The 115,343-nt window shown below is 60.1% G+C and carries 105 protein-coding genes and 1 tRNA gene (1 of these 106 running past the window's edge); 62 read left to right on the top strand and 44 right to left on the bottom strand.

Features of this window, described 5'->3' with window-relative positions:
* The 3 genes from secA to TX24_RS13085 all read left to right on the top strand — a co-directional run.
* Positions 1-2,133: the 3' portion of a preprotein translocase subunit SecA gene (gene secA / locus TX24_RS13095; protein ID WP_057710478.1), read on the top strand. The gene continues 603 nt to the left of window position 1, outside the view; only the last 2,133 of its 2,736 coding nucleotides appear in the window; its start codon lies beyond the left edge, outside the window; its stop codon occupies positions 2,131-2,133.
* Positions 2,134-2,257: 124 nt separating this feature from the next.
* Complete coding sequence (argJ, locus tag TX24_RS13090) at positions 2,258-3,475, top strand: bifunctional glutamate N-acetyltransferase/amino-acid acetyltransferase ArgJ (protein WP_003193885.1); 1,218 nt, start codon at positions 2,258-2,260, stop codon at positions 3,473-3,475.
* A 143-nt stretch (positions 3,476-3,618) separates the two neighbouring features.
* Entirely contained in the window at positions 3,619-4,563 is a 945-nt protein-coding gene (locus tag TX24_RS13085) for a Nudix family hydrolase (protein WP_034134379.1), read from the top strand.
* A 140-nt stretch (positions 4,564-4,703) separates the two neighbouring features.
* Here the strand turns inward: TX24_RS13085 and TX24_RS13080 are convergent, their stop codons facing one another.
* Genes TX24_RS13080 through TX24_RS13070 form a run of 3 tightly spaced genes read right to left on the bottom strand, consistent with a single transcriptional unit; the run spans position 4,704 to position 8,285 of the window.
* Positions 4,704-5,282 carry a cob(I)yrinic acid a,c-diamide adenosyltransferase gene (locus tag TX24_RS13080; protein WP_032895497.1) on the bottom strand — a complete coding sequence of 193 codons (579 nt, stop codon included), beginning with the start codon at positions 5,280-5,282 and terminating at the stop codon, positions 4,704-4,706.
* Positions 5,283-5,284: 2 nt separating this feature from the next.
* Positions 5,285-7,321 carry a sensor histidine kinase gene (locus TX24_RS13075; protein ID WP_003193882.1) on the bottom strand — a complete coding sequence of 679 codons (2,037 nt, stop codon included), beginning with the start codon at positions 7,319-7,321 and terminating at the stop codon, positions 5,285-5,287.
* A gap of 46 nt (positions 7,322-7,367) precedes the next feature.
* Complete coding sequence (locus TX24_RS13070) at positions 7,368-8,285, bottom strand: putative 2-dehydropantoate 2-reductase (protein WP_003193881.1); 918 nt, start codon at positions 8,283-8,285, stop codon at positions 7,368-7,370.
* Between the two features lie 123 nt (positions 8,286-8,408).
* Here TX24_RS13070 and TX24_RS13065 point away from each other — a divergent pair, with 123 nt between their 5' ends.
* Together TX24_RS13065 and TX24_RS13060 are read left to right on the top strand one after the other, a co-directional pair.
* On the top strand, positions 8,409-8,894 hold the full coding sequence (locus tag TX24_RS13065) for a YajQ family cyclic di-GMP-binding protein (protein ID WP_003193880.1): 486 nt from the start codon (positions 8,409-8,411) through the stop codon (positions 8,892-8,894).
* A gap of 137 nt (positions 8,895-9,031) precedes the next feature.
* On the top strand, positions 9,032-9,874 hold the full coding sequence (locus TX24_RS13060) for a mechanosensitive ion channel family protein (RefSeq protein ID WP_057710477.1): 843 nt from the start codon (positions 9,032-9,034) through the stop codon (positions 9,872-9,874).
* A 181-nt stretch (positions 9,875-10,055) separates the two neighbouring features.
* On the opposite strand, the gene TX24_RS13055 is transcribed toward TX24_RS13060, so the two are convergent.
* Positions 10,056-11,354, bottom strand: coding sequence for an OprD family porin (locus TX24_RS13055; protein ID WP_003193878.1), 1,299 nt, complete (start codon positions 11,352-11,354; stop codon positions 10,056-10,058).
* Between the two features lie 741 nt (positions 11,355-12,095).
* On the opposite strand from TX24_RS13055, the gene TX24_RS13050 reads away from it, so the two are divergent.
* The gene (locus TX24_RS13050) at positions 12,096-12,521 is read left to right on the top strand and encodes an HIT domain-containing protein (RefSeq protein ID WP_003193877.1); all 426 of its coding nucleotides are present in this window, start codon (positions 12,096-12,098) and stop codon (positions 12,519-12,521) included.
* A gap of 3 nt (positions 12,522-12,524) precedes the next feature.
* Positions 12,525-12,731 (top strand): SlyX family protein, encoded by a 207-nt coding sequence (locus TX24_RS13045; protein ID WP_003193876.1) that lies wholly within the window; start codon positions 12,525-12,527, stop codon positions 12,729-12,731.
* A gap of 75 nt (positions 12,732-12,806) precedes the next feature.
* On the opposite strand, the gene TX24_RS32740 is transcribed toward TX24_RS13045, so the two are convergent.
* The gene (locus TX24_RS32740) at positions 12,807-13,409 is read right to left on the bottom strand and encodes a cold-shock protein (RefSeq protein ID WP_003193875.1); all 603 of its coding nucleotides are present in this window, start codon (positions 13,407-13,409) and stop codon (positions 12,807-12,809) included.
* Between the two features lie 427 nt (positions 13,410-13,836).
* Between TX24_RS32740 and TX24_RS13035 the strand changes: the two genes are divergently transcribed.
* The 24 genes from TX24_RS13035 to TX24_RS12920 all read left to right on the top strand — a co-directional run bounded on the left by TX24_RS13035 (position 13,837) and on the right by TX24_RS12920 (position 36,131).
* A complete protein-coding gene (locus tag TX24_RS13035) occupies positions 13,837-14,310 on the top strand; it encodes a Dps family protein (protein ID WP_003193874.1) in 474 nt (157 codons plus the stop codon).
* A 181-nt stretch (positions 14,311-14,491) separates the two neighbouring features.
* Complete coding sequence (locus TX24_RS13030; RefSeq protein ID WP_032900853.1) at positions 14,492-14,845, top strand: ribbon-helix-helix domain-containing protein; 354 nt, start codon at positions 14,492-14,494, stop codon at positions 14,843-14,845.
* 162 nt (positions 14,846-15,007) lie between these two features.
* Positions 15,008-15,229, top strand: a complete 222-nt coding sequence (locus TX24_RS13025) for an FmdB family zinc ribbon protein (RefSeq protein ID WP_003193872.1) — start codon at positions 15,008-15,010, stop codon at positions 15,227-15,229.
* 108 nt (positions 15,230-15,337) lie between these two features.
* On the top strand, positions 15,338-17,113 hold the full coding sequence (gene aspS, locus TX24_RS13020; RefSeq protein ID WP_003193871.1) for an aspartate--tRNA ligase: 1,776 nt from the start codon (positions 15,338-15,340) through the stop codon (positions 17,111-17,113).
* A gap of 135 nt (positions 17,114-17,248) precedes the next feature.
* A complete protein-coding gene (locus tag TX24_RS13015; protein WP_003193870.1) occupies positions 17,249-17,995 on the top strand; it encodes a YebC/PmpR family DNA-binding transcriptional regulator in 747 nt (248 codons plus the stop codon).
* A gap of 171 nt (positions 17,996-18,166) precedes the next feature.
* Positions 18,167-18,691, top strand: a complete 525-nt coding sequence (gene ruvC, locus TX24_RS13010) for a crossover junction endodeoxyribonuclease RuvC (RefSeq protein WP_003193869.1) — start codon at positions 18,167-18,169, stop codon at positions 18,689-18,691.
* Between the two features lie 70 nt (positions 18,692-18,761).
* Positions 18,762-19,373: a Holliday junction branch migration protein RuvA gene (gene ruvA / locus TX24_RS13005; protein ID WP_003193868.1), complete on the top strand. Its 612-nt coding sequence runs from the start codon at positions 18,762-18,764 to the stop codon at positions 19,371-19,373.
* On the top strand, positions 19,374-20,432 hold the full coding sequence (gene ruvB, locus TX24_RS13000; protein ID WP_003193867.1) for a Holliday junction branch migration DNA helicase RuvB: 1,059 nt from the start codon (positions 19,374-19,376) through the stop codon (positions 20,430-20,432). It begins immediately after the preceding gene.
* 139 nt (positions 20,433-20,571) lie between these two features.
* Entirely contained in the window at positions 20,572-21,027 is a 456-nt protein-coding gene (ybgC, locus tag TX24_RS12995; RefSeq protein WP_003193866.1) for a tol-pal system-associated acyl-CoA thioesterase, read from the top strand.
* A gap of 1 nt (position 21,028) precedes the next feature.
* Complete coding sequence (tolQ, locus tag TX24_RS12990) at positions 21,029-21,724, top strand: protein TolQ (RefSeq protein WP_003193865.1); 696 nt, start codon at positions 21,029-21,031, stop codon at positions 21,722-21,724.
* Positions 21,725-21,747: 23 nt separating this feature from the next.
* The gene (gene tolR, locus TX24_RS12985) at positions 21,748-22,200 is read left to right on the top strand and encodes a protein TolR (RefSeq protein WP_161793227.1); all 453 of its coding nucleotides are present in this window, start codon (positions 21,748-21,750) and stop codon (positions 22,198-22,200) included.
* Positions 22,200-23,273, top strand: coding sequence for a cell envelope integrity protein TolA (tolA, locus tag TX24_RS12980; protein ID WP_003193863.1), 1,074 nt, complete (start codon positions 22,200-22,202; stop codon positions 23,271-23,273). Before tolR ends, tolA begins: the two co-directional genes overlap by 1 nt.
* Positions 23,274-23,290: 17 nt before the next feature.
* A complete protein-coding gene (tolB, locus tag TX24_RS12975) occupies positions 23,291-24,571 on the top strand; it encodes a Tol-Pal system beta propeller repeat protein TolB (protein WP_032874245.1) in 1,281 nt (426 codons plus the stop codon).
* Positions 24,572-24,626: 55 nt separating this feature from the next.
* Positions 24,627-25,127 carry a peptidoglycan-associated lipoprotein Pal gene (pal, locus tag TX24_RS12970; RefSeq protein ID WP_003193861.1) on the top strand — a complete coding sequence of 167 codons (501 nt, stop codon included), beginning with the start codon at positions 24,627-24,629 and terminating at the stop codon, positions 25,125-25,127.
* Between the two features lie 6 nt (positions 25,128-25,133).
* Positions 25,134-25,964, top strand: coding sequence for a tol-pal system protein YbgF (gene ybgF / locus TX24_RS12965; protein ID WP_003193860.1), 831 nt, complete (start codon positions 25,134-25,136; stop codon positions 25,962-25,964).
* 164 nt (positions 25,965-26,128) lie between these two features.
* Positions 26,129-26,776, top strand: coding sequence for a 7-carboxy-7-deazaguanine synthase QueE (gene queE / locus TX24_RS12960; protein WP_003193859.1), 648 nt, complete (start codon positions 26,129-26,131; stop codon positions 26,774-26,776).
* 123 nt (positions 26,777-26,899) lie between these two features.
* Positions 26,900-26,975 (top strand) — tRNA-Lys (locus TX24_RS12955).
* A gap of 212 nt (positions 26,976-27,187) precedes the next feature.
* Positions 27,188-27,430, top strand: coding sequence for a hypothetical protein (locus tag TX24_RS12950; RefSeq protein ID WP_167348423.1), 243 nt, complete (start codon positions 27,188-27,190; stop codon positions 27,428-27,430).
* A 69-nt stretch (positions 27,431-27,499) separates the two neighbouring features.
* Positions 27,500-30,103 carry an autotransporter family protein gene (locus tag TX24_RS12945; protein WP_057710475.1) on the top strand — a complete coding sequence of 868 codons (2,604 nt, stop codon included), beginning with the start codon at positions 27,500-27,502 and terminating at the stop codon, positions 30,101-30,103.
* A gap of 287 nt (positions 30,104-30,390) precedes the next feature.
* Positions 30,391-31,131, top strand: a complete 741-nt coding sequence (locus TX24_RS12940; RefSeq protein WP_057710560.1) for an AraC family transcriptional regulator — start codon at positions 30,391-30,393, stop codon at positions 31,129-31,131.
* A gap of 282 nt (positions 31,132-31,413) precedes the next feature.
* Positions 31,414-32,895 (top strand): efflux transporter outer membrane subunit, encoded by a 1,482-nt coding sequence (locus TX24_RS12935; RefSeq protein ID WP_057710474.1) that lies wholly within the window; start codon positions 31,414-31,416, stop codon positions 32,893-32,895.
* Positions 32,892-34,043: an HlyD family secretion protein gene (locus TX24_RS12930; protein WP_057710473.1), complete on the top strand. Its 1,152-nt coding sequence runs from the start codon at positions 32,892-32,894 to the stop codon at positions 34,041-34,043. The genes TX24_RS12935 and TX24_RS12930 overlap by 4 nt, the downstream gene beginning before the upstream one ends.
* On the top strand, positions 34,036-35,583 hold the full coding sequence (locus TX24_RS12925) for an MDR family MFS transporter (RefSeq protein WP_057710472.1): 1,548 nt from the start codon (positions 34,036-34,038) through the stop codon (positions 35,581-35,583). The genes TX24_RS12930 and TX24_RS12925 overlap by 8 nt, the downstream gene beginning before the upstream one ends.
* A gap of 86 nt (positions 35,584-35,669) precedes the next feature.
* Positions 35,670-36,131, top strand: a complete 462-nt coding sequence (locus tag TX24_RS12920; protein WP_003193845.1) for an SRPBCC family protein — start codon at positions 35,670-35,672, stop codon at positions 36,129-36,131.
* Positions 36,132-36,251: 120 nt separating this feature from the next.
* On the opposite strand, the gene TX24_RS12915 is transcribed toward TX24_RS12920, so the two are convergent.
* Entirely contained in the window at positions 36,252-41,207 is a 4,956-nt protein-coding gene (locus TX24_RS12915; protein WP_057710471.1) for a hemagglutinin repeat-containing protein, read from the bottom strand.
* A 106-nt stretch (positions 41,208-41,313) separates the two neighbouring features.
* Positions 41,314-43,029 carry a ShlB/FhaC/HecB family hemolysin secretion/activation protein gene (locus TX24_RS12910; protein ID WP_057710470.1) on the bottom strand — a complete coding sequence of 572 codons (1,716 nt, stop codon included), beginning with the start codon at positions 43,027-43,029 and terminating at the stop codon, positions 41,314-41,316.
* A gap of 470 nt (positions 43,030-43,499) precedes the next feature.
* On the opposite strand from TX24_RS12910, the gene nadA reads away from it, so the two are divergent.
* Positions 43,500-44,558, top strand: coding sequence for a quinolinate synthase NadA (gene nadA, locus TX24_RS12905; protein ID WP_003193840.1), 1,059 nt, complete (start codon positions 43,500-43,502; stop codon positions 44,556-44,558).
* Positions 44,559-44,678: 120 nt separating this feature from the next.
* Here the strand turns inward: nadA and TX24_RS12900 are convergent, their stop codons facing one another.
* The 12 genes from TX24_RS12900 to arcD (TX24_RS12845) all read right to left on the bottom strand — a co-directional run bounded on the left by TX24_RS12900 (position 44,679) and on the right by arcD (TX24_RS12845) (position 59,073).
* Positions 44,679-45,167, bottom strand: a complete 489-nt coding sequence (locus TX24_RS12900; protein ID WP_003193838.1) for an RDD family protein — start codon at positions 45,165-45,167, stop codon at positions 44,679-44,681.
* Positions 45,168-45,260: 93 nt separating this feature from the next.
* On the bottom strand, positions 45,261-45,482 hold the full coding sequence (locus tag TX24_RS12895) for a cold-shock protein (protein ID WP_014719702.1): 222 nt from the start codon (positions 45,480-45,482) through the stop codon (positions 45,261-45,263).
* A 393-nt stretch (positions 45,483-45,875) separates the two neighbouring features.
* Positions 45,876-47,000: a glycine cleavage system aminomethyltransferase GcvT gene (gene gcvT / locus TX24_RS12890; protein ID WP_003193832.1), complete on the bottom strand. Its 1,125-nt coding sequence runs from the start codon at positions 46,998-47,000 to the stop codon at positions 45,876-45,878.
* Positions 47,001-47,039: 39 nt separating this feature from the next.
* Positions 47,040-48,416 carry an L-serine ammonia-lyase gene (locus TX24_RS12885; RefSeq protein ID WP_003193829.1) on the bottom strand — a complete coding sequence of 459 codons (1,377 nt, stop codon included), beginning with the start codon at positions 48,414-48,416 and terminating at the stop codon, positions 47,040-47,042.
* 160 nt (positions 48,417-48,576) lie between these two features.
* Positions 48,577-51,414, bottom strand: a complete 2,838-nt coding sequence (gene gcvP, locus TX24_RS12880; RefSeq protein WP_057710469.1) for an aminomethyl-transferring glycine dehydrogenase — start codon at positions 51,412-51,414, stop codon at positions 48,577-48,579.
* A 10-nt stretch (positions 51,415-51,424) separates the two neighbouring features.
* Entirely contained in the window at positions 51,425-51,808 is a 384-nt protein-coding gene (gcvH, locus tag TX24_RS12875; RefSeq protein ID WP_003193826.1) for a glycine cleavage system protein GcvH, read from the bottom strand.
* Between the two features lie 405 nt (positions 51,809-52,213).
* Positions 52,214-53,722 carry a sigma-54-dependent transcriptional regulator gene (locus tag TX24_RS12870; RefSeq protein WP_003193823.1) on the bottom strand — a complete coding sequence of 503 codons (1,509 nt, stop codon included), beginning with the start codon at positions 53,720-53,722 and terminating at the stop codon, positions 52,214-52,216.
* A gap of 172 nt (positions 53,723-53,894) precedes the next feature.
* Complete coding sequence (locus TX24_RS12865; RefSeq protein WP_057710468.1) at positions 53,895-54,257, bottom strand: DUF5064 family protein; 363 nt, start codon at positions 54,255-54,257, stop codon at positions 53,895-53,897.
* An 18-nt stretch (positions 54,258-54,275) separates the two neighbouring features.
* Complete coding sequence (arcC, locus tag TX24_RS12860; protein ID WP_057710467.1) at positions 54,276-55,205, bottom strand: carbamate kinase; 930 nt, start codon at positions 55,203-55,205, stop codon at positions 54,276-54,278.
* A 136-nt stretch (positions 55,206-55,341) separates the two neighbouring features.
* Positions 55,342-56,352 carry an ornithine carbamoyltransferase gene (locus tag TX24_RS12855; RefSeq protein ID WP_057710466.1) on the bottom strand — a complete coding sequence of 337 codons (1,011 nt, stop codon included), beginning with the start codon at positions 56,350-56,352 and terminating at the stop codon, positions 55,342-55,344.
* Between the two features lie 12 nt (positions 56,353-56,364).
* A complete protein-coding gene (gene arcA / locus TX24_RS12850; RefSeq protein ID WP_054918486.1) occupies positions 56,365-57,621 on the bottom strand; it encodes an arginine deiminase in 1,257 nt (418 codons plus the stop codon).
* A gap of 24 nt (positions 57,622-57,645) precedes the next feature.
* Positions 57,646-59,073, bottom strand: a complete 1,428-nt coding sequence (gene arcD / locus TX24_RS12845) for an arginine-ornithine antiporter (RefSeq protein ID WP_032895542.1) — start codon at positions 59,071-59,073, stop codon at positions 57,646-57,648.
* Between the two features lie 396 nt (positions 59,074-59,469).
* Here arcD (TX24_RS12845) and arcD (TX24_RS12840) point away from each other — a divergent pair, with 396 nt between their 5' ends.
* A complete protein-coding gene (gene arcD / locus TX24_RS12840; protein WP_057710465.1) occupies positions 59,470-60,897 on the top strand; it encodes an arginine-ornithine antiporter in 1,428 nt (475 codons plus the stop codon).
* The gene (locus TX24_RS12835; RefSeq protein ID WP_057710464.1) at positions 60,894-61,757 is read left to right on the top strand and encodes a DNA-3-methyladenine glycosylase family protein; all 864 of its coding nucleotides are present in this window, start codon (positions 60,894-60,896) and stop codon (positions 61,755-61,757) included. Before arcD (TX24_RS12840) ends, TX24_RS12835 begins: the two co-directional genes overlap by 4 nt.
* A gap of 88 nt (positions 61,758-61,845) precedes the next feature.
* Here the strand turns inward: TX24_RS12835 and TX24_RS12830 are convergent, their stop codons facing one another.
* The 6 genes from TX24_RS12830 to TX24_RS12805 all read right to left on the bottom strand — a co-directional run bounded on the left by TX24_RS12830 (position 61,846) and on the right by TX24_RS12805 (position 67,030).
* Complete coding sequence (locus TX24_RS12830; RefSeq protein ID WP_057710463.1) at positions 61,846-63,195, bottom strand: CoA transferase; 1,350 nt, start codon at positions 63,193-63,195, stop codon at positions 61,846-61,848.
* A 37-nt stretch (positions 63,196-63,232) separates the two neighbouring features.
* Positions 63,233-64,579 carry a sensor histidine kinase gene (locus TX24_RS12825; RefSeq protein WP_034134363.1) on the bottom strand — a complete coding sequence of 449 codons (1,347 nt, stop codon included), beginning with the start codon at positions 64,577-64,579 and terminating at the stop codon, positions 63,233-63,235.
* A gap of 65 nt (positions 64,580-64,644) precedes the next feature.
* Positions 64,645-65,103: an LTXXQ domain protein gene (locus tag TX24_RS12820; RefSeq protein ID WP_003193804.1), complete on the bottom strand. Its 459-nt coding sequence runs from the start codon at positions 65,101-65,103 to the stop codon at positions 64,645-64,647.
* 251 nt (positions 65,104-65,354) lie between these two features.
* Positions 65,355-66,032 (bottom strand): response regulator transcription factor, encoded by a 678-nt coding sequence (locus tag TX24_RS12815; RefSeq protein ID WP_003193803.1) that lies wholly within the window; start codon positions 66,030-66,032, stop codon positions 65,355-65,357.
* Positions 66,033-66,132: 100 nt separating this feature from the next.
* Positions 66,133-66,432: a YciI family protein gene (locus tag TX24_RS12810; RefSeq protein ID WP_003193801.1), complete on the bottom strand. Its 300-nt coding sequence runs from the start codon at positions 66,430-66,432 to the stop codon at positions 66,133-66,135.
* A 1-nt stretch (position 66,433) separates the two neighbouring features.
* The gene (locus tag TX24_RS12805; protein ID WP_003193799.1) at positions 66,434-67,030 is read right to left on the bottom strand and encodes a septation protein A; all 597 of its coding nucleotides are present in this window, start codon (positions 67,028-67,030) and stop codon (positions 66,434-66,436) included.
* Positions 67,031-67,117: 87 nt separating this feature from the next.
* Between TX24_RS12805 and TX24_RS12800 the strand changes: the two genes are divergently transcribed.
* From TX24_RS12800 to rluB, 6 genes are all read left to right on the top strand, one after another.
* Complete coding sequence (locus TX24_RS12800) at positions 67,118-67,981, top strand: PHP domain-containing protein (protein ID WP_003193798.1); 864 nt, start codon at positions 67,118-67,120, stop codon at positions 67,979-67,981.
* A 13-nt stretch (positions 67,982-67,994) separates the two neighbouring features.
* The gene (locus TX24_RS12795; RefSeq protein WP_003193796.1) at positions 67,995-68,624 is read left to right on the top strand and encodes an L-threonylcarbamoyladenylate synthase; all 630 of its coding nucleotides are present in this window, start codon (positions 67,995-67,997) and stop codon (positions 68,622-68,624) included.
* A gap of 120 nt (positions 68,625-68,744) precedes the next feature.
* Positions 68,745-69,443 (top strand): segregation and condensation protein A, encoded by a 699-nt coding sequence (locus TX24_RS12790; protein WP_164365898.1) that lies wholly within the window; start codon positions 68,745-68,747, stop codon positions 69,441-69,443.
* 12 nt (positions 69,444-69,455) lie between these two features.
* A complete protein-coding gene (scpB, locus tag TX24_RS12785; protein ID WP_003193794.1) occupies positions 69,456-70,376 on the top strand; it encodes an SMC-Scp complex subunit ScpB in 921 nt (306 codons plus the stop codon).
* A 126-nt stretch (positions 70,377-70,502) separates the two neighbouring features.
* Positions 70,503-70,694 carry a DUF1289 domain-containing protein gene (locus TX24_RS12780; RefSeq protein ID WP_003193793.1) on the top strand — a complete coding sequence of 64 codons (192 nt, stop codon included), beginning with the start codon at positions 70,503-70,505 and terminating at the stop codon, positions 70,692-70,694.
* 144 nt (positions 70,695-70,838) lie between these two features.
* Entirely contained in the window at positions 70,839-72,047 is a 1,209-nt protein-coding gene (gene rluB, locus TX24_RS12775; protein WP_003193792.1) for a 23S rRNA pseudouridine(2605) synthase RluB, read from the top strand.
* A gap of 193 nt (positions 72,048-72,240) precedes the next feature.
* On the opposite strand, the gene TX24_RS12770 is transcribed toward rluB, so the two are convergent.
* Together TX24_RS12770 and TX24_RS32150 are read right to left on the bottom strand one after the other, a co-directional pair.
* On the bottom strand, positions 72,241-73,200 hold the full coding sequence (locus tag TX24_RS12770) for a CgnE/CgnB domain-containing protein (RefSeq protein ID WP_057710462.1): 960 nt from the start codon (positions 73,198-73,200) through the stop codon (positions 72,241-72,243).
* A 73-nt stretch (positions 73,201-73,273) separates the two neighbouring features.
* On the bottom strand, positions 73,274-73,411 hold the full coding sequence (locus TX24_RS32150) for a hypothetical protein (RefSeq protein WP_003175756.1): 138 nt from the start codon (positions 73,409-73,411) through the stop codon (positions 73,274-73,276).
* Between the two features lie 648 nt (positions 73,412-74,059).
* Here TX24_RS32150 and TX24_RS12760 point away from each other — a divergent pair.
* On the top strand, positions 74,060-75,478 hold the full coding sequence (locus tag TX24_RS12760; RefSeq protein WP_057710461.1) for an amino acid permease: 1,419 nt from the start codon (positions 74,060-74,062) through the stop codon (positions 75,476-75,478).
* Positions 75,479-75,585: 107 nt separating this feature from the next.
* Positions 75,586-75,999: an alternative ribosome rescue aminoacyl-tRNA hydrolase ArfB gene (gene arfB, locus TX24_RS12755; protein WP_003193787.1), complete on the top strand. Its 414-nt coding sequence runs from the start codon at positions 75,586-75,588 to the stop codon at positions 75,997-75,999.
* On the opposite strand, the gene TX24_RS12750 is transcribed toward arfB, so the two are convergent.
* The 3 genes from TX24_RS12750 to TX24_RS12735 form a co-directional block, all read right to left on the bottom strand.
* Positions 75,996-77,192: an MFS transporter gene (locus TX24_RS12750; protein WP_034134359.1), complete on the bottom strand. Its 1,197-nt coding sequence runs from the start codon at positions 77,190-77,192 to the stop codon at positions 75,996-75,998. The two genes, arfB and TX24_RS12750, sit on opposite strands and share 4 nt — an antisense overlap.
* Before the next feature lie 103 nt (positions 77,193-77,295).
* Positions 77,296-77,478, bottom strand: a complete 183-nt coding sequence (locus tag TX24_RS12745) for a hypothetical protein (RefSeq protein WP_003193784.1) — start codon at positions 77,476-77,478, stop codon at positions 77,296-77,298.
* A gap of 452 nt (positions 77,479-77,930) precedes the next feature.
* The gene (locus tag TX24_RS12735; RefSeq protein WP_003193783.1) at positions 77,931-78,242 is read right to left on the bottom strand and encodes an Mpo1-like protein; all 312 of its coding nucleotides are present in this window, start codon (positions 78,240-78,242) and stop codon (positions 77,931-77,933) included.
* 160 nt (positions 78,243-78,402) lie between these two features.
* Here TX24_RS12735 and TX24_RS12730 point away from each other — a divergent pair, with 160 nt between their 5' ends.
* Positions 78,403-79,461: an AraC family transcriptional regulator gene (locus tag TX24_RS12730; RefSeq protein ID WP_003193782.1), complete on the top strand. Its 1,059-nt coding sequence runs from the start codon at positions 78,403-78,405 to the stop codon at positions 79,459-79,461.
* Here TX24_RS12730 and TX24_RS12725 read toward each other — a convergent pair.
* From TX24_RS12725 to TX24_RS12700, 6 genes are all read right to left on the bottom strand, one after another.
* Positions 79,418-80,872 carry a TrkH family potassium uptake protein gene (locus TX24_RS12725; RefSeq protein WP_003193780.1) on the bottom strand — a complete coding sequence of 485 codons (1,455 nt, stop codon included), beginning with the start codon at positions 80,870-80,872 and terminating at the stop codon, positions 79,418-79,420. The genes TX24_RS12730 and TX24_RS12725 overlap by 44 nt on opposite strands.
* Before the next feature lie 342 nt (positions 80,873-81,214).
* Complete coding sequence (locus TX24_RS12720; protein ID WP_032895564.1) at positions 81,215-82,552, bottom strand: imelysin family protein; 1,338 nt, start codon at positions 82,550-82,552, stop codon at positions 81,215-81,217.
* A gap of 126 nt (positions 82,553-82,678) precedes the next feature.
* Positions 82,679-84,739, bottom strand: a complete 2,061-nt coding sequence (locus TX24_RS12715; RefSeq protein ID WP_373874290.1) for a putative bifunctional diguanylate cyclase/phosphodiesterase — start codon at positions 84,737-84,739, stop codon at positions 82,679-82,681.
* Between the two features lie 213 nt (positions 84,740-84,952).
* Positions 84,953-85,141 (bottom strand): hypothetical protein, encoded by a 189-nt coding sequence (locus TX24_RS12710; protein WP_137203916.1) that lies wholly within the window; start codon positions 85,139-85,141, stop codon positions 84,953-84,955.
* Positions 85,142-85,291: 150 nt separating this feature from the next.
* Positions 85,292-85,888, bottom strand: a complete 597-nt coding sequence (locus TX24_RS12705; RefSeq protein ID WP_003175739.1) for a superoxide dismutase — start codon at positions 85,886-85,888, stop codon at positions 85,292-85,294.
* Positions 85,889-86,066: 178 nt separating this feature from the next.
* Positions 86,067-86,666, bottom strand: a complete 600-nt coding sequence (locus tag TX24_RS12700) for a LysE/ArgO family amino acid transporter (RefSeq protein ID WP_032895568.1) — start codon at positions 86,664-86,666, stop codon at positions 86,067-86,069.
* 100 nt (positions 86,667-86,766) lie between these two features.
* Between TX24_RS12700 and TX24_RS12695 the strand changes: the two genes are divergently transcribed.
* The 10 genes from TX24_RS12695 (at position 86,767) to TX24_RS12650 (ending at position 97,990) form a co-directional block, all read left to right on the top strand.
* Positions 86,767-87,660 carry a LysR family transcriptional regulator ArgP gene (locus tag TX24_RS12695; RefSeq protein ID WP_003193773.1) on the top strand — a complete coding sequence of 298 codons (894 nt, stop codon included), beginning with the start codon at positions 86,767-86,769 and terminating at the stop codon, positions 87,658-87,660.
* A gap of 52 nt (positions 87,661-87,712) precedes the next feature.
* Positions 87,713-88,711 carry an NAD-dependent epimerase/dehydratase family protein gene (locus tag TX24_RS12690; RefSeq protein WP_003193771.1) on the top strand — a complete coding sequence of 333 codons (999 nt, stop codon included), beginning with the start codon at positions 87,713-87,715 and terminating at the stop codon, positions 88,709-88,711.
* Between the two features lie 127 nt (positions 88,712-88,838).
* Complete coding sequence (locus TX24_RS12685; RefSeq protein WP_034134356.1) at positions 88,839-89,663, top strand: ATPase; 825 nt, start codon at positions 88,839-88,841, stop codon at positions 89,661-89,663.
* Positions 89,664-89,896: 233 nt separating this feature from the next.
* Positions 89,897-91,156 (top strand): D-mannose isomerase, encoded by a 1,260-nt coding sequence (locus tag TX24_RS12680; protein WP_003193769.1) that lies wholly within the window; start codon positions 89,897-89,899, stop codon positions 91,154-91,156.
* Between the two features lie 104 nt (positions 91,157-91,260).
* Positions 91,261-92,547 (top strand): ABC transporter substrate-binding protein, encoded by a 1,287-nt coding sequence (locus TX24_RS12675; protein WP_003193767.1) that lies wholly within the window; start codon positions 91,261-91,263, stop codon positions 92,545-92,547.
* A 156-nt stretch (positions 92,548-92,703) separates the two neighbouring features.
* Positions 92,704-93,612, top strand: a complete 909-nt coding sequence (locus TX24_RS12670; RefSeq protein WP_003193765.1) for a carbohydrate ABC transporter permease — start codon at positions 92,704-92,706, stop codon at positions 93,610-93,612.
* Positions 93,605-94,450, top strand: a complete 846-nt coding sequence (locus TX24_RS12665; protein ID WP_003193763.1) for a carbohydrate ABC transporter permease — start codon at positions 93,605-93,607, stop codon at positions 94,448-94,450. The genes TX24_RS12670 and TX24_RS12665 overlap by 8 nt, the downstream gene beginning before the upstream one ends.
* Positions 94,451-94,452: 2 nt before the next feature.
* Positions 94,453-95,613, top strand: a complete 1,161-nt coding sequence (locus tag TX24_RS12660) for an ABC transporter ATP-binding protein (RefSeq protein WP_034134354.1) — start codon at positions 94,453-94,455, stop codon at positions 95,611-95,613.
* Positions 95,614-95,699: 86 nt separating this feature from the next.
* Positions 95,700-97,046 (top strand): carbohydrate porin, encoded by a 1,347-nt coding sequence (locus tag TX24_RS12655; protein ID WP_003193760.1) that lies wholly within the window; start codon positions 95,700-95,702, stop codon positions 97,044-97,046.
* A 98-nt stretch (positions 97,047-97,144) separates the two neighbouring features.
* A complete protein-coding gene (locus TX24_RS12650; protein WP_057710460.1) occupies positions 97,145-97,990 on the top strand; it encodes a D-hexose-6-phosphate mutarotase in 846 nt (281 codons plus the stop codon).
* 171 nt (positions 97,991-98,161) lie between these two features.
* Here TX24_RS12650 and TX24_RS12645 read toward each other — a convergent pair whose 3' ends face one another.
* The gene (locus TX24_RS12645) at positions 98,162-99,022 is read right to left on the bottom strand and encodes a MurR/RpiR family transcriptional regulator (RefSeq protein WP_169856377.1); all 861 of its coding nucleotides are present in this window, start codon (positions 99,020-99,022) and stop codon (positions 98,162-98,164) included.
* A gap of 220 nt (positions 99,023-99,242) precedes the next feature.
* On the opposite strand from TX24_RS12645, the gene zwf reads away from it, so the two are divergent.
* Genes zwf through TX24_RS12630 form a run of 3 tightly spaced genes read left to right on the top strand, consistent with a single transcriptional unit; the run spans position 99,243 to position 102,092 of the window.
* Entirely contained in the window at positions 99,243-100,709 is a 1,467-nt protein-coding gene (gene zwf, locus TX24_RS12640; RefSeq protein ID WP_003193756.1) for a glucose-6-phosphate dehydrogenase, read from the top strand.
* Positions 100,696-101,409, top strand: a complete 714-nt coding sequence (gene pgl / locus TX24_RS12635) for a 6-phosphogluconolactonase (protein WP_003193755.1) — start codon at positions 100,696-100,698, stop codon at positions 101,407-101,409. The genes zwf and pgl overlap by 14 nt, the downstream gene beginning before the upstream one ends.
* Before the next feature lie 17 nt (positions 101,410-101,426).
* Positions 101,427-102,092: a bifunctional 4-hydroxy-2-oxoglutarate aldolase/2-dehydro-3-deoxy-phosphogluconate aldolase gene (locus TX24_RS12630; RefSeq protein ID WP_026067364.1), complete on the top strand. Its 666-nt coding sequence runs from the start codon at positions 101,427-101,429 to the stop codon at positions 102,090-102,092.
* Positions 102,093-102,296: 204 nt separating this feature from the next.
* Here the strand turns inward: TX24_RS12630 and TX24_RS12625 are convergent, their stop codons facing one another.
* Positions 102,297-103,472, bottom strand: a complete 1,176-nt coding sequence (locus TX24_RS12625) for an aminotransferase class V-fold PLP-dependent enzyme (RefSeq protein ID WP_003193752.1) — start codon at positions 103,470-103,472, stop codon at positions 102,297-102,299.
* 10 nt (positions 103,473-103,482) lie between these two features.
* Positions 103,483-103,719, bottom strand: a complete 237-nt coding sequence (locus TX24_RS12620) for a DUF3820 family protein (protein WP_003193750.1) — start codon at positions 103,717-103,719, stop codon at positions 103,483-103,485.
* A 204-nt stretch (positions 103,720-103,923) separates the two neighbouring features.
* On the opposite strand from TX24_RS12620, the gene TX24_RS12615 reads away from it, so the two are divergent.
* Positions 103,924-104,391: a ferritin-like domain-containing protein gene (locus TX24_RS12615; RefSeq protein WP_003193748.1), complete on the top strand. Its 468-nt coding sequence runs from the start codon at positions 103,924-103,926 to the stop codon at positions 104,389-104,391.
* A gap of 136 nt (positions 104,392-104,527) precedes the next feature.
* On the opposite strand, the gene TX24_RS12610 is transcribed toward TX24_RS12615, so the two are convergent.
* Positions 104,528-104,998 (bottom strand): MaoC family dehydratase, encoded by a 471-nt coding sequence (locus TX24_RS12610; RefSeq protein ID WP_003193747.1) that lies wholly within the window; start codon positions 104,996-104,998, stop codon positions 104,528-104,530.
* A 56-nt stretch (positions 104,999-105,054) separates the two neighbouring features.
* Positions 105,055-105,999, bottom strand: a complete 945-nt coding sequence (locus tag TX24_RS12605) for an alpha/beta hydrolase (RefSeq protein WP_057710459.1) — start codon at positions 105,997-105,999, stop codon at positions 105,055-105,057.
* A 219-nt stretch (positions 106,000-106,218) separates the two neighbouring features.
* Between TX24_RS12605 and fadD2 the strand changes: the two genes are divergently transcribed.
* The 5 genes from fadD2 (at position 106,219) to radC (ending at position 113,282) form a co-directional block, all read left to right on the top strand.
* A complete protein-coding gene (fadD2, locus tag TX24_RS12600; protein ID WP_003193743.1) occupies positions 106,219-107,907 on the top strand; it encodes a long-chain-fatty-acid--CoA ligase FadD2 in 1,689 nt (562 codons plus the stop codon).
* Positions 107,908-108,289: 382 nt separating this feature from the next.
* The gene (fadD1, locus tag TX24_RS12595; RefSeq protein ID WP_003193742.1) at positions 108,290-109,981 is read left to right on the top strand and encodes a long-chain-fatty-acid--CoA ligase FadD1; all 1,692 of its coding nucleotides are present in this window, start codon (positions 108,290-108,292) and stop codon (positions 109,979-109,981) included.
* 209 nt (positions 109,982-110,190) lie between these two features.
* A complete protein-coding gene (locus TX24_RS12590; RefSeq protein WP_034071798.1) occupies positions 110,191-111,390 on the top strand; it encodes a tyrosine-type recombinase/integrase in 1,200 nt (399 codons plus the stop codon).
* A gap of 32 nt (positions 111,391-111,422) precedes the next feature.
* The gene (locus tag TX24_RS12585) at positions 111,423-112,445 is read left to right on the top strand and encodes a PDDEXK nuclease domain-containing protein (RefSeq protein ID WP_477749708.1); all 1,023 of its coding nucleotides are present in this window, start codon (positions 111,423-111,425) and stop codon (positions 112,443-112,445) included.
* A gap of 327 nt (positions 112,446-112,772) precedes the next feature.
* Entirely contained in the window at positions 112,773-113,282 is a 510-nt protein-coding gene (radC, locus tag TX24_RS12580; RefSeq protein WP_034071794.1) for a RadC family protein, read from the top strand.
* Positions 113,283-113,320: 38 nt separating this feature from the next.
* Here the strand turns inward: radC and TX24_RS30795 are convergent, their stop codons facing one another.
* The 3 genes from TX24_RS30795 to TX24_RS30790 all read right to left on the bottom strand — a co-directional run.
* Entirely contained in the window at positions 113,321-114,391 is a 1,071-nt protein-coding gene (locus tag TX24_RS30795; protein ID WP_079382945.1) for a serine/threonine-protein kinase, read from the bottom strand.
* Entirely contained in the window at positions 114,388-114,705 is a 318-nt protein-coding gene (locus TX24_RS31860; RefSeq protein WP_157255552.1) for a hypothetical protein, read from the bottom strand. The genes TX24_RS30795 and TX24_RS31860 overlap by 4 nt, the downstream gene beginning before the upstream one ends.
* A 164-nt stretch (positions 114,706-114,869) precedes the next feature.
* A partial coding sequence (locus TX24_RS30790; protein ID WP_208604732.1) for a protein kinase domain-containing protein occupies positions 114,870-115,343 on the bottom strand: 474 nt, incomplete at its 5' end.

Raw genomic sequence — 115,343 nt, 5'->3', positions numbered from 1 at the left:
GAACTCAACTTTGCCGTGATCGACGAAGTCGACTCCATCCTCATCGACGAAGCCCGTACCCCGCTGATCATCTCCGGCCAGGCCGAAGACAGCTCGCGCCTGTACACCGAGATCAACAAGTTGATCCCGCGCCTGGAGCAGCACATCGAGGAAGTGGAAGGCGTGGTGACCAAAGAAGGTCACTTCACCATCGACGAGAAGACCCGCCAGGTCGAACTCAACGAAGCCGGTCACCAGTTTGTCGAAGAGATGCTCACCCAGATCGGCGAGCTGGCCGAAGGTGAAAGCCTGTACTCGGCGCACAACCTGGGCCTGTTGACCCACGTGTATGCCGGCCTGCGCGCCCACAAGCTGTTCCATCGCAACGTCGAATACATCGTGCAGGAAGGCCAGGTGGTTCTGGTCGACGAGCACACCGGTCGTACCATGCCCGGTCGTCGCCTGTCCGAAGGCCTGCACCAGGCCATCGAAGCGAAGGAACACCTCAACATCCAGGCCGAAAGCCAGACGTTGGCGTCCACCACCTTCCAGAACTACTTCCGTCTGTACAACAAGCTGTCCGGCATGACCGGTACGGCCGACACCGAAGCGTTCGAATTCCACCAGATCTACAACCTGGCCGTGATGGTCATTCCGCCGAACAAGCCGTTGGCGCGTAAAGACTACAACGACCTGGTGTTCCTGACCGCCGAAGAGAAGTACGCGGCGATCATCAATGACATCAAGGACGGCATGGCCAAGGGCCGTCCGATCCTGGTGGGTACCGCCACCATCGAGACTTCCGAGCACGTGTCCAACCTGCTCAACAAGGAAGGCATCGAGCACAAGGTACTGAACGCCAAGTTCCACGAAAAAGAAGCCGAGATCATCGCCCAGGCCGGTCGCCCAGGCGCACTGACCATCGCCACCAACATGGCCGGTCGTGGTACCGACATCCTGTTGGGCGGCAACTGGGAAGTGGAAGTGGCCTCGCTCGACAACCCGACGCCTGAGCAGATCGCCCAGATCAAGGCCGACTGGCAGAAGCGCCACCAGGCCGTACTGGAATCCGGTGGCTTGCAGGTGATCGCGTCCGAGCGTCACGAATCGCGTCGTATCGACAACCAGCTGCGTGGCCGTGCCGGTCGCCAGGGTGACGCCGGTTCCAGCCGCTTCTACCTGTCGCTGGAAGACAGCCTGATGCGTATCTTCGCGTCGGACCGGGTGAAGAACTTCATGAAAGCCCTGGGCATGCAGTCCGGTGAAGCGATCGAGCACCGCATGGTGACCAACGCCATCGAGAAGGCCCAGCGCAAAGTAGAAGGCCGTAACTTCGACATTCGTAAGCAACTGCTCGAGTTCGACGACGTCAACAACGAACAGCGTAAAGTGATCTATCACATGCGTAACACGTTGCTGGCCGCCGACAACATTGGCGAGACCATCGCTGATTTCCGTCAGGACGTGCTCAACGCCACTGTCAGCGCGCATATCCCGCCACAATCGCTGCCTGAGCAGTGGGATGTTGCCGGCCTGGAAGCGGCATTGAAGAGCGACTTCGGTGTGGACTTGCCGGTTCAGCAATGGCTGGACGAAGACGACCACCTGTACGAAGAAACCCTGCGCGAAAAACTGATGGCCGAGCTGCTGGCTGCGTACAACGAGAAAGAAGAGCAGGCGAGTGCCGAAGCACTGCGCACCTTCGAGAAACAGATCGTATTGCGCGTGCTGGATGACCTGTGGAAAGACCACCTGTCGACCATGGACCACCTGCGCCACGGTATCCACCTGCGTGGCTACGCCCAGAAGAACCCGAAGCAGGAGTACAAGCGCGAGTCGTTCACGCTGTTCTCCGAATTGCTGGATTCGATCAAGCGCGACTCGATCCGCGTGCTGTCCCACGTTCAGGTGCGTCGCGAAGACCCGATCGAGGAAGAAGCACGCCTGCGTCAGGAAGCCGAGGCCCTGGCGGCGCGCATGCAGTTCCAGCACGACGAAGCGCCGGGCCTGGATGAGCCTGAAGCCTTGGGTGAAGAGGTCGATGTGGCCCTGGCCCAGACCCCGGTTCGCAATGACCAGAAGCTGGGTCGCAACGAACTGTGCTACTGCGGTTCGGGCAAGAAATTCAAACACTGCCACGGCCAGATCGAATAAGATTTTCGCCTGACGCTGCAACACCCCGCGCCGCGACCGGCCTTTGCCGTCGCGGCGTTTTGCCATTAATTCCCACCGTCGATAGCGACGGCACAGACATCACCTATTTTTAAGGAGCGCATTCATGGCTGTTGGTCTTGGTCCTTTGCCCACGTTGCACCCGGTTGCCGGTTTTGAACTCGGTATCGCTTCGGCCGGCATCAAGCGCCCGGGGCGCAAGGATGTAGTGGTGATGCGTTGTGCTGAAGGCTCGACCGTGGCGGGTGTGTTCACCCTCAACGCCTTCTGCGCCGCACCGGTGATTCTGGCCAAGCAGCGCGTGGCCGGTTCGATCCGTTACCTGCTGACCAACACCGGCAATGCCAACGCCGGCACCGGCGAGCCAGGCCTCGTCGCGGCGGCGCGCACCTGCGCCAAGCTGGCCCAGTTGACCGGCGTCGATGCCAGCCAGGTGCTGCCGTACTCCACCGGTGTGATCGGTGAGCCGCTGCCGGTGGAAAAAATCGAAGGCGCCCTGCAAGCCGCGCTTGATGACTTGTCTGTGGATAACTGGGCGGCTGCGGCCACCGGCATCATGACCACCGACACCTTGCCCAAGGGCGCGAGCCGACAGTTTGTGCATGACGGCGTGACCATCACCGTCACTGGTATCAGCAAAGGCGCAGGCATGATCCGCCCGAACATGGCCACCATGCTCGGCTATATCGCCACCGACGCCAAAGTCTCCCGCGATGTGCTGCAACGCCTGATGCTGGACGGCGCCAACAAATCGTTCAACCGCATCACCATCGACGGTGATACGTCCACCAACGACTGCTGCATGCTGATCGCCACCGGCCAGGCCAACCTGCCGGAAATCACTTCTACCGAAGGCCCATTGTTTGCGGCGTTGAAGCAGGCGGTGTTCGAAGTGTGCATGGACGTGGCCCAGGCCATCGTGCGTGACGGCGAGGGCGCGACCAAGTTTGTCACGGTTGAAGTCAACGGCGGCGGCAGCCATCAGGAATGCCTGGATGTGGGCTACACCGTGGCGCACTCGCCGCTGATCAAGACTGCGTTGTTTGCATCGGACCCGAACTGGGGCCGCATCCTGGCTGCCGTTGGCCGTGCCGGCGTGCCGGACCTGGACGTGAGCAAGATTGACGTATTCCTGGGCGATGTGTGCATCGCCAGCCGTGGCGCCCGTGCCGAAACCTACACCGAAGCCCAGGGTTCGGCGGTAATGCAGCAGGAAGAAATCACCATCCGCATCGAACTGGGCCGCGGCGAGTGCAGCGAAACCATCTGGACCACCGACCTGTCCCACGAGTACGTGAAGATCAACGCGGAATACCGTACCTGAAAATGACCCTCCCCCTGTAGGAGCGAGCTTGCTCGCGAAAAACTCAAGGCCACCGCGTTTATCCAGGATGCACGCGTTATCGTTGACGTTCTTCGCGAGCAAGCTCGCTCCTACAAAGGGCTATAACGAGAGGAAGCAGTGGCGTGAAACGAGTGCATGTAGCAGCAGCGGTGATCCGCGGTGTCGATGGCAGGATCCTGCTGGCGCGCCGTGCCGATACTCAGCATCAAGGCGGCCTCTGGGAGTTTCCCGGCGGCAAGGTGGAGGCCGATGAGTCGGTTGCCACGGCCTTGTCCCGTGAATTGCAGGAAGAGCTGGGCATCCAGGTCACCACGACGCGGCCGCTGATCAAGGTGCAACATGACTATCCGGACAAACAGGTATTGCTGGATGTCTGGGAAGTCTCGGCTTTTACCGGCGAGCCCCATGGCGCTGAAGGGCAGCCGTTGGCGTGGGTGGCACCGCGGGACCTGGTCAACTATGAATTCCCGGCGGCGAATGCGCCGATTGTCGCTGCGGCACGCTTGCCTGCCGAGTACCTGATCACCCCTGGCGAGCTGGAAACCCCGACGCTGTTGCGCGGTATCCAGAAGGCTATTGCCGGTGGCATCAAGCTGGTTCAATTGCGTGCCCCTAACGGTTACGACCCCAAATACCGTGACCTAGCGGTGGATGCGGTGGGCCTGTGTGCTGGCAAGGCGCAACTGATGCTCAAGGGGCCGTTTGAGTGGCTGGGTGATTTTCCCGCTGCCGGCTGGCATATGACCTCGGCGCAGTTGCGCAAATACGCCAGTAAGGGTCGACCGCTGCCCAAAGACCGTTGGCTGGCGGCTTCGTGCCACAACGCTGAAGAGCTGGCGCTGGCAGAAATGATGGACGTGGATTTTGTCACCCTGTCGCCGGTGCAACCGACCCAGACTCATCCGGATGCCCAGCCGTTGGGTTGGGAGCAGGCGCAGCAGTTGATCGCCGGGTTCAGCAAGCCGGTGTTTCTGTTGGGCGGGGTTGGGCCGGCGCAGCGGGAGCAGGCGTGGGAGGCTGGTGCGCAAGGTGTGGCAGGTATTCGGGCGTTCTGGCCGCAGGTGTGATGAGCGTTCCCACGCTCTGCTGATCGTGCTGATCGTTCCCACGCTCTGCGTGGGAATGCCTCCTGCGACGCTCTGCGTCACGCTTTGGGACGCGGAGCGTCCGTTGATGCATTCCCACGCAAAGCGTGGGAACGATCTGCTCAGTGGGGCTTGGCCGCCGCCTGCCACAACACTTCCGCAACACCTTGGCGCTTGGCAATCACCCTGGCCGCCACAAACAGCAAATCCGACAACCGATTGATATACGCCAGCCCCACACCCTCCAACGGCTCCACGGCATTGAGGTGCTGACAGCGGCGCTCGGCGCTGCGCGCCAGGCTGCGGCACACATGGGCCTGGGCGATCAAGGCTGAGCCGCCGGGCAGAATGAAGTTCTCCAGCGGTCCAACCTCTTCATTCCAACGATCAATCGCTGCTTCCAGTCGATCCACTTCCGCCGCATTCAGCGCCTTGTACACCGGCATGGCCAGCTCACCGCCCAAGTCAAACAGACGGTGCTGGCAAGGGGTGAGCACTTCAATCACATCCTTCAACGCCGGATGCTTGCCGCTTTGTTCTTCAAGGTTGGCCAGCAGCAGGCCCAACTGGCTGTTCAGCGTATCCACCTCGCCAATCGCTTCCACGCGTGGATGGTCCTTGGGCACGCGGCGGCCGTCGCCGAGGCCGGTTTCGCCTTTGTCGCCGGTACGGGTGTAGATCTTCGACAGGCGAAAGCCCATGGTCAGTGCTCCAGTTGGGTAAATTCAGTGGGGGGCAATTGGCTGCCGGCCAGAGGCAGGCGCAAGGTAAAGCAGGTGCCCTGGCCCAGGGTGGAATGCACTTCCATCTGGCCCTTGTGGTTGTTGGTGATGATGAAATACGACACCGACAGGCCTAGCCCGGTGCCCTGGCCGATTTCCTTGGTAGTAAAGAAGGGTTCGAACGTACGTTTGCGCACGTTTTCGCTCATGCCGATGCCGTTGTCTTCCACCTGGATTTCGGCCCACGGCGGGTTGAGGCGGGTGCGCAGAATAATGCGCCCAGGTTCGCTGTCGTCTTCCCGCAGGTGAATGGCCTGGGCAGCGTTCTTCAACAGGTTGAGCAGCACTTGCTCCAGCTCGTTGGCGGTGCCGGGTACCGGGCCCAGTTGCGGATCGAACTGGCGGATGATCGCCTGGCCCTTGAAATCGAAACCGATGGTCAGGTCGAAGTCGTTGCCGGCGATTTCCACGGCCTGGTCAATCAGCGCCGGCAAATCGCAGGGTGCCATCTGGCGATTGCTGCGGCGGCTGAAGCTGAGCATGTGGGTGACGATTTTCGCGGCACGTGCGCCGGCCTGCTGAATGCCGTCGAGCAGTTGCGGGACTTCGCGGCCTTGCAGGTAACGGTTGACCGTCTCCAGCTCGATGCCCACCTGCTCGGCAAGCTCCAGGTTCTTGGGCAGCTCGGGCGACAGGCGCCGGCGAATGTTCTGCACGTTATGCAGGATCGCGCCCAGCGGGTTGTTGATCTCATGGGCCATACCCGCCGCCAGGCCGCCCACGGAGAGCATTTTTTCCGATTGCACCATCATTTCTTCCAGGGACAGGCGCTGGGTGATGTCGTCGATTCGGATCACCACACCGCGCCCGGCGCCGCCCATCAACGGGTAGAACGTCAGCGCATAATGCTTGGGTTCGTCGTCCTTGATCCAGGTGACCCGCTCGATCCGCTCCACCGTGTGTTGCTCCACGGTGGCCTTGATCTGCGGCAGGTACGGCTTGAGCGGCTGGAAGGCCAGGAATACCGGTTGGTTCAGGGCTTCGTCCAGGCGCGTACCGGATAGGGCGGTGGCTTCCTGGTTCCACTGGGTGACGTAAAGTTGTTCATCCAGGGCGATCAGCGCCGAGGGCATCGAGTCGATGATGCTGTTCAGGTAGTTCTGGAAGCCCGTGAGCTTTTTCTCGATCTTGCTGCGCACCTGGACTTCCAGTTCCAGCTTGCGGTTGGTATGCCGGGTTTCTTCGGCCAAACCCTGGGCCTGGTCATACGCAGCCTGGGAATCGTCGCGCGCACGTTTAAGTTGCTGCTCACGGGCTTCGATGCGCGACAACATGGTGTTGAAGGCTTCAGCTAGGCTGCCGATTTCGTCACGGTTGCCACGCCCGGCGCGTAACGCGTAGTTTTCCTCGCGGGTCACCTGGCGGGACAGTTCTTCAAGCTCATGAATCGGTCGGGTGATCAGGCGTTTGATCTGCCGGGCGATGACCAGCCACAACAACACGCTGAAAATCAGGATACCCAGGCTCGCGGTCAGTGTGCCGGTATAGAACGCCACCGGCAACTCACTGCTGGCCACCAGCAACAAATGCCCCGAAGGCTGGTTGCCGCGGGGTAGGGTGATGACCTGGTTGCTGCGAAACTCGGTGAGGCGCCAGGCTTCGATATGCCGGTAGTGGTCCGGCAGGTGCAGGCGGTCGCCGTGCTGCATCTGCGCCAGGCGGTTGCCTTCGCCGTCGTACAGGGCGGCGGCGCGCAACGGTGAATAGCTGGTCAGCTCATTGAGCAGCGCCTCGGCCTTGGTCGGAGACTCAAGGGCCTCGGCGGCGAGCGCGGGGTTGGACACCAGTCGACCAATGGACTGCAAGGCCTGGGGGGCCATGCTTTCCTGGGAGATCCAGTAGGCGGCGCTGATAAACGTCAGGTTGGCCACCAGCAATACGGTGGTCAACAACACCAGCAGGGCTGCCAGCAGTTTCTGCCCTACCGGTAGATTTTCAAGACGCTGGCGCAGTGGCATCAGGGTTTTCCCAGGTGATAGACAGGTAGGCAGGGTAGCGCGTGCCTCAGTCGCTGGCCAATCCGCGTGCGCGCAAATGCTCGACCAGGCGCGCTTGCAGTTGTTGTAGATGCGGCAACACCAATTGATGGCGGGCGGCCGCCTGGCAGGCATAGCCCAGCAGGTAGCTGATCTCGGTACGCCGTGCGTTGGCCACGTCCTGGTACATGGACGAATAATTGGCCGCAGTGGCCTGGATCACCCGCTGCACTTCGCTGTGCAGGTCTTGTGCGGCGGCGGGCTGGCCGCAGCATTCGAGCAGCTCGGCCAGTTCAGCGCACAAGGTCGCCACTTCACACGCGTGGGCTTGCAAGCCGCCGTTGCGGCACTGGTAAAGCACCGTCAGGGGATTGATAGCGCAATTGAGCGCCAGCTTGCGCCACAGGCGCGTGAGAATATCGCTGGCCCAATCGTGGGGAATGCCGGCTGCTTGCAGGTCGTCCAGCCACAGCGGCGGCGTGGGGTGGCTCGCATCCCCCAGCCAGGTGTAGCCATGGCCGGCAAATACCACCCGCCAGTCGCCTTCGCGAAACGCGCCTTCGGTGCTCGAGGCAAAGATACAACGGGCCGACGGCACTTGTGCGGCCACTGCGTCCTGGCTGCCGAGGCCGTTTTGCAGCAGGATCAGTTCGGCGTCGGGCGCCAGTCGAGGTTGCAACTGGGCAATGGCGCTTTGGGCATCGTAGGCTTTGCACGCGACGAGCAGGCGATGAATCAGCTCTGGGCTGTCAGACGTTTCACCGACTACCGGGTAAGTCTGTTCTACACCCTGCTCGACCAGGGTCAGCCCCTGGCCGGCTCGATAGTCGGCCAGGCGCGCCTCATTGCGCAGGATCAGCCTGACGGGCACGCCCGCGCGCGCCAGCCGTGCGGCCCAGAGGGTGCCCAGGCTGCCGGCGCCAAGAATATGCCAGGGGGTCGACATCAGTGTGTACTCCATAAGCTCGCCAGCGGTGAACGGCGCGAAAGAACCGCTATAATGCCCCGGCATTTTAGCTCGGGCGCGCTCCATCTCTACTGAGCCCGCCCCTTATATTGGAGAAATCACATGCCTTCGTTCGACGTGGTATCTGAACTGGACAAACACGAAGTCACCAACGCCGTCGAGAACGCCGTCAAGGAACTGGACCGTCGCTACGACTTGAAAGGCAAGGGCAGCTTCGAATTCAAGGAAAAGGAACTGACCGTCAACCTGACCGCTGAAGCCGATTTCCAGCTGGAAGCGATGATCGAGATCCTCAAGCTGGCCCTGGTCAAGCGCAAGATCGACGTGCAATGCCTGGAAGTCAAGGATGCCTACGCTTCCGGCAAGCTGATGAAGCAGGAAGCCGTGCTTAAGGAAGGCATCGACAAGGAACTGGCGAAGAAGATCGTCGCGCACATCAAGGACGCCAAGCTCAAGGTCCAGGCCGCCATCCAGGGCGAGCAGGTTCGCGTCACCGGCAAGAAGCGTGACGACCTGCAAGAGGCCATCGCGGCCCTGCGCGCCAAGACGTTTGACATGCCGCTGCAGTTCAATAACTTCCGCGACTGATGGCACTTTGGGGAACCTGTGGGCACTTTTGACGTCCCACGCCCCAAGCATCATTGCCTACAATTGAGCCCTTCGGGGCTCAATTGCGTTGTCAGGCAGTCAATACAGCCTTATCGCCGCACAATAGGAGAAAGTAGATGGATTTGAACGCTGAAATGGATCACCTGATCAAGACCTCCCAGTCTTGGCTCCCCATGATCATGGAATACGGCAGCCGGGTATTGCTGGCGTTGGTCACCCTGGCCATTGGCTGGTGGCTGATCAATGTTTTGACTCACCGCGTGGGCCGTCTGCTGGCCATGCGCAACGCTGACTTGGCACTGCAACACTTCATCACCAGCCTTGCGAACATCGCGCTCAAAGTCATGCTGGTGGTCAACGTGGCCTCGATGATTGGTGTGGCCACCACCTCGTTCGTTGCGGCAATCGGTGCCGCTACCCTGGCAATCGGCCTGGCCTTGCAAGGCAGCCTGGCGAACTTTGCCGGCGGCGTGCTGATCCTGTTGTTCCGCCCGTTCCGTATCGGTGACTGGATCGAAGCCCAGGGTACCTCGGGTACCGTCGACAGCATCCAGATCTTCCACACGGTGTTGCGCACCGGCGACAACAAGACGGTGATCATTCCCAACGGCAGCCTGTCCAACGGCCTGATCACCAACACCAACCGCCAGCCGACCCGCAAGGTCGTGTTTGATGTAGGTGTGGACTATGAGGCAGACCTGCAGAAAGCTCGTGAAGTGCTGCTGGCGCTGGCCGAAGACCCACGTGTACTGAAGGACCCTGCCGCCGTGGCGGTGGTGTCGACCTTGGGCGACAGTTCCATCACCGTCTCCCTGCGTTGCTGGACCAACACCCCGGATTATTGGGACGTGGTGTTTATGCTCAATGAACTGGCGCGTGACCGTTTGAAAGCGGCCGGGATTGATATTCCGTTTCCACAACGGGTTATTCGGGTGATGCAGGAAAGTGCAACGAAATAACTTGGCGTGACGCTATCAAACTTGGCCGAAAAGTCAGCTTTGACAAACTAGTTACTTAGCTTGCTAGTTGTTTTGTTGATTGAAATAAAACTGCAATAAAAAAGCCGCTCCCTGTTGAACAGAGGAGCGGCTTTTTGTTTGAGGCCGAAGCCTCAGGTCATCATTGTAATTAAACGGGTAATTACAAGATGTTCAGCGGGTAGTTGGCGATCAGACGCAGCTCATCGATCGACGGCGAACCGTAGTACACGCCATCACCGGAACGGTAAGTCGCTTGACGCAGACGCAAGCTCAGGTCTTTCGCCGGGCCGCTCTGGATCACGTACTTGGCTTCGATGTCACGTTCCCACTCTTTGCCGTTGCTGGTGGTGCCCGTGTTGGCGCCGCTACCGGTGACATAACGGGTCATGAAGCTCAGGCCCGGAATGCCGAAGGTCGCCATGTTGATGTCATAACGCGCCTGGTAGGACTTTTCGCCTTCGGCGTTAAAGTCAGAACGGGCGATGGAGTTGGCCAGGAACACTGTGCCGCCGCCGTCTACGCCGTAACCGTAGTCGCCGTCACCGGTGACTTTCTGGGCTGCCAGGGTGAAGGTGTGAGCGCCGATGGTGTACGCACCTTGCAAGCTGAATGCGCGGTTGTCGAGCTTGGTCACGCCATCTTTCTCTGCGCGTTGCAGGCCGGCGCCATCGCTCTTGGTGTCGTAGATGTTGAAGTCCAGCGCGAACGACTGATCATCGCTCAGGGCGTGGGTCCAATTCAGGTTGCTGTAGTACTTGCGGAAGTAATCTTCGGTTTTCGCGTAGTACAGGCTGCCGGTGACTTCTGGAGTGAAGGCATACACGCCACCGACGAAGTCGGTTTTGGTCAGGCCCAGGCTGTCGTGGTAGGTCTGGTTCTGCGCGACGCTGGAAGTGAAGTGACCGCCTTCAAGCTTCAGGCCCTTGATCTCGTTGCTGGTGATCGAGATGCCTTGTGGCAGCTCTGGCAGCAGGCGGCTGTCGTCGGAGGCAAACACTGGAGCTGTGGTGTATTGGTCGCCAACCTTCAGCACAGTGTTGGAGATGCGGAACTTGACCGCGCCGCCTCCTTTGGAATAGTCGTCTTGCGAACGACCGTCGGAACCAGTAGGGAACAGGCCGGTGCCGGCGCGGCCCTTGCCGCTGTCAAGCTTGAGGCCCATCAGGCCGATCACGTCTACACCGACACCAATGGTGCCTTGGGTGAAGCCCGATTCGTACAGGGCATTGAAGCCCAGGCCGGTTTCTTCAGCACGGCTCTTACGCTTGCCGTTGACGGTGCTGTAACCGCCGCCTGGCTCATTACGGAAGTCACGGCTGAAGTACAGCGCGCGAGTATTGATGCTGAAAGTGCTGTCTTCAACAAAACCCTTGGAATCGTCCTGGGCGGACGCCATTGCGAACTGCGAGGTGCCTGCTGAAACAGCCAGGGCGATCATGCTCCACTTCATCACGCGCATCGTGATTTGCTCCTTTGGTTTTAGGAAGAGTACTGCCGTCCCACCTGTATTTTTATCTGGGCGGCTCTTTCTTTTTGTGTCGGCGCAAAGTTAGCTCACGCAGACCCTATTGACGATACTTACTCAACTATCCTTTCAGCTTCTTTACGAGGCTGTCGTAAATCGCTAGATCCATGTCGCAAATTCACAGCCCAAAATGTATCCAGGCTGGCAACTTCAATGCTGCTTTCAGACTTCTTTCAAAGTTTGAACACTTCCCTGATACACATTGAAACGCCACTATTTTTATCGCGAAACACCTGTGTCCAAACGGGTGCCGTTGCCGACGATATGGGGGTGAATGCAACAAGCGTGCTCAAACCACTAACCGAATGTCATTTTTTCGTGAAAAGTGTGATGAACCTGTAAAAACCGCATAAGCACGGGGGTTTTACGCCATTTGGGTTGGGCTTGACGCCAGGGTGTTACCCCGGTTCGGTGGTACCTGAATCCTGTACCTGGGTAAAACGTTACCGGTTGACCCTTATCAGTGGGTAATCGGCGGATCCCTTTGAGGCACAGGTGGGTCATTTTGGTGCATTCCGTTGAGGCCCGGCCTAGCGTTGCTCTGCTGGGTTACTGCCTCTAAAGGGTGCATTCTTTTGCCCGGCTGCCTCAAGGCCGCCAGCATTGCCCGTGAAGCCTTGGGCATTCGAAGGTATGCTGGGCGCCTGTTACCGACCTGCCGAACGGAGTGCCCACGTGTTCGCCTTAGATCAACGCCTGCAACAAGATACCTTGGCCATTGGGGACTTCCCGCTCTGCCGCCTGCTGCTGTCCAATGACGCCAATTACCCCTGGTTCATTCTGGTGCCACGCATCGACGGTATCAGCGAAGTGTTTCAACTGGATGTCGCAGATCAACAAACCTTGTGGCAAGAAACGACAGCCCTGGCGCAGCTGCTTAACGAGGGGCTGGCGGCTGACAAGATGAACATCGGCGCGCTGGGTAACGTGGTCAGCCAGTTGCACGTGCACGTGATTGTGCGCAAGCGCGATGACGCCGCCTGGCCAGCCCCGGTGTGGGGCAAGCACCCGGCCCGGCCCTATACGCAAGAGCAATTGGCCGCGATTCGTACCCGACTGCGCGAGCTATTGCCTGCCGACTTCATCTTTACCCAGGACTGAGCCATGGACCTGCAAGAACGCGTCACCGACCTGGAAAGCCGCCTGGCCTTCCAGGACGACACCATTGAAACCCTCAATGACATCCTGGTTGCCCAGCAGCGGGCCGTCGAACGCTTGCAATTGCAGATGACTGCACTGCTCAAGCGCCAGGAAGAAATGGGCGGGCAGTTTGAGTCATCCGAAGAAGAAGCGCCTCCGCCCCACTATTGAATGCGCACGCAATAAAAAAACCGCGACCCAGCCAAGGCTGAATCGCGGTTTTTTTTTGCTGCGAAGGCTGGGGAATCAGCGACGCGGCAGGGCAGCGATGACGTCTTCGGCTTGCAGGCCCTTGTCACGGTTCATCACCGAGAACTCCACGCGCTGGCCTTCGACCAGGACGCGATGGCCTTCGCCACGAATGGCTCGGAAGTGGACGAAGATATCGTCGCCCGAGTCGCGGGAAATGAAGCCGAAGCCCTTGGAGGTGTTGAACCACTTGACGGTCCCGGTATCCCGGTTGGTCATGTCATAGTTTTGCGACGCGGCCGCTGGAGACGAGCGGTAGAAGCTGATGGCCAGGTGAAGAACGATGGCGACCACAGCAATCACCAGGCTGAGCAGGATGGCCGGATGGCCCCCAACTTCAGGCATGGGCGCCAGGAGGGTGAGGGTTTGTACGACAACAGTCAGCACTAGCAGCGCACTGACCAGGTTTTGCAGTTGATGACGCGTGCCTTTGTTCCAGTAAGGGATTACCGGTGCGAGCGTCAGGTTAAGAAGGCCGAACAAGGCCAGGTACAGGGCGTCGTGTTGTTCCAGATAGGGCAGGCTTTCAGGCTGCAGGCTCGGAATAAAGGACAGCAGCAACGCTGCAACGCCCGTTAGCAGGTGGACGATTTTCAACATTTTGGTTAACTCACGTTAAGACGGATCACAAGGAAGAGCTGACTGGCACGGTTCGCTTCTGAACAATGGGAGGCGTTGAGCACGTGCGCGGGTATCAGCCTATGTGACGTGCCGCAGGAATAAACGGCAGCCACACCGCGTCTATTTAACAGCAAAGGCTGTGCCTACTCAAATCAAGCATTTCGGGGTGTTGCCACGGCCACGGCATTTCTGCGTCAAACGCTTGTCCTAGACAGGTGCGGGATTTTTCATTGGCATGCCCAGACTCTTCCCACAGGTAAACAGGCTTGCCAAGTCAGATCCCGCAGGCGGTGCGGGGCGATTTGCCGCATGTCGCCCGGGTGTGCCGGGCTGCACATGACGCACTCTCTTGTTAGAGTGGAGCTGCACCTGATCAATGAATGCTCGTCAATTGAAGGGGAAACACATGGCAATCGATATTGGTATCAGTGAAGAAGACCGTAAATCCATCGTCGACGGACTTTCCCGCCTGCTTTCCGATACCTATGTTCTGTATCTGAAGACCCACAATTTCCATTGGAACGTCACAGGCCCCATGTTTCGTACGCTGCACCTGATGTTCGAGGAGCAGTACAACGAGCTGGCGCTGGCAGTGGACTCCATTGCCGAGCGTATCCGTGCCCTGGGCTTCCCGGCGCCGGGTGCCTATTCGATTTACGCCCGCCTGTCTTCCATCAAGGAAGAAGAGGGTGTGCCGAGCGCCGAAGAGATGATCAAGCAGTTGGTGGCCGGCCAGGAAGCGGTCACGCGTACCGCGCGAGGCATCTTCCCATTGCTCGACAAAGTCAGTGATGAGCCGACGGCAGACCTCTTGACCCAGCGTATGCAGGTTCACGAGAAAACCGCGTGGATGCTGCGCTCCCTGCTCGAAAACCAGTAACGGTTAAACCCAGGCGGCGCCTTTTGGGCGCTGCCTGCTGGTTTCCCTGCGCTTCCTGGCGTTGTCCTACGACTAACTACTCCCCGTCTTCTGGCTGCTCTGCGCTGGCTGCTGTTTTATAGGCCCATCGTCCAATGGGAGAAACCTGTTGGCTGCTGTTTGGCAATGGAGTGTCAGGTGTATGTCACGTGGAGTGGGTAAGGGAGTGATGGAAGCCTGTGGTTTTCACAAGATAAAAGTTGACCCTTTTTCGAAGGGGTTTGATATGGGACTGGCCAAGCCACTGTCCCGGTCGGTCAGGCTCAATGGGTTTTCTACCTGCCTGCGGCTTGAACAGATCTATTGGAACATCCTGACGGAAATCGCCAGGCTCAATACCTGTTCGGTCAGTGCGTTGTTGTCCTATGTCGATCGGGAAGTGCATTTGCGTTACGGAGGCGTAAAGAACTTCAGCGGGCTGGTGAGGGTGGTGTGCGTGGTCCATGTGCTCAAAGGCCGGGGCGCGCTCACGACGGGAGACACGCTCAAGCAGTAGTCCGGTGGTCGGCCCGTCATCCCGGCGGGCCGGGCCCTGGGCACAAAGCCGGCTGCGCTGTGTTGATTTACCAGATATAATCCCGCGCTTTGCTGCGCATGCCGGGCTTTATGCACAGGGCAGGGCGTGGCGCTGTAACGATCTGATCGCCGAGACATCTCCATGCCCATGTACGACTATCAATGCGCTTCCTGTGGTCATCAGTTGGAAGCCATTCAGAAGATCAGCGCCGCGCCGCTGGTCGATTGCCCTGCCTGCCAGGCACCTGAGTTGAAGAAGATGTTGTCCATGCCGGGCTTCCGCCTGAGCGGCAGCGGCTGGTACGAGACCGATTTCAAGACCGGCGCCAAGAAGAACCTGGCGGGCGGCGACAAAGCAGACTGAGTTGAACTCTACGCGCAGGCTCCTGCATTATCCGTCCCCTGCTTAACTGTACGGTGACGAGGCAGGCCTGCCACCGAATTTCGAATTACGAGAAGTGAAACCACGACCATGATGCGCAGCCACTATTGCGGCCAACTGAACGAGACCCTGGAAGGTCAGGAAATCACCCTTTGCGGATGGGTTCACCGTCGCCGCGACCACGGCGGGGTGATCTTCCTCGACATCCGTGACCGTGATGGTCTGGCCCAGGTGGTGTTCGACCCGGACCGCGCCGAGAGTTTCGCCGCCGCCGACCGCGTGCGCAGCGAGTACGTGGTGAAAATCACCGGCAAGGTACGCCTGCGTCCGGCCGGTGCTGTGAACAAGAACATGGCGTCCGGCGGCATCGAAGTGCTGGGCTACGAGCTGGAAGTGCTGAATGAGTCGGAAACCCCGCCGTTCCCACTTAACGAATACTCCGACGTAGGCGAAGAAACCCGCCTGCGCTACCGCTTCCTGGACCTGCGTCGTCCGGAAATGGCCGAGAAGCTGCGCCTGCGTTCGCGCATGACCACCAGCATCCGCCGCTTCCTCGACGAAAACGGCTTCCTGGACGTCGAAACGCCGATCCTCACCCGGGCCACCCCGGAAGGCGCGCGTGACTACCTGGTACCGAGCCGCACCCACGCCGGCAGCTTCTTCGCCCTGCCGCAATCGCCGCAGTTGTTCAAGCAACTGCTGATGGTGGCCGGCTTCGACCGTTACTACCAGATCGCCAAGTGCTTCCGTGACGAAGACCTGCGCGCTGACCGCCAGCCGGAATTCACCCAGATCGACATCGAGACCAGCTTCCTCGATGAAACAGAGATCATGGGCCTGACCGAGCAGATGATCCGCAACCTGTTCAAGGAAGTGCTGGGCCTGGAGTTCGGCGAATTCCCGCACATGACCTTCGAAGAAGCCATGCGCCGCTACGGTTCCGACAAGCCAGACCTGCGTAACCCGCTGGAACTGGTGGACGTGGCCGACCAGCTCAAGGACGTCGACTTCAAGGTGTTCAGCGGTCCGGCCAACGACCCGAAATGCCGTATCGCCGCCCTGCGCGTGCCTGGCGGCGCGAGCATGCCGCGCAAGCAGATCGACGACTACACCAAGTTCGTCGGCATCTACGGTGCCAAGGGCCTGGCGTACATCAAGGTCAACGAGCGCGCCAACGGTGTCGACGGCCTGCAATCGCCGATCGTGAAAAACATCCCTGAGGCCAACCTGAACGTGATCCTTGATCGCGTCGGTGCGGTTGACGGCGACATCGTGTTCTTCGGCGCCGACAAGGCCAAGATCGTCAGCGAAGCCCTGGGCGCGCTGCGTATCAAGCTGGGTCACGACCTGAACCTGCTGACCTGCGAATGGGCGCCGATGTGGGTTGTGGACTTCCCGATGTTCGAAGAGAACGACGACGGCAGCTTTAGCGCCTTGCACCACCCGTTCACCGCGCCGAAGTGCTCCCCGCAGGAGCTGGAAGCCAACCCGGCCGGCGCGCTGTCCCGTGCCTACGACATGGTGCTCAACGGTACTGAACTGGGTGGCGGCTCGATCCGTATCCACCGCAAAGAGATGCAACAAGCGGTCTTCCGCCTGCTGGGCATCAACGAAGCGGAACAGGAAGAGAAATTCGGCTTCCTGCTCGACGCCCTGAAATACGGCGCGCCGCCGCACGGTGGCCTGGCGTTCGGCCTGGACCGTCTGGTGATGCTGATGACCGGCGCCCAGTCGATCCGTGAAGTGATCGCCTTCCCGAAAACCCAGAGCGCTGCGGACGTCATGACCCAGGCGCCGGGTGTGGTGGATGCCAAGGCCTTGCGCGAGTTGCACATCCGCCTGCGCGAGACGCCGAAGGCTGAGTAAGGCTGCTGCGTGAAAGCGCGATAAAGTGGTAGGCAGTCAAAAAGGCGCATCTTCGGATGCGCCTTTGCGTTTAAAAGAGGGAAATCTCGCTTGGGGCGGGATTGATAAGGTTTCTAGAGAATTCGGAGTTGTGTTATGGCTGGCCATTCCAAGTGGGCGAACATCAAGCACCGCAAAGAGCGTCAGGATGCCAAGAAAGGCAAGATCTTCACCAAGTGGATTCGCGAACTGACTGTCGCGGCCCGCCAGGGTGGCGGTGATCCGGGCTCCAACCCGCGTCTGCGCCTCGCGCTGGACAAGGCGTTGGGCGCGAACATGAGCCGCGACATCATTGACCGCGCCGTGGCCCGTGGTGCCGGTGCGGCCGATACCGACGACATGGTCGAGCTGACCTACGAAGGCTATGGCCCGGGCGGCGTGGCGGTGATGGTCGAATGCATGACCGACAACCGCAACCGTACAGCGGCAGCCGTACGTCATGCGTTCAGCAAGTGCGGTGGTAATCTCGGCACGGATGGTTCGGTGGCCTACCTGTTCGAGCGCAAGGGGCAGATCACCTTCGCACCGGGCACAGATGAAGACGCGCTGATGGAAGCTGCGATGGAAGCGGATGCCGATGACGTCGTGACCAACGAAGACGGCTCCATCGACGTGTTTACCTCGTTCGCCAGCTTCTACGCCGTGCGTAACGCCCTGGAAGCTGCTGGTTTCAACGGCACCGACGCGGAAATCGTGATGCTGCCGACCACCAGTGCCGAACTGGACCTGGACGGTGCGCAAAAGGTGCTGAAGCTGCTGGACATGCTTGAAGACCTGGATGATGTGCAGAATGTGTATTCGAATGCCGACATTCCTGAGTCTGTGGCCGAACAGCTCACTTAAGAACGATGAATATCCACTGTGGGAGCTGGCTTGCCTGCGATAGCATCACCTCGATTTGACAGACGCACCGAGGTGCCCGCATCGCAGGCAAGCCAGCTCCCTCAGGGGTTCTATGCTGTTACACAAATGTGTGCCTGGCACATACCGTTGTAAATCCAACCCGCAGGCGTTATGACTTTAATCCTAGGTATCGACCCCGGTTCGCGCATCACCGGTTTTGGCGTGGTGCAGCAGACCCCGCGCGGCTGCGTGTACGTCGCCTCGGGTTGCATCCGCACCGGTGCCGGCGAGCTGGCCGAACGGCTGCAGATCGTTTATCGCGGCGTGCGTGAAGTCATCCAGACCTACGGCCCGGTCACCATGGGCATTGAAAAAGTGTTCATGGCCAAGAATGCCGACTCGGCGTTGAAGCTCGGCCAAGCCCGTGGCGCCGCCATCGTGGCGGGTGCCGAGGAGGGCATGGAAATCGCTGAATACACCGCGACCCAGGTCAAGCAGGCCGTGGTCGGCACCGGTGGCGCCAACAAGGAGCAGGTGCAGATGATGGTCATGCACATGCTCAAGCTCACTTCCAAGCCGCAGATCGACGCCTCGGACGCCCTGGCCATCGCCATTTGCCATGCCCATACCCGCTCCAGCCTGTTGCCTCACGGCTTGGGCACAGCACGTAGTCGTGGCGGGCGCCTGCGTCTCTGATAGCATCAGCGCAATCGTTATTTTTGCGGTCAGGCCTTGAACTGACCCCCAAGCTTTAAGGATCTGAACCGTGATTGGACGCTTGCGCGGCACCCTGGCTGAGAAACAGCCGCCGCACCTGATTCTGGATGTGAATGGGTTGGGTTATGAGCTGGAAGTGCCCATGACCACCTTGTATCGCCTGCCGTCCGTCGGCGAGCCGATAACCTTGCACACTCATTTAGTGGTGCGTGAAGACGCGCAACTGCTCTATGGTTTCATCGGCAAGCGCGACCGCGATTTCTTCCGCGAGCTGATTCGTCTCAATGGCGTGGGGCCCAAACTGGCCCTGGCCTTGATGTCGAGCCTGGAAGTGGATGAGTTGGTGCGTGCCGTGTCCGCCCAAGACACCTCGGCTCTGACCAAGGTGCCGGGGGTCGGCAAGAAAACCGCCGAGCGCTTGTTGGTGGAACTCAAAGACCGCTTCAAAGCCTGGGAAGTGGTGCCGAGCATGTTCGCCCTGGTACCGAACCAGCCGGATATGCCAGCGGCCCAAGTCGCCAGCGCGGAAAGCGATGCGGTCAATGCGCTGATCTCCCTGGGCTACAAGCCCCAGGAGGCCAGCAAGGCGGTATCGGCCATCAAGGACAAGAACCTGAGCGCTGAAGACATGATTCGCCGTGCCCTGAAGGGAATGATTTAAGTGATTGAAGCCGATCGTCTGATCGCGGCCACCGGCCCGCGTGACCGTGAAGAAGTCCAGGACCGGGCCATCCGCCCCCTGAGCCTGGCCGAATACATCGGCCAGCCTACCGTGCGCGAGCAGATGGAGCTGTTTATCCAGGCCGCGCGCGGGCGCAGTGAGTCCCTGGACCACACCCTGATCTTCGGCCCGCCGGGGTTGGGCAAGACCACCCTGGCCAATATCATCGCCCAGGAAATGGGCGTGTCGATCAAGTCCACCTCCGGCCCGGTGCTGGAGCGGCCGGGCGACCTGGCAGCGCTGCTGACCAATCTTGAACCCCATGACGTGCTGTTTATCGACGAAATCCATCGCTTGTCGCCGATTGTGGAGGAAGTGCTGTACCCGGCCATGGAAGACTTCCAGCTCGACATCATGATCGGCGAAGGCCCGGCGGCCCGTTCGATCAAGCTCGACCTGCCGCCGTTTACCCTGGTGGGCGCGACCACCCGCGCGGGCATGTTGACCAACCCGCTGCGAGACCGTTTCGGCATTGTTCAACGTCTAGAGTTCTATAGCACGGCCGATCTGGCGACCATTGTCAGCCGTTCGGCGAGTATCCTTGGCTTGCCTCTGGACCCGGAAGGCGCCTTTGAAATCGCCCGGCGCGCTCGTGGCACGCCGCGAATCGCCAACCGTCTGCTGCGCCGCGTGCGCGATTTTGCCGAGGTGCGTGCCAAGGGCCACATCACCAAGGCGGTGGCGGACCTGGCGTTGAACCTGTTGGATGTGGACGAGCATGGCTTCGATCACCAGGATCGACGCCTACTTTTGACCATGATCGAGAAATTCGACGGTGGCCCGGTCGGCGTGGACAGCCTGGCCGCGGCCATCAGTGAGGAGCGCCATACCATTGAGGATGTGCTGGAGCCGTACCTGATCCAGCAGGGCTACATCATGCGAACCCCGCGGGGCAGGGTGGTGACACGCCATGCTTACCTGCACTTTGGGCTAAACATTCCGTCACGATTGGGAGAGATGCCCGTGGTAGACGAATTCCTCGATGCGGTAGACGATTAAAAAGCTTACGCCGGACGATTTATCTGAGCTTTGTGCTGTCCCAGTGTCTGGCGTCGTCATTTGAGTCACTGCAAAAGCGTTCAGGAATGAAAAAACAGTTGCCCAGCCAATTGGCAACATGAGGAGTAAGCACTAGAGTATGCGCGCGCAAAACGGGGATCAGTCGTTCGCACATCGCTGTCGCGTTTATTACGAGGACACCGATGCCGGCGGCATCGTTTATTACGTCAATTACCTGAAATTCATGGAACGGGCTCGAACCGAGCGGCTGCGGGAGTTGGGTTTTGCCCAGTCCGAGCTTGTAGGCGAGGACCTGTTATTCGTCGTGCATTCCAGCGAGGCGCGTTACCACGCACCGGCGCGACTGGACGACGAATTGCTGGTCAGTGCCGAAGTCATCGAATTGAACCGTGCCAGCCTGCGTTTCAAACAGCAGGTCAGGCGGGCCACGGATGCAACGCTGCTCTGTGAAGGGCAGTTCCTGGTGGCGTGTGTGCGCACCAACAGCTTGAAACCTCGGGCCATTCCCGAAACTCTACGCGCGGCCTTTGCCGCCGTGAGCGGCGCGGGTCAACAATCAAAGCAGGAGATTTAGCGTGGAACCTACCGTCGTCGACCATTCCTCCATGTGGAGCCTGGTCAGCAATGCCAGTGTCGTGGTTCAACTGGTCATGCTGACCCTGGTAGCCGCATCGGTTACCTCTTGGGTCATGATTTTTCAGCGCAGCAACATGCTGCGTGCCGGTCGACGTGCCTTGGAGAGCTTTGAAGAGCGCTTCTGGTCGGGTATCGACCTGTCCAAGCTGTACCGCCAGGCCGGCAGCAACCCGGACCCGGACTCGGGCGTCGAGCAGATCTTCCGTGCCGGCTTCAAGGAATTCTCCCGTCTGCGCCAGCAGCCTGGTGTAGACCCGGAAGCGGTGATGGAAGGCGTGGCCCGTGCCATGCGCGTTGCCATCTCCCGCGAAGAAGAGAAACTTGAGCAGGGCCTGCCGTTCCTCGCCACCGTGGGTTCCGTGAGCCCATACATCGGCCTGTTCGGTACCGTATGGGGCATCATGAACTCCTTCCGCGGCCTGGCCCAGGCGCAGCAAGCCACACTGGCCACCGTGGCCCCGGGTATTGCCGAAGCCCTGATCGCCACCGCGATCGGCCTGTTCGCCGCTATCCCCGCAGTAATCGCCTACAACCGTTTTGCCGCCACCAGCGAAACCTTGATCGGCCGTTACTACACCTTCGCCGACGAGTTCCAGGCGATCCTGCACCGTAAAGTGCACACCAGCGAAGAATAAGCAGGTAATTCCCAATGGCTTTAATCGCTCGAGCTCGCAAAAAGCGCAAGCCGGTCGCCGAGATGAACGTAGTGCCCTACATCGACGTGATGCTGGTACTGCTGGTGATCTTCATGGTGACCGCGCCGATGCTCAACCAGGGCGTGAAGGTTGATCTGCCCAAGGTTTCCAGTGAAGCCTTGCCGCAGGACAACAACACTCAGGTCCTGACCATTTCGATCAAGGCTGACAAGACCTATTACTGGAACCTTGGCAGCGAAGTCGACACGCAAAAGCAGCAGGACAAGGCCCTGACCTTGCCTGCCATGACCGATGCGGTGACCAAGATCATTCGCTCCGGCAACGAAGGCGGCAAGCACACCCAGGTGTTTATCCGGGGTGACAAATCGGTCGACTACGGCTCCGTCATGGGCGCCATGGGCGGGCTGCAGAAGGCCGGCGTCGGTAACGTTGGCTTGATTACCGAGGCGCCCTGATGCAGCAACAGCGAGAGCCGTCCGCCTCGGAAAGCTACTTCTGGCCTGGCGTGTGGGCAATTGCCCTGCACGTCCTGGTGTTCGGCATGCTGTTCGTCAGCTTTGCCATGACCCCGGACCTGCCGCCAGCCAAGCCGATCGTGCAGGCGACCCTGTATCAGCTGAAATCGAAAAGTCAGGCCACCACCCAGACCAATCAGAAGATTGCGGGTGAGGCCCAGAAGTCGGCCGCGCGCCAGACTGAAGTCGAGCAGATGGAACAGAAGAAGGTCGAGCAGGAAGCGGTGAAGGCTGCTGCGGAACAAAAGAAAGAAGAGGCGGCTCAAAAGGCCGAGGAATCGAAAAAGGCTGACGAAGCCAAGAAGGCCGACGAGGCGAAAAAGGCTGATGAAGCCAAGAAAGCCGAGAAAGCTGCCGAAGCGAAAAAGGCCGAAGAGAAACAATTGGCTGATATAGCCAAGAAGAAATCGGAAGAAGAAGCCAAGAAGGCTGCCGAAGAAGAGGCCAAGAAAAAGGCCGCTGAAGAAGCCAAGAAAAAGATAGTCGAAGACGCGAAGAAGAAAGCCGCCGAAGACGCCAAGAAAAAAGCTGAAGCAGACGAGGCGAAGAAGAAAGTCGCCGACGAAGCGAAGAAGAAAGCTGCCGCCGACGCCTCCAAGAAAAAGGCCCAGGAAGCAGCACGCAAATCCGCCGAAGAGAAAAAGGCCCAGGCCCTGGCAGATTTGCTTTCCGACACGCCGCAGCGTCAGCAAGCCTTGGCCGATGAGCGTGGCGATGAAGTCGCGGGCAGTTTCGACGACCTGATTCGGGCGCGGGCAGCGGAAGGCTGGACACGTCCACCTTCGGCACGTAAAGGCATGACAGTAGTGCTGCAGATCGGCATGTTGCCGGACGGTACGGTGACTTCGGTCAGCGTGGCCAAGTCCAGTGGTGACGGTTCGTTCGACAGTTCGGCGGTTGCCGCGGTCAAGAATATTGGCCGGTTGACCGAGATGCAGGGAATGAAACCAAGTGACTTCGCTCCCTATCGTTCATTCAAGATGACATTCACACCTGAGGATCTAGCCTTGTGAGAAACCTTCTTCGAGGAATGCTTGTCGTTATTTGCTGTATGGCAGGGATAGCGGCGGCGGATGAAAAGAACATCCTGGTAACCAGCGGCAGTGATCGGGCCACCCCGATTGCAGTCGTGCCGTTCGGTTGGCAGGGCGGCAGCGTGCTGCCGGACGACATGGCCCAGATCGTCAGCGACGACCTGCGTAACTCCGGTTACTACGCGCCGATTCCAAAAGGCAACATGATCAGCCAGCCAACCCAGGCCAGCGAAGTCATCTTCCGTGACTGGAAGGCGGTCGGTGCCCAGTACCTGATGGTCGGCAGCATCACGCCGGCCGGCGGTCGCCTGCAGATCCAGTACACGTTGTTCAACGTGGCCACCGAGCAGCAGGTTCTGACCGGCAGCGTATCGGGTACCGCCGAGCAACTGCGCGACATGGCTCACTACATCTCGGACCAGTCGTTTGAAAAACTCACCGGTATCAAAGGGGCGTTCTCGACGCGCCTGCTGTATGTGACGGCTGAGCGTTTCTCTGTAGACAATACCCGCTACACCCTGCAGCGTTCGGACTACGACGGCGCACGTGCAGTGACCTTGCTGCAGTCCCGCGAGCCAATCCTGTCGCCTCGCTTTGCGCCAGACGGCAAGCGTATTGCCTACGTATCGTTCGAACAGCGTCGCCCGCGCATCTTTGTGCAGCACATCGATACTGGCCGTCGTGAGCAGATCACCAACTTCGAAGGCCTCAACGGTGCGCCAGCCTGGTCGCCGGATGGTTCGCGCCTGGCTTTCGTGCTGTCCAAGGACGGCAACCCGGATATCTACGTGATGAACATGGCCTCGCGTCAGCTCTCGCGTGTGACCAGCGGCCCGGGCATCAACACCGAACCGTTCTGGGGTAAGGATGGTTCGACCATCTACTTCACCTCCGACCGTGGCGGCAAGCCTCAGGTCTACAAGGCAAATGTGAACGGCGGCGGTGCGGAACGTGTGACCTTTATTGGTAACTACAACGCCAACCCCAAGCTTTCGGCCGATGAAAAGACGTTGGTGATGATTCACCGTCAGGATGGTTTCACTAATTTCCGGGTTGCGGCCCAGGATTTGCAGCGCGGAACCGTAAAAATCCTTACAGATACCAACCTTGATGAGTCAGCCACTGTTGCGCCCAACGGCACCATGGTAATCTACGCCACCCGCCAGCAGGGCCGGGGAGTCTTGATGCTCGTGTCCATCAATGGACGCGTAAGGCTCCCACTTCCTACCGCACAAGGCGAAGTCAGAGAACCATCCTGGTCCCCTTACCTGAACTGACGCGGCGCTACAAAAAGAAGTACTTAACACACTGGGGTTCATTAGGAGTTTCACGATGGAAATGCTGAAGTTTGGTAAGTTTGCTGCTCTGGCTCTGGCTCTGTCCGTAGCCGTTGGTTGCTCCTCTAAAGGCGGCGACAATGCCGGTGAAGGCGCAGCTGTTGATCCAAACGCTGGTTACGGCGCCAACACTGGTGCGGTCGACGGCTCCCTGAGCGAAGAAGCTGCTCTGCGCGCTATCACCACTTTCTACTTCGAATACGACAGTTCGGACCTGAAGCCAGAAGCCATGCGCGCTCTGGACGTTCACGCCAAGGACCTGAAAGCTAACGGCGCTCGCGTTGTTCTGGAAGGTAACACTGACGCCCGTGGTACTCGTGAGTACAACATGGCACTGGGCGAGCGTCGTGCGAAAGCCGTTCAGCGCTACCTGGTACTGCAAGGTGTTGCTCCAGGCCAACTGGAACTGGTTTCCTACGGTAAAGAGCGTCCAGTTGCAACTGGCAACGACGAACAGTCGTGGGCTCAGAACCGTCGCGTCGAACTGCGTAAGTAATTCGTCATGCGAACGTGCCGTCGTGCTCTAACTGTATTGGCTCTCAGCTTCGCACCGCTTGCGGTGTGGGCTGCGGTTCCTGTAACGGATAGCAACTCAGGCTATAACAATAGCGGGAGCAGTTATCCGCCAGCAGGTTATGGCACGAACGGCGCCTATGCGGGGGGAGCGGCTACGTCCGCTCCCTCGGCACAGGGCGAACTGTTCAACCAGCTGCAACGCATGCAGGATCAATTGGCCCAGCAACAAGGCGCCATTGAAGTTCTGCAAAATCAAGTGAACCAGCTGAAGCAAGAAGGCTTGGAGCGATACCAGGATCTTGATCGTCGTATTGGAGCCGGTGTTGCACCTGCCGCTACTCCTGATAATTCTTCTGCCGGTGGCGCACCCAGTGCCGCTGCCGGTGGCGCCGCAGCGGGGGCCGCTGCTGCCGCCCCTGCTGCCAGCAGCGAGCCGGGTGATCCAGCGAAGGAAAAACTGTATTACGATGCAGCCTTCGACCTGATCAAGGCCAAGGACTTCGATAAGGCCAGCCAGGCTTTTACCGCTTTCCTGCGCAAATACCCTAACAGCCAATACGCGGGCAATGCCCAGTACTGGTTGGGTGAGGTCAACCTGGCAAAGGGTGATTTGCAAGCGGCGGGCCAGGCTTTTGCCAAGGTCAGCCAGCTGTACCCCAAGCACGCCAAGGTTCCGGATTCGCTGTACAAACTCGCTGATGTAGAACGCCGCCTGGGTCATACCGACAAGGTCAAAGGCATTCTGCAGCAGGTGGTTGCCCAGTACCCGGGTACCTCCGCGGCGCAGTTGGCCCAGCGGGACCTGCAACGCTTGTAAGCCATGCAGCCCGTTTAGAAGAAACCCGCGCTTGTCGCGGGTTTTTTCGTTAGAATCCACGCCCTTTTATGAAACACGCTTCCTGGGGTTGACGCGTTGGCGCAATCCCTTGAAGTGCCTGACGGAGGCGGACAGCCTGTTTAGCTGTTACGCCCGTGGCGACTATGCAAGACACATTACGTATTACCGAAGTCTTTTACTCGTTGCAGGGTGAAACGCGCACTGCTGGCCTGCCCACTGTCTTTGTACGGTTGACCGGCTGCCCATTGCGCTGCCAATACTGTGACAGCGCCTACGCCTTCAGTGGCGGCACCGTGCGCACCCTCGACGACATCCTGGAACAGGTTGCCGGCTACCGGCCGCGCTACGTCTGCGTGACGGGCGGCGAGCCCTTGGCGCAACCCAACGCCATCCCTTTGCTCAAGCAACTGTGCGACGCCGGCTACGAGGTGTCACTGGAAACCAGCGGCGCCCTGGACATCTCTGCGGTCGATTCGCGCGTCAGCCGAGTGGTCGACCTCAAGACCCCGGATTCCAAGGAAGCCCACCGCAACCGCTACGAGAACATCGACTTGCTGACGGCCAACGATCAGGTCAAGTTCGTCATCTGTTCCCGTGACGATTATGACTGGGCCACCTCCAAGCTGATCCAGTATGGCCTGGAGCGGCGGGCGGGCGAGGTGCTGTTCTCACCCAGCCATCACGACCTGAACGCCCGGGAGCTGGCGGACTGGGTAGTGGCGGACAACCTGCCGGTGCGCCTGCAATTGCAGCTGCACAAGTACCTGTGGAACGACGAGCCAGGGCGCTGATCAGGCGGCTGCGATAGGCGTTCTACCCACCGAATTACCGTTCAAATGCGTTTTTTCTGATTTATTTAAAATAAGGTGTTGAATAATCCTTAGAAATCAGTATTATACGCGCCACCACACAGCGGGTCGTTAGCTCAGTTGGTAGAGCAGTTGGCTTTTAACCAATTGGTCGTAGGTTCGAATCCCACACGACCCACCATTTTTGGCGGTTTAGAAAATCCGGAAGGCCCACGCAAGTGAGGATTTCCGGGTTTTTTTTTGCCTGTTATTTGGCAAGTCCGAGTCGACGCTGAGTCAGCCCTTGCTCAGATTCCGTTGCAGTCCAAAATATTCCTTAACTCATAAGCGGGCCGGTACTGACCGAATAGTTCGGTCGTTCGTGTGGGTGCTCAATGCCTCGCTTCCCACAGCGTGATGGCCTTAACCCTGCCGGGTGAGGACCTGATTCGCGAGCGGCAAAACCGCCTGTTGGAAGATCAGCAGCGCCGCTTGCCCGGCAAGGGGCTGGGCCTTGTGCGCAAGAGCGAGTCGCTGCGTACCTGGATGCAATTGTTGTTGATCGTTGCCGTACCTTTCCGCCAGGACACCCACGAGGTGGTGCAAGCTCTGACCCGCAGCACGTTGGATGAGGCGGTGCAGCGGCGCTTGTTGTAGTCGTTCGTTTTATATCTGTAATCGCCATGGGTTTATGGCGATGTCTTCTGTCGTACATGGAGTTTTCAAATGAAGCAAAAACCGTTCAAGCAAAAACTGTTGGCCGTGGTGGTCGGTGCAATCAGCAGCCAGGCATTGGCCGTTGAAGTGGATCTGAGTCAAGGCAAAACCTCGTGGAAGGGTGAGACGTTTAACGAATCTCTGACCTTCACCGGGAGGCTGACTGAAGCGACCAATCAAACGCCCACCCCCGACTCTGGCACTACTGCGTTGATGGGTGTCAGTGTTTCCAATACCAGTATTCAAGGTTCGCTGATCAATCGTGCTGATATTGTGATGACCTCTGACGGACGTTCCATTCGGGCGTTTGCCGTGGACCCATTCGGTTTTGCAAACGACGGCTCAACCCCTAGTACGATTACGGGCGATCTGATTCAGGCCGGTAACATCACCATGAACAATGGCGGTTACGAAGGTTTTGAGATTGGTGATGCCGTGATTGGTGGCAGCGTAATCAACTCCGGCACCATTAAAACAACTCCCGTTGTATCGGGCACTTCTGCTTTTGGTGGCACGGTTGGCGGCGAGGGTATGTTCCTGCATAACACGCAAGTGGCAGGCGACGTTGCTAACACGGGCGTGATCGAGGTGGTCGGCGATGAAGTAGTGGCGCTGGCAGTGGATGGCCCGAGTGATTTCCCGATCAATATCGGCGGCAAAATCATCAACTCCGGGACTATCACTGCAACGGGCCAGCGCGCCTGGGGCATAGAAGTTGAAACCACCACGAGTCCACTGCGTATCGAAAACAGTGGCCTGCTGTCTGTGAACGGCGCAGATGCTTCCGGTATTGTTTTTTATGCAGGTACCGTCGACTCCATCCTCAACACCGGCACCCTCGAAGCCAAAGGTACAAACGCCAAAGCGATCGATCTCCTGGGCGCCACCTTCACCCAAAACAGCCCCACCGGCTCCCGCGGCATCATCAACCGCGGCACGATCATCGCCGATGGCACGGCCATCTCTGTCGACGCAGCTGAGCAAACCTCCACCTTCGAAATCAACCAACAAGCCGGTGAAATCCGCAGCAATTCCGGAATCGCTATCGACGCAGCCAACCGCGCCACCCTCAACTGGACCGGCGGCAAAATCGTCGGCGACGTGCTCAACGTCAGCGCGGTGAACATCGCCGGCCAGGCTGACTTTTCCGGCAGCCGCATCATCGCGCCGGTGTCGATCAACTCGGGCTCTCTGAACCTGTCGGCCCCGGGCACGGTGCTCACCGGTGACCTCAACGTCGCCAGCGGTGCAGGCATTGATATGCGCCTGGCCAACAGCGTAGTGCCGACCACGCCATACCTGACGGTCAACGGTGCGGCGAATTTCGCCCAGGCATCGAAAGTGACCTTGAGCGCCAACCCAGGCGATTTCACCCCCGTGCCGAGCGGCACCGAATACACCTTGCTGCAAGCCAGCAGTGTGCAGAACAACGGCCTGTCGGTTGCCAGCACTTCGTCGTTGCTGGACGTGCTCAGTTATTCGGCCGATGCGCAGACGGTCAAGGCCGTGGTGGGGTTGAAGAGCAATCAGCAAGTGCAAGAGGAACTGACCGGCGCGGGCGCCACTGAGCCGGTTGTCACTGTGGTCAACGAAGCAAAAAATGACGTGCTCGGGCAGTTGGCAACGGATGATCCGGTGTTCCAGGCCCTGGCCAATGCGGGCACGGCGCAGCAGTTGGCGCAGGTGGGCGAGCAACTCAAGCCGGACGTCAACCGTGGTGCGCTGGACGTGGCCTTGTCGGGCCAGACGGTGATCAATGGCGCGATCCTCAATCGCCTCTCGGGCCAGCGTGATAATCGCGAAGCCGTGGGTGTGTGGTTGCAAGGCTTGAGCAGCAACATGGATCAGGATGGACGCAGCGGCGACAACGGTTATTCGGCCAACAGCAGCGGCATGGCGGTGGGTGTGGATGGTCGGTTGAACGACAGCACCGCGGTGGGCGTGGCGTACAGCTACCTCAACTCCAACATCCATTCGGACCTGGGCACCAAGACCGACGTGCAGGGCCATGCGCTGTCGTTGTACGGCAACTGGTCGCTGCAGAACTGGTTTGTCGACGGCAGCCTGAGCTATGGCCATAACGACAATGACAGCAAGCGTCGTGTGGCGGGTACGACAGCCAAGGGTAGCTACGACAGCAATGTGTTGTCGGCCAGCGTACTGGGCGGCTACAGCTTCACGCTGTCGGATGCTGCCGTGATAGAACCGCGAGTCGCGGCGCGTTATTCCAACGTGCGCATGGACAGCTTTACCGAGAAGGGCTCTTCGGCGGCGCTGAGCACCGGCTCGCAACGCTATGAAGTGGGCGAGTTGGGCGCGGGTGTGCGCTTGGCCGGCAACTTCCCGTTGGCCACTGGCAGCCTGCAACCGGAAGCCACATTGATGGCCTACCACGACCTGATGGGTGACCGCGTGGCGCAAACCTCCAGCTTTGTGCTGGGCGGTTCGGCGTTTACCGTCACGGGCGCTTCGGTCGCACGTGACAGTTACGAAGCCAGCCTGGGCCTGAATTATCAGGTGTCGGCGCTGACCGTGGGCGCCAGCTATACCCGCCAGGCGCGTAGCGGGTTTGATGCTGATGGGGTGATGGTCAAGGCGCGTTACGCGTTTTAGGGTTAAGCCCGAACAGGGGCTCTTTGCGAGCCCCTGTTATCCCCAAAAGCAATAATCTTTTTTTCTTGAAATCTACTCGCCGATATTTTGGTTTTTTTAATTTTTACTCGACGTTTTTTCACAGTCCCCACCCTAATACGCAATTCCCCGCCCCCTTTCTTTGTTTAGTATTGGATCCAGTGGCCACTGAGACTCAATGGGTCACTCTGTTCAAAAAAGGAGACGCGACATGATGCCCAAGGATCCTTCCAACAGTGGCCGGCCTGACCTGCTCGCGGCTTGCTGAAATGAACGCGCATACCTCTTTGGCAGCCCTCGCCGGTAACTACGTGCACGGCGACATAGTGGCTGCTCATCGACATGACGAGGGCCAACTGGTCTATGCCATCAACGGTGTAATGCTGGTGTCGGTGCAGCAGGCAACCTGGGTGCTGCCTTCCGGGCACGCCCTATGGGTGCCCCCGGCGATGGAGCATCAGATCCGCATGACCGGCGAGGTGCGTATGCGCACTTTGCTGATCTCGCCGGGGGCGCACGGTCGGTTGGCGCAGGCGTGCGAGGTCATCAGGGTTTCACCCTTGCTGCGCGAGCTGATTGTGGCTGCGGGCGATGAGCCTGACAGCCAGCCGGCGTCGTTGCGTCATGTGCAGATTGTCGAGCTGATTTTCTCGGAGCTTGACCGCGCGCAGCGGGTACTGGCGCATGTGCCGATCCCGCATGAGCCGAGGCTCAAATCACTGTGTGCCGACTTTATCGACAACCCTTCCCAGGAATCGAAACTGGAGTGTTGGGCGGTGCAGCTCAATATGAGTTCACGCACCCTCGCTCGGCTGTTCCAGAAAGAACTGGGCATGAGTTACGGCGAATGGCGCAAGCGCACGCGGTTGCTGCTCAGCATGCAGCGGCTGGCCAGTGGCGCCTCCATTTTGGAGGTGGCTTTGGAGCACGGTTACCAAAGCCCTAGTGCATTTACCGCGATGTTCAAGCGCACCCTGGGTTACACCCCGAGTCACTGCCGCCTGGTCTGAATCACAGCGGTAGCCGTGACTGGCACTTTGGCGAGGGGCGACGAAGGTCCAATGTGGGAGCTGGCTTGCCTGCGAAAGCTTTAGTGCAGCAACAGATGCACCGACTGACACACCGCCTTCGCGGGCAAGCCCGCTCCCACATTTCTGAACGAGTTCGACGCGCGATTCAGAAGCGTCGTCCCACCTTGTCCCAATCGAAACGATGGTTGTCCAGAACTCGGGAGATGCGCACCCCGTTGCGCTTTTACCCTGCGTCTCTACTTGGCCTTCTGGATTTCTTTGATGGGTTCGCCTTCTTTTTTCCCACGACATGGCCGTCTCTCGCTGCTCGGTGTGGCAGTGGCGTTGTTGGCGGGTTGTTCATCCTGGGTCGCACATAAGCCGGCACAGCCACATCCTGAACGCATCAATGCCTTGAGCCATCTGCCGCAGGGTGTGTCCGCCCAGGCATTGCCCGAGCGTTGGTGGCAGTTGTACAACGATCCGCAACTCGATGCGCTGGTGCAACAGGCGCTGCTGCACAACCGCGACCTGGCGGCGGCCCAGGCCCATGTGCAGGCGATGCTGGCGGGGATCATGCAGGCCGATGCCGAGCGCTGGCCGTCCACCCAGGCGTCACTGGGTGCCGCTTACGGCAAGACGGCCGATGACCAGACGCTGGCCAAGGCCACCGATAGCCACGCGCCGTCAGAGTGGGCATTCAACCCAGGCTTCGAGCTGGCTTATCAAGTGGATGTCTGGGGCCAGGTCCAGCGCACGATCGAACGAGCCCAGGTGCAAGCCGCGGCGGCGCAGGCTGCCGAAGACTTGCTGCGCATCACGGTCGTGGCGCAAACCACCCGCGCTTATGTGAATGCCTGCGCTTTGGGTGCGCGTGCCAAGGTCCAGCGCCATTCGTTGGACGTGGTCGGGCGCAGCCTGGCGTTGATTGATCGCCAGCGCCAGGCCGGTGTGGTGACGGACCTTGAATACAGCCGCATGCAAGCCCTGCAAGGCGAAACCCAGGCGTTGCTGCCGATGCTCGAGGCGCGTCGGCAAGCCGCGCTCTACGAGCTGGCAATGCTGACCGGCGTCGCTGATCTTGAAGAAGGCTCTGGCGCCGCAACGTGTGAAGTGGTGCCCCGACTCAATGCCGAATTGCCGGTGGGCGATGGCTGGCAATTGTTGGCGCGCCGCCCCGACATCCGTCAGGCCGAGCGCACGTTGCAGGCGGCCACGCTGCAAGTGGATATCGTCCAGGCCGACCTGTACCCCAAGGTCACCTTCGGCGCTTCCGTGTCTTCCTCGGCCAACAAGCCCCATGAACTGGGCGACAGCAGCGCGCTGATGTTCGGCATCGGCCCACTGATCACCTGGCAGTTCCCCAATTGGCAGGCCAACCGTGCGCGGGTCAAACAGGCGCGAGCGCTTGAGCAGGTGGAGGTGGCGCAGTTCGAGGCCAGCGTGCTCAAGGCCCTCAAGGAGGTGCGCCAGGCCCTGGCCTTATACGACGGCGAACGCCAGCGCCACGCGGCCCTGAGCCAGGCGCTGGAGAGCAGCCGCCAGGCTTACACATTGGCCCAATTCAACTATGAGGCGGGGGCTATCGACTTTCTCGACGTGCTGGACAGCGAGCGTGAGCTGATCCGTTTGCAGGCCACGCGGGCCGACGCCGATGGTCAATTGCTGCAACGCCAGATCAGTCTGTTCCGTGCCCTTGGCGGTGGTTGGCAGCCTTCAGCGCCCACCCACGCTTACACCCCTTTTTCCGGTACCCAGCCATGAATATCGCCGTTGATGAAAAAACTGCTGTCCAAGATGAGCAGGTGCCTGCGCGCAACTCACGCCGCAAAAGGCATCTGTTCATCCTGGGCTGCGCTGGGTTGTTGATCGCGGCGGTGGTGTTCGGCCTGTACTGGATGACGGTTGGCCGTTACTTGGAGCAGACCGATGATGCCTATGTGCGGGCCGACTGGATTCCCATCAGCCCGAAGGTCTCAGGCTATGTGGCCGAGGTAATGGTGGAGGACGATCAGCCCGTCAGGGCCGGGGATGTGCTGGTGCGCATCGAGGACCGTGATTACCAGGCCCGCTTGGCACAGGCCCGCGCACAACTGGCCGAAACCCAAGCCTCGGTGGCGGCGCAAGAGGCCAACCTGCACGTCACTGACAGCCTGATCGCCCAGCAAAAGGCCGGGGTTGCCCAGGCTGAGGCTCACGCCCGCAGCGTGGCCGCCGAATTGCGCCGTGCGAGCCTGGATCAGCGCCGCTACGAAGGCTTGGTGCGCGATCACGCCGCCAGCACCCAGCGACTGGAAACGGCCGCCGCCAGTTACACCCAGGCCAATGCTGCGGTGGAGATTGCCAAGGCGATGCAACTTCAGCAGGAAACCCGCTTGACCGTGGCCGTCACCCGCCGTCAATTGGCCCAGGCTTCGCTCCAGCAGCAGATAGCCCGGCGCAGCCAGGCCGAGGCGCAGTTGAACCTGGCGACGCATGCCCTGGAAGATACCTTGATCCGCTCACCCATCGACGGTGTGGTGGGGCAGCGCAAAGTACGAACCCGTCAATACGTCGCGCGAGGCTTGCCGCTGCTGGCGGTGGTGCCTGTGCAGCAGGCTTACGTGGTGGCCAACTACAAGGAAACCCAGTTGCGCGATATGCGTGCCGGCCAACCGGTGGATATCAGCGTCGACAGTTATTCGGGGCGCAAGCTCAAAGGCCATGTGGTGAGCTTTTCGCCAGGCTCCGGGGCGGTGTTCGCACTGTTGCCGTCGGACAACGCCACCGGCAACTTCACCAAGATCGTGCAGCGCTTTCCCGTGAAGATCGTCATTGATGAGCATGACGAAGGCGGACCTATCCTGCCGGGCATGTCGGTGATCACCACGGTGGACACCCGCCCGGTTGAGCGGGGCGCTGCCCATGACTGAAGCGGCGGAAAAGAGCGTCTCCTTTCGCGCCTGGGTGGCGGTGATCGGTGGGCTGTTCGGCTGTTTCATGGCCGGCATGAACGTGCACGTGACCAGCGCCGCGCTGCCGGAGATCGAAGGCTCCCTGGGGGCGACGTTCGAAGAAGGCTCGTGGATTTCCACCGCCTACCTGGTCGCGGAAATCGTCATGATCCCGCTGACCGCCTGGTTGGTGCAGGTGTTCTCTCTGCGGCGTGTGATGCTCGTGGGCTCGTTTGTGTTTTTGGTGGCGTCCATTGCCTGCTCCTGGGCGCCCAACCTGGAAGTGATGATCATCATTCGGGTGATCCAGGGCGCCGCCGGCGCAGTGCTGATTCCCTTGTCATTCCAGCTGATCATCACTGAACTGCCGCCCAGCAAGATCGCGATGGGCATGGCCTTGTTCGCGCTGTCCAACAGCGTCGCCCAGGCCGCCGGGCCGTCCATTGGTGGCTGGCTGACCGATGCCTATTCCTGGCGCTGGATCTTTTACCTGCAACTGGCCCCTGGCATTCTCTTGCTGTTGGCGGTGGCATGGTCGATCGATGCCAAACCCATGCAGTTGAGCCTGCTCAAGCGCGGCGACTGGGGCGGGATCATCGCCATGATCGTCGGCCTGGGTGGCTTGCAGATCGTGCTGGAAGAAGGCGGCCGCAAGGACTGGTTCGGCTCCGTTTTCATTGTGTGGATGTCGCTGATCGCCGGCGTTGCCCTGGTGTACTTCGTGCTGTCGCAGTTGTATGGCAGCCGCGCCTTCATCAACCTGCGCCTGCTCAAGAGCTACAACTTCGGCGTGGCCAGCGCAGCGATGTTCATCTTCGGCGGGGCCACTTTCGGCCTGGTGTTCCTGGTGCCCAATTACTTGTCCCAACTGCAGGGCTACAACGCCCGGGAGATTGGCATCAGCCTGATCGCCTACGGCATGGTGCAACTGGTACTGGCGCCGTTCATGCCGCGCCTGATGAAGTGGCTCAACCCGAAACTGATGGTTGCCAGTGGCTTTTTCATCATGGCCCTGGGGTGCTACCTCGGTGCGCACCTGGACGTGGACAGCGCCGCCAACGTGATTATTCCGTCCACCGTGGTGCGGGGCATCGGGCAGCCGCTGATCATGGTGGCGCTTTCCGTACTGGCGGTGTCTGGCCTGGCCAAGGATGAAGCCGGCTCGGCCTCGGCCTTGTTCTCCATGCTGCGTAATCTGGGTGGTGCCGTGGGCACGGCGGGCCTGACGCAGATCGTGGCCATGCGCGAGCGCTTTCACTCTGAGCGGGTAGGGGAGTCGATTACGCTGTTTTCCCCGGCCTTTCAGGAGCGCCTGCGCGCCAGCCTGGCTGACAGCGAGGCCTTCATCTTCAACCCGCTGTTACCCACTCAACAGCAGGTGATCGAGGGCTTGATCCACACCGTGCGGCGCGAGGCGTACCTGATGGCCTACAGCGATGCGTTCTACGTGGCCTGTATCGCGTTGATCGTGTGTGGTGTAGCGGCCTTGGCGTTACGGCAGTCAGCCAAAAACGCATAACCACGCCAAGCAGGTGTTGAATGTGTACAGCTCACTGCGTTGGGTAGGAGCCCACTATCGGCCTCCCGGAAAAGAGGAGCTCTCTTATGCAACAACCCGATACCCTGGTCCGTAACCCGGTGGGTAACCCTGTCGTCGCCAGTGTCAGCGTGAACGGCGATGCTCGCAGTGTGTGGAATGTGGTCGGCGATTTCGCCGGTTTCGCGAAGTTTATTCCGGCGTTGTCCCATATCGAAATGACCGGCGAGGGCGTGCGTTCGGTCCGCAAGAAGTTGTTCAAGGACGGCAATGTGGTGATGGAGCAACTCAACAGCCATGACGACCACGCCATGACCATGACTTGGTCACTGATTTACACCTCACTGAACATTGGTAACCTGTGGGCGCTGATGGAGGTGGTGCCACAAGGCCCGACCCAGAGCCTGGCGACCTGGACCATCATTGGCCAGCCGTACACGGGCGGCCAGGAAGACGTACCGGCGTTCGAAGCCTTCCTGCAAGGCTTTGCCGATGACGCGATGAAGAACCTACAGGCACTCTTCAACTGATGTGTAGGAGCGAGCTTGCTCGCGAAAAACCTGAGGACGCCGCGTACTCCAAGCATGCCAGCGTCATCGTTGACGTTCTTCGCGAGCAAGCTCGCTCCTACAGTGGGGTGGCTTTACCCTTTAGTTGATGGCCTGATCAATCCCCGCCTGCAAGGCCTGGCTTTCACTGTGCCCACCCGCGCGCAGCGGGCCCAGGTTGAAGGCTTGGTCCTTGCGCGTGGCGTCGTCGTGTTTCTGGGTCAGTTCGTCCTTGGCACCCAGGGCCAGGTTGACCGGTGACTTCGAAACGTTCAGCCCGACATCGGCACGGTAGTCGCTGCCGGCCAGTGTGGTTGCGGTGACCTTGGAGCCACCCAGCTCGACCTTGCCATTGGGCGCACTGATCCGCGCGCCCGTGAGCTGCGTATCACCCTTCACCTGCAGGTTGACGCCCTGGCTTGCGCGAATGCCTGAAGCCTGAGTGACGCTGTCCTTGGCCACATGGCTGACATCCAGATACAGGGTCGGGGTGTAGCTGGTATTGCCGCTCTTGTCACCGAACAACACGCTTTCAGCGGTATTGGCCACCTTGCTGCCGGTGGTGTCTTTGCCACTGACGGTGTAGCTGTCGCTGGTTTTTGGCCAGACCTTATCCTTGAAGCCAGACAGGCGCGTGCCCAGGGCATCGGTCTTGTCTGCCAGGTAAGCCTTGGCCTTGTCCACGCGGGTGCCGAAGGCGCCACGGGGTTGCGGGTTCACGTCATAGCTGCCACTGCGGGTGAGTTTTTCGCCCAGGCGTTCCTTGGCGTTAACCACGCCGTTGACCACGCTGTCCTTGGCCGACGCCAGGTGCCCGGTGCCCTTGTCGACGACGTTCTCCAGCTTGTCGCGATGCTTGTCGAACGCGCCTTCAGCCTTGGCTTGTACCTTGTCCTTCAGTGGGCCGCTGGCTTTGGCCAGCTTATCCACCACCCCCGGCTGGTTTTTTTCGACATCCAGCCTGGCGTCGACATTTACCTGGGTGCTGTTGACGTGGTCCTTGCGGCTTTCGACGACGAGGTTGCCGCCCACCGTGCCGATCACCTTGTCGGCGTCGATACGCGCGCCGGCCAGATGGGTATCACCGGCACTGTTGAGGGTGACGTCACCCGCCGTGATCAGGCTGTTGTGCTGGGTGGTGCCTTGCAGGTGATCCACATCGACCGTGGCCCGCGCATTGATGCCGCGCTGGGTCTTGGGTGTCGCATGTTCACCGGCATTGGCCAAGGTGGTTTTACCAACGCTGCCGCCCGCCCCCAGGGTAACGCCCCAGTTGTTATGGGCCTGGGTCGATTGCGCAGACTCTTGCACGATGCCGCCGTTTTGCGCATCCAGGCTAACGCTGGCTGCGCTGATCTGAGTGCCCTGCAAGTGGATGGCATCGGTTGCATCAGCGCCACTGGCGAGGCTGACCTTGCCGCTGCTGTGCAACTGCCCGACGACGGCGCTCTGGTCGTTCTCCGCCACTTTGCCGATGTTGAAGTTGGCGCTGAGGCTGCCGGTCTTGCTGCTGCTTTCAGCGCTGCTGGTCTTGCCGGCGCCGAGGGTCAGGCCACCGCCCAGGTTGCTGCCGTTGCTGACGTGGCTGTCGGTGGCGGCTTGCAGGTTTAGCTTGCCGCCGGCATTGAGGCTGATATCGCCAGCCTTCGCGCCCGTGCTGCCGATCTGCGTGCCTTGCAGGGTCATGTCAGCGCCGCTGCTGAGCTGGATGGGGCCGCTGCCTTGAAGGGTCGCGACCTGGGCCTGGCTGTCCTGGGTGTCCAGGCGCTTGTTATCCAACTGCACGCCGGCACCGAGGTTGATGTTGCTGCCATTCGCACCGGGCGCGGTGCCCACCGTCAGTGAGCCGTTGCCGCGCAGCGTGCTGCTGTTTTTGCTCTGGGTGTTGGTGGCCTGGTTGAGCGCCAGCTCACCGCCGGTCTTGAGGTTAACCCCAGCCTGGCCGCCGTCGAACTGGCTGCCTTCATAACGGGCATCGCCCTTGGCCTCGATGCTCACGCCTTGGCTGGCCACATAGCTACCGACCACTGCTGTGCGGGTGGATTCGCGCACATCGCTGCTGCCGCCCAGGCCGCTGCCGCGCACATTCACGTCTTCGCCGGTGGTGGTATAGACCCGCACGCCAGCCTTGGCGTCCACGCCTTGTTCGCTGCTGCTGTGGGTGTTGGCCGCTGCCGTGGCAAGGTGCTCGCCGGCCTTGATGTTCAGCCCGCCGTCGGTGGCGCGGTATTGGGTGCCCTCGTCCTGCAACGTGCCGGCTGCATTGACCTGCACCGTGGCGCCACTGAACTGGCTGACCGCGGCGGTGCTGTCCTGCGTTGTGCCGGTTTTGTTCGTGTGGCCGACTTCCACATCCAGGCCGACATTGGGTTGCTCGAATGCGTCCAGCAAACCGGGCTGATGGAATTTGGCCTGGGCCACACCCTCGACGGCTTTTTCAATCGGGCGGGTAATGCCTTTGTATTCCACATTGGCGCCGACGTCGGCGGTCCAGCCGTTTTCCTTGTGGGTGCTGGTCTCGGTGGAATGGGCGGCCTGGTTGTTAATCTGGCCAGCGTTGACCTGCAGCTCGGCGCCGGCCTTGGCCTGTGCACCCTCGCTGGTGAAGGTGTTGCCAGCGTTGATGGTCAGCTTGCCGGTCGCGGCCACGGCGCTGGTTTGTGCGGTGGTTTTTTCAGCGGTGTCTTGGCTGCTTTGGTGGCTGAACTGCGCGCCACTGCCTGCCCGATCAATGCCGCCGGTGTAGTAGAAACTGCCGCCGGTGGTGGTTTTGTCGACGGCTTCGGTGTGCTTGTCGTGGGCAGCCAACAGCTCGACGTTCTTGCCGCTGACGGTGGCATCGCCTGCGGTTGCCTTGAGGTCCGAACCCTGGATGCTCACATCGCCACCGGCCTTCACCACGACACTGCCGCCCTTGAGGCTGGAACCTTGCTGTTCGGTGGTGTCGGTCTTGCGGGTTTGCTGCTGGTCTTCATAGCTCAACCCCGCACGGTACTGGCGGCTGACACCCTCGGTTTCCTTGGCGTAGCCATCGAAGCCGCGCGTATGGGTGCCGGTGGTGTCGTGAGTGGTGTTCTCGGCGGCAACGACCTTGATATCGCCTTTGGCATCCGCCTGCAGTTCACCGCCAGCCGACACCTGGGAGCCGCTGACGCGGATGTCCTGGGCGCTTTGCAGCTTGAGGTTGCTGTCCGAGCGCAGGTCGCTGGCAACCACGGTGCTGTCCTTGAGGTTCTTGCGGCTTTCATCCTTGGAGATGCCGAAGAACTTGCTGTCGTTGCTGTAGCGGTTGTCGTGGGAGGTGTCCTGCACGCCGTCGATCACCAGCGAACCTTTGTCGCTGATGACACTGGCCTGCTTGCCACCACGGGCCTGGCTGCCGCTGATGCGCACGTCGTCGGCCTTGACGATCAGCTTGCCGTCGGCGTTGACCTTGCTAGCGGTGTTCGACGTCTTGCCTTGGTTGCCGTCGCCGTTCTTGCCGAAGAAGCTGCCACCGATGAGGTCGCCGGAGTAGGCGTTGTCGCGGCTGCTCTGGGTGCGGCTGGCGCTGGTGATTTCCACGTGCCGGGCGGCCAGTTGAATATCGCCGGGGGTTTTCAGCTCGGCGCCTTGCAATTGCAGCTTCTGTTGGCTGGTCAGCTCCAGTGTTTTTCCGGCCTTGAGGCTGCTGGTGATGCTGCGTTGTTCGCTGCTGGATTTATCCCAGTTGGCTTTCCACAGGTGCTTGCGATGGTTGCCCTGGTCGCGGGTTTCATGGGTTTCGGTGGCGGCGTTCACCTGAAGGTCTGCGCCGCTGTTGACGCGCAGAGTTTTGCCCGCTTCCACATGGCTGGCTTTGATCTCGGTGTTGGCGCCGGAAGACAGCGCCGCATCCTGTTGCGCCACGACCTTGTTGCTGTGCTGGCGCGAGTCTTTGTCGGTGGTGGTGCGGTCGTAGGTTTCGTAGGTGAACAGGAAGTTGCTGTTGTTCCACTGCTCACGCTTTTCCTGGAGCTTGCGGCTTTCCAGGCTGCTGAGGGTCAGGTTGCGGCTGGCGTCAAGTTTGACGTTGCGCCCGCTGACGTCGGTGGCGGCCAGGCTCAGGTCCTTTGCACTGTGCAAGTCGATATCGCCCTGGCGGCTGTGCACGCCAGCGCGAGTGGCGTCGAGGCTGTCGGCACGCACCTGGCCGCTGATGTCGAGGTCGCCGGCCGAACTGATCTTCACCCCGTCAGTGCCTTGCACCTGCACGCCGCCTACACGCACACCGGCGCCTTCGGCGGTGCTGATGATGTTGATGCGCCCGGCCTGCATTGCGCCGAACAGGCGCGCGTCGATGCGTTGGTCCTGGGTCTTGCTGGCCGGGTCCACCTGGCGCACTTGCCCGCTGGCGAAGTCGACCTGGTTACGGCCAACGGTGAGGTTCAATTGATCGCGGGCACTGAGGCGCCCGTCACTGTCGATGCGCGGCGCGATCAGGTTGATGGAGCCTTCACGGTTTTGCAGGCCCTGGCCTTGCACTGTCAGTTGGCCGTTGGCATCGCGGGTGCTCAAGGCTTGCAGCTTGCCGTCGTTGAGTTCGGGGCGACCCACCACCAGGTTGGCGTTGGGCGTATTGATGAAGCTGCCGCCATTCACCGAAATGCCGTTAGGGTTGGCCAGCACGTAATCGGCCGCCTGGCCGAAAATCTCCTGAGCACCGTTGAGGGTCGAGGCGTTGCGGCTGATCACTTCGTTGAGGATCACGCTCGCCGCCTGGCCCTGGAACTGCGGGTTGGCCGCCAGTTGCCCGGCGAGTTGGGACTGGCCGGCCTGCAAGGCGTTGTTCAACACCAGACCCTGGCGGTCGACGTTGTAATCCAGAAACTGGTTATGGGACAGGCCGCCCGCATTCGGCGCGACGATGTTGACGATGGGTACACCGCCCTGGTTTTGCAGTTGCGGCGTGCCGCCAGGCCCTTCGACGACGGTCAAGCCTGCGGCGAGCGCGAGCTGCGGCAGCAGGAACAGGCTGGCAATGGCCCAGCGCAGTTTGCCCTGGGGTGAAAGGTGGAAGCTGTGTGGAGTAGTCGGCATAAATAATCTCGCTCTGTGTTGGCTGATCCACGACGCGCGTTGTGCGTTGCAACGCTGCTGGGGTGGTCAGGTACGGCGGTGACTCAGGCTAAAAACGGGTGTGGGCTCATATCTGCACGCTAAGGCGCGTCAGCCAGACCTCCGGCTCCTGGCGAAAACCTGTGGGGGTGTTGAGGTTGCGTTGGTAATCGACGTCGAGCTGCACGTTCTTCCAGCTCAGGTTGAGCCCCGCGCTGGCGCCGCTCAGGCGTTGGCTCTGGGCACCGTGTTCGTGTTTGACCCAGCCGTTGTCCAGGCCCAGGCGCGGGGTGAGTTTCACCGGCAAGTCAGTGTTGAGTGGCAGGCGCAAGGTGTTGCGCCATACCGCGCCAATAGCACCGGAGCTGCTGTTTTCGCGATAGCCGCGCACGGCCGAGTCATCGGTAATCAGCAGTTGTTCGATGGCGGGCAATGCATCCGGGCTGTACTGCACCGACAACTGGCTTTGCCACTGCCATGGCTGCGCTGACCATTGGCCGTTGCGCCATTGGGTGAGGTTGGCGCGGTACTTGTGGAACTGCGCCTTTGGCCGGTTTTTCTGCACCTGGTCGGCATCCCGATCGGCGCCGAACCAGGTCAGGCCCTGGGCGTAGTTGACGTCCAGGTTCCACACCGCGCTGTTGAGCCAGAACAGGTTCAGGCCCGCTTCGGCCACGGTCAGGGTGGGGCTCTGGATGTCCAGGTGTACCTTCTGCAGGTAGCTGTCGACGTCTTTGTAGGCCAGTTGTAGGTTGGCGCTCAGTTGGTGGCCCTGGTCGCGCCACAGCACACGGTCGCTGCGCAGGCTGACCTGATCGGTGCGGCCACTGTTGTAAAACGTGGTGCGGCTGAGCTTGAACGGCGAGCGGTATTCGGCATGGCTGGCGAACAGGCTGTAGGTCCAGTAGCCGTAGGGGATGGAATAGAACAGGCTGTGGCTGCGGCTGTAGCGCGGCCCATGGTTGAGCGTGTCGCTGAAGCTCAGGTTGAGCGAGTCGTTGATTTGCAGGGGGCTGTCCAGGCTCAAGTTGATGGCATTGCGATCACGCCCGGTGCTGGCGCTGCCGAGGTTATCCACGCCCAGGCCCACGGCCCAGCGCGAGGCACTGCTGCGTGAGCGCAGGATGATGCGCGACGCGCCCGCTGTGCTGCCTGGGGCGATGTCGGCGGTGAGGTCCACCGAGCGCAGGCGGTTGAGCTGGTCCAGGCCCTGTTCCAGGTCTCGCAGGTTCAGTGGTTTGCCGAGCATTCCGGGGAATGCCCCGCCTAATGAAACCGGCAGGCTCTGGTCGGCCAGTTCGATGGCTTCCAGGTAACCTTCTTCAACGTGAATATCCAGCGGTTGCCCGGCGGCGGGCGCACTGATCAGATAGGGGCGGCTGGCGATATAACCGGCCTCGACATACAGCCGGGTGATCTCGGCCAGCAGGCGGTTGATCTGCGTGACGCCCATGCAAGGCGCCACGTAGGGCTCGATATGTTTATTCAACTGGGCACGGCTGAACAGCGTGACCCCGGCCAGGCGCGTACCGCTCAAGGGCCAGCAGTGTTCATCCTTGGCGATGTCTGTTGGCAAGGCCGGTGTGACCGCTGGTGTACCGAAGCTGCCACGTTGCATCTGGCGTTGGCGCTGCTCCAGTTGTAATTGCTGCAGGTCGCGTTGCTGTTGTTGCTGCAAGCGCAGGGCTTCCTGGCCTGGCTGCGGCGCTTCGGCGCCAGCCACGGGCAGCGCCCACAGACAGAGCAGGGCGATGCCCAGGTTCCGGGTACAACACAAGTGTCCGGTTGAGAGCAGGTTTGGCACTCGACATCCTTAACGTAGAAATACACACGATCCATACCGTCTGAGCCAGCGTTGAACTCAGCGGTAATTGCCCTACTTGAGTGAGTGGTCGACGGTTTGTTACATCGTTGTAGGATTTATTACACAAGACGTAAGAAAAATCGCGTAATTAAGTGTGTTAATGCACAAAATTAGTGCGTGTCGGAGTGGGAGGGCCTGATATTCCTGATTTTTCGGAGGTGGGAGAGGGGGAGGGGCAGTTTTGATTGTTGTGCGGGCGTCACCTAATCGGCGTGTCACGGCCAGGGATTGAGCCATTGTCGGGTCACCAGATTAGGCTTTTGAATCCATTGGATATTCTGTAGCCTTGCGCAGCTTTAGCTTTACCCGTGCTTGATGAACAAAAACACTTCGTCCGGCGGTGCCCGAAGGGCTCCGGAGCCGGTGGTACACTCGACTTTCGCGCTACTGCGCCTGCAGGTCTTGCGAACATGACGCACATTTCCGAACGCCTACTGGTTCAAGCCCACCTCGACGCCAAGCAGCCCAAGGTGCTCAGCGCTGCCGAAGAGGCGAGCCTGCGAACCGCCATTGCCGCCGAGCTCAAGGCTCAGGACGCAGTGCTGGTTGCCCACTTTTATTGCGACCCGGTGATTCAGGCCCTGGCCGAAGAAACCGGTGGCTGTGTTTCCGACTCCCTGGAGATGGCGCGCTTCGGCGCCGCCCACCCAGCCAAGACCGTACTGGTGGCTGGCGTGCGCTTCATGGGCGAGACCGCCAAGATCCTCACGCCGGAAAAACGCATCCTGATGCCGACCCTGGAAGCCACCTGCTCCCTGGACCTGGGTTGCCCCGTGGATGAGTTTTCTGCGTTCTGCGATCAACACCCCGAGCGCACCGTGGTGGTGTATGCCAACACCTCGGCGGCGGTCAAAGCCCGGGCGGATTGGGTGGTGACTTCCAGCTGCGCGCTGGAAATTGTCGAGAGCCTGATGGACAACGGCGAGACCATTATCTGGGGCCCGGACAAACACCTGGGTACCTACATCCAGCGTCAGACCGGTGCCGACATGCTGCTGTGGGACGGTGCCTGCATCGTCCACGAAGAGTTCAAGTCCAAACAGCTTGAAGACATGAAGGCACTGTACCCGGATGCGGCGATCCTGGTGCACCCGGAGTCACCGACTTCGGTGATCGAACTGGCGGACGCGGTGGGTTCCACCAGCCAACTGATCGCTGCGGCGCAACGCTTGCCGAACAAGACCTTTATCGTGGCGACTGATCGCGGCATCTTCTACAAGATGCAGCAGTTGTGCCCGGACAAAGTCTTCGTCGAAGCGCCCACTGCCGGTAACGGCGCAGCCTGCCGCAGTTGCGCGCACTGCCCCTGGATGGCAATGAATACGCTGGAGCGTACGCTGCAGTGTTTGCGTGAGGGCAGTAATGAGATCTTCGTGGAACCGGCGGTGATTCCGCAGGCGGTACGGCCGCTCAAGCGTATGTTGGACTTTACCCAGGCTGCACGGTTGAAACTGGCCGGCAACGCCTGATCCTCAGGCTGAGCAAAAATCAAAATGTGGGAGCTGGCTTGCCTGCGATAGCGGTGTAACAGTCACAGGTGTTTTGACTGCAAGACCGCTATCGCAGGCAAGCCAGCTCCCACATCTGAGTTATTTCTTTGGCTTCGGGATCCGCACCAGTTGCGTATCCGAATAGATGTCATGCCAGCTGCGTTTGTGTTTATCGAACAACGACCAGATAAACCCCAGTCCCACACACAGCCATGACGCAATCGACACCACAAAACGCAACAATGCCTGCCACAGGCTGATCCGCGAGCCGTCAGCGTTCTGCACGCGCACGCCCCACACCTGCATGCCCAGGGTTTGCCCCGAATGGGTCCAGAACTTGGCGAAGAACCCGAACAGCACAAACAACAGGATCGTCGACAGCAACGGGTCACCGTCCAGCGCGCCGGACTCGGTGAGTGTGCGCATCTTCGCTTCGCCCACGAAGGCGATCCACACCAGCTTGTAGATAAACGCGGTGACGATCAGCAAGGCGGTGCACAACAGGAAGTCGTAGAACATCGCTGCCAGGCGACGGCCCAGGCCAACGGCGGGGAATTCGCCCTGGGGGCTCAACAGGGGTTTGGACATGGCAGGGCTCTCTGGAGAAAGCACGCAGTTTACGCAATGGCGCCCATAAAAAAGCCCCTGATGTCATATAGGGGCTTTTTGTCGCAGGAAGGATCAGCCTTCTGCTTGGACTTCGTCAGCCTGCAGGCCTTTCTGGCCTTGAACTGAAACGAAGGTCACCTTCTGGCCTTCCTTCAGGCTTTTGAAGCCGTTGCCCTGAATAGCGCGGAAATGCACGAACAGATCCGGGCCGCTTTCAGGAGTGATAAAACCAAAGCCTTTTTCGTCGTTGAACCACTTGACGGTACCGCTCTGACGTCCACCTTTATCCGACATTTTCTTCTTTCCTTTGACGCTAAAAATTAATGACAGCCCCTTTCAAACGAAAGAGTACTGGGCTGGGTTGCAGGAAAGTTAAGAGACGTCGAACGGGTTGTAGCAACTACTTCAGCTACTGCCCAGGTCCAGGTTCCAAGCGACCCATGCAAACACAGTGGAGGAACTCTACGCCAACTAATATGAAAAAAACAAGCCCTGGGGCAGGCCCCGATTTTGCTGGGTCTCATGACACTTTGTTGAATGTTCTGATACCGACTTATTCGATAGAGTTATTCACTTGTTATAGGGCGTTAGCTATAAAAATGCCTATCGTGAATGCACTGTTTTATGGCGGTTGCGTTACAGTTTAGTGCGCGTTAACGCAACCGCGTTACTTATAGAAACAGTCAATCAACCACGGTAGTAACGTTGCGGAACGAATGGCATTTTACTTACACGTAGCGGCACCTTTTTCCCACGTACCATTGCGCAAACTTCGGTATCCAATGCGACAAATGCGCTGTCCAGGTAACCCATCGCCAGCGGGCCGCCCAAGGTGGGGCCGAAGCCGCCGCTGCAGACGCTGCCGATCACGGTGCCCTGGGCATCGACGATTTCTGCGCCTTCACGCACCGGGGTGCGCTCCTGCGGCAGCAGGCCTATGCGTTTGCGGGCCACACCAGTTTGCTGCTGGGTGAAGATGCGGTCGGCGCCGGGGAAGCCGCCAGCCCGCGCGCCATCGGCACGCCGGGCCTTGGAGATCGCCCACAGCAGGCTGGCTTCAATTGGCGTGGTGTCGGTGTTCATGTCGTGGCCGTACAGGCATAGGCCGGCTTCCAGGCGCAGCGAATCGCGGGCGCCCAGGCCGATGGCCTGCACTTCGGTTTCGGCCAGCAGGCTGCGGGCCAGGCTCTCGGCATTGGCCGCCGGCACGGAGATTTCAAAGCCGTCTTCGCCGGTGTAGCCGGAGCGGCTGACGTAGCAGTCCACGCCCAGCAAACGCAGGGTGGCAAATTGCATGAAGGTCATCTGGGTGACTTCAGGGGCCAGGCGCGCCAATACTTTCACTGCCGCCGGGCCTTGCAGGGCCAGCAGGGCGCGTTCTTCGAACAGCGGTTCGATGGTGCATTGGTCGCCGATATGTGTGCGCAGGTGCGCCAGGTCCTGGTCCTTGCAGGCGGCGTTGACCACCAGGAACAACTCGTCGTTGCCCAGGTTGGCGACCATCAGGTCGTCGAGGATGCCGCCTTGCTCGTTGGTGAACATCGCATAGCGCTGCATGCCCACCGGCAGGTCGATGATATCGACGGGCACCAGGGTTTCCAGGGCCTTGGCCGCATTCGCGCCGGTGAGGCGGATCTGGCCCATGTGTGAAACGTCGAACAACCCGGCCTGTTCACGGGTGTGCAGGTGTTCTTTCATCACGCCCAAGGGGTACTGCACCGGCATGTCGTAGCCGGCGAAGGGCACCATGCGTGCGCCCAGTTCCAGGTGCAGGGCGTGCAGAGGAGTTTTCAACAGGGTTTCGGTGGACATATTCAGCTCCTGAAAAACGTGCCGACGCGCTTGTGGGCGTCAGCACTCGATAATGTTGACCGCCAAACCGCCACGGGCGGTTTCCTTGTATTTGCTTTTCATGTCGGCGCCGGTCTGGCGCATGGTGCGGATGACCTTGTCGAGGGACACAAAGTGTTGCCCGTCGCCACGCAGGGCCATGCGCACCGCATTGATCGCCTTCACCGAGCCCATGGCATTGCGCTCGATGCACGGCACCTGCACCAGCCCGCCAATCGGGTCGCAGGTCAGGCCGAGGTTGTGTTCCATGCCGATCTCGGCGGCGTTTTCCACTTGGGACACGCTGCCGCCCAGCACTTCGCAGAGTGCGCCTGCGGCCATGGAACAGGCCACGCCGACTTCGCCCTGGCACCCGACTTCGGCGCCTGAGATCGAAGCGTTTTCCTTGTACAAAATGCCGATGGCGGCGGCGGTGAGCAAAAAGCGCACCACGCCGTCTTCGTTCGCGCCGGGGATAAAACGCATGTAGTAATGCAGCACGGCGGGAATGATCCCGGCCGCACCGTTGGTGGGCGCGGTGACCACGCGCCCGCCATTGGCGTTTTCTTCGTTGACCGCCAGCGCATACAGGTTGACCCAGTCCAGCACTGAGAGCGGGTCGCGCAGCGCCGACTCGGGGTTCTTGCACAACTGCCGGTGCAAGGCCGCTGCCCGGCGCTTGACCTTCAAGCCTCCGGGCAAGATGCCTTCGTTGCGGCAGCCGGCATCGACGCAGTCCTGCATCACCTGCCAGATCTTCAACAACCCGCTGCGGGTTTCCGCTTCCGGGCGCCAGGCGCTTTCATTGGTCAGCATCACCTGGCTGATAGACAGGCCATAGGTGGTGCAATGGCCGAGCAAGTCCTTGGCGTGTTTGAACGGGAAGGTCAGGGGCGTGGCGTCTTCGACGATACGGTCGGCGCCCGCCGCGTCTTCATCCACCACGAAACCGCCACCGACCGAGTAATACTCGCGGCTGCGGATCTGGATGCCGACGGCGTCAAAGGCACGAAAAATCATGCCATTGGGATGGTAGGCAAGGGGCTTGCGAATCATCGCCAGGTGTTCTTTCTCGTTGAACGCAATGCTGTGTTCGCCGAGCAGGTTGAGGCGCCCGTCACTGCGCATCTGCGCCAGGCGTGCAGCCACGGTTTCGGTATTCACGGTGTCCGGGTGTTCGCCTTCCAGCCCCAGCAACACGGCCTTGTCGCTGCCGTGGCCTTTGCCGGTGGCGCCCAGCGACCCGTAGAGTTCCACCTTGATGCCGGTGGTAGCCTCCAACAGGTTGTCACGCTTGAGCCCCTCGACGAATCGAGCGGCGGCACGCATCGGGCCGACGGTGTGGGAACTGGAGGGGCCGATGCCAATCTTGAACAGGTCGAACACGCTTAAAGACATGGTTGTTCTCCGGTTTCTTATTATTTTCTGAGGTGGACTCGGCCAATGTGGGAGCCGGGCTTGCCCGCGATAGCGGTGGGTCAGACAACATCACTGTCGGCTGATACACCGCTATCGCAGGCAAGCCAGCTCCCACACTGGCCGCGTATCTCCCGTCAGATCAGGCGTAGCTCTCGATAGAAGGGCACGCACACACCAGGTTGCGATCACCAAACACGTTGTCGACCCGGCCAACCGGCGGCCAGTACTTGCCTTCGATCAACGACGCCACCGGGTACACCGCTTGTTCACGGCTGTAAGGGTGGCTCCATTCGCCCACCAGTTCCGCTGCCGTGTGCGGCGCGTTCTTGAGGGGGTTGTCGTCTTTGTCGAGGGTGCCGTTTTCTACCGCGCGGATTTCTTCGCGGATGGCGATCATGGCGTCGCAGAAGCGGTCCAGTTCTTCCTTGGATTCACTTTCGGTCGGCTCGATCATCAAGGTGCCGGCCACCGGGAACGACATGGTCGGCGCGTGGAAACCAAAATCGATCAGGCGCTTGGCCACGTCGTCCACGCTGATGCCGCTGCTGTCTTTCAACGGGCGCAAATCCAGGATGCATTCGTGGGCTACCAGGCCATTGCTGCCGGTGTACAGCACCGGGTAGTGCTCTTCCAGGCGGCGGGAAATGTAGTTGGCATTCAGGATCGCCAACTGCGACGCGCGCTTGAGGCCGGCGCCGCCCATCATGCTGATGTACATCCAGGTGATCGGCAAAATGCTCGCGCTGCCGAACGGCGCGGCGCACACCGCGCCCTCTTTGCGCTCCATGGCCGCGTGGCCGGGCAGGAATGGCGTGAGGTGCGACTTGACGCCAATCGGGCCAACGCCCGGTCCGCCACCGCCGTGGGGGATGCAGAAGGTTTTGTGCAGGTTCAGGTGGGACACATCGCCGCCGAACTTGCCTGGCGCGCACAGGCCAACCATCGCGTTCATGTTGGCGCCGTCGATGTACACCTGGCCGCCGTTGTCATGAATGATCCCGCAGATTTCGCGGATACCTTCCTCGAACACGCCGTGGGTGGACGGGTAGGTGATCATCAGCGCAGCGAGGTGCTCGCGGTGCTCGATGGCCTTGGCGCGCAGGTCTTCGATGTCGACGTTGCCGCGCGCGTCGCAAGCGGTGACCACCACGCGCATGCCGGCCATGTTGGCGGTGGCAGGGTTGGTGCCGTGGGCTGACGACGGGATCAGGCAGATGTCGCGACGTGCTTCGCCACGGCTCTGGTGATAGGCGCGGATGGCCAACAGGCCCGCGTACTCACCTTGGGAGCCGGCGTTCGGCTGCAGGGAGATCGCGTCATAACCGGTGGCCGCGCAGAGCATGGCTTCCAGTTCGCTGGTCAGTTGCTGGTAGCCGGCGCTTTGCGCAGCGGGGGCGAATGGGTGCAGGGCACCAAATTCGGCCCAGGTCACCGGGATCATTTCGCTGGCGGCGTTGAGCTTCATGGTGCACGAGCCCAGCGGGATCATGGTGCGGTCCAGGGCCAGGTCTTTGTCGGCCAGCTTGCGCAGGTAGCGCATCAGCTCGGTTTCCGAGTGGTAGCGATTGAAGACCGGGTGGCTGAGGATCGGCGATTGGCGCAGCAATGCGCTCGGCAGGGTGCTGTCGGTGGCAGCAAAGGCCGGCAGGTTTTTGCCGTCGGCGAAGATCGCCCACAAGGCCTCAATATCGGCCTGGGTGGTGGTTTCGTCGACCGACAAGCCAACGCGCTCGCCGTCTACTACACGCAGGTTGATGCGCTGGGCGCGGGCCTTGTCGTGCAGGGCGGCAGTGTGAGCGCCGGTGTGGATTGTCAGGGTGTCGAAGAAGTGTGCCTGCTCGACGTTCTGGCCCAGGGCCGTCAAGCCCTTGGCCAGGATCGCGGTCAGCTGGTGAATGCGCTGGGCGATCTGGGTCAGGCCTTTGGGGCCGTGGTACACGGCGTACATGCTGGCGATGTTGGCCAGCAGCACTTGGGCGGTGCAGATGTTGCTGGTGGCTTTCTCGCGGCGGATATGTTGCTCGCGGGTCTGCATGGCCAGGCGCAGGGCCGGCTTGCCGAAGCGGTCTACCGACACACCGACCAGACGGCCTGGCATGTCGCGCTTGAACGCATCCTTGGTGGAGAAGTACGCGGCGTGTGGGCCACCGAAGCCCAGTGGCACGCCAAAGCGTTGTGCGCTGCCAATGGCCACGTCGGCGCCGAATTCGCCCGGCGGCGTCAGCAGGGTCAGGGCCATCAGGTCGGCGGCCACGGCGACCAGTGCGTTGGCGGCGTGGAAGCGTTCGGTCAGTTCGCGATAGTCGAACACGTCGCCGTTGCTGGCCGGGTATTGCAGCAGCGCGCCGAAGAACGGGCTGACGTCGGTCAGTTCACGCTCATCGCCGACCACCACATCGATGCCCAAAGGTTCAGCACGGGTGCGCAATACGTCGAGGGTTTGCGGGTGGCTGTGCACCGACGCGAAGAACGCGTGGCTGCCTTTGTTCTTGCTCAGGCGCTTGCAGAAGGTCATGGCTTCAGCAGCGGCGGTGGCTTCGTCAAGCAGGGAGGCGTTGGCAATCGGCAGGCCGGTGAGGTCGCTGATCAGGGTCTGGAAGTTCAGCAGGGCTTCCAGGCGGCCTTGGGAAATCTCGGGTTGATACGGCGTGTAGGCGGTGTACCAGGCCGGGTTTTCCAGCAGGTTGCGCAGGATCGGCGACGGCGTGTGGCAGTTGTAATAGCCCTGGCCGATGTAGGTCTTGAACAGTTGGTTCTGGCTGGCGATGGCCTTGATCTTGGCCAGGGCCTGGGCTTCGCTCAGGCCGTCTTCCAGGCCGAGTACGCTGGTGCCCTTGATGCTTTCCGGGATCACGCTGGCGCTTAGCGCTTCGAGGGAATCAAACCCCAGGCTGGCGAGCATCTGCTGCTCATCTTCCTGGCGCGGGCCGATGTGGCGGGCGATGAATTCGTTGGCGGTGGTCAGATTAACGGTCATGGCGCGCTCCTCAGGCTTCAGCGTTGGCTTTGATCAGGCGGTCGTACGCATCCTGATCCAACAGCTTAGCCACTGCATCGGCATCGGCGGGTTTAAAGCGGAAGAACCAGCCTTCGCCCATCGGGTCTTCGTTGACCAGTTCCGGGCTGGCATCGAGCTTGTCGTTGACTTCCAGGACTTCACCGTCCAACGGCATGTACACACCGCTGGCGGCTTTTACCGACTCAACGGTGGAGGCTTCGGCGCCCTTTTCGTAAGCCTGCAACTCCGGCAGTTGCACGAAAACCACATCACCCAGCGCGTTCTGCGCAAACGCGGTGATACCCACGGTGACGCTGCCATCGGCTTCGGCGCGCAGCCATTCGTGATCTTCAGTGAAACGCAACTCGCTCATGGAAACTCCTCAGGGCCAGAATCGTCTGGTGGACGGGATTGGAATAATGGGGAGTTGCTTAGCAATATCGCGGCCAAGGTTAATAAGTCTTTATAAATCAGTAAGTTAATAAAATTGGTTATGAGGTTATGTCGCGCGACTGTAGCGTTTTCGCTACAGCCGGGTGCGTGAAAAAAAGCCTATGTGGATCAAAGCCTTGCATGGCGCGCAAAAAGCAGGGTTGTAGCGATATCGTTACGCTGTAGCGCTTTCAGTACACTGAATGTCGTTCCCAGACCAAATCTGGATTGCCCCTTTGTGGGAGCTGGCTTGCCTGCGATGGCGGTCTACCCGTCACTAAGGAGCTGGATGACCCACCGCTATCGCAGGCAAGCCAGCTCCCACAGTTGAACCGCGTTTATTCCGTCAGGGCTTGTTGGGAATGCCGTACTTGCGCAGGCGGTGGGCGATCGCCGTGTGGGAGGTTTGCAAGCGGCTGGCCAGTTGGCGGGTCGAGGGGTAGCGGCTGTAGAGGCTTTCCAGCAGGCTGCGCTCGAAATCTTCCACGGCCTGTTCCAGGCTGTCGACTTCGCCATCGCTCTGGCGCGCCACGGAGGTGCCGGCGATGTCCAGGTCGCCGATGTCCACAAGGCTGCTTTCGCAGATGGCGGCAGCGCGGAAGATCACGTTTTGCAACTGCCGTACATTACCCGGCCAGTGGTTGCCCAGCAGGGCTGGATAGGTACCCGGTGCCAGGCGGCAAACCGGACGCTGGATCTGCGCGCACGCTTGCTGCATGAAGTAGCGCGCAAGCAGCAGGATGTCCTGGCCGCGTTCACGCAAGGGCGGCACGGCGACATTGAGCACGTTGAGGCGGTAGAACAAGTCTTCGCGAAAGGTGCCTTCGCTGACCATCTTTTCCAGGTCGCGGTGGGTGGCGCTGAGGATGCGCACATTGACCTTCACCTCGCGGTCACCGCCCACGCGGCGAAAGCTGCCGTCATTGAGAAAACGCAGCAGTTTGGCTTGCAGGTACGGCGACATCTCACCGATCTCATCGAGGAACACCGTGCCCTGGTTGGCCAGCTCCATCAGCCCTGGTTTGCCACCGCGTTGCGCGCCGGTAAAGGCGCCAGGCGCATAGCCGAACAATTCACTTTCGGCGAGATTTTCCGGCAGTGCCGCGCAGTTCAATGCCAGAAACGGCGCACTGTGACGCGCACTGATGGCGTGGCAGGCGCGGGCCACCAGTTCTTTGCCGGTACCGGTTTCGCCCTGGATCAGCAGCGGTGCATCCAGCGCCGCCACCCGTTGCGCCCGAGCCTTGAGCGTGCGGATCGCCGGGGACTCGCCCAGCAGCGCATCAAACCCTTCGGCATGGTCATGGTGCAGCGCCGACAGTTGTTCGCCGATGCGGTTGGGCTGGTAGAGGGTGAGCAGGGCGCCGGCGTCGGTGATCGGCGTGGCGCCCAGCAGCAAGGTCTGGCCGTTCACGCTGATCTCGCGCAACGGCAAGCGAAAGCCCTGGTCCAGCAAGGTTTCCAGTAAGGCTGGATCATCGAACAGCTCGGCGATGCTTTCGCCGGCCGGTTCACGCCCGTACAAGGCGATCAGCGCCGGATTGGCCAGCAGGATCTTGCCTGCACTGTCCAGGGCCAGCACCGGGTCGGTCATGGCCGCCAGCAGGGCGTCGAGTTGCAGGTGGCGACGCTGGCCCGGAAGGATGTCGACGACCTTTACCGCTTGCACGCCGTGCACGCTGAACAACGCGTCGCGCAGTTCTTCGAGCACTTCGGCGCTGAGGGTCGGCGCATCGATATAGACATTGGGCGGCACCATCTCCACCGCATCCAGATTGAGATTGCGCCCACCGAGCAAGGCCAGGACTTCCTGGGTGATGCCGACGCGGTCGATGAAGCTGACGTGGATACGCATGGGGCGATTGGCAATTCTGAAGAGCAGAGGCGGCAAGTATGCCTTGGAGCCGGTGGAGATCAAAATGTGGGAGCTGGCTTGCCTGCGATGGCGGTGGGTCAGTTACCGAAAATATCGTCTGACACGTCGCTATCGCAGGCAAGCCAGCTCCCACATTCGATTGGGGGGCAGGTTATTCCAGGTGTTCGGGTTTGACCGGGTCGCCGGATTTCATATCCAACTGGTGGCGCACATCCTCAAACATCAGATCGTAATGCTTGTGCTGTGAACCGACGCTGCTATGGGTCTTGGGAATGCCGTATTTTTCGACAATCTTGGTCACATTGCTGGCGAAGTTATAGGCCTGGTCCTTGGGCAGGAAAAACGTTTCCTTCATGTCCTTGCCCTGGATGCTGCCATGCAGGGTGAACTGCATGCCTTTGCCTTCGCGGTCATCCGTGACGACTTCGTAGTCCAGGCACAGGTCGTAGCTGACATCGTCCTTGTTCAGCGCGTGTCGCTCGATATGCAAGTGGCCGGGTTCAAAGATAGCCATAGGCGTTTCTCCTCAACTTCACAGGTAGGTGATGCCAGGTTTTGCCGTGCTGATGCGCGTGCCGGCGCTGCCCTGGACGATGGCTTCGATGTCCGAGAGTGAACCGATCACCGCGGTTTTGCCAGTCTGACGGGCGAACTCGCAGGCGGCTTGTACCTTGGGGCCCATGGAGCCAGCGGCGAAGCCGAGTTTTTCCATATCGTCGGGGTGGGCCTGGCTGATGGCCTTCTGGGTTGGCTTGCCGAAGTCGATAAAGGCGGCGTTGACGTCGGTGGCGATGACCAGCAAATCGGCCTCCAGTTGCGTGGCCAGCAAGGAGGAGCACAGGTCTTTGTCGATCACCGCCTCGATGCCCTTGAGCTTGCCGTCTTCGCCATACATCGTTGGGATGCCGCCGCCACCGGCGCAGATCACGATGGCTTTTTTCTCCAGCAGCCATTTGATCGGGCGGATTTCAAAGATGCGTTTGGGGCGCGGGCTGGCGACCACGCGGCGGTATTTGTCGCCGTCGGGCGCGATGGCCCAGCCTTTTTCGGCGGCGAGCTTCTCGGCTTCGGCTTTGGGGTACACAGGGCCGATAGGCTTGGTGGGGTTCTGGAAGGCCGGGTCCTTGGCGTCGACTTCGACCTGGGTGAGCAGGGTGGCGAACGGCACTTCGAAGTCCAGCAGGTTGCCCAGTTCCTGTTCGATGATGTAGCCGATCATGCCCTCGGTCTCGGCGCCCAGCACGTCCAGCGGGTAAGGCGAGACGCTGGTGTAGGCCGCCGCCTGCAATGACAGCAGGCCGACTTGCGGGCCATTGCCGTGGGCGATCACCAGTTCGTTGCCGGGGTGGATCTTGGCGATCTGTTCGGTGGCGATGCGGATATTGGCGCGTTGGTTGTCTGCGGTCATGGGTTCACCACGACGCAGGAGGGCGTTGCCGCCCAGGGCTACGACGATGCGCATACAGAATGTCCTTCTAGAATGATCGTTCCCACGCTCTGCGTGGGAATGCCTCACCGGACGCTCTGCGTCCGCTCTTGTGGCGCAGAGCGCCACTGGCTGCATTCCCACGCGGAGCGTGGGAACGATCAGAGTGGGGTTAGATGTCTGCCAACGCCGACACCAGAATCGCCTTGATGGTATGCATGCGGTTTTCCGCCTGCTCGAAGGCGATATTGGCCGGCGACTCAAACACCTCTTCGGTCACTTCCACGCCATTGGCCAGGTGCGGATAGCGCGCTGCGATGTCCTTGCCGACCTTGGTTTCACTGTTGTGGAACGCCGGCAGGCAATGCATGAATTTCACCCGAGGGTTGCCCGAGGCTTTCATCATCTTGGCGTTGACCTGGTACGGCAGCAGTTGCTCGATGCGCTCGTCCCACGCTTCCACCGGTTCGCCCATGGACACCCAGATATCGGTGTGGATGAAGTCCACGCCCTTCACGGCCTCTGCAGGGTCTTCGGTGATGGTGATGCGTGCGCCGCTTTCCTCGGCAAAGGCCTGGCACTCTTTGATGAAATCTTCATGGGGCCACAGCGCTTTCGGCGCGCCGATGCGCACGTCCATGCCGAGCTTGGCGCCGATCATCAGCAGCGAGTTGCCCATGTTGTAGCGCGCGTCCCCCAGGTACGCGTAGCTGATGTCATGCAGCGGCTTGTCGCTGTGTTCGCGCATGGTCAGGGTGTCGGCGATCATCTGGGTCGGGTGGAATTCGGCGGTGAGGCCGTTGAACACCGGCACGCCCGCAAACTTGGCCAGATCTTCGACGATTTCCTGTTCAAAGCCACGGTATTCAATGGCATCGAACATCCGGCCCAATACGCGGGCGGTGTCTTTCATGCTTTCTTTGTGGCCGATCTGCGACGACACCGGGTCGATATAGGTGACGTGGGCGCCTTGGTCATGGGCCGCGACTTCGAAGGCACAGCGAGTGCGGGTCGAGGTTTTTTCGAAGATCAGCGCGATGTTCTTGCCCTGCAAGTGCGGGCGCTCGGTGCCGGTGTATTTGGCACGCTTGAGGTCGCGGGACAGGTCCAGCAGGTAATGCAGCTCGCGGGTGGTGTGGTGCATCAGCGACAGCAGGCTGCGGTTGCGCATATTGAAAGCCATGATGGAATCTCCTTAATAGTCGATAGGGTCGCGGATGATCGGGCAGGTCATGCAGTGGCCGCCGCCACGGCCACGGCCGAGTTCACCGGCGCTGATGGTGATGACTTCCACACCGGCCTTGCGCAGCAGGGTGTTGGTGTAGGTGTTGCGGTCGTAGCCAATCACCACGCCCGGCTCCACGGCCACCACGTTGTTGCCGTCATCCCATTGCTCGCGTTCGGCGGCGAAGCTGTTGCCGCCGGTCTCGACCACGCGCAGGGCCTTGAGGTTGAGCGCTGCAGCCACGGTTTCGAGGAAGTTGGTTTTCTCGCGCTGGATATCGATGCCGTGGGGCTTGCTCTCGTCAGGGCGCAGGGTGAAGGGCACGATCTGGTTGACCACTTCGGGGAAAACGGTGACCAGGTCGCGGTCGCAGAAGCTGAACACGGTGTCCAGGTGCATCGCCGCGCGGGATTTGGGCAGGCCGGCAACGATGACGCGTTCCACGGCTTTGTTCTGGAACAGGTTGCGCGCCAGTTGGCCGATGGCCTGGTGGGAGGAGCGCTCACCCATGCCGATCAACACCACGCCATTGCCAATCGGCATCACGTCGCCGCCTTCGAGCGTCGCGGCGCCATGTTCCAGGTCGGGGTCGCCGTACCAGATCTGGAAGTCCGCGTTGGTGAACTCAGGGTGGAATTTGTAGATGGCGCTGGTCAGCAGGGTTTCCTGGCGTCGCGCCGGCCAGTACATCGGGTTGAGCGTCACGCCGCCGTAGATCCAGCAGGTGGTGTCTCGGGTGAACTGGGTGTTGGGCAGCGGCGGTAGGATGAAGCTGGCGTGGCCGAGAAAATCGCGGAACATCTCGATGGTCTTGCCACCGAAGCTGCTCGGCAGGTCGTCGGCCGATACGCCGCCAATCAGGTATTCGCTGATTTTGCGCGGCTCCAGGCTGCGCAGCCACGAGCCAACTTCATCGACCAGGCCCAGGCCTACGGTGTTGGCGGTGATCTTGCGCTCCAGGATCCAGTCCAGCGCTTCGGGGTTGGCGACGATGTCGGTGAGCAGGTTGTGCATTTCCAGCACATCAATGTCCCGCTCGCGCATCTTGGTGACGAAGTCGAAGTGGTCGCGCTTGGCCTGGGCCACCCATAGCACGTCATCGAACAGCAGCTCGTCGCAGTTGTTGGGGGTCAGCCGCTGGTGGGCCAAACCTGGGGAGCACACCATGACTTTGCGCAGTTTGCCGGCTTCGGAATGTACGCCGTACTTCACTTTTTCCGTGGTCATTACAGATCCTCCAGTGAACAACAATTACAGGGTCAGGAAGCCGTCGTAGAGCCCATAGGCCGCCACCAGGGCGCCAATGACCACTGCGGCGAAAATCAGCTTCTCGACGGGGGTGAAAATCGGTTTGCCCAGTTCACGCTTGGCCTTGGCGAACAGGATCGCGCCGGGGGCGTAGAGCAGGGCGGAGAGCAGCAGGTATTTGGTGCCGCCGGCATACAGCAGCCAGATCGCATAGATCAGGGCGATGGCGCCGATGAACAGGTCTTTCTTGCGCTCTTTGAGGGCGTTCTCGTAGGTCTCGCCGCGCACCGCCAGCAGCAGGGCATAGGCCGCCGACCACAGGTAAGGCACCAGAATCATCGAGGTGGCGAGGTAGATCAGCGACAGGTAAGTGCTGGCGGAAAACAGCGTGATCACCAGGAATATCTGCACCATTGCGTTGGTCAGCCACAGCGCGTTGACCGGCACATGGTTGGCGTTTTCCTTGCGCAGGAACTCCGGCATGGTGTGGTCTTTGGCGGCGGCGAACATGATCTCCGCACACAGCAGCACCCAAGACAGCAGCGCGCCGAGCAGCGAGATGATCAAGCCCACACTGATCAGCACCGCACCCCAGTGGCCCACCACATGCTCCAGCACGGCGGCCATCGACGGGTTCTGCAGCTTGGCCAGTTCCGGTTGGGTCATGATCCCCAGGGACAGCACGTTCACCAGCATCAGGAACAGCAGCACGGTGATAAAGCCGATCACGGTGGCCTTGCCCACGTCACTGCGTTTTTCGGCACGGGACGAGAAGATGCTCGCGCCTTCGATGCCGATAAACACCCACACGGTGACCAGCATCATGTTGCGCACTTGGTTCATCACACTGCCCAGGTCAGGGTTTTTCACGCCCCAGATGTCAGCGGTGAAGATGTCCAGCTTGAACGCGAACAGCGCGATGAGCACGAACAGCAGCAGCGGCACCACCTTGGCGACGGTGGTCACCAGGTTGATGAACGCGGCTTCCTTGATCCCGCGCAGCACCAGGAAATGCACGGCCCACAACAGCACTGACGCAGCGATCACCGCCGTCGGGGTGTTGCCTTCGCCAAAGACCGGGAAGAAGTAGCCCAGGGTGCTGAACAGCAAGACGAAGTAGCCGACGTTGCCCAGCCAGGCGCTGATCCAGTAGCCCCAGGCGGATGAAAAGCCCATGTAGTCGCCGAAACCGGCCTTGGCGTAGGCGTAGACCCCGCCGTCGAGGTCAGGCTTGCGGTTGGCGAGGGTCTGGAACACGAAGGCGAGGGTCAACATACCGATGGCGGTAATCACCCAGCCAATCAACACCGCACCGACATCGGCGCTGGCGGCCATGTTTTGCGGCAATGAAAAGATGCCGCCGCCAATCATCGAGCCGACGACAAGTGCGACCAGGGCGCCTAATCGAAGTTTTCCGGGAGTTTCAGACATTGCATGACTCCAATGCAGGAGAAGAGAGACCACAGAATAATTCCGTGCGCTAATCAAACAGCTGACTCAGATCACTTCATTGGCACATTCCATTGTGAATTAACGACTTAGGGTGAGATTTTGCGGGCGAAAAAAATCCCGCAAAGACGCTGGGTAGAGCGCTCTCTGCTTTATGGTTAATCAATTGGTTGGGGCATGGGTGTTGACGCTAGTTCGTATTTGCGAATGTGCAAATTTTTTGTACGTTGTTTGACTATCGCTTCATAATTGACGTATTTAAATTCTAAATAAGCCTAAACTTCGTGCCTTTACATATCCTTATGTTATGACAACGTTATTAATTTGAATTACTTGCGTGCGCAGTTGTCACCCAACCGTTTATTTCGAGGAACCTGCATGACCCAACCCGCCCAGAAACTCCGGCTCAGTGCCCTGATCGCCCTGGTGGTGGGCTCGATGATTGGCGGCGGCATCTTTTCATTGCCGCAGAACATGGCCGCCCGTGCCGAGGTGGGCGCCATACTGATCGGCTGGGCAATCACCGCTATCGGCATGCTGACCCTAGCCTTTGTGTTCCAGACGTTGGCGAACCGTAAGCCCGAGCTGGATTCCGGGGTATATGCGTACGCCAAGGCAGGGTTCGGCGACTACATGGGTTTTTCATCCGCCTGGGGTTACTGGATCAGTGCGTGGATGGGCAACGTCGGTTATTTCGTCTTGCTGTTCAGCACCCTCGGCTACTTTTTTCCGGCGTTCGGCCAGGGCAATACGCCGCTGGCCATCGGCTGCGCCTCGCTGCTGCTGTGGGCGGTGCATTTTCTGGTGATGCGCGGGATCAAAGAGGCGGCGTTCATCAATCAGGTAACGACGGTGGCGAAGATTGTGCCGCTGCTGATGTTTATCGTGATCGCTGCGGTTGCATTCAAGGCGGATATCTTCACCCGCGATATCTGGGGCCTGGGTAACCCGCAGATGGGCAGCGTGGTCGAGCAGGTGCGCCACATGATGCTGGTCACGGTGTTTGTCTTTATCGGCATCGAAGGCGCCAGTGTTTACTCGGCACGGGCACAGAAACGCTCGGACGTGGGGCGCGCCACAGTGATTGGCTTCGTGGGCGTGCTGGCCTTGCTGGTGCCGGTGAACGTGCTGTCCCTGGGCATCATGAGCCAGCCGGAGCTGGCGCAGTTGCAGAACCCGTCCCTGGCCGGTGTGTTGGAGCATGTCGTTGGGCCTTGGGGCGCGGTATTGATCAGTATCGGCCTGGCGGTTTCGCTGCTCGGGGCGTTGCTCTCGTGGGCGCTGCTGTGCGCGGAAATCCTTTATGCCACCGCCCAGGACAAGACCATGCCGGCGTTCCTGAAGAAGGAAAACGCCAATCAGGTGCCGGTCAATGCCTTATGGCTGACCAACGTGATGATCCAGGCATTCCTGGTGATCACGCTATTTTCAGCCAGCACCTACACCACCCTGATCTACCTGGCGTCGTCGATGATCCTGGTGCCTTACTTGTGGTCGGCGGCCTATGCGGTGCTATTGAGCGCGCGCGGCGAAACCTATGCCGGCTGGCAGCGCCGGCGCATGAAAGATCTGCTGGTGGGGCTGATTGCCCTCGGTTACGCGATTTGGCTGCTGTATGCGGGGGGCTTGAAGTACTTGCTGCTGTCGGCGTTGCTGTACGCACCGGGCGTGATCCTGTTTGCCCTGGCCAAGCGCGAGCAGGGCCAGCCGTTGTTTACCACCGTGGAAAAAGGCATTTTCAGCGGCGTGATCGCGGGCGCCGGGTTGGCCGCGTACGGGCTGTATAGCGGGGTATTGTCACTGTGAGGTTGGCGTATCAACCGCCCTACGACTGGGCGGCGATGCTGGGGTTCTTATCGGTGCGAGCGATTACCGGGTTGGAAACCGTGGTCGCTGGCGTGTACCGACGCAGCATCAGTGTGGCAGGGATACATGGCTGGATCAGCGTCGAACCGGGGGCGGGGGATTGGCTGGAGGTGACGGTCGACTTTCCCGAGCCTGGCGCCATGCCTGAGATCGAGCGGCGCTTGCGCAGGATGTTTGATCTGGATGCCGTGCCTGAGGTAATCAACGCGCAATTGGCGCAGGACCCCCTGATGGCGCAACTGGTTGCGGCCCGTCCTGGCCTGCGGCTGCCTGGCACCTGGGATGGGTTGGAGCTGGCGATTCGTGCGGTGCTGGGTCAGCAGATCACCGTGGTGGCGGCGATTCGCCTGGCGGGCAAGTTGGTGGCGCAGTATGGTCAGGCGCTGTCAACCCCGCACGCCGGTATCACCCACCTGTTTCCGACACCTGAAGTGCTGGCGGCGGCGGACCTGGCCACCCTGGGCATGCCCAAGGCGCGGGGGCGTACCTTGTCTGGTGTGGCCCAGGCGCTGTTGGATGACCCACAGCTTTTCGAACCCAAGGCCAGCCTCCAGGACGGCGTTGCACGGCTGGTTGCGTTGCCGGGGATTGGAGAGTGGACCGCGCAGTACATCGCCATGCGCCAGTTGCGCGAGGTGGATGCATTTGCGTCGGGGGATATCGGGCTGATCAATGCTTTGGCAGCGTTGGAAGGTGGGCCGGTGTCGGCGCGGCAGTTATTCGCGCGGGCCGAGGCGTGGCGGCCGTTGAGGGCGTATGCGGCGCAGCATTTGTGGACGTCGTTGAACCGCGGGGATTGATAGCGACGGTGATGGCCCCATCGCGGGCAAGCCCGGCTCCCACACTGATCCTGTGGGAGCTGGCTTGCCTGCGATAGCGGTGCCCAGGTCACCACTGAGGCCGGTGTGACCCTAACTCCACCGCCGGTAAATCCCACTGCAACGGCGTGCCACTGATGCTTAGCGGCGCCAGCAGTCGATGGGCCTGGCCCCAGGCTGTCTGCTCCACGACCAGGCCTTGGTCATTGATGTCTTCCTCACGCAATGCCGCTTGCTGTGCCACTGGCCCGGCCTCCACCAGTAACTTCGCCGTACGCGCCAACGACAAACGCGCCGACCCGCCGCGTCCGGAGTCCAGGCGCTCGGCCAACGCCCGGATCGCACTGGCGGCCATCAAATAGCCGGTAGCGTGATCCAGCGCCTGCACCGGCAGCGGCAGCGGTTTATCCGTCTGTTTCCAGGCCATGCCGGCCTCGGCAATCCCGCTGCTCATCTGCACCAGGCTGTCAAAGCCACGACGATTACGCCATGGGCCGCTCCAGCCGTAGGCGTTGAGGCTGACGTCGATCAGGCCGGGGGCGAGGTGCTGCCGTTCGCCAAGGGTATAACCCAGTTGCTCAAGGGCATCGGCGCGGTAGCCGTGGAACAGGATGTCGGCGTCCTTGAGCAACGCTTCAAACACCTGCCGGTCGTCGTGGCGCTTTAGATCAAGGCGAGCGCAGCGTTTACCCAGGGTCATTTCCGGGACGACGCCAGGTTCGTTCCAGGTGGGTGAGTCGATGCGCAGTACGTCGGCACCCAAGCCTGCGAGGAAACGACTGGCCACCGGACCGGCCAGTACGCGGGTTAAATCCAGCACCTTGATGCCGGCCAGTGGGCGAGCGGCTGAGCCGAGCCAGGGTGTGTCGATGCCGGGTTCGAAGACCTCGCGCTGAATCAACGCCTCGGCATTTACCGCCAAGCCCTGGGGGTGCTGCTGCCAGGCTTGCCAGCTACGCATCTGCGCCGCACAACCGCCCGCATCGACCACCGCCTGTTCCAGTTCGGCGGCTTTCCAGGTTGCGACTTTGCTCGCCATTGCTGCGCGATCAGCGGCAGGCCCCAGTACCCGCTCGGCCGCTGCACGATGATGGGGCGCGTTGGTGTGCAAGCGAATCCAGCCATCGGCGCTGGCGTAGTCACCCGCTACCGGGTCCCACAAAGGCGGCACTTGCCAACCCACGGGGCGAATCGACGAGGAGAACCACAACGAGGCCAGGCGCCGATCCACGCTGACGCTGGGCAGGCGCCCGGTTTGTTGCTCAATCAACTGCGCGACGGCCTGGCCGGCGGCGCCGATGCTGGCGGCCGCCAGGTCAGTCACGGCAAAGGTCGAAGGCAGGGCGCCGGCCTGGGGCTGGGGCAATGGGGCGTGCGGTAAAGCGAGTGCGGCTTGGATGGGAGTCAGCAGGTCAGTCATCAAAGGCCCTCCGTAAGAGAAGGGCCACTATAGAAGATCATCCCACTGGTATGGCAACCCCAGGGATCAAGGGCAGTTCGATGCTGGCGATAAAACCGCCCTCGGGATGGTTGGCCAGGATCAGGTTGCCGCCATGGCGCTCGGCGGCGCGACGGGCGATGGCCAGGCCCAGGCCATGGCCTTGGGCGGTCTGGCCCGGCGCACGGTAGAACGGCTCGCCCAATTGGCTCAGGTGCTCGGCTTCAACGCCGGGGCCGTGGTCGCGTACGCTGATCAGAATGCGCCCGCCTTGATGCTGGGCCTGCAATTCAATCGGCTCGCCCACCGGGTTGAAGCGCTGGGCATTGCGCAGCAGGTTGTCCACGGCGCGTTCGATCATGGTCGGCCAGCCTTTAAGCTGTAAATCATTGGCAGTCGTCAGTTGCACCACTTGCTCAGGGGCACTGAGTTGGGCGTCCTTTTGCAGAGCCCTGAGCAACGGGTTTAGATCGATGTCTTCGGCGCTGGCGTTGTCGGCGTCGACCCGTGCCAATACCAGGATCTCGCTGATCAAGGCTTCCAGGCGATCGCATTCGCGGGTCAGGCGTGGCCAGAGTTTTTCCCGTTCTTCGGGGCTGGCGCGTTCGGCCAGGGCCAGGGCGATACGCAAGCGCGCCAGGGGGGAGCGCAGTTCGTGGGAGACGTCGCGCAGCAACTGGCGCTGGCTGCCGATCAGGCTTTGCAGGCGCGCGCCCATGCGGTTGAAGTCGTTGGCCAACACGCCGAACTCGTCGCGCCTGTTGGCCAGTTGCGCCAGGCTGTTCTGTTGATAAGTGGTTTGCCCCAGGTCATGCACCGCGCCGCGCAGACGGCTGAGCGGGCGGGTGATGGACAAGGTCACCAGCAAGCTGAACAGGGTCAGCACCACCAGGGTAATCGCCAGTGCACTGAGAGGCCACAGCAGGCTGCTGCGGTGCCAGGCGTCCAGCTCCGGGTGAGGAATACGGTAAATCAGCAGATAGGTATCGCCGGTTTTGGCGCTGGTGTACTCGGCGGTCAGGCGCCGCCAGGGCAGGTGGCCGTCCTGGCTGTCGTTCTGGCGGGCTTCGAACGCGGCGGCGCGGCGCGGGAAGGTGCCGCGCACCACCGGGTCGCCGCTTTCGTTAAGCACTTGCACGTCGATGTGGTACTGGCGTTTGCGCTGCTGCAACAAGTCCTGGGCGGCATCTTCGCCCTGGGTTTCGTAGAGCTGCGTCCACTCCTGGGCCAGGTTGTTGAGCCCAGGGTGGCGGCTGAGAATCCAGGCGTCCTGGTTGAGCATGTGCCCAAGCAGGATCGATAACCCGGCAACCAGGGCGATGGCCAGCCAGAAACTCGCCAGGATACGCCAGAACAATGAACGCACAGGAAACCCTCAAACAGGAAAAGCCCAGCGGCGCGAACCACTGGGCTGGGGGTGAAGCTAGGCCATTATTGCGCTTTTTGCGCTTGCTGGGCTTTCCAGGCCTGGAACTCTTTCCATTCGGCGCGGCGCTCGGCTTGCTTCTTGACGATTTCGTCGTACTTCTTCTGCTGGTCGGGCTTGAGCACGGCACGGATATCGGCCTGGGTTTTCTGCTTGCCGGCGGCGATTTCGTCCTGCATGGCCTTCTGGTCAGCGGCCGGGAGTTTGTCCAGGTACTTTTGGGTCAGGTCTTTGCGGGCGTGCCATTGGTCACCCATCAGCTTGCGGATCTGTTCGCGCTGTTCCTTGCTCAAGTCCAGCTGGCTGAACGGGCCGCCTTTGCCACGCGGGCCGTGTTCACCGTGGCCTGGGCCACCCATCATGCGGCTTTCAGGCCCGCCCATCGGGCCTGGGCCTTCCGGCATTGCCATGGCAACGGTGGGCAGGGCGGTGGCGAACATCAAAGCGATAAGGGTCTTGCGCATGGTGTATCTCCTGTCTCTATTCCGGTGAGTCCGGATGTGAGTAGGTTACGCAGCGCAAGGTCAGCGGCGGTCAGGGGAGGGTAAAGCTTCGGTAAAGACGGGTTTGATAGGAGCTGACAAAACCCTTGAAGGTGATGAAATCAATGGTGGGAGCTGGCTTGCCTGCGATAGCGGTGGGCCAGTTAGCATAACGGTGGACTGACACACCGCTATCGCAGGCAAGCCAGCTCCCACAGGGTTAAGCGTGATGTTTAGAGGCTGTAGTAGTAACCACGACTACGCAACGCCACGATCCGTGGCCGGCCATCGGGGTGTGGGCCGATCTTTTTGCGCAGGTTGCTGACGTGCATGTCCAGGCTGCGATCGTAGAGGGTCAACTTGCGGCCCAGGGCGATCTGCGCCAGTTCCTGTTTGTCCAGGGGCTCGCCGGGTTGGCGCAGCAGCGCTTCAAGCAGGCGGCTTTCGGAGACGGTGAGGGCGAACTCCTGTTCATCGATGCTGACCACGCCGCGCACCGGGCTGAAGCACAGGTCGCCCAGTTCCAGCTGGGTGGACACCGCGGCTGGGTGGCTGCGGCGTAATACGGCGCGCAGGCGCGCCGTCAGCTCACGCGGGTCGCAGGGCTTGGCCAGGTAGTCGTCGGCGCCCAGTTCCAGGCCGAGGATGCGGTCCAGGGGTTCGCCCCGGGCCGAGAGCATCAGCACCGGCAACTCCGGGTGGTCGTTGCGCAATTGCTTGAGCAGCTCCAGGCCGCTGCCATCGGGCAACATCACGTCGAGCACCACGGCCGCAGGCGCACTGTCGGCCAAGGCTTTACGGGCGCTCAAGCCGTCGTGGCAGGCGCGCACCTGGAAACCTTCCTGGCTCAACCAACTGGTCAGCAGCTCACAGAGCTCCTGGTCATCATCTATCAGTAACAGCTCGCTCATGACTCACTCAATTTAGCCATTGTCGGCGGCGAAGGCCCCACCGGTGACGCCGTGAGCCATTATGAGTACGCCGAAACGATTAGGTTCGACGCAGCCGGGCTCAAGGCAAGACTTGCTTGAACGGCTTGATCACCACATCGGTGTAGACCCCTGCTGCAACGTAAGGGTCAGCCTTGGCCCAGGCCTCGGCGTCGGCCAGGGAAGCGAACTCGGCCACGATCAGGCTTCCGGTGAAACCGGCGTCGCCCGGGTCATTGCTGTCGACGGCCGGGTGCGGGCCGGCCAGTACGATGCGGCCTTCGGCTTGCAGCTGTTTGAGGCGCTCGACATGGGCCGGGCGTACGCTCAGGCGTTTTTCCAGGGAGTTGGCAACGTCGGTGGCAATGATGGCGTAGAGCATGTCAGTCCTCGGTTTTTGGTGTGGTAGCAGCGGTGTCATGCAGGTGACGCGACAGGTAGATACCCTGGCCGATCAAAAACAATACGGTCATGCCCAGGCTGCCGAACACTTTGAAGTCGACCCAGTAGTCCTGGAAGGTAAACGCCACGAACAGGTTGGCGGCGCCGCAGAACAGGAAAAACACGATCCAGGCCACGTTCAGGCGTACCCACACCGGCTCCGGCAAGGTCAGCGCATGGCCCATGATCCGCTTGATCAGCAGGCGGTCACCGATGAAGTGGCTGCCGATGAACACCAGGGCGAACAGCCAGTTCACCACCGGGGCTTTCCATTTAAGGAAGGTTTCGCTGTGGAAGGCCAAGGTCAGGCCGCCGAATACCAGGCAGGCGATAAGGGTGAGCCATTGGCTTTTTTCCAGCTTGCGCTGGGAGATGAAGATGGCGCCGTAGACCAGGATTGAGCTGACGATCAGTACGGCGGTGGCGCTGTAGATGCCCCCGAACGATAACTCGTGGCCGGCGATTTCGATGACCCTGGGGTCGAGTTTGGTAACGATGAAAAACAGCAACAGCGGGATGAAGTCGATGAATTGTTTCACAGTAAGAGCCAGAAGCTGGATGTGGCGGCATAATAACAAACATCCTTGGTTGCGATAGCGCCAGCTGACTTGAGGTTACACACTCCCGTGAATGTTGATTTGCACTGCCACAGCACGGCCTCCGACGGCGCCCTGGCGCCTGCGGTACTGGTTGCGCGTGCGTTTGAAAAAGGCGTGCGAGTTTTGGCATTGACCGACCACGACACCCTCGAGGGTCTCGATGAAGCCCGCCAGGCCGCGCATTCCCTGGGCATGCAGCTGGTCAACGGGGTGGAATTGTCCTGCACCTGGGGCGGCGCCACCATCCATGTACTGGGCTACGGTTTTGATCAAAAGGCCCCGCCCTTGGTGGCGGCGATTGCCCAATTGCACGATGGCCGCTGGCTGCGGTCCGAAGAAATAAGCCGCAAGCTCAGCCTTAAAGGCATGCCGGGTGCCCTCGACGGCGCCCGCGCCATCCAGCAGGAGCTGGGCGACAGCGGCAACGCACCGGCCCGTCCGCACTTTGCCGACTGGATGGTGCGTGAAGGCTATGTGAAGGATCGCGCCGAAGCCTTTCGCAAATGGCTGGGCGCCGGCAAGTTGGGCGACGTGAAGCTGCATTGGCCGACCCTGGAAGACACCGTCCAGACCCTGCGGGCCTCCGGGGCCTGGGTCAGCTTGGCGCATCCCTGGCATTACGATTTCACCCGCAGCAAGCGCCGCAAGCTGATCAGCGACTATATTGGAGCGGGAGGCCACGCCATCGAGGTGGTCAACGGGCATCAACCCGCCGAACAGGTCGGCAGCCTGGCGATCCTTGCCCGCGAATTTGGTCTGCTGGTCAGTGCCGGCAGTGACTTTCATGGCCCAGGCGGCTGGTCCGAGATCGGCGAGTATCGCCAGGTCCCGGAAGATCTGCCGCTGTTGTGGGGGCGATTCAAGCATGACCCCATTATTGCCACCGTCTGAACAGGTAGAGCACGTGAGTCAATTCTTCCAGATTCATCCGGAAAACCCTCAAGCGCGCCTGATCAAGCAGGCCGTAGAGATCATCCGTGCCGGTGGTGTAGTCATCTACCCGACGGATTCGTCATACGCCATTGGCTGCCAGATCGGCGACAAGGGCGCGGTCGAGCGGGTAAGGCGCCTACGCCAGCTGGACGACAAGCACAACTTTGCGCTGATCTGCAGCGACTTGTCCCAGCTTGGGCTGTTTGCGAAGGTCGACACCGGCACCTTTCGTCTGCTCAAGGCCCACACGCCGGGGCCCTACACGTTCATTCTCAACGCCACCCGCGAAGTGCCGCGCCTGTTGCTGCACCCCAAGAAGCGCACCATCGGCCTGCGCGTGCCGGAACACCCGATTGCCCTGGCGCTGCTGGCCGAGTTGGGCGAACCGCTGATGAGCGTGTCGTTGATCCTGCCCGGCGAAACCGAGCCGTTGTACGACCCTTACGAAATGCGCCGATTGCTGGAAAAACACGTCGACCTGATCATCGACGGCGGCTACGGCGGCAATAAGGCCTCCACGGTGATCAACCTGGCCGACGGTGAGCCAGAAGTGGTGCGTGTGGGTTGTGGCGACCCGGCTCCGTTCATGGTCGAGGCCTGAATGTCGGCCGTGGAAACCGCTGACCCCCAGGCCGGCGCCCAGCAGGAACTGCCGTTTGCCATGGTGTACGGCCAGGCGGTCATGGAAATGCCCTTGGACCTGTACATCCCGCCGGACGCCCTGGAGGTGTTCCTTGAAGCCTTCGAAGGCCCGCTGGACTTGCTGCTGTACCTGATCCGCAAGCAGAACATCAATATCCTCGACATCCCGGTGGCAGAAATCACCCGCCAGTACATGGGCTATGTCGAGCTGATGCAGTCGGTGCGCCTGGAACTGGCCGCTGAATACCTGGTGATGGCCGCCATGCTCGCTGAGATCAAGTCGCGCATGCTGCTGCCGCGCTCGGAGACGGTGGAAGCCGAAGAGGATGACCCACGCGCCGAGTTGATCCGCCGCCTGCAGGAGTACGAACGCTTCAAGGCCGCCGCCGAAGGCATCGACGGCCTGAGCCGTGTGGGCCGTGATGTGGTGGTGCCCAAGCTCGACGCCCCCGAGGCGCGCGCGCGCAAATTGCTGCCAGACGTGAGCCTGGAAGAATTGCTGATGTCCATGGCCGAAGTACTGCGCCGTGGCGATATGTTCGAGAGCCACCAGGTCAGCCGTGAAGCGCTGTCCACCCGCGAGCGCATGAGCGATGTGCTGGAACGTCTCAAGGGCGGTGGGTTTGTGCCCTTTGTCGAGTTGTTCACCGCCGAAGAAGGGCGCCTGGGCGTGGTGGTGACCTTTATGGCGATCCTAGAGCTGGTCAAGGAGTCCTTGGTCGAGCTGGTGCAGAATGAGCCTTTTGCGGCTATCCACGTGCGGGCGCGAGCCGAATAACGAGCTGAATCGATGAATCTGACTGAACCCCGCGAACTGGCCCCTTTGCTGGAGGCCTTTCTCCTGGCCTCGGGTAAACCGCAATCTTTGGAGCGCCTGTTCGAGCTTTTTGAAGAAGCCGAACGCCCGGAGCCGCCGGTCTTCAAGAAGGCCTTGGAGATCCTGCGCAAGTCCTGCGAGGGCCGTGCCTTTGAACTGCGCGAAGTGGCGTCGGGTTACCGCCTGCAGATCCGTGAGAAGTTTTCGCCGTGGGTCGGGCGGTTGTGGGAAGAGCGCCCGCAGCGATATTCCCGGGCGATGCTGGAGACCATGGCGCTGATCGCCTATCGCCAGCCCATCACCCGCGGCGAGATCGAAGACGTGCGTGGCGTGGCGGTGAACAGCCATATCGTCAAGACCCTGCTGGAGCGCGAGTGGATTCGCATCGTCGGCTACCGTGATGTGCCGGGCAAACCGGCGATGTTCGCCACCACCAAGGTGTTCCTCGATCACTTCAACCTGAAAAACCTCGACGATCTGCCGCCCCTGGCCGAACTGCGGGAAATGGAAGCCGAGCCGGTGCTCGACTTCGACGACGCGCCGGTGCCGCAAAGCCTGCAGGAACTGGCCGATGCCAGCGCCGAGCCGGAGGAGCCCAAGGACGAGACCAGTTTCCATACGCTGTTGCTGGAACTGGACGACATGGAGCAGGGGATCAAGACCGACTTCGACGATTTGCTGCGTGATGGTGCGGCGGAGCCAGAAACCCAGGTGAACGTTGAATCCGAGCCTGAGGTCGAAGCCGAAGACGATGTGCTTGGCGTGGCCCAGGCCCGGGAAAAGCTCCTGGCCGCCGTCGCCGCCCTCGAACAGCCGCCCCTGAGTGACGAAGAAGACGAAGCCCGGGCGCTGGCCGAGGCCATCGAAAACGAGCGCCGCCAGCTCGAAGACTGACCGGCTCTGACGTTCACCGCGCAACCCATGTTGGAGCTGGCTTGCCTGCGATGCAGACGCCTCGGTCTCTCAGATGCAAGGAGGTGATGCCATCGCAGGCAAGCCAGCTCCCACAGAGGATCGACCATGAGTGCCCTGAAAGACCCGTGCATCAGCATCTGTAAATTCAACGACGACATCTGCGTCGGCTGTGGCCGCAGCAAGCGTGAAATCCGTGCCTGGAAGAAACTCGATAAAGCCGACAAGCGCACGGTATTGGCCGAAGCCGAGCTGCGATTGCTGGCCCTGGGGGCCACCGGTCGGCGGAAAAGCAAATGAGCTGGGCGTTATCGGCTAGTCTGTGATGCGCAACACGCGCCATGCGCGTATGATTCGCGACCCCTTGCCGACCTATTCGGCCAAGGCCCCGCTTTCAATACCCCTCAGGCCATGCCTGAATCGACCCACCGGGAGGTGCTTACGATGAATGACCAAGACCAGAAAGACCAGGAAATCGGCCCAGCAGGCGAAAAACTGCAAAAGGTGCTGGCGCGTATCGGCGTGGGCTCGCGCCGCGACGTCGAAGCCTGGATCACCCAGAAGCGCATCAAGGTCAACGGCGTCGAGGCCACCCTCGGCCAGCGCGTCGACCTGCACGATGCAATCACCATTGATGGCAAGGTCATCAAGCGTGAAGAGGCCGCCGAATCGGTGCGCCGCGTGATCATGTACAACAAGCCCGACGGCGAGATCTGCACCCGTGACGACCCGGAAGGCCGTCCGACCGTGTTCGACAAGATGCCCAAGCCTAAAGAAGGTCGCTGGATCAACATCGGCCGCCTGGACATCAACACCACCGGCTTGCTGATGTTCACCACTGACGGTGAGTTGGCCAACCGCCTGATGCACCCGTCCTACGAGATGGACCGTGAATACGCCGTGCGTGTGCGTGGTGAAGTCGATGACGAGATGATCGAACGCCTCAAGGCGGGCGTGGTGCTCGAAGACGGCCCGGCCAAGTTCACCGACATCAAGCAGGCGCCAGGTGGCGAAGGTTTCAACCACTGGTACCACTGCGTGGTGATGGAAGGCCGTAACCGTGAAGTGCGTCGCCTGTGGGAGTCCCAGGGCCTGGTGGTCAGCCGCCTCAAGCGCGTGCGTTTTGGCCCGGTGTTCCTGAACTCCGACCTGCCGATGGGCCGCTGGCGCGAAATGAGCCAGTACGAAGTCGATATCCTCAGCGCCGAAGTGGGCCTGACGCCGGTTGCCATGCCGCAGATGAACGCCAAGAGCAAAGACAAGCTTGAGCGTATGCAGCGTAAATCGTCGCGCCCGGTGCCACGTACCGAACGTGTTGCCCGCACCCTGCGCCCTGCGCTGGATGCACCGGCCACCGGCGGTCGTATCTCGCGTCAGCCGCACATTGAAGGCGAGCGCCGCCCCACCGCGCCATCGCGTCAAGAAGGCGAGCGTGCGCCACGTACGCCGCGTCCTGCGCCGGCGGGTGGTCGCAGCAACCGTGGTGAATCGGATCGCCCGGCCGACAACGCCAGCACCAAGCGTCCAGCCAAGCCAGCGGCGAACAAGCGCCCTGGCCCGAAACTGGTCGCGGACGAGCCGTCGGGCAAGCGCCGTGGCGCCCCGGCCGGTTCCGGCCAGCGCCCTGGTTTTGGTCGCAAGAAGCCGCAGTGATGCGTTAAGCGCTGCACAAAAACGCCAACCCTAGGGTTGGCGTTTTTTTTGCGATCTACCTTTGAAATGCAATCAACTGTGGGAGCTGGCTTGCCTGCGATAGCGGTGGGTCAGCCACCTTTATGCTAACTGACCCACCGCTATCGCGGGCAAGCCCGGCTCCCACAGGGATCTCTATACGTCTGACGGATTTTTAAAAGGCAAAGGCGCCATCAAACACCGGCTTGTCATCCAGCGCCAGCACCCCACTGGCAAAGATCAGGTCCAGGTGATGACTGCCTTTCTGCCCGCCACCCAAGCCCAGGTGCAACCCGCAATGGCGCTCTTCAAACCCGGCATTGCGCGCATACAGGTCCTTGACCCCTTCATTGGTACCAATCCCCAACTCCTCCACACGACGGTTGGACGGGTTGGCATTCAGGTACTTGTTGAAATCATCCGCCAGCCCCGGCACATCACTGGCCACGCTGCAAACGGTGGAGTTTTCGATCCATAACTCCAGCGGTGATTGCAGCACGCCGTATTTGCGTGCAAAGGGGATAGTACTGAGGAAGGTGCCGACAAACCGCACCTGGCCGTTGATGGCTTCGCTGTGGGTGGCGATTTCGCCGGGCGCCAGGTCGTGGTTGCCGACGCCGTTGATATTGGTCCACTTCTTGATGCTGCTCATCGGCGCTTCCAGGCGCGAACCGTGTTTGTCGGTAAAGCTCAGCACGTTGGCCTGGGCCATGCGCCGGATCAACGTGGCGTTGAGGTCGGCGATGCGTTGGGGCTCGACGCTGAAGGTGTCGTAGAAATAGTCGCCGTAATCCTTGAACAGCAGGGATTTCTTCCAGTGCTCGGCCATCACGCCTTGCAGGGCGCGGATAAAGTCAGGGCCTTCGGCGCGTGGGTTGGGCAGCGTGGAGGAATCGTAGAGAAACAGGTACAGGTCGCAGCTTTGAATGGCCTGGGCCAGGGTGTCGCTGGGCGCCAGGTCCAGGCGTTGCAGTTGGAAGTTGAAGCGGGCGGCGCTGCCTTGGGTTATCGCCTGGGCGATGGCGTCATAGCGCGCGGTATGGCCCAGCAACACGGTAGGGCGGTTCAGGCCGTTGAGGGCCGGATGGTGCGCAAGGTAGTAGAGAAAGTGTTCGACGGCGCGGGCCTTGTCCATGACGGGTGTCCTTCTGTGCCTTGGGTAAGGGGGCAGGCGCCGTGCACAGCGCCTGCCGGATGCCTGCCGGGTATTAGAAAGGCCACATCGCAGTGCCAAAAGGCACAACGGCATCGGCTTGCATCATTTCAACGGCGGCCTCATGGGTCGGCGCTTCAAACCAATCGTCGAGTTGCAGTTCGGTTTCCAGGTCGTTTTCCAGTGCTTGCATGGTGTATCTCCTAGAGGACGTTGATTGAGAACGGCTCACCCACGGGCTTCGTGGGCAAGTGCAAAGAACCTAGAAGAGAGTGTTTCGAAATGCAAAAAATTTATTGACACGGTTTCATTTGGATTTTTTCTTCTGTTTTTTGTCGAGTTTTTTTATTCAGGTAAAACAGTGAATTGGCTGAAGCGATTCTTCAGACGTTGCCTACCGACAGAATTCCGTTGAAGGCTGCCAAAGTCTGGCTGTAACGCAGATTTTCCGGGGTGTAACGATAGATTTACGTAACTGCCCTGGCTTTGCTGGGGGGCATGCTGATGTAAGCATTAGCTGACAGATTTGCCTGTGCACTTTCCCGGTGCGTGCCGAAGCTGTCGAGCGGTGTACAATGCGCCGCGTTTTACTGTGACCCCCCCTTGCGTACCCACGCAAAAGGCTAAGACCTCAGGGTTTGATCCCCCTGATCACTCCGCCTGGCCACGAGCCGGACGGGTTCGATTTCGTCACAGATAAAAACAAACAGGTGACGCATGACCATTAGAAAAACGCTGTACTCCTGGTGCCTGCGCTGGGGTTTGAGCGGCGCTGCTTGAGTCGGTAATTCAAGGCAGCAACCTGCATTCAACTCTTCAAACCTTGCGTGAGACCCTTTTCATGAGTGGACCCCATTCTTCTTCAGGCGAGCTGAAACGCGGCCTGAAAAACCGGCATATCCAGTTGATCGCCCTCGGTGGCGCCATCGGCACCGGCCTGTTCCTGGGCTCGGCCGGGGTGCTCAAATCCGCCGGCCCGTCGATGATCCTGGGCTATGCCATCTGCGGCTTTATCGCCTTCATGATCATGCGCCAGCTTGGCGAAATGATTGTCGAGGAGCCGGTCGCCGGCTCCTTCAGCCACTTTGCCCACAAGTACTGGGGCGGTTTCGCCGGCTTCCTGTCGGGCTGGAACTGCTGGATTCTGTACATTCTGGTGGGTATGTCGGAACTGACGGCCGTCGGCAAGTACGTGCACTACTGGTGGCCGGAGATTCCGACCTGGGTCTCGGCGGCGGCGTTCTTCGTGCTGATCAACGCGATCAACCTGGCCAACGTCAAAGTCTTCGGTGAAGCCGAGTTCTGGTTCGCCATCATCAAGGTGGTGGCGATCGTCGGCATGATTGCCCTGGGCAGCTACCTGCTGGTCAGCGGCAGCGGCGGCCCGCAAGCCTCGGTCAGCAACCTGTGGGAGCATGGTGGTTTCTTCCCTCATGGCGTCGGCGGCTTGGTGATGGCCATGGCGATCATCATGTTCTCCTTCGGCGGTCTGGAAATGCTCGGCTTTACCGCTGCCGAAGCCGACCAGCCACGTACCGTGATCCCCAAGGCGATCAATCAGGTGATCTATCGCATCCTGATTTTCTACATCGGTGCCCTGGTGGTACTGCTGTCGCTCACCCCGTGGGACAGCCTGCTGGCGACCCTCAACGCCTCCGGCGATGCCTATAGCGGTAGCCCGTTCGTACAGGTGTTCTCGATGCTGGGCAGTAACACGGCCGCGCATATTCTCAACTTCGTGGTGCTGACGGCCGCGCTGTCGGTGTACAACAGCGGCACCTACTGCAACAGCCGCATGCTCTTGGGCATGGCCGAGCAAGGCGATGCGCCCAAGGCCCTGGCGAAGATCGACAAGCGCGGTGTGCCGGTGCGTTCGATCCTGGCCTCGGCGGCGATCACCCTGGTGGCGGTGCTGATGAACTACCTGATGCCCCATGACGCGCTGGAACTGTTGATGTCGCTGGTGGTGGCCACGTTGGTGATCAACTGGGCGATGATCAGCTTCTCCCACTTCAAGTTCCGCCAGCACATGAACCGCACCGGCCAGGTGCCGCTGTTCAAGGCGCTGTGGTACCCGTATGGCAACATCATCTGTGTAGCGTTTGTGGTGTTTATTTTGGGCACCATGTTGATGATTCCGGGCATTGACCGCTCGGTGTACGCGATCCCGGTGTGGGTGGCGTTCATGGGCGTTTGTTACTGGGTCAAGAACAAGCGGGCGCAGCAGTCCATGGATATGGCGGTCCCCGCGGTGAAGTAAGCGTCAATGTTGTTAAGCAGACCCGGCCTTGTGCCGGGTTTGTTGTTTGAGGGGATGGCCAAGGTGCATTCGCGTATCCTAGGGCTTCTTCCGGAGGACCGTGTTACATGCTGGTGATTTCCAACAACGTACAGCTGCCCGATGCCGAGATCGAGCTGACCGCCATTCGTGCCCAGGGTGCCGGTGGGCAGAACGTCAATAAAGTGTCGAGTGCGGTGCACCTGCGGTTTGATATTCCGGCCTCGTCGTTGCCAGAGTTCTACAAGGAGCGCCTGCTGGCGCTGCGTGACAGCCGCATCACCAGCGAAGGCGTGCTGGTGCTCAAGGCCCAGCAATATCGCACCCAGGAGCAGAACCGCGCCGATGCGCTGGAGCGTCTGGTGGAGTTGATCCAGAGCGCCACCAAGGTCGAGAAAAAGCGTCGTCCGACCAAGCCTACCCTGGGCTCGAAGAAACGCCGCCTGGAGTCCAAGACCAAGCGCGGCAGCATCAAGGCCGGGCGCGGCAAGGTCGACTTCTAGGCGTCGCGTGTTTCGCGGGCCTTGGGCGCCTGCCGGTACAGGTAGACGCTCAGCAGCAAACCGGCGAAAGCGGCGAGGGCGGCGAACAGGAAGATCGAGGCAAAGCCAAAACCTGCCGCCACGGCGCCCGCCAGTGGCCCGGTGATGCCCAGGGACAAATCGATAAACAGCGAATAGGCGCCCACCGCCGAGCCACGGCTGGAGGCCGGCACCAGGTTGACCGCCTCTACCCCCAACGCCGGGAACACCAGGGAAAAGCCGAAGCCGCTCAACGCCGCACCCGCCAACGCCAGCTGGGCATCCGGCGCCAGCCACAGCAACAGCAGGCCCAGCACTTCCACCGACAGGCAAGCGATGGCGACGCGAAACCCGCCAATGCGGTTGATCAAATTACCAAACAGCAAGCGCGCGCCGATAAAGCTGGCACCGAACAGGCTCAAGGCCCACACCGCGTTATCCCAGTGCTGGGTGCTGTAATACAACGTGATAAAGGTGGCGATGGTGCCAAAGCCGATAGAGCCCAATGCCAGCGCGCAACCATGGGGGAGCACGCGGCCCAGTACATTCATGAACGGCAAACGGATGCCGGGCACAATCGGCGCGGCTTGTTTTTTCCAGGCCAACACCACACCCAGTACGGCCAACAGAATGATGCTGACGCCCATGCTCCACAGCCCCAACTGGCTGACCAGCAGCACCCCCAACGGCGCGCCGACCGCCAGCGCGCCGTAGCTGGCGATGCCGTTCCAGGAAATAACCTTGGCCGTGTTCGCGGCGCCGACACGGCCAATGCCCCAGCCAATCGCGCCCGAACCCACCAGGCTTTCGGCGCTGCCCAACACCAGTCGACCGATCAGCAGGCAACCGAGGCTGAAGGCCGGCAGGCTGGAGAACCACGCCGCCAGCAACATGAATACGCCGCTCAAACCGCAGCCCACCAGGCCGATCAGCACGGCGCGCTTGCTGCCCAGGTTGTCGATGATCTTGCCGGCATAGGGGCGGCTCAGCAGGGTAGCCAGGTATTGCACGCTGATTACCAGCCCGGCGATAACGGCGCCATAGCCCAGTTGGCTATGCACATAACCGGGCAATACGGCCAGGGGGATGCCGATATTCAGGTAGCCGATAAAGGTAAACAGCACGATGGAAACGACTTGCAGCGTGACCGCCATAGGGCGCTGGGTATCTGGCATGGGAGAGATCCACTGTCGCAGCAGGTAAAGATAGGCTGCTAATGATACCGGCGCGCAGGCCGGGCAGGGCGGCAAAAATGTAAAACGTCAGATCTAAAGCCGATCAAGCGTGGGCGGGGGCCAGCAATTGGGTGGTCACCAGGGCCGCCAGGGCGTTTTCCTGGGTGCCGAAGCGCTTGAGCAGTGCCGCTTGCTTGTCGGCACTGAGGCGGTTCCAGACTTCGACCATTTGCAAGGCAGCGTCGAGTACAGCGGCGTCCGGCGTGTCGGAAGGGGAAGTGGTCATAGTGAAGGTCTCGGATGATTCAGGCAGTGTGGAAAGCGCTCAAAGGCGCGCTTTCCACACGGTCTGGTACGGCGTCAGTCCCGGCTTTCGCGCTCGACTGGTTTTGCTTCTTTGGCCTCAGGCTGCTTGTCGCTGGCCTGCTGCGGTGTTGGCTGCTCAGTTGGGTGCAGGCTTGGGAAGGGGAGATTAGGTATCTCGTGCATCGTGGTCGCTCCTCGCAAGGTCTGTTTTTTCAATCGCAGGTGATTCCGCGCTCTCAAAAAGCCTTGGCAGGATACAGCACCGTAAATGACAAAAAGACTTTTATCTCGACTGTCTCGCCCATTTTTCTCCTAAAAGACTGTAGGAGCGAGCTTGCTCGCGAAAAGCGTCAACGATAACTCGGTGCGTCAGGTAGCCAGCGGTGTCTGTAGGTGCTTCGCGAGCGAGCTCGCTCCTACAAGGGGCAAGTCTTAGAACGGCACCTTGCCGAGGATCATGTCGCGGTACATCACAAAGTCGCCCAGCAAGCTGTAAAACGGGTGCTGAAAGGTGGCGGGGCGGTTCTTTTCGAAGAAGAAGTGGCCTATCCAGGCAAAGCTGTAGCCCGCGAGCGGCAAGGCCAGCAGCAGGACCAATGAGCCTCTGCCGATGGCATACGCGAGAATGCCGATCACCAGGGTGGTGCCGATAAAGTGCAGGCGTCGACAGGTGCTGTTGCCATGCTCGGCCAGATAGTACGGGTAGAACTCGGCAAAACTGTTGAATTTCTTGATGTTTTCCACGGTGACCGGCCCTCTGGTTGTTGTGCCGCCAACGGGTGCGCGGCGGGGAGCTTATTTGAGTCTAGAGTGAACAGTGCTAACAGCCAGTGACAATAGATGCCACTTTAGTATCCTTGGCTTCCTGGCTGCCGTTTGAGCCTGCTTTCAATAAGAAGACGCCATGAGCGAACGAACAACTTCTGCAAGCTGGGCGATGGGCATCGTCAAGGCGCTGGAAATGGATGGCCTGGATTGCAGGGCCTTGTTCAAGCAGTTGGGCCTGGATTATGCGTCCCTCACTGACCCCGATGCGCGCTTCCCGCAAGACGCCATGACCCGCCTGTGGCAGCGTGCGGTGGAGGTGTCGGGCAACCCGGCGATTGGCCTGAACATGGGCAAGGTGGTACGGCCTGCCTCGTTTCATGTTGCCGGTTATGCGTTGATGTCCAGCAACACCCTGGCCGAAGGCTTTATGCGCTTGGTGCGCTACCAGCGCATCATCGCCGAAAGCGCTGACTTGAGTTTCCGACTTTTACCCGAAGGCTATGCGTTGATTCTGACGGTGCATGGCGATCATCTGCCGCCCACCCGTCAAAGCGCCGAGGCCTCGCTGGCCAGCGCTCTGGCCCTGTGCGGCTGGCTTACCGGGCGCACCCTGCAACCGCGCAAAGTGCTGCTGCAAGGCGACCAGCCGGCGGACTTGGCGCCCTACCAACACGCCTTCCACGCGCCTTTGCAATTCAATGCACCCTATGACGCGTTGATTTTCGAGCAGGCCGACATGGAGGCGCCGCTGCCCACAGCCAATGAAGCCATGGCGCTGTTGCATGATCGCTTTGCCGGAGAATACCTGGCGCGTTTTTCCGAAAGCCGCGTGACCCACAAGGCGCGTCAGGTGCTGTGCCGCCTGCTGCCCCAGGGCGAACCCAAGCGCGAAGCGGTGGCCCAGACGTTGCACCTGTCCCAGCGCACCTTGCAGCGGCGGCTACAGGAGGAGGGCACCAGCTTCCAGGCCTTGCTCGATGACACCCGGCGCGAACTGGCCGAGCAGTACCTGGCACAACCCAACATGACCCTGCTGGAAATCGCCTACCTGCTGGGGTTTGCCGACCCGAGTAACTTTTTCCGCGCCTTTCGCCGCTGGTTCGATGCCACGCCCGGCGAATACCGGGCGCGGTTGCAGCAAATGTCGACCGTCAGTGACGCCAGAACGCCGGAATGCACAACACAAACACGGTGATGATCTCCAGGCGTCCCAGCAACATGCCCAGGGACAGGATCCACTTGGCGGCATCCGGCAGGGTGGCGAAATTGCCGGCCGGGCCGATGGTTTCGCCCAGGCCGGGGCCCACGCCGGATACGGTACTGGCGGCGCCGGTCAACGCGGTCATCCAGTCAACGCCCAGCAGTGACAGCGCCAGGGCGATCATGCAGATGGTGATGGCGAAGAAAAACGAAAAGGTCAGAATCGAGCGCACGATCTCTTCATCGAGGCGATGGCCGTTGTACTTCTGCTTGATCACCGCGCGGGGATGGATCAACTGATTCAAGTTGGCCTTGAGCAGGATGTAGGCCACCTGGAAACGGAAGATCTTGATGCCGCCGGCGGTGGAGCCCGAGCAGCCGCCAATAAAGCCCAGGTAGAAAAACAGCATCAGTGAGAAGTTGCCCCACAGGCTGTAGTCCCCCAGTGCAAAGCCGGTGGTGGTCACCACCGATGTCACGTTCAGCGCCACATGACGCAAGGCATCGAGCCAATGCAGGTTGGTGGTCCACCAGTACCAGGTGCCGAGTACCAGCCAGGTCACCAGCAACAGGCCGAGCAGGCCTTGCACTTGCTGGTCCTTGATCAGGGCCCGACGGTTGCCGCGCAAGGTGGCCACGTACAGGGCGAACGGCAAGCTGCCGAGGATCATCACCACCACCGCGACCCAGTGCACCGCCGGTTGTTTCCAATGGGCCAGGGACTCGTCCGAAGTGGAAAACCCACCGGTGGAGATCGCCGACATGGCATGGTTGATCGCATCGAACACGCCCATTCCGGCCCACCAGAAGGCCAGGCTGCCGAAGATGGTGATGCCCACATACGCCGCCACGATCAAGCGCGCCACCATATGCGAGCGAGGCATGACTTTTTCCGAGCGGTCCGAAGATTCGGTCTGGAACAGGCGCATGCCACCAATGCGCAGCAGCGGCAGGATCGCCACCGCCATGCCGATAAAGCCGATACCGCCGAGCCAGTGCAAAAGCGAACGCCACATCAAAATGCCTGGCGACATGCTGTCCAGCCCGCTCAACACGGTGGAGCCTGTGGCGGTGATGCCGGACATGCTTTCGAAGAACGAGTCGGTGTAGCTGATGTGCTGGGTCAGCAAAAAGGGCAGGGCGGCGAAGATGCACACCACTACCCAGCTGCTGACCGTGAGCAGGTACATGTCCCTGGGGCGCAGGTGCACGTGCTCGGGGCGGCCAGGGATGACCAGCGCCAACCCGGCGATAAAGGTGATCAGGCTGGCCCACAGGAACGAGGGGAGGTCGCTGGTGCGTTCGAAGATCACCAGGGTCGCCATCGGGATCACCATGGCGACCGCAAGGGTGATCAGGAAGATGCCGATGATGAAACCGATGATACGCAGGGTCGGCAACGCCATGAAGTTCGCTCGGGTGATTGGGCAGAGGCGCCATTCTACCTGTGGTGCAGGTCTTGTAAACCAAGGGCTGCGGTGGCTTGGGGTCTACACAACTTCGCAGCGACGCTGAAGCTGTGGCGAGGGAGCTTGCTCCCGTGACGACCTACCCACTGGCGCCTATCTACCTGACACATCACGATCCAAATGTGGGAGCTGGCTTGCCTGCGAAGGTATCGACTCGGTGTGCCCGAATCACCGAGTTGTCTGGATCGCAGGCAAGCCAGCTCCCACAGAGATAGGTGCAGCAGTTATTGCGCGCATAAAAAAGGCGACCCGCAGGTCGCCTCTTTCAACTGCGCTTGATCAGAACTCGTGATCAGCGCTGTCCGGGTTCAGGTCGCTGATGCCCAGCTTGCCGGCAGCGGCTTCGATCGAACCGGTCTGCTTGACCAGGGCGGCGATCGAGTCACGCACGATCTGGTTGCCCTTTTCATTGTCCGCGGCGATCAACTGGTCGTAATGCTCACCGTTGTTGGCGTGATCAACCATCACCTGGATCTTCGCTTCGGTGGCCGCCAGGTCAGCCTTGAGGGCTGCATCGGCTGCCGGGTCGGCCTTGGCCACCAGGGACGACAGGCTGGCGCCGGTCAGCTTGGTGCCGTCAACACGGGTGTATTCGCCCAGGTAGACGTTACGGATGCCCTTGGCGTCGTAGAAGTGCGAGTAATGGGTGTTGTCGCTGAAGCAGTCCTGTTCGTCTTCCGGCGAGTTGGCTTCCAGAGACACCTTCATGCGCTCCCCGGCGAGCTCGCCCAGGGACAGGCTGCCCATGCCGAACAGCATTTTACGCAGGCCGTCGGTGCCCGGTTCCGACTCCAGGGTGGCGCGGTAGTTGTCTTCGACGTTGGGCTTCCAGTTGTCGACCATTTCCTGCAGGTCGCTGACCAGCAGTTGGGTGACCGCACGCAGGTAAGTGCGGCGACGCTCGTTGTGGCCGCCGGTTGCACCGTCTCCGGTCATGTAGTCCGACGCCGGGCGGTTGCCCGCGCCTGGGCCGGTGCCGTTGAGGTCCTGGCCCCACAGCAGGAATTCGATGGCGTGGTAGCCGGTGGCGACGTTCGCTTCGGAACCGCCCAGTTCATTGAGGCTGGCGAGTTTTTCCGGGGTGATGTCCTTGACGTCGACCTTGTCTTCGCCCACCTGGATCTCGTTATTGGCGATGATGTTGGCGTTGGCACCTGGGTTACCCAGTGCGTGTTCGTAGGACTTGTCGACGTAGTCGATCAGACCTTCGTCCAGGGGCCAGGCGTTAACCTGGCCTTCCCAGTCGTCGATGATGGTGTTGCCGAAGCGGAACACTTCGCTCTGCAGGTAGGGTACGCGCGCGGCGATCCAGGCGGTACGGGCCGCTTTCAGGGTTTCGTCGTTCGGGTTGGCGAGGAAGGTGTCGATTGCGGTCTGCAGGGTTTTTGCGGTGGATTCGGCATCGCTGTACACCGCAAACACCATGTCTGCGTAGTGCGCGACCACGGCCTTGGCGGCCGCTTCGTCGACCTGGCCTGCCGGGGCAGCCGCCGGTGCGGTAGTGCTGGCGGCAGCGGGTGCCTGGGGCGCGGCGGCCTTGTCTTTACCTTCGCCGCAACCGGCGAGAGAAATGGCAATGGCCAGCAGACTGGCGGTGGCCAGGGGCATACGAATCATGGCGAACATCCTGCTTCGGTTGTTGAAAGGGCGCGCGGGGAGCGCAAACGCTGCGACATAATGCGAAAGATTTGCATTTTGTGTAAAGGCTTATACGCGGGAAATATTGAGTATCGAAGTGTAAATTCAAAGACTCACGGCGTTATTGCGCTCGGCCTGCTTCAAATAAGCCGTCAACTCCCGGGCCTGCAGCGGTTTGCTGTAGTGATAACCCTGCCCCTCATGGCACCCCTCGGAGATGACATAGGCCTCCTGTTCGGCAGTCTCCACTCCTTCGGCAATCACCTGCATGCCCAAGCTTTTGCCCAGTTGGATAATGGCACGCACGATGGTTGCGTCATCGTCGTCGTCCTGCAGGTCCTGGACGAAGCTCTTGTCGATCTTGATCTTGTCCAGGGGCAGGCTTTTGAGGTAACTCAGGGATGAGTAGCCAGTGCCGAAGTCATCAATGGCGATCAGCGCCCCGGAGCGGCGCAGGCTCAACAGGTGCTGGGCGGCGGTGCTGATGTCTTCCATCAGGCCGGTCTCGGTCACTTCCAGCTCCAGGCTGCGCGGCGGCAGGCGATAGATCTGCATCAGGTTGTTGACCACCCGCGGCAACTCGGTGTGGTGCAGTTGCACGGTGGACAGGTTGACGGCCATGCGCAGCGCCGTGAAGCCCTGGTCATGCCATTCGCGCAGTTGCCGGCACGCCTGGTCCAGCACCCATTCGCCAATGGGAATAATGGTGCCGTTCTGTTCCGCCAGCGGGATAAACAAATCCGGCGGTACCAGCCCGTGCTCAGGGTGTTGCCAGCGTAGCAGGGCTTCCACGCCCACCACCTGATGGTCGCGGTAACTGATTTGCGGTTGGTACACCAGGTGCAACTGCTCGCGGCTCAGCGCATCGCGCAGGTCTTTCTCCAATTCACGGCGCCGGCGCATTTCGCTGTCGACGCTGGCGATATAAAACTGATAACGGTTGCGCGAGCGGCTCTTGGCCAGGGTCATGGTTTGCTCGGCTTTTTGCAGCAACTTCTCGGTGCTGTCGCCATCCTCCGGGAACAGCGTAATGCCAATGGTGGCGCGTAGGCGGATCAGGTCGTGGTCGAGGGCGAATTCAGCCTCCAGGTCATCGAGAATACTTTGCGCCAGTTCGGCGGCTTCGTAGGGCTGGTCGATATCGGCTTGCACCAGGGCGAACTGGTCACCGCCCAGACGGGCGAGCGTACCCAGGCGGCCGCTGTGGGCGCGCAGACGGTCGGCCAGGGCCAGCAGCAGTTTGTCGCCGGCCTGGTAGGTGAACTGCTCGTTGACGCTCTTGAAGTCATCCAGCCCCACGCACAACACCGCGACACGGCGTTGCCGGCGTCCGGCGTCCGTGAGGATCTTGTCCAGTTGCGCCTGCAACTTCTGGCGGTTCGGCAGGCCGGTCAGGAAGTCGTATTGGGCCATGCGCAACAGGCTCGACTCGGCCTCGTGGCGCAAGTGGGTATTGCGCTCGATGGATTCGAGCAATTGGTTGGCGGTGTTTATCCACTGCCCCAGTTCGTTGCGTTCGTGGCCCTTGAGCTGAGGGATCTTGTGCTCGCTGGGACGGTCCGGGTTGATCGAGGTCAGGTGCCCGATCATCCGCGACAGCGGTTTGGTCAGCATCCAGTGATACACCAGGTACAACACCAGCCCCATGACCAGGGCGCGCAATACGCCCGAGATAAAGATGATGACCGAGCTGACCAGGAAACTTCGGCCGTAGGTGGCGGTGTCGAGGGTGATGCTGAGGTCGCCGTAGTATTCGCTATAGGGGCCCTTGCCCACCAACGAAGTGGTAAAGGAGCGTTCCTGGCCAAGAATCAGATCGGTCAACCAGCGGCTGGGGGACTGCTGTAAAGGGCGGTTTTTTTCCGCCAGCATGGTCTCGTTGGGGTGGCCGATAGAAGCCATGCGCACAGCGTCGTCCTGGAACAGACCTTCGATCACCTGCATGCCCATCTCGCGATCCAGGCTGTACACGGCCTGGGTCGAGGGGTCGCGAAACATGTCGAGAATGCGCTGGGCATCGCCTGCCACGGCCTGGCGCGTTTTGTAGGCATCAAAAACGATCTGCGCCGCGCTCAGTGCCACACCCACGATCAAGGCCGACAGCAGCACAACCCGTAGCAACTTCACCGACAAGCTGTTCTTGAGTTCCAGCTTCAAAGGGGGCATTCCTTGTCTCATGCGGGTGGCCGTCAATATGCCATGAGTATTGGCAATCTGGTGATGGCAGTCAAAGGGACATTGGGGCCTTGGCTTAATTGAGGTTTGGGCTGGATAAACGCAGGTAGGCGCCCGCTGATGTTCGGGCTTGTCATAAACAGGAAAGGGTAGAGTGCAGCAGCGGAGAAGGCGGAGGCTATCCGCCTTCGAGTTGGCGACGATTTAAGAAAAATCGATCTGGCCCTGAGGCTGTTGCTGTTCCCCACCGATTTTCGAGCCTTCATTGACCATGTCCAGGGCTTTGTTTGCCAAGTCCATTGCGCCTTTTGCCAGGTCCAGCCCTTTATCAGCAATACCCGCTACCACTGGGACCGCACCTGCAACCCCTGCTGCCATCGAAATAGGATCCATCGTCATGCTCCACATTGATTCAGGAGGGTTATTCCTCCTGACGTTTGTGTGGTCAATTGTTACGGTTGAGTTCCGGTATCTCTGCGCTGTCAGCCTGGCGCGCATAAAAAAGCCCGGCAATCGCCGGGCTCTTTCTACTGCAAGCGTTACTTAGGCAGTGAAGGTCTTGCCTTCGAACTGCTCAGCCACGAACTTCCAGTTGACCAGGTTCCAGAACGCTTCCACATACTTTGGACGCACGTTGCGGTAGTCGATGTAGTAGGCGTGTTCCCAGACGTCGCAGGTCAGCAGCGGGGTGTCGCCGTTGGTCAGCGGGTTGCCGGCGCCGATGGTGCTGGCCAGGGCCAGGGAACCGTCAGCCTTTTTCACCAGCCAGCCCCAACCGGAACCGAAGGTGCCGACCGAAGTCTTGGTGAACTCTTCCTTGAACTTGTCGAACGAACCGAACGCAGCGTTGATGGCTTCAGCCAGCGCGCCGGTTGGTTGGCCGCCGGCGTTTGGCGCCAGGCAGTTCCAGTAGAAGGTGTGGTTCCAGACCTGAGCGGCGTTGTTGAAGATGCCGCCCGAGGAAGACTTGACGATCTCTTCCAGGGTCTTGCCTTCGAACTCGGTGCCAGGCACCAGGTTGTTCAGGTTCACGACATAGGTGTTGTGGTGCTTGTCGTGGTGGTATTCCAAGGTTTCCTTGGAGATGTGCGGCTGCAGGGCATCGTGTGCGTAGGGCAGCGGCGGCAATTCGAAAGCCATGATGATTCTCCTAATCAGGTCAGTTGCGGTGAGCGCAAGGCCGATCACGGGCGGCCAAACATGCGCCGGGGAGTTTGTACTCTTTGCGGCGCAGGGGGCCGATCATAGCACCGGGGGTGCGGCATAACCACGCAACAACTGTGTGGGATAGAGGTTCCAGCACGTTTTGGAATATTCGTCAGGCGCTGATCAGTTGATAGGCCACAGAGAACATCATCGCGGCGACCAGCAGGTCCAGCAGGCGCCAGGTGGCCGGGCGTGCCAGCCAGGGTGCCAGCCATGCCGCACCCAGCGCCAGGGTGGCGAACCACAGGAATGAAGCACTGGCCGCACCGGCTACGTAGGCACCCGGTTCGGTTTGTTGCGCGCCCAGGGAGCCGATCAGCAGGACGGTGTCCAAGTAAACGTGGGGGTTGAGCAAGGTGACCGCCAGGGCGCTCAGCAATACGGCGCGCAATGAGCGCGTCTTGAGGCTGTCGCTTTGGTCCAGGCTCTGTTTCGAGCAGGCCCTGCGCAGCGCGCACGCGCCGTACCAGAGCAAGAACGCAGCGCCGCCCCAGCGTGCCACCGCCAGCAGTATCGGGCTCTGCGCCAGCACGGTGGCCAGCCCGAATACCCCGGCGGCCACTAACAGTGCGTCGCAGATCACACACAACGCCGCCACGGGTAAGTGATGTTCGCGGCGCAGACTTTGGGCGAGTACGAATGCATTTTGGCTGCCGATTGCCATGATCAACCCGAGGGCCACCAGCAAACCGTTCATATAGCTTTGCCACATAGAAGGAGATCCTTGTTGATGCTCAAACGATGCTGGCTATGGTGCCGCTCAAGGTTGTATAAGAAAAACCAATATTGCTGATCGCTCATTAGAGAAACTGATGTTCGACTATAAATTGCTTTCTGCCCTGGCGGCGGTGGTGGAACAAGCCGGCTTTGAGCGCGGTGCCCAGGTGTTGGGGCTGTCGCAGTCAGCCATCTCCCAACGCATCAAGCTATTGGAGGCGCGCATCGGCCAGCCGGTGTTGATACGGGCCTCGCCGCCAACGCCCACCGATATCGGCCGGCGCCTGCTCAACCATGTGCAGCAGGTGCGTTTGCTGGAGCGTGACCTGCAAAGCCAGGTACCGGCCCTGGACGAGGAGGGTATGCCCGAGCGTCTGCGCATTGCCCTGAATGCCGACAGCCTCGCCACCTGGTGGGCCGAGGCGGTCAGCGACTTCTGCGCCGAACAGCATTTGCTGCTGGACCTGGTGGTCGAAGACCAGACCGTGGGCCTCAAACGCATGCGCGCCGGTGAAGTGGCGGCCTGCATTTGTGCCAGCGAACGTCCCGTGGCCGGGGCTCGCAGCCTGTTGCTGGGCGCCATGCGTTATCGGGCGCTGGCCAGCCCGGCCTTTCTGGCGCGGCATTTTCCTGGAGGTGTGCGGGCCGACCAATTGGCGCGCACGCCTGCGCTGGTGTTCGGCCCGGATGATTTTCTGCAGCACCGCTACCTGGCGTCCCTAGGCGTGGACGGTGGTTTCGAACACCATCTATGCCCGTCATCCGAAGGATTTATCCGCCTGACGGAAGCCGGCTTGGGTTGGGGGCTGGTGCCTGAATTACAGGTGCGTGACCAGTTGGAAACCGGCGTATTGGTCGAGTTATTGCCAGATAAGCCCATCGATGTGCCGCTGTACTGGCATCATTGGCGCAGTGGCGGGCAACTGTTGGGCTTGTTGACCGACCATCTGGCCGATGTGTGTGGCCATTGGTTGGTGCCGTTGGAGTGATAGCGCGCGTCAAGGCAACAGCGATGAAAAACGAAAGAACACGGAGTACTACATGAAAATTCTGGTCACCGGCGCAAGCGGCTTCATCGGCGGGCGCTTTGCGCGCTTCGCCCTTGAACAGGGCCTGGACGTGCGGGTCAACGGGCGGCGCGCCGAGGGTGTGGAGCACCTGGTACGGCGTGGTGCCGAGTTTATCCAGGGTGACTTGAATGACGCCGACCTGGTGCGCGACCTGTGCCGCGATGTCGAAGCCGTGGTGCATTGCGCCGGCGCCGTCGGGCTGTGGGGCAAGTACCAGGACTTCCACCAGAACAATGTGCTGGTCACCGAAAACGTCGTCGAGGCCTGCCTGAAACAGCGCGTCGGGCGCCTGGTGCACCTGTCGTCGCCGTCGATCTACTTTGACGGTCGCGACCATCTGGGGCTCACCGAAGAACAAGTGCCCAAGCGTTTCAAGCATCCCTATGCCGCTACCAAGTACCTGGCTGAGCAGAAGGTCTTTGGCGCTCAGGAGTTCGGCCTGCAAGTGATCGCCCTGCGCCCGCGCTTTGTCACCGGGGCCGGCGATATGAGCATCTTCCCGCGCCTGCTGAAAATGCAGCGCAAGAACCGCCTGGCGATCGTCGGCGACGGCTTGAACAAAGTCGACTTCACCAGCGTGCATAACCTTAACGAGGCGCTGCTCAGCAGTTTGCTCGCCACCGGCTCTGCGCTGGGCAAAGCCTACAACATCAGCAACGGCGCACCGGTGCCGATCTGGGATGTGGTGAACTACGTGATGCGGCAAATGGAGCTGCCTCAGGTGACCCGTTACCGCTCCTACGGTGTGTCTTACAGCGTGGCAGCCTTGAATGAAGCCTTCTGCGCGATATGGCCGGGGCGGCCGGAACCGGCGTTGTCGCGCCTGGGCATGCAGGTGATGAACAAAGATTTCACCCTCGACATCAGCCGCGCCAGGCATTATCTCGACTACGAGCCCAAGGTCAGCCTGTGGGCCGCGCTCGACGAGTTCTGCAGCTGGTGGAAAGCCCAGGACCCGGGCCGCCAATAAGCTCATAAGCAGCAACACTTCGGGAACCCAATTGCAGGTTCCGAGTCGATCCATGCGCCGGGAGTGCGGTTTATACTCCTGCCGCTCGGCCTTGCAGCCAGCCATCTCATTGATTCAGGGTAGATTCATGCGTAACGATGCTAAAGACGACTTCGACAACGTTCCCAGCCTGCGGGCCGATACTGGGGATGACGATGATTTCGTGCCGACCGCCGCGACGTCGGTGCGTTCGCGAACGACGCCCGTGGTCAAGGTCAAGAGCGCCAGCACCGGGCCGTTGTGGGCATTGGTTGGCGCGCTGTTGATCGCCTTCGCGGGCCTGGCCTGGTGGAGCTTTCAGCAGATCTCCCTGATGGGCCAGCAGTTGGTCGCCACCCAGGAGAGTTTTGCCCGTATCAGCGAAGAAGCGGCGGGGCGCCTGCAGGCGATCTCCGGCAAGGTCGTGGCCAGCGAAGCCAATGTGAACAACGGCAGCGAAGCCTTGAAACTGCAGATCAAGCAGCTGGAAGCCCAGTTGCAGGAGCAGGGCAAGCAACAGTTGGGCGTCGCGGGGCAGGCCTCCGAACTGGACACCCGCCTGGCCCAGATGAGTGCCAGCACCACCGAACTGACAGCGGCCAATACCAAGCTGCAAGGCCAGGTGCAGGCCCTCACTGACGCGGTCGCCAGCCTCACGGCAGCACAGGCCGAGGTCAAGGGCCTGGCCACCGATGTGGCCGCCTTGAAGAAACAAGGCAACCCGAGTGCGGCCATCGCCCGTCTCGAGCAAGACCTGCTGGTACTCAAGAGCGCCCAGGAAAACCAGCCGGTCAACGTCGACGCGCCGACCAACAAGGAATTCGACGTGTTCCGTATCCAGACCACGCGCAATATCACCACCTTGCAAAGCCAGGTGCAGAACTTGAATCAGCGCCTTAATGCGCCGGCTGCGGCCACACCACTGGGCCAATGAACGCAAATCGTCCTCTGTAGGAGCGAGCTTGCTCGCGAAAAACGTTAACGATCACGCGGGTTTCCTGGATAAGCGCGGCGCTTGTTGGCTTTTCGCGAGCAAGCTCGCTCCTACATTAGGATTAGGCTGTTGATTGTCACCATTTTGTGACATTTACCATCCCTTTCGTTACTTGCCCATCCCACGCCCTTGTTTAGACTCCGGTCATCCCAAAAAAACAATAAGGGCCACCCATGACCACCCATCCACTGCCTGCCAGCAGTTGGCTGAATGCACCTGCCCATCACGCCTGGCTCGCCGCCGAAGGCCAGCGGCTGCTGGCGTTCGCCAAGGCATCGCGCCTGCCGGACGGTTTCGGCAACCTTGACGATAAAGGCCAGTTGCCGGCCAATGCCCGCGCCGAAACCATGAACACCGCGCGCATGACCCACAGCTTTGCCATGGCCCATGCCATGGGGTTGCCGGGTTATGCCGAGTTGGTGGCGCACGGTGTGGCGGCGCTCAGCGGCCCGCTGCGCGACAGCGAGCACGGTGGCTGGTTCGCCGCGCCCCATGCGGTTGATGGCAATACCGGTAAGGCGGCCTACCTGCACGCCTTCGTGGCCCTCGCCGCCAGCTCTGCCGTGGTCGCCGGCGCGCCGGGTGCGCGCACATTAATGAACGACGCTATCCATATCATCGACCAGTTCTTCTGGAGCGAAGAGGAGGGCGTCATGCTCGAATCCTTCGCTGGGGACTGGAGCGGCGTCGAAGCCTATCGTGGTGCCAACAGCAACATGCACGCCACTGAAGCCTTCCTGGCGTTGGCCGATGTCAGCGGTGATACACGCTGGCTGGACCGCGCGCTGCGCATTGTCGAGCGAGTGATCCACACCCACGCCGCCGGCAACCAGTTCATGGTGATCGAGCATTTCGACGCGCAGTGGAAGCCCTTGCTCGGTTACAACCAAGACAACCCCGCCGATGGCTTTCGCCCTTACGGCATCACACCCGGCCATGGTTTTGAATGGGCGCGGTTGCTGCTGCACCTGGAAGCTGCACGCCTCAAGGCCAAGCTGGCCACGCCGGACTGGCTGGTGAGCGACGCCAAAGGCCTGTTCGCCAGTGCCTGCGAGTACGCCTGGGCGGTGGATGGTGCGCCGGGCCTTGTCTACACTTTGGATTGGAACCAGCGCCCGGTGGTACGCGAGCGCCTGCACTGGACCCATGCTGAAGCCAGCGCCGCCGCTCAGGCGCTGCTCAAACGTAGCGGCGAGCTGCATTACGAAACCTGGTACCGGCGCTTCTGGGAATTTTGCGAAACCCACTTCATCGACCGGCTCCAGGGCAGTTGGCATCACGAACTCAGCCCGCACAACCAACCCAGCAGCAAAATCTGGGGCGGCAAACCTGACCTGTACCATGCCTGGCAAGCGGTTGTGCTGCCTGCACTGCCCTTGGCACCCAGCTTGGCCAGTGCATTGGGCAGTGGATGCTATGTCACCAAGTGGTGACATTTGCGCGTCCCTTTGTTACCTGTGCCCCGAAAATCCATGTTTAAACTCCGTGCAGCGCAAGCTCTAGACTTGCATGCATAACAACAAGAAAAGGTACTCAGATGAACGCGATTAATCGCCTCGCCGTCGCTATTTCCATTGCCTCGTTGTTCCCCCTCAGTGCATTTGCCGCCGACTCCAAAGGTACGGTGGAAGTGGTGCATTGGTGGACCTCCGGCGGTGAAAAAGCGGCTGTGGATGTCCTGAAGGCCCAAGTTGAGAAAGACGGCTTCACCTGGAAAGACGGTGCTGTAGCAGGCGGCGGTGGCGCCACTGCCATGACCGTGCTCAAAAGCCGCGCGGTCGCCGGCAACCCGCCAGGCGTTGCCCAGATCAAAGGCCCTGACATCCAGGAGTGGGCGTCGACTGGCCTGCTCGACACCGACGTGCTCAAAGACGTCGCCAAAGAAGAAAAGTGGGATTCGCTGCTCGACAAGAAAGTCTCCGACACCGTGAAATACGACGGTGACTACGTCGCCGTGCCGGTGAACATCCACCGCGTGAACTGGCTGTGGATCAACCCGGAAGTCTTCAAGAAAGCCGGCATCACCAAGAACCCAACCACCCTCGAAGAATTCTACGCAGCGGGCGACAAGCTCAAGGCTGCAGGCTTCATTGCGCTCGCCCACGGCGGTCAGCCTTGGCAGGACAGCACCGTGTTCGAAGCGGTTGTGCTTTCGGTAATGGGCGCTGATGGCTACAAGAAAGCCCTGGTCGACCTGGATAACGGCGCATTGACCGGCCCGGAAATGGTCAAGGCCCTCACCGAGCTGAAGAAAGTCGCGACCTACATGGACGTCGACGGCAAGGGCCAGGACTGGAACCTGGAAGCGGGCAAGGTCATCAATGGCAAGGCCGGCATGCAGATCATGGGTGACTGGGCCAAGTCCGAATGGACCGCCGCCAAGAAAGTCGCCGGCAAGGATTATGAGTGCGTAGCGTTCCCGGGCACCGACAAAGCCTTCACCTACAACATCGACTCCCTGGCGGTGTTCAAGCAGAAAGACAAAGGCACTGCCGCGGGTCAGCAGGACATCGCCAAAGTCGTGCTGGGTGAAAACTTCCAGAAGGTGTTCAGCATCAACAAGGGCTCGATCCCTGTGCGTAACGACATGCTGACCAAGATGGAATCCTACGGCTTTGATTCTTGCGCCCAGACCGCCGCGAAGGACTTTTTGGCCGACGCCAAGACTGGCGGTCTGCAGCCAAGCATGGCCCACAACATGGCCACGACCCTGGCGGTACAGGGTGCGTTCTTTGATGTCGTGACCAACTTTATCAACGACCCGAAAGCCGACCCGGCCGACACGGCCAAGAAGCTTGGCGCGGCGATCAAGTCGGCCAAGTAACACAGCCACTGTAGGAGCGAGCTTGCTCGCGAAAAACTCAAGGTCACCGCGTTCATCCTGTATGCACGCGTTATCGTTGAAGTCCTTCGCGAGCAAGCTCGCTCCTACAGGGTTCGGTTCAGCTGCTAGTCCTTTTTCCCTGTACTGGATTTTCCCATGAGTTCTGTTGCTGTGTTCAGCAAGGCCTCGCCATTCGATGTGTTGCAGCGCTGGCTCCCTAAACTGGTGCTGGCGCCGAGCATGTTCATCGTGCTGGTGGGCTTTTATGGCTACATCCTGTGGACGTTCGTGCTGTCGTTCACCACCTCGACCTTCCTGCCCAGCTACAAATGGGCGGGCCTGGCGCAGTATCAGCGGCTGTTCGATAACGACCGCTGGTGGGTGGCGAGCAAGAACCTGGCCGTGTTCGGCGGCATGTTCATCGGCATCACCCTGGTGATCGGTGTGCTGCTGGCGATTTTCCTCGACCAGAAAATCCGCCGCGAAGGCTTTATCCGCACCATTTACCTGTACCCGATGGCGCTCTCCATGATCGTCACCGGTACCGCCTGGAAATGGCTGCTCAACCCGGGCATGGGCCTGGACAAACTCTTGCGGGACTGGGGCTGGGAAGGCTTCCGTCTCGACTGGCTGATCGACCCGGACCGCGTGGTCTACTGCCTGGTGATCGCTGCTGTGTGGCAAGCCTCGGGCTTTATCATGGCGATGTTCCTCGCCGGCCTGCGCGGCGTTGATCAGTCGATCATTCGTGCTGCGCAGATCGATGGCGCGAGCTTGCCGCGCATCTACTGGAGCGTGGTGCTGCCCAGCCTGCGTCCGGTGTTCTTCAGTGCGGTGATGATCCTGGCGCACATTGCGATCAAGAGCTTCGACCTGGTGGCGGCAATGACCGCAGGCGGCCCGGGCTACTCGTCCGACCTGCCGGCGATGTTCATGTATTCGTTCACCTTCAGTCGCGGCCAGATGGGCATGGGCTCGGCCAGTGCAATCCTGATGCTCGGTGCGATCCTCGCGATCATCGTGCCGTACCTGTATTCCGAGCTGAGGACCAAGCGCAATGACTAGTCTCGCCGCCAAACCTGCCATCAGCCTGAGCCGCATCGCGATCTACGCGGTGCTGATCCTGGCGGTGCTGCTGTACCTGGTGCCGCTGGTGGTGATGTTGCTCACCAGCTTCAAGACCCCGGAAGACATCAGCACCGGTAACCTGCTGAGTTGGCCCACAGTGGTCAGCGGCATCGGCTGGGTCAAGGCCTGGGCCACTGTGGATGGCTACTTCTGGAACTCGATCAAGATCACCGTTCCTGCTGTGCTCATCTCTACCGCCATCGGCGCCTTGAACGGCTACGTGTTGTCGTTCTGGCGTTTCCGCGGTTCGCAGCTGTTCTTTGGCCTGCTGCTGTTCGGCTGCTTCCTGCCGTTCCAGACCGTGCTGCTGCCCGCGTCGTTCACCCTCGGCAAGATGGGCCTGGCCAGCACTACCACCGGCCTGGTGTTTATCCACGTGGTCTACGGCCTGGCGTTCACCACGCTGTTCTTCCGTAACTACTACGTGAGCATCCCGGATGCGCTGATCAAGGCCGCACGCCTGGACGGAGCGGGGTTCTTCACCATCTTCCGCCGGATCATCCTGCCGATGTCGACGCCGATCATCATGGTCTGCCTGATCTGGCAGTTCACCCAGATCTGGAACGACTTCCTGTTCGGCGTGGTGTTCTCCAGCGGCGACTCCCAGCCCATCACGGTGGCGCTGAACAACCTGGTCAACACCAGCACCGGGGCCAAGGAATATAACGTGGATATGGCGGCGGCGATGATCGCCGGGCTGCCGACCCTGCTGGTCTATGTGATCGCAGGCAAGTATTTCGTGCGCGGCCTCACGGCCGGCGCGGTCAAGGGGTAATCATGGCTACGCTTGAACTTCGCAATGTAAACAAGACCTATGGCGCCGGCCTGCCCGACACCTTGAAGAACATCGAACTGTCGATCAAAGAAGGCGAGTTCCTCATCCTGGTCGGCCCGTCGGGCTGTGGTAAGTCCACGCTGATGAACTGCATCGCCGGCCTTGAGACCATCACCGGCGGCGCAATCATGATCGGTGATCAAGACGTGAGCGGCATGAGCCCCAAGGACCGCGACATCGCCATGGTGTTCCAGTCCTACGCTTTGTACCCAACCATGAGCGTGCGCGAGAACATCGAGTTCGGCCTCAAGATCCGCAAGATGCCGCAAGCCGACATCGACGCCGAAGTGGCGCGCGTGGCCAAGTTGCTGCAAATCGAGCACTTGCTCAACCGCAAGCCGGGCCAGTTGTCCGGGGGTCAGCAACAGCGCGTGGCCATGGGCCGTGCCTTGGCGCGCCGGCCGAAGATCTACCTGTTCGACGAACCGCTGTCTAACCTTGACGCCAAGCTACGCGTCGAGATGCGTACCGAAATGAAGCTGATGCACCAGCGTCTGAAAACCACCACCGTCTACGTGACCCACGACCAGATCGAAGCGATGACCCTGGGCGATAAAGTGGCGGTGATGAAGGACGGCATCATCCAGCAATTCGGCACGCCGAAGGAAATTTACAACGACCCTGCCAACCTGTTTGTGGCAAGCTTTATCGGTTCACCACCGATGAACTTCGTTCCCATGCGCCTAAAACGCCAGAACGGTGATCTGGTGGCGGTGCTCGACAGCGGCCAGGCCCGTTGCGAGTTGCCGTTGGGCATGAGTGACGCCGGGTTGGAAGACCGCGATGTGATCCTGGGCCTGCGCCCGGAGCAGATCGTGCTGGCAGCGGGCGAGGGCAACGGCTCGTCGAGCATTCGCGCCGAAGTGCAGGTGACCGAGCCTACCGGCCCGGACACCCTGGTGTTTGTGCAGCTCAACGACACCAAGGTGTGCTGCCGTTTGGCGCCTGACGTGGCACCGCAAGTGGGCGAGACCCTGACCTTGCAGTTCGACCCGGCCAAGGTATTGCTGTTTGACGCCAAGACCGGCGAGCGGTTGGGCACGGCTGCTTCATTGCCGGCACAGGGGCATGCCGACAATGTGACCCAGTTCAAGGGCCGTTAAGAAAGATAAGTGATTGTTTTAGTTAAAAAAATGTAACCCGCGTTAGATAAAAACAGTTTAATAACAATAAAGACGAGGATGTAGGGATGAAAAAGCAACACAACAACACCCGGCTGATCTGCCAACTGTCAGCGGCAGCAGCCCTTGTATTGTCCGCCAATGCGATGGCGGCCGATGCATTCAGCGCCGATTCCAAGTGGATGACCGGCGATTGGGGCGGCGAGCGTACCAAGCTGATCGAGCAAGGTATCGACATCAAGGCCGACTACGTGGGCGAGATGGGCTACAACGCCCACGGCGGCTACAACGACGACAAGACCGGTCGTTACTCCGACCAGTTCGGTCTGGGCGTGGCGTTGGACCTGCAAAAACTGTGGGGCTGGGATAACACTCAGGCCAAGATCCAGTTGACCAATCGTAATGGCCAGAACATCTCCAATGACCGCATTGGCGACCCGCGTGCCGGCACCTTGAGTTCCTCGCAAGAAGTGTATGGCCGTGGCCACATGGTGCGCCTGACCCAGTTCTGGATTCAGCACCAGATGTTCGACAACAAGTTGGACGTGAAGCTCGGTTACTTCGGTGAAGGCGAAGACTTCAACACCTTCCCTTGCGACTTCCAGAACCTGTCGTTCTGCGGTTCCCAGGTCGGTAACTACGTCAATACCTGGTACAACTGGCCGGTCGCCCAGGCCGCTATCCGCGTGAAGTACAACATCACGCCTGAGCTGTATGCGCAAATCGGTGCCTACAACCAGAACCCTTCGCAGCTGGAGCACGGCAACGGCTTCAAACTCAGCGGCAGTGGTACCAAGGGCACCGTGATCCCGGTGGAATTGGTATGGTCGCCGAAGGTTAATAACCTGCCGGGCGAATACCGTGTGGGCTTCTATAAAAGTGCGGCCGATGCTCCGGATGTACGTGAAGACGTCAACGGTAACGATGCGGTCCTCAGCGGCGCCGACTTCCGTACCCGTAGCAGCAAGAAAGGCTACTGGTTCGTTGCGCAACAGCAACTCACCACCCATAACGGCGACGCTTCCCGTGGCCTGAACATCGCCGCCAACGCGACCTTCCATGACAAGGAAACCAACCTGGTCGACAACTACCAGTCGTTGATGCTGGTGTACAAAGGCCCATTCGACGCGCGTCCAAAAGATGACGTCGGCATTGGCGTCGCTCGCCTGCATGTCAACAATGATGTGAAGAAGAACTCTGAGCTGCTCAACGACGCCAGGGGCGTGAGCGACTACGACAATCCGCTGTACACGCCGATTCGTGAGACTGAGTACAACGTCGAACTCAACTACGGTTTCCACGTCACCAACTGGCTGACTGTGCGTCCGAACCTGCAGTACGTTGTCCAGCCTGGCGGCGTGGATAAAGTCGACAACGCGCTGGTAGCGGGCCTGAAAATTCAGTCTACGTTCTAACGCTGTTGCGATAAGCTCCTCTCTCTGTGCGCATTTGCGGGTAGCCATGGCTATCCGCTTTTTTTTGCGTGGCACTGTGATATTCGGGACCTGGGCACATGCACGAGCAACCGCTGCAACGCTTTTTCAAATCCCTGCGCGAGCGTCCGGTGTTCGCCTGGGAGCGCTTTCAGATGCGCGATGTGTTGGTGATCGACCATCCGCTGTGCCAGGCGGTGTTCAGTCGCCAGGGCGCGCAACTGTTGCACTTTCAGCCCACCGGCCAGAAGCCTTGGCTGTGGTGCGCGGCCAAGTGGCCACAGGTCGGCGCCATTCGTGGCGGCGTGCCGGTGTGCTGGCCTTGGTATGGCCGCCACCCCAGCGAAAATGCCTGGCCTTCCCACGGTTGGGCCCGCTTGATCGACTGGAAGCTGCTCGACAGCAGCACCGATGACGAAGGCGTGCGCCTGCACTGGCAATTGCAACTGTGCGACTGGCAGGTGGACTTGCACGCGCACCTGGGCGACACCCTGGAACTGCGCCTGAGTACCGAGCACCACGACGAGCTGCCGTGCCAGTTGAGCCATGCATTGCACGCTTACTGGCGTATTGGTCACGTTGATGAGGTAGCGCTGTCTGGGCTCGAAGGAGCGCAAGGTTATGACCAGCTCAATCGCCAGGTTTGTCAGCAGGAAGGCGAATTGCGGGTCGATGGTGGATGCCAGCGGGTGTTCCAGCATGAGGGTGAACTGCAGCTCAAGGACCACGCCTGGCAGCGTGAACTGTGCATCGACACGGGCAACACTGCCGACACGGTGGTGTGGCACCCGGGGAGCCGGCCGCTGTTGGGCGTGAGCTTTAACGAAGCGTCGGGGTTTGTGTGTGTGGAGGCGGCGATGGCGGCGGCGAGCCTGGCGCCGGGGGAGAGGGCCCACTTGAGTTTGCAGGCCAGGGCAGGGGTTTAGCGGTGTGGCTGATGGCGCTATCGCAGGCAAGCCAGCTCCCACCTTTGGAATGCATTCCCCTGTGGGAGCTGGCTTGCCTGCGATAGCGCCGGTACTGCTGGAAGAGCTGCCTGCTAGTTGAATTCATGATCGTTCCCACGCGGAGCGTGGGAACGATCAGTTGACACGGATTTAGTTGAATTCATCCCCCACCGGATATCGGCTGTCATTCAAGCTCTCTTTGATTTTCCGCAAATGCGGCTGAAAATCTACGCCACGGCGCAACGTCATGCCGGTCGCCAACACATCCAGCACCGTCAACTGGATAATCCGAGAAGTCATCGGCATGTAGATATCCGTGTCTTCCGGCAACGGGATGTTCAGGCTCACCGTACTGGCTTTGGCCAGCGGCGAGTTCTCGGCGGTCACGCCCAGCACTGACGCACCGTTTTCCCGAGCGATACGCGCCACTTCCACCAGCTCGCGGGTACGGCCGGTGTAGGAGATGATCACGAACAACTCTCCGGTGTGCGCCACCGAGGCGATCATGCGTTGCATCAGCACGTCGGCGTGGGCGGTCACTGCCAGGTTGAAGCGGAAGAACTTGTGCAGCGCATCCATGGCCACGGGAGCCGAAGCGCCGAGGCCAAAGAAGTGGATCTGCCGTGCCTGGATCAACAAGTCCACGGCCTTGCTGATCAGCGCCGGGTCCAGGGCCTGGCACGCGCTGTCCAGAGAGGCAATGGCGCTGCCAAAGATCTTCTGGGTGTAGGCCTCGGGGTTATCATCGGCCTCCACGGCGCGGCTGACATACGCGGCGCCACTGGCCAGGCTTTGCGCCAATTGCAATTTAAGTTCAGGGTAACCGCTGACACCGAACGAGCGGCAGAAACGGTTGACCGTCGGTTCACTGACCGAGGCGGCCTGGGCGAGGGCGGCGATCGAGAAGCGTGTGGCCTGCTGCGGGTTGAGCAGGATCACTTCAGCGACTTTGCGCTCGGCCTTGTTCAATTCTTCGAGGCGGTTCCGGATCTGTTCCAGAAGATTTCGCACGCGGTCCATTCAGTCTTTCCTTCGGGCGACGATGCAAATAAAAAGGCGGTAACCAATCGATGAGTGGCTTTTCGCGGTGGCCTATCCTACTGAGGGTAGCTGAACACCACCACTCGCAATGCGTATTTCCGGAAAATGTTGTGGTTATTACTACATTTTTCCTTGAGTGATGCCTTGAAAAAAGGTATTTGTAGCTTAACTTGATAAAAGAACAAACATCATGCCTTCGATAACCGTGGAACCCTGCACCTTTGCCCTGTTTGGCGCCTTGGGTGATCTGGCGCTGCGCAAGTTATTTCCTGCCCTTTATCAGCTCGATGGCGCCGGGTTGCTGCACGACGACACACGCATCCTGGCCCTGGCCCGTGAAGCTGGCTCCGAGCAGCAACACCTGGCCCATATCGAAAAAGAATTGCGTAAGTACGTCGGCAAGGAACTCGACGAAGCCGTGGCCCAGCGTTTCCTCGCGCGCCTTTCGTATGTGCATGTCGACTTCATGAAGGCCGACGACTACGTTGCCCTGGCCGGAAAAGTCGGCAGCGATCAACGCCTGATCGCCTACTTCGCCACCCCGGCGGCGGTGTACGGCGCGATCTGCGAAAACCTGTCCAAGGTCGGCCTGGCGGAAAATACCCGCGTGGTGCTGGAAAAACCCATCGGTTCGGACCTGGAGTCGTCGCGCAAGGTCAACGACGCCGTGGCGCAGTTTTTCCCGGAAAACCGCACCTACCGCATCGACCACTACCTGGGCAAAGAGACGGTGCAGAACCTGATCGCCCTGCGTTTTGCCAACAGCCTGTTCGAAACCCAGTGGAACCAGAATTACATCTCCCACGTGGAAATCACCGTGGCCGAGCAGGTTGGTATCGAAGGCCGTTGGGGTTACTTCGACAAGGCCGGCCAGCTGCGCGACATGATCCAGAACCATCTGTTGCAACTGCTTTGCCTGATTGCCATGGACCCGCCCGCCGACCTGTCTGCCGACAGCATCCGCGACGAGAAGGTCAAGGTGCTCAAGGCCCTGGCGCCGATCAGTCCCGAGGGCCTGACCACCCAGGTAGTCCGTGGCCAGTACATCGCCGGCTACAGCGCCGGTAAAGCCGTGCCGGGTTACCTGGAAGAAGACAATTCCAACACCCAGAGCGACACCGAGACGTTCGTTGCCCTGCGTGCTGATATCCGTAACTGGCGTTGGGCCGGCGTGCCGTTCTACCTGCGTACCGGTAAGCGTATGCCGCAAAAGCTGTCGCAGATTGTTATCCACTTCAAGGAACCGTCCCACTACATCTTCGCTCCCGAGCAGCGCCTGCAGATCAGCAACAAGCTGATCATCCGCCTGCAGCCGGACGAAGGTATTTCCTTGCGTGTGATGACCAAGGAGCAGGGCCTGGACAAAGGCATGCAACTGCGCAGCGGGCCACTGCAATTGAATTTTTCCGACACCTATCGCAGCGCACGCATCCCCGATGCCTACGAGCGGTTGTTGCTGGAAGTGATGCGCGGCAATCAGAACCTGTTTGTTCGCAAAGATGAAATCGAAGCCGCGTGGAAGTGGTGTGACCAGTTGATCGCCGGGTGGAAAAAATCCGGTGATGCGCCCAAGCCGTATGCGGCGGGGTCCTGGGGGCCGATGAGCTCGATTGCACTGATCACGCGGGATGGGAGGTCGTGGTATGGCGATATCTGAATTGAAACTGCCTCAGGGCGTTACTGCCCATGAGTACCGTACGCCTGCGCTGCTGGCCGATGGCCTGGCCAATGACGTGGCCGAGCAACTGCGTGGGGCCATCACTGCCCGTGGCGAGGCGACGTTGGTGGTGTCCGGCGGCCGCAGCCCCGTGGCGTTTTTCCAGAACCTGGCCAAGCAGGACCTGGACTGGTCCAAGGTCACCATCACCCTGGCCGATGAGCGCTGGGTGCCGGTCGAACACGCCGACAGCAATGCCGGCCTGTTGAAGCAACATTTGCTGCAAGGCCCGGCGGCCAAGGCGAAGTTCTTGAGCCTGTACAGCCCTGCCGCCAACCTTGAAGACGCTGCCGAGCAGGCCGATCGCCTGCTGGGTGAGTTGCCAGCCATTGATGTGCTGGTGCTGGGCATGGGCGATGACGGCCACACCGCATCGCTGTTCCCCAACAGCCCCAACCTGAGTGAAGCGCTGAAGGCCGACGGTACCCGCCGTTGCTGGCCGATGCTGGCGCCCACTGTGCCGCACCAGCGCCTGACCATGAGTCGTGCGTTGCTGGCCACGGCCGACTACACCGTGCTGTCGATTTCCGGCAGTTCGAAATTGACGACCTTGAGCGCCGCCCTGGCCAGCGACGATGTTGCTGCCATGCCGATTCGCGCGTTTTTGCAACCTACTTTAGAGATTTACTGGTGCCCATGAGCCAAGGATCAGCCGCTATGAAAAGCCCTCAACCGACCGTGTCCATGGCGGATAAAGTTGCCTTGATCGACAGCCTCTGCGCCAAGGCGCGGATCCTGCCGGTGATCACCATCGCCCGCGAGCAGGACATTCTGCCGTTGGCCGACGCCCTGGCAGCCGGCGGTTTGACCGCGTTGGAAGTGACCCTGCGTTCCGAGTTCGGCCTTAAAGCCATTCAGGTCTTGCGCGAGCAGCGTCCTGAACTGTGCACCGGTGCAGGTACCGTGCTAGACCGTCACATGCTCGAAGCGGCAGAAGTGGCAGGCTCGCAATTTATCGTCACCCCCGGCATCACCCGCGACTTGCTGGAAGCCTCGGTGCACAGCCCGATCCCGCTGCTGCCGGGCATCAGCAACGCCTCCGGCATCATGGAAGGCTACGGCCTGGGTTATCGCCGCTTCAAGCTGTTCCCGGCTGAAGTCAGCGGTGGTGTTGCTGCCATCAAGGCGCTCGGCGGCCCGTTCGGGGAAGTGAAGTTCTGCCCGACTGGCGGCGTTGGGCCGGCCAATATCAAGAGCTACATGGCGTTGAAAAACGTGATGTGCGTGGGCGGCAGCTGGATGCTGGATCCGGAGTGGGTCAAGAATGGCGACTGGGCGCGTATCCAGGAAGTCACTGCCCAGGCGCTGGCGCTGCTGGACTGAACTGATTTATCGAATCGTTGTTGCTGTGCTTAACGGCATTTTTGCGGCGCACTTGGTCGGTGTGCCGCTTTTTTTTGCCTGTAAAAAACCTCAAACACATCGCCGTTCTGAAGGTGGGAGCTGGCTTGCCTGCGATAGCTATTTATCAGTTAGCCCATCTTTGGCTGATACACCGTTATCGCAGGCAAGCCAGCTCCCACAGTTTTAAACGGTGTTTAGTTGGGTGATCGCGTGGACCAGCGCGTTGATGTCCGCCGCCGACGTCACCAGCCCCGGCGTCACCCGGATACAGGTGCCAAACGCTGCCCCCGTGCGCGTAGTGGTGAACAGGCCGTGCTCCTTGAGCAGCCTGTCCACCATCGTCTGCTGATCACGCCCGATGAACTTGAAGGCTGTGATCCCGCAATACAGTCTGGGGTCATCCGAGGTCAGCACTTCAATCCCCGGCAACGGTCGCACCTGGTTTACCCACAGGTTGCGCAGGTAATTGACGCGTGCGCCCTTGGCCGCAGCGCCACCCAATTGCCGATGCTCGTCAAACACCAAAGGCAGGGTCATCAGCGCGGGGAAGTTCGGCGTGCTGTAGGACGTACGCGCTCGCACATCCGTGGCTGGGTAGTGAAACTCGCCCATGTCCGGGTCGATATCGGCCAGGCGCTCCGGTGCGATGTACAAAAAGCCCAGGGTCAGCGGCGCGCCGATCCATTTGTGCAGGTTGAAGCCTGCGAACTGAATGCCCAGTTCGGCCAGGTTGAATTCGATCTGGCCCAAGGCGTGGGCGCCGTCGAGGATCACGTCGATTGCGCGTTCGCGCGCGGCCTTGGCAATGGCCGCAACCGGCATGACCAGGCCGGTACGGTGGGTGACATGGGTCAGGGCCATTAATTTCAGGCGCGGGTATTGCGCGAAGGCGTCGTGGTAAGTTTGCACCAGGCTGTCGAAACTGGCCGGGTGGGTGTGGGCCACCTCTATCACTTCCACGCCGCGAGTCGCTGCCAGCCAGCGCATGGCGCCTTTGACCGTGTCGTACTCCAGGTCGCTGATCAGCACCTGGTCGCCCGGTTGCAGGCGGTTGTAGTTGCGGATCAGCGACTGCAAGGCTTCGGTGGCGTTGCGGGTAAACGCGACCGACTCGGGGTCGACGTCAATCAACCCGGCCAACTGGCGGCGTATCTCGATGTTTTCGCCCTGCTCAAAGCGCTGGCGCACATGCACCGCGTTGCTGCGGTTGATAAAGCTGATGTGCTCAAGGTACTGGGCCTGCACCGCCCGGCTCATGCGCCCGAAGTAGCCGTTTTCCAGGTTGATCGGGCCGGGCTCGCACTCATAGCGCTGAGCGATGGCCTGCCAGTGCGCTTCGTTATCGGCATTCCTTGGCATGGTGGGTCTCCTAGTGGCGAGGGGCGGGTCTGCCGTGTTTGGCGCGCAGTGGTTCGAGCAATTCGGACAGGCCGTTGTGGTCGATTTCCTGCATCAAGGCCAGCAAACCGCCCAGTTCCCCGTGGGGGAAACCTTCACGGGCGAACCAATTCAGGTAGGGCCCAGGCAGGTCGGCAATGATCCGGCCTTTGTATTTGCCGAAGGGCATTTGACGGGTGATGAGCAGTTCGAGTTTTTCGGGATTCATGAGCGTCGCAGGGTTGAGGCCAGGCTTTCGAAAATACAGGCATTCTGCATGAAGGCCAAATGACAGATCATGCAAATAACCAAGATACAGATGGTTCAATAATTCATAACTTGTTGAAATTAAACATAAAAATAATTTTTGAAAACCTGGCACGGGCGCTGCAATAACCAAGGCAACCTTCTAACCCGTACAAGGAATTGAAAAATGACTGATATCAACAAAGAATCGATCTCCGTACTGAACGACCTGATCGAGACCAGCATCGACGGCCAAAAGGGTTTCAAGGAATGCGCTGAAGACATCAAGCATCCAGAACTCAAGGCTCTGTTTGCTAAGCGCTCCGCTGATTGCGCGACAGCCGCCGCTGAACTGAAAACGGCTGTGCGTGCCTTGGGTGGCGATCCTGAAGATTCCGGCAGCATGGCCGGCGCCCTGCACCGTGGCTGGGTCGACGTGAAGTCGATGGTCACCGGCAAGGACGAAGAGGCCGTATTGAACGAAGCCGAGCGCGGTGAAGACCACGCATTGAAGGCTTACAAGGAAGCCATCGAGAAGATCAACAAGCACAACCTGGTGGGCATTCGTGACTTGGTTGAGCGTCAGTACCACGGGGTACAGCGCAACCACGACCAGGTAAAAGCCCTGCGTAACCAGGCTCGCGCTCAGTCGTAAGCCCCACGCTGGGCTTAGTGTGGGAGCGGGCTTGCCCGCGAAAGCGGTGGATCAGTCACGGTTGTATTGACTGACACACTGCATTCGCGGGCAAGCCCGCTCCCACATGTGTTTTATGCACAGGCTGGAATCTAGGTCAGCCGATGCTGATGGGTGGCAATTCGGTCAGGGTCACGACTTGCTGCTTACGTGGCGCCAGAATCTCCGCCTCGCCATCCACCACCAACTCATCACGCTGGTTGAACACCCGAGTGGCAATGCGCACGCGAAACTTCGGTAGTTTCTCGAGGATTTCCAAACGCACGGTCAGGGTGTCGCCAATCTTCACCGGCTTCTGGAAGGTCATCTGCTGGCCGATATAAATCGTGCCCGGCCCAGGCAGCTCGCAGGCCACCGCCGCGCTGATCAGCGCACCGCTGAACATGCCGTGGGCAATCCGCTCCTTGAACATGGTCGCCTTGGCGTATTCAGCGTCCAGGTGCACCGGGTTGTGGTCACCCGACATGGCGGCGAACAGCTGGATATCGCGCTCTTCGACGGTTTTGCTGAAGCTGGCAGTCTGGCCCACTTCAAGCGCTTCGTACGGGGTGTTGGTTACCTGGGTCATCTCAAGGTGCATCCTGTGGCTTAACGGTAATTAATCGGCTGATTTTAAAGCAAAAACTATTCGCAGCGGGTGGGCCTGCGCAACGCCAGCGCCTGGTCGAGCCAGGCCAGCAGGTCGGCGGTGACTTCATCCCGGTTGGTTTCGTTGAACACTTCATGACGCGCCTGCGGGTAGAGCGTCAATTGCACGTCCTGGCAACCGGCCTCACGCAGGGCATGGGCCAGATCCTTGAGACGCTTGCCTTCACTCACCGGATCACAATCGCCGCCCATCACCAGGATCGGCAGGCCGGGGTCGATCTGCGCCAGGTTGGAGACTTTGCTGATCTGCTGCAAGCCGCCCAACAGGTCGATCCACAATTGATTGGTGCAACGAAAGCCACAGAGTGGGTCGTTGATGTAGTTGTCCACTTCAACCGGGTCGCGGCTGAGCCAGTCGAACTGGGTGCGGTTGGGTTTGAAGGCTTTGTTGAATGAGCCGAACGACAGGAAGTCGATCAACGCACTGCGCCCTCGCAGGCCTTGGCGTGCTCGCTCGATGCGCGCAATGATTTGCGCTGCACGGTAGAGGGCCACCGGCTGGAAATTCGAACCGCTGAGAATTGCCCCATGCAGGCTGGCACTGTGATGCAGCAAGTACGCCTGGGAGATGTAGCTGCCCATGCTGTGGCCCAGCAGGATGATCGGCAGCCCTGAATGCTGTTGGCCGATATGCTGATTGAGGCTGGCCAGATCGCCCACCACTTTGTTCCAGCCGTCCGTTTCAGCATACAACCCAACGGTGCCGGCCTCGGCGGTACGGCCATGCCCACGCTGGTCCAGCGCATACACACCCAGGCCTGCTGCACACAATGCCTGCGCCAGGCGTGCATAGCGGCCGCCGTGCTCGGCCATGCCATGGGAAATCATCACCACGGCCCTGGGCGGGCCGTCGGGCAGCCATTGGTTGACGTACAGACGGGTGTGGTCGTTCGCGGTCAGCCAGAAGGTGTCGTGGTTCATGGCGGCTTCCTTTGCTCAGGGTGGTTGCATTGTATAGCTCATCCGGCGTGGGGCGGGGTATCTGCCTACGCCTTAGGTACAAGATTCATACAATCAATGACACAGTTCAGTGTCTTGCCTGTTTGGCCATAGCTGCTAACTTCCCCAAAGCTCCGCTTCTTATTGCTGCGCATTTGCATGGCAGCGGCCGGACACACTCAGGTAAAGAGGACAAGAATAATGCAACCTGATTTCTGGAATGACAAACGCGCGGCGGGAGTCCCCAATGCCATCGACCTCAGCACCTACAAGTCGGTGATCGAGGTCTTCGAGCGTTCCTGCAAGACCTTTGCCGACCGTCCGGCATTCAGCAGCATGGGCATTACCCTTACCTACGCTGAGCTTGAGCGCCAGAGTGCGGCGTTTGCCGGTTACCTGCAGCAGCACACCGACCTCAAGCCCGGTGAGCGCATCGCGGTGCAGCTGCCCAACGTGCTGCATTACCCGGTTGCGGTGTTCGGCGCACTGCGCGCCGGGCTGATCGTGGTCAACACCAACCCGCTGTATACCCCGCGCGAGATGCGCCACCAGTTCAAGGATGCCGGTGTGCGGGCGCTGGTCTATCTCAACCTGTTCGGTTCACGTGTGCAGGAGGTGTGCACCGACACGGAGATCGACTACCTGATCGAAGCCAGGATGGGCGATTTCATGCCCGCCGCCAAAGGCTGGCTGGTCAACACCGTGGTCGACAAGGTGAAGAAGATGGTTCCGGCCTACCACCTGCCGCGAGCAGTGTCGTTCAAGCGCGCCCTGCGCATGGGCGCGGGCCTTGGGGTGACGCGCCATCCGGTGACCCTGGACGACGTCGCCGTGCTGCAATACACCGGCGGCACCACTGGGCTGGCCAAGGGCGCGATGCTCACCCACGGCAACCTGGTGGCGAATATGCAGCAGGTGCGGGCCTGCATGTCGCAACTGGGCGACGACGGCCATCCGCTGATCAAGGAAGGGCAGGAGGTAATGATTGCACCGCTGCCGCTGTACCACATCTATGCCTTCACGGCCAATTGCATGTGCATGATGGTCTCCGGCAACCACAACGTGCTGATCACCAACCCACGGGACATCGGCGGGTTTATCAAGGAGCTCAAGCAGTGGCAGTTCTCCGGTCTGTTGGGGCTGAACACACTGTTTGTGGCGCTGATGGACCACCCTGATTTCAAGACCCTGGATTTCTCCCACCTGAAGATCACCAATTCCGGCGGCACTGCCCTGGTCAAGGCCACGGCGGAACGCTGGAAGGCGCTGACCGGCTGCGCCATCGGCGAAGGCTATGGCCTTACCGAAACCTCGCCAGTGGCCAGCACCAACCCCTACGGCGGCCTGTCGCGCCTGGGTACCGTGGGCATCCCGGTGCCGGGTACGGCGATGAAAGTCGTGGATGACCTGGGGCAAGAGCTGCCGTTGGGCGAGCGCGGCGAGCTGTGCATCCAGGGCCCACAAGTAATGAAGGGCTACTGGCAGCAACCGGCCGCCACCGCCGAAACCCTGGACGCCGATGGCTGGTTGAAGACCGGCGACATTGCGGTGATCGACACCGATGGCTACATCAGCATTGTGGATCGCAAGAAGGATTTGATCATCGTCTCGGGTTTCAACGTGTACCCCAACGAAATTGAAGACGTGATCATGGCCCATCCGGCCGTGGCCAACTGCGCCGTGATCGGCGTGCCGGACGAGCGCACAGGGGAGGCGGTGAAGCTGTTCGTGGTGGCACGGGCCCAGGGGGTGAGCCTTGAGGAGCTGAAGGCGTACTGCAAGGCCAACTTCACCGGGTACAAGGTGCCCAAGCATATTGTGTTGAGGGAGTCGTTGCCGATGACGCCGGTGGGCAAGATCCTCCGCCGGGAGCTGCGCGACATCGCTTGAATTGAAACCGGGTACAAAAAATGTGGGAGCTGGTCTGCCTGCGATAGCAGTGTTTCAGTCACCTGTTGAATTGACTGGTCCACCGCTGTCGCAGGCAAGCCAGCTCCCACACTGTATTTTTTGCCCTTGAAAGCCTGTTCTAGAGCCATTTCTGGAGTTATAGAATTTTTGCTCTAAAAGTGACCATTGGATATTCTTGAGTCATGTTTATGACTGTAGGGCCCTCTTTTGGCTCTAGGCGGCCCTTGGCAAAGCTGCTACTCTCGGCGCGCTTTGTGACTTCTAGGCCTGCTTGAAAGCGCCAGACTCACCTAAAAACATACACCAATAATAATCGCATCAAATGCGATGATGAATTCGCGTCGCTGAGGAGTGGGCTTCCATGAATGAAGACTTTTGGAAGGATAAGTACCCCGCCGGGATTGCTGCACAGATCAATCCAGACGAGTATCCGAATATTCAGGCGGTACTGAAGCAGTCCTGCCAGCGCTTCGCTAACAAACCGGCTTTCAGCAATCTGGGCAAGACCATCACCTACGGTGAATTGTACGAATTGTCCGGCGCATTTGCCGCGTATCTGCAACAGCATACCGACTTGAAGCCTGGCGATCGAATCGCCGTGCAACTGCCCAACGTTCTGCAATACCCCGTCGCTGTATTCGGTGCGATCCGCGCCGGCCTCATCGTGGTCAACACCAACCCGCTGTACACCGCGCGGGAGATGGAGCACCAATTCAATGATTCGGGGGCCAAGGCCCTGGTTTGCCTGGCCAACATGGCGCACCTGGCTGAAAAAGTCGTGCCCAAGACCGCCGTCAAGCATGTGATCGTCACCGAAGTCGCCGACCTGCTCTCGCCGTTCAAGCGCGTGCTGATCAACAGCGTGATCAAGTACGTGAAGAAAATGGTCCCGGCCTATCACTTGCCTCAGGCCATCAAGTTCAACGACGTGCTCGCCAAGGGCCATGGCCAGCCGGTCGACGATGCCAGCCCGGCCAGCGGCGATGTGGCCGTGCTGCAATACACCGGCGGTACCACCGGCGTGGCCAAGGGCGCGATGCTGACCCACCGCAATCTCGTGGCCAACATGCTGCAATGCAAGGCGCTGATGGGCTCCAACCTCAACGAAGGCTGCGAGATCCTGATCACGCCGCTGCCGCTGTACCACATCTATGCCTTCACCTTTCATTGCATGGCGATGATGCTGATCGGCAACCACAACATCCTGATCAGCAACCCGCGCGACCTGCCGGCGATGGTCAAGGAACTGTCGAAGTGGAAGTTCAGCGGCTTCGTCGGCCTCAACACCCTGTTTGTGGCGCTGTGCAACAACGAAGGTTTCCGCAAGCTGGACTTCTCTGCGCTGAAGGTCACCCTGTCGGGGGGCATGGCGTTGCAACTGGCAGCGGCGGAGCGTTGGAAGGCGGTGACCGGCTGCGCGATCTGCGAAGGCTACGGCATGACCGAAACCAGCCCGGTGGCCACGGTCAACCCGATCCAGCACATCCAGATCGGCACCATTGGCATTCCGGTGCCTTCCACCGCGTGTAAAGTCATCGCTGACGACGGCACCGAGCTTGCACTGGGTGAAACCGGCGAGCTGTGTGTGAAAGGTCCGCAAGTGATGAAGGGCTACTGGCAGCGCCAGGACGCCACCGACGAGATGCTCGACAGCGAAGGCTGGCTGAAAACCGGCGACATCGCGATCATCCAGCCAGACGGCTACATGCGTATCGTCGACCGCAAGAAGGACATGATTCTGGTCTCCGGTTTCAACGTCTACCCCAACGAGCTGGAAGACGTGCTGGCGGGCCTGCCGGGCGTGCTGCAGTGTGCGGCCATCGGCGTACCGGATGAAAAATCCGGTGAGCACATCAAGTTGTTCATCGTGGTCAAGCCAGGGGCTACCCTGACCAAGGACCAGGTGATGGAACACATGCGCGCTAACGTCACCGGCTACAAGGTGCCCAAGGCCGTGGAGTTCCGTGATGCGTTGCCGACTACCAACGTGGGCAAGATCTTGCGGCGTGAATTGCGGGATGAAGAGCTGAAGAAACTCGGGCTCAAAAAGTAACCCATAAAAAAACCCGCTGATGCGGGTTTTTTTATTTCACCATGACTCCAGCACCGAAATTCTCTGGACTACGCCCAAGCTAGATACAGCAAGTTTATCAATGGCTTAGGACGATTCATCATATGCCGGTGCTTTCTGAAACTTGACCCGGCTTCCACCCGCTTGACTCCTATCAGGCTCCTGGAATCGGGTCTTTCCGAGGAGTCATCATGGCTAAGATCAAGCTCACCAAGTCCGCAGTCGATGCGGCACAACCCCAGGCACAGCCCGTCGAGCTGCGCGACACACTTGTTCCCGGCTTCCTGTGTAAGATTACCCCGACAGGCCGCAAGGTGTTCATGCTTCAGTACCGAACCAATGCTGGCGAGCGTCGCAAGCCTGCTTTGGGTTTGTACGGGGAACTGACTGTCGAGCAGGCCCGGTCATTGGCGCAGAACTGGCTGTCCGAGGTTCGCCGAGGTGGCGATCCTGGTGCAGCCAAGGCCCAGGCGCGCAATGCACCCACGGTCAAGGAGTTATGCGTCAAGTTCATGGAGGATCACTCCAGCCAACGCAATAAGCCCAGCACACAGGAAGGCTATCAGAGCCTCATCGACCGCAACATCATCCCGCTGCTTGGTCGTATAAAAGTCCACGACGTGAAGCGGCCAGATGTGGCGTCGATGATGAAGAAAATGGCCCACAAGCCAGCGGATGCCAACCGCACGTTCAGCGTGATGCGCAAGATGTTCAATTTGGCCGAGGTGTGGGGCTATCGCCCGGATGGCACCAACCCGTGCCGTCATGTGCCCATGTACCCCGCTGGCAAGGCAACCCACCTCATCAGTGACGAGGAAATGGGCAAGCTGTTCCACTATCTCGACGACCTGGAAGCCGAGGGTCTGGAGCATCCCGTCATCCCGCTGGCGATTCGTTTGCAGTTTGAGTTTGCCGCTCGTCGCTCCGAGATAGTGTTGCTTGAGTGGAGTTGGGTTGATCTGGAGAACCGGCGCGTGGTCTGGCCGGACAGCAAGACAGGCGGCATGTCCAAACCGATGAGCGAGGAGGCTTATCGGCTGCTATCAACCGCTCCCCGGTATGAAGGCTCACTTTACGTGCTGCCTTCGCCTCGTCGCCCTATGAAGCATCTGACAACGGGTGAGTATTACAACGGCTGGACTCGTACCCTGAAAGCTGCTGGCGTAACGCACGTTGGTACGCATGGCATCCGCCACCGCTCCGCTACAGATATTGCCAACTCGGGCATCCCGGTGAAGGTTGGCATGGCGCTGACCGCACACAAAACCGTGGCGATGTTCATGCGCTATGTCCACACCGAGGATGCCCCGGTGCGGGAGGCTGCCGAACTGGTAGCAAACCGGCGCAAGACGATCATCGGCGCACGGCCTGTCGTGGAGGAAACAGTATGAGCAGGCGCAAAATATCTGTCGCGCCGTCTGCCGTGCTGCTGGGCGATATCAGAACACTGATTGAGGTGGCGCGCCAGCGCGCCACCTCGGCAGTGAACAGCGAGCTGACGATGCTCTACTGGCGCATCGGTTTGCGTATCCATACACAGGTTTTGGAAGGTCGACGGGCTGATTATGGCGAGGAAGTCGTGCCGACTCTGGCGGGGGAGTTGGTGAAGGAATACGGCAGCAGTTTTTCGGTGAAAAACCTGCGTCGCATGGTGCAGTTTGCTGTCACGTTTCCCGACGAGGCAATTGTCGTATCACTGATACGACAATTGAGCTGGACGCATTTCATTGCCCTGATTCCGCTGAAAGACCCACACCAGCGGGACTACTATGCGCAGGTGGCCAGCGCCGAACGCTGGAGCGTGCGGACACTGCGCGAGCGTATCGACTCGATGCTGTACGAGCGCACAGCGCTGTCCCAAAAGCCGGATGACATGATCGTGCGGGAGCTGGCGACCCTGCGCAATGCACAGCGCATGTCGCCTGCGCTGGTCATGCGCGATCCCTACATCCTCGACTTCCTGGGCCTTCGGGACACCTGGCAAGAAAGTGACCTGGAGGCGGCCATCATTCGTGAAATGGAGTCCTTCTTATTGGAGTTGGGCGCGGGTTTTTCCTTCGTTGCCAGGCAGAAACGCATCCCGATTGACGACGAGGATTTCCACCTTGATCTGCTGTTCTACAACCGCAAGCTGCGGCGGCTGGTGGCGGTAGAACTGAAGGTCGGCGAGTTCAAGGCCGCCTACAAAGGGCAGATGGAGTTGTATCTACGCTGGCTCGACAAGCATGAGCGGGAACCAGAAGAAGCCTCGCCGCTGGGCATTATCCTCTGCACTGGCAAGAAGCGTGAGCAGATCGAGCTGCTGGAGTTGGATAAGTCGGGCATTCACGTTGCGGAATACCTGACGGCCTTGCCACCGAGAGGCGTACTCGTGGAGCGGCTGCAACAGGCAACGCGGCGGGCGCAGTTGCAGATCGAACAGCGGCAGTCTGACGAAAAGTCTTGATTACCGTACCCGTGCATCCCGGCGTGCCGCCGTCGGGCTCACGGGCTGCGCCCCGCGCTTCTTGCGAATCACGGCCATCCGGCTTTGATCCCTGACGCCTCCGGCCCTTGGCCTGCGCACTGCGTTTGCCAAAAGGCGAGTGTGTGCAGTGGGTGGGGGGTGGGCGGTTTTGCTGTTCCCTTCACCGTATCACGGCGTTCGCGCCGTCAAGGGCTGCGCGTGCTTGCACGCTTGCGGCCCGTGGCCGTCTGTGACCCCTGACTGCTTGCGCTGCGCCGTGCTGACCACGGTTCCGGGCAAATCCGCCCGAGCATCCGGAGCACGATCATGTCGCAACTATCCTTTTCCTCGTTCGATTCCTCTCTGTTGGTGCGTGACGCACAGGGCCGTTACCTGCCAGCATCAGTAGACCAGATTCTTGATGCAGCCCGTCAGGCCATAGATCAGAAAATGCAGCGCGGTACTGCTTTTACATCACCAGCATTGGTCAAGGAATACCTGGTCACCAAACTGTCTGGCTTAGAACATGAAGTCTTTGCCATTCTGTTCCTGGACACGCAGCATCGGCTGATCGAGTACAGCGAGATGTTCCGGGGCACTATCGACAGTGCATCGGTGTATCCGCGCGAAGTCGTCAAGGAGGCACTGCTGCTCAATGCGGCGGCGGTCATCCTCTCGCACAATCATCCGAGTGGGCATCCTGAGCCGAGCAGCGCAGATAAGGCTCTGACTCAGAAGCTCAAGGAAACGCTGGCACTGGTGGATGTTCGCACCCTGGACCACATCATTGTGGGAGGTGCGGACATCACATCGTTTGCAGAGCGTGGGTTGCTGTGAACCTAGAGGGGCTTCGGCCCCCTTTCTGACTATGAAAATCACTCAATCATAATAATCGGATGACCTCGATCGCGTGGTGATCCGGGGAAACTTGAGTAACAAACTCTACTTCCACGGGGGGCTGAAGATTTCGGCCCGTAAATACTTTCTCGACTAAAGAAAGTCGTGATGCCATCGTCACCTTCAATAAATCCACTGTATCCATTTTGGATTAGGTTGGATACATCCCCCACCTTTCTGTCTACGCCAATGAAGCAAAGATCAGAAATATTTTTGACGATCTCATCTGCTGTAGGGCGATCTGCAACATTGTATTGAAGGCACTCTTCAACGAGAGATTGCAACTGTTGCGCAAGAGTCTTGTACTGCGGATTTGACGTCATGAAGTTTGGCCAAGGCTCTCTATTTTTGTTCTGAACATTAACGGCAGCCTGAAGGTAAACGCCAAAAGGAACCTTTCCTGTTAATATTTGAAACATCATGGCCCCAAGTGACCAAATATCTACAGAAGCCCCAGGGTGTTCTCCTGGTTGCCTGAACATCATTTCTGGCGCCATATAAGGCAACGCCCCTCGGATTGTTCCAGAAGTCGATCTGGTTATATCTCCTTCTCGCGCCGCCTCATCAAAAACCTCTTCGGTCAGCGTAGCAATGCCGAAGTCAGTGATTTTTAGTTCATGAAGATTAACGCCATGCTCAACGATAATGTTACTTGGCTTTAAGTCGCGATGCACAACTCCTGCATGGTGCGAAGCGGCAACACCTTTGGAAACGTGCAGAAATACTCGGGCAGCCAAATGAGGATCAATAGCTCCAAAGGTCTTGAGTGTATTCTCAAGATTTTCGCCATCGACAAACTCCTCAATGAGAAATAGCCTACTATCTTCTTCAATGTAGTCTAGAGTTTTTGCAACATTATGATGGTTAACTCGGGCGGATATTTTTGCACTGCTTTTAAATCGCTTGTCGGGCTGGCCGGGCTGAGGAGTTTTCAGAGCAATGTTTGAATCTAGCAGCATGTCATATGCCAGATAAACATCTTGCATGCCGCCTCGACCTATATGGCGTTCTATGCGATAGCGTCCAGAGACAATATCTTGTGGATTCATGGCATCACCTCCGGATTCGAGACGTCAAAGGTAACAAAACTTCTTGAGCCGCCGTTCCCGAATGTAAGAACGCAACAGCCCGGCACAATCGTTCCGATAGAAACGGAAGTGTTATTGATATACACAGCACCTGTAACTTGCGTGACGCTGAATACCAGGCCGTCATATTCAATCGTGAGGCTGCCGACAGTTGCGTTAAGCGATATTCTTCGATTTTTGCAGTCTAGTGTGTTTGCAGATCCATTTAAAACAACTGTGGCGCGATGCCTGTCCTTTAGAAGATGCTTCGCCAACAAATTCTGAATATCTTGCATGGAAGGCCTATCCCGTCTATCGGTTGCAAGACATTGATGAAGAATATGCGTAATTTCGCTAGGTAATCCAGCGAATGGAACTGAAAAGTCCGTCAGAGACGGCTGACTAGGAGGCCGCTTGCGTAAGCTGAGGGGAGTTTCTTCAGCCAGTAGTGCTAGGCAAGTCACGCCAAATGCGTAGACATCAATGGAGGAGTCAAAGCAATAGTTTGGTCACCCCACAGTTCGGGCGCCATGAATACAGGGGTTCCTATTATGCTTCTTGTCTCAGCGGCAGCATTATTTCTTGATAGCCCAAAATCGAGAATTTTAACGACACCTTCACCATCAATTTTTATATTTCCCGGCTTAATATCTCGATGGATGATTTCATGAGAGTGAATATCCGCAAGGCCGCATGAGATCTGCCATATCAAATGTAGATAATTTGTGTCAGCGGAAAAACTAGCTGAACTAAGTGTTTCTCCGTTAATAAATTCAAGGACGATGGCAGGTTGCGGCGAAACGGCTCCCCCCTCTGGCAGGATAGTTGTCACCCTCCAGTTTTCCCCAGATAGGCGGTAAAGGACACCGATGTGGCCCGTTATTCCCATGAGCGAAAAGAAGCCGTGCTGAGCAAGTTGTTGCCGCCTTACAAC

Origin of the sequence: Pseudomonas lactis (assembly GCF_001439845.1) — a bacterium.
GTDB classification, from domain to species: domain Bacteria; phylum Pseudomonadota; class Gammaproteobacteria; order Pseudomonadales; family Pseudomonadaceae; genus Aquipseudomonas; species Aquipseudomonas lactis.
Note: the sequence above shows the minus strand (reverse complement) of the source record. Positions and strands in the feature narration are given on the sequence as shown.

Bases quoted from the DNA above. Each gene is read 5' to 3' on its own strand.
- TX24_RS12720 (WP_032895564.1), bottom strand. From the start codon at position 82,552: ATGATTCGTATGCCCCTGGCCACCGCCAGTCTGCTGGCCATTGCCATT.
- TX24_RS13080 (WP_032895497.1), bottom strand. From the start codon at position 5,282: ATGGGCTTTCGCCTGTCGAAGATCTACACCCGTACCGGCGACAAAGGC.
- TX24_RS12780 (WP_003193793.1), top strand. From the start codon at position 70,503: ATGAGTGCCCTGAAAGACCCGTGCATCAGCATCTGTAAATTCAACGAC.
- argJ (WP_003193885.1), top strand. From the start codon at position 2,258: ATGGCTGTTGGTCTTGGTCCTTTGCCCACGTTGCACCCGGTTGCCGGT.
- fadD2 (WP_003193743.1), top strand. From the start codon at position 106,219: ATGCAACCTGATTTCTGGAATGACAAACGCGCGGCGGGAGTCCCCAAT.
- TX24_RS12865 (WP_057710468.1), bottom strand. From the start codon at position 54,257: ATGGCTATCTTTGAACCCGGCCACTTGCATATCGAGCGACACGCGCTG.
- TX24_RS12625 (WP_003193752.1), bottom strand. From the start codon at position 103,472: ATGCCAAGGAATGCCGATAACGAAGCGCACTGGCAGGCCATCGCTCAG.
- TX24_RS12695 (WP_003193773.1), top strand. From the start codon at position 86,767: ATGTTCGACTATAAATTGCTTTCTGCCCTGGCGGCGGTGGTGGAACAA.
- TX24_RS13015 (WP_003193870.1), top strand. From the start codon at position 17,249: ATGGCTGGCCATTCCAAGTGGGCGAACATCAAGCACCGCAAAGAGCGT.
- TX24_RS12655 (WP_003193760.1), top strand. From the start codon at position 95,700: ATGAAAAAGCAACACAACAACACCCGGCTGATCTGCCAACTGTCAGCG.
- TX24_RS12940 (WP_057710560.1), top strand. From the start codon at position 30,391: ATGAACGCGCATACCTCTTTGGCAGCCCTCGCCGGTAACTACGTGCAC.
- TX24_RS12590 (WP_034071798.1), top strand. From the start codon at position 110,191: ATGGCTAAGATCAAGCTCACCAAGTCCGCAGTCGATGCGGCACAACCC.
- TX24_RS12730 (WP_003193782.1), top strand. From the start codon at position 78,403: ATGAGCGAACGAACAACTTCTGCAAGCTGGGCGATGGGCATCGTCAAG.
- TX24_RS12770 (WP_057710462.1), bottom strand. From the start codon at position 73,200: ATGGACAAGGCCCGCGCCGTCGAACACTTTCTCTACTACCTTGCGCAC.
- tolA (WP_003193863.1), top strand. From the start codon at position 22,200: ATGCAGCAACAGCGAGAGCCGTCCGCCTCGGAAAGCTACTTCTGGCCT.
- TX24_RS12745 (WP_003193784.1), bottom strand. From the start codon at position 77,478: ATGACCACTTCCCCTTCCGACACGCCGGACGCCGCTGTACTCGACGCT.
- TX24_RS12700 (WP_032895568.1), bottom strand. From the start codon at position 86,666: ATGTGGCAAAGCTATATGAACGGTTTGCTGGTGGCCCTCGGGTTGATC.
- radC (WP_034071794.1), top strand. From the start codon at position 112,773: ATGTCGCAACTATCCTTTTCCTCGTTCGATTCCTCTCTGTTGGTGCGT.
- rluB (WP_003193792.1), top strand. From the start codon at position 70,839: ATGAATGACCAAGACCAGAAAGACCAGGAAATCGGCCCAGCAGGCGAA.
- TX24_RS13060 (WP_057710477.1), top strand. From the start codon at position 9,032: ATGGATTTGAACGCTGAAATGGATCACCTGATCAAGACCTCCCAGTCT.
- arcC (WP_057710467.1), bottom strand. From the start codon at position 55,205: ATGCGCATCGTCGTAGCCCTGGGCGGCAACGCCCTCCTGCGTCGTGGT.
- TX24_RS12665 (WP_003193763.1), top strand. From the start codon at position 93,605: ATGACTAGTCTCGCCGCCAAACCTGCCATCAGCCTGAGCCGCATCGCG.
- TX24_RS32740 (WP_003193875.1), bottom strand. From the start codon at position 13,409: ATGTTGAAAATCGTCCACCTGCTAACGGGCGTTGCAGCGTTGCTGCTG.
- TX24_RS12690 (WP_003193771.1), top strand. From the start codon at position 87,713: ATGAAAATTCTGGTCACCGGCGCAAGCGGCTTCATCGGCGGGCGCTTT.
- TX24_RS12935 (WP_057710474.1), top strand. From the start codon at position 31,414: ATGGGTTCGCCTTCTTTTTTCCCACGACATGGCCGTCTCTCGCTGCTC.
- TX24_RS12675 (WP_003193767.1), top strand. From the start codon at position 91,261: ATGAACGCGATTAATCGCCTCGCCGTCGCTATTTCCATTGCCTCGTTG.
- TX24_RS12820 (WP_003193804.1), bottom strand. From the start codon at position 65,103: ATGCGCAAGACCCTTATCGCTTTGATGTTCGCCACCGCCCTGCCCACC.
- TX24_RS12670 (WP_003193765.1), top strand. From the start codon at position 92,704: ATGAGTTCTGTTGCTGTGTTCAGCAAGGCCTCGCCATTCGATGTGTTG.
- queE (WP_003193859.1), top strand. From the start codon at position 26,129: ATGCAAGACACATTACGTATTACCGAAGTCTTTTACTCGTTGCAGGGT.
- gcvH (WP_003193826.1), bottom strand. From the start codon at position 51,808: ATGAGCGAGTTGCGTTTCACTGAAGATCACGAATGGCTGCGCGCCGAA.
- nadA (WP_003193840.1), top strand. From the start codon at position 43,500: ATGACGCACATTTCCGAACGCCTACTGGTTCAAGCCCACCTCGACGCC.
- ybgC (WP_003193866.1), top strand. From the start codon at position 20,572: ATGCGCGCGCAAAACGGGGATCAGTCGTTCGCACATCGCTGTCGCGTT.
- aspS (WP_003193871.1), top strand. From the start codon at position 15,338: ATGATGCGCAGCCACTATTGCGGCCAACTGAACGAGACCCTGGAAGGT.
- gcvP (WP_057710469.1), bottom strand. From the start codon at position 51,414: ATGACCGTTAATCTGACCACCGCCAACGAATTCATCGCCCGCCACATC.
- fadD1 (WP_003193742.1), top strand. From the start codon at position 108,290: ATGAATGAAGACTTTTGGAAGGATAAGTACCCCGCCGGGATTGCTGCA.
- TX24_RS12830 (WP_057710463.1), bottom strand. From the start codon at position 63,195: ATGACTGACCTGCTGACTCCCATCCAAGCCGCACTCGCTTTACCGCAC.
- tolB (WP_032874245.1), top strand. From the start codon at position 23,291: ATGCTTGTCGTTATTTGCTGTATGGCAGGGATAGCGGCGGCGGATGAA.
- pgl (WP_003193755.1), top strand. From the start codon at position 100,696: ATGGCGATATCTGAATTGAAACTGCCTCAGGGCGTTACTGCCCATGAG.
- TX24_RS12710 (WP_137203916.1), bottom strand. From the start codon at position 85,141: ATGGATCCTATTTCGATGGCAGCAGGGGTTGCAGGTGCGGTCCCAGTG.
- TX24_RS12705 (WP_003175739.1), bottom strand. From the start codon at position 85,888: ATGGCTTTCGAATTGCCGCCGCTGCCCTACGCACACGATGCCCTGCAG.
- TX24_RS12605 (WP_057710459.1), bottom strand. From the start codon at position 105,999: ATGAACCACGACACCTTCTGGCTGACCGCGAACGACCACACCCGTCTG.
- TX24_RS12680 (WP_003193769.1), top strand. From the start codon at position 89,897: ATGACCACCCATCCACTGCCTGCCAGCAGTTGGCTGAATGCACCTGCC.
- TX24_RS12650 (WP_057710460.1), top strand. From the start codon at position 97,145: ATGCACGAGCAACCGCTGCAACGCTTTTTCAAATCCCTGCGCGAGCGT.
- TX24_RS12930 (WP_057710473.1), top strand. From the start codon at position 32,892: ATGAATATCGCCGTTGATGAAAAAACTGCTGTCCAAGATGAGCAGGTG.
- TX24_RS13070 (WP_003193881.1), bottom strand. From the start codon at position 8,285: ATGTCGACCCCCTGGCATATTCTTGGCGCCGGCAGCCTGGGCACCCTC.
- arcA (WP_054918486.1), bottom strand. From the start codon at position 57,621: ATGACCACGGAAAAAGTGAAGTACGGCGTACATTCCGAAGCCGGCAAA.
- TX24_RS12715 (WP_373874290.1), bottom strand. From the start codon at position 84,739: ATGCCCCCTTTGAAGCTGGAACTCAAGAACAGCTTGTCGGTGAAGTTG.
- TX24_RS12870 (WP_003193823.1), bottom strand. From the start codon at position 53,722: ATGCGTATCCACGTCAGCTTCATCGACCGCGTCGGCATCACCCAGGAA.
- TX24_RS12895 (WP_014719702.1), bottom strand. From the start codon at position 45,482: ATGTCGGATAAAGGTGGACGTCAGAGCGGTACCGTCAAGTGGTTCAAC.
- TX24_RS13065 (WP_003193880.1), top strand. From the start codon at position 8,409: ATGCCTTCGTTCGACGTGGTATCTGAACTGGACAAACACGAAGTCACC.
- TX24_RS12925 (WP_057710472.1), top strand. From the start codon at position 34,036: ATGACTGAAGCGGCGGAAAAGAGCGTCTCCTTTCGCGCCTGGGTGGCG.
- TX24_RS12750 (WP_034134359.1), bottom strand. From the start codon at position 77,192: ATGCCAGATACCCAGCGCCCTATGGCGGTCACGCTGCAAGTCGTTTCC.
- TX24_RS12760 (WP_057710461.1), top strand. From the start codon at position 74,060: ATGAGTGGACCCCATTCTTCTTCAGGCGAGCTGAAACGCGGCCTGAAA.
- gcvT (WP_003193832.1), bottom strand. From the start codon at position 47,000: ATGTCCACCGAAACCCTGTTGAAAACTCCTCTGCACGCCCTGCACCTG.
- TX24_RS32150 (WP_003175756.1), bottom strand. From the start codon at position 73,411: ATGCAAGCACTGGAAAACGACCTGGAAACCGAACTGCAACTCGACGAT.
- TX24_RS30795 (WP_079382945.1), bottom strand. From the start codon at position 114,391: ATGAATCCACAAGATATTGTCTCTGGACGCTATCGCATAGAACGCCAT.
- TX24_RS12945 (WP_057710475.1), top strand. From the start codon at position 27,500: ATGAAGCAAAAACCGTTCAAGCAAAAACTGTTGGCCGTGGTGGTCGGT.
- TX24_RS12810 (WP_003193801.1), bottom strand. From the start codon at position 66,432: ATGCTCTACGCCATCATTGCCACCGACGTTGCCAACTCCCTGGAAAAA.
- TX24_RS31860 (WP_157255552.1), bottom strand. From the start codon at position 114,705: ATGCAAGATATTCAGAATTTGTTGGCGAAGCATCTTCTAAAGGACAGG.
- arfB (WP_003193787.1), top strand. From the start codon at position 75,586: ATGCTGGTGATTTCCAACAACGTACAGCTGCCCGATGCCGAGATCGAG.
- ruvC (WP_003193869.1), top strand. From the start codon at position 18,167: ATGACTTTAATCCTAGGTATCGACCCCGGTTCGCGCATCACCGGTTTT.
- TX24_RS12630 (WP_026067364.1), top strand. From the start codon at position 101,427: ATGAAAAGCCCTCAACCGACCGTGTCCATGGCGGATAAAGTTGCCTTG.
- TX24_RS12900 (WP_003193838.1), bottom strand. From the start codon at position 45,167: ATGTCCAAACCCCTGTTGAGCCCCCAGGGCGAATTCCCCGCCGTTGGC.
- arcD (WP_057710465.1), top strand. From the start codon at position 59,470: ATGACCCAACCCGCCCAGAAACTCCGGCTCAGTGCCCTGATCGCCCTG.
- TX24_RS12725 (WP_003193780.1), bottom strand. From the start codon at position 80,872: ATGGCGTTGCCGACCCTGCGTATCATCGGTTTCATCATCGGCATCTTC.
- TX24_RS13030 (WP_032900853.1), top strand. From the start codon at position 14,492: ATGTCACGTGGAGTGGGTAAGGGAGTGATGGAAGCCTGTGGTTTTCAC.
- pal (WP_003193861.1), top strand. From the start codon at position 24,627: ATGGAAATGCTGAAGTTTGGTAAGTTTGCTGCTCTGGCTCTGGCTCTG.
- TX24_RS12610 (WP_003193747.1), bottom strand. From the start codon at position 104,998: ATGACCCAGGTAACCAACACCCCGTACGAAGCGCTTGAAGTGGGCCAG.
- arcD (WP_032895542.1), bottom strand. From the start codon at position 59,073: ATGTCTGAAACTCCCGGAAAACTTCGATTAGGCGCCCTGGTCGCACTT.
- TX24_RS13025 (WP_003193872.1), top strand. From the start codon at position 15,008: ATGCCCATGTACGACTATCAATGCGCTTCCTGTGGTCATCAGTTGGAA.
- TX24_RS12920 (WP_003193845.1), top strand. From the start codon at position 35,670: ATGCAACAACCCGATACCCTGGTCCGTAACCCGGTGGGTAACCCTGTC.
- TX24_RS13045 (WP_003193876.1), top strand. From the start codon at position 12,525: ATGGACCTGCAAGAACGCGTCACCGACCTGGAAAGCCGCCTGGCCTTC.
- TX24_RS12885 (WP_003193829.1), bottom strand. From the start codon at position 48,416: ATGTCTTTAAGCGTGTTCGACCTGTTCAAGATTGGCATCGGCCCCTCC.
- TX24_RS12855 (WP_057710466.1), bottom strand. From the start codon at position 56,352: ATGGCTTTCAATATGCGCAACCGCAGCCTGCTGTCGCTGATGCACCAC.
- TX24_RS13055 (WP_003193878.1), bottom strand. From the start codon at position 11,354: ATGCGCGTGATGAAGTGGAGCATGATCGCCCTGGCTGTTTCAGCAGGC.
- TX24_RS12660 (WP_034134354.1), top strand. From the start codon at position 94,453: ATGGCTACGCTTGAACTTCGCAATGTAAACAAGACCTATGGCGCCGGC.
- scpB (WP_003193794.1), top strand. From the start codon at position 69,456: ATGAATCTGACTGAACCCCGCGAACTGGCCCCTTTGCTGGAGGCCTTT.
- ybgF (WP_003193860.1), top strand. From the start codon at position 25,134: ATGCGAACGTGCCGTCGTGCTCTAACTGTATTGGCTCTCAGCTTCGCA.
- TX24_RS12685 (WP_034134356.1), top strand. From the start codon at position 88,839: ATGCGTAACGATGCTAAAGACGACTTCGACAACGTTCCCAGCCTGCGG.
- TX24_RS13035 (WP_003193874.1), top strand. From the start codon at position 13,837: ATGGCAATCGATATTGGTATCAGTGAAGAAGACCGTAAATCCATCGTC.
- TX24_RS12615 (WP_003193748.1), top strand. From the start codon at position 103,924: ATGACTGATATCAACAAAGAATCGATCTCCGTACTGAACGACCTGATC.
- TX24_RS12915 (WP_057710471.1), bottom strand. From the start codon at position 41,207: ATGCCGACTACTCCACACAGCTTCCACCTTTCACCCCAGGGCAAACTG.
- TX24_RS12620 (WP_003193750.1), bottom strand. From the start codon at position 103,719: ATGAATCCCGAAAAACTCGAACTGCTCATCACCCGTCAAATGCCCTTC.
- TX24_RS13075 (WP_003193882.1), bottom strand. From the start codon at position 7,321: ATGCCACTGCGCCAGCGTCTTGAAAATCTACCGGTAGGGCAGAAACTG.
- zwf (WP_003193756.1), top strand. From the start codon at position 99,243: ATGCCTTCGATAACCGTGGAACCCTGCACCTTTGCCCTGTTTGGCGCC.
- TX24_RS12815 (WP_003193803.1), bottom strand. From the start codon at position 66,032: ATGAGCGAGCTGTTACTGATAGATGATGACCAGGAGCTCTGTGAGCTG.